Source organism: Streptomyces sp. R44, from assembly GCF_041053105.1.
Taxonomy (GTDB): domain Bacteria; phylum Actinomycetota; class Actinomycetes; order Streptomycetales; family Streptomycetaceae; genus Streptomyces.
The window spans coordinates 4,282,512-4,395,599 of the sequence record NZ_CP163444.1; the positions used below are offsets into that span (position 1 = coordinate 4,282,512).

Consider the following 113,088-nt stretch of genomic DNA (forward strand, 5'->3'; position numbering starts at 1 on the left):
AAGCGGGCCTTGGAGACCGGGTCCTCGGCGAGGTCGGCGCGCAGCAGCTTGACGGCCACGGTGCGGCCCAGCCGTACGTCCTCGGCGGCGAAGACCTCCGCCATGCCGCCCCGGCCCAGACGGTGCGTCAGCCGGTAGCGGCCGTCGCCGACGACTCCGCCCTCGCCCCAGGATTCCGCCGACGCGTCCGGCACACCGCCACCTGCTCCGGATTCGGGTGCCATCAGTCCTCGCCGTCGTCTGTCGTGCCGTGTCCAGTCGTCACGCTACAGGCTTCGTACGACACCACGGTCCGAGATGGACCGGCCATCCAACCCCCTCGATGTACACCTGTGCAAATTCGACGGGTTTCCCCCGAGAGCGCGGAAACGGTTCGGGGATTGCCTCCTGTGCGGAGGGTCACGGAACGGGTACCGAACGGGTGCCTGGCTTGACGTGTCTCTGCCCTACGGCAGACTTGCGCCAGGAAATTCCGGATCGACGCCGCCACGCGCGCGTAGGGGGAAGCACAGATGAGCCAGGACGGCGCACAGGGCCGCTATGCGGGCGGTTCGGTCGCGGGCGGCCGGTACCAGCTGCGTGACCTGCTCGGCGAGGGCGGCATGGCGTCGGTGTACCTGGCGTACGACAGCGCTCTCGACCGGCAGGTCGCCATCAAGACGCTGCACACGGAGCTCGGCCGGGAGCAGTCTTTCCGCGAGCGGTTCCGGCGCGAGGCGCAGGCCGTCGCGAAGCTGTCGCACACGAACATCGTCTCGGTCTTCGACACCGGCGAGGACACCCTCGACGGCGCCGTCATGCCGTACATCGTCATGGAGTACGTGGAGGGACAGCCGCTCGGCTCGGTCCTCGCCGCCGACGTCCAGCAGTACGGTGCGATGCCGGCCGACAAGGCCCTCAAGGTCACGGCCGACGTGCTGGCCGCCCTGGAGGTCAGCCACGAGATGGGCCTGGTCCACCGCGACATCAAGCCGGGCAACGTGATGCAGACCAAGCGCGGCGTGGTCAAGGTCATGGACTTCGGCATCGCGCGGGCCATGCAGTCCGGGGTCACCTCGATGACCCAGACCGGCATGGTCGTCGGCACCCCCCAGTACCTCTCCCCCGAGCAGGCCCTCGGCCGTGCGGTGGACGCCCGCTCCGACCTTTATTCGGTCGGCATCATGCTCTTCCAGCTGCTGACGGGCCGGCTGCCCTTCGACGCCGACTCGCCGCTCGCCATCGCCTACGCGCACGTGCAGGAGGAGCCGGTCGCCCCGTCCTCCGTCAACCGCTCGGTGACGCCGGCGATGGACGCGCTCGTCGCCCGCGCGCTGCGGAAGAACCCGAACGAGCGGTTCCCGAGCGCGGCCGCGATGCGGGACGAGTGCCTGCGGGTGCTCTCGGCCGGCCAGACCGGTGCCCCGATGATCGTCCAGGGCGGCCCGGTCAGCAGCGGTGCGGGCGTCGGCTCGGCGGTCTTCCCGCCCGTCGGCCAGACCCCGCCGCCGACCCCGCACCCCGGCGTGCAGCAGCCGTACATGCCGACGCCGCAGCCCGGCCCGTACGGCCCCGCGACCCCGGCGCCCGCCCCGGCGTACGGCTACCCGCAGCAGGCGCCGACGCCCGCGCCGTACGCGCCGACCCCGGCCCCCGCGCCGTACGCCCCCACGCCGGCGCCCATGCCCGGACCGGGCACGGTCGCGGGCGGCTCCGGTGCCTCCGTCTCCGGCTCCGGTTCCCGGCGGAACACCCCGGTGCTCGTCGGCGCGATCGCCGTCGCGCTGCTCGCGATCGGCGGCCTGCTCGTCGCGCTCAACCTGAACAAGGAAGAGGACCCGCAGGCGGGCGGCACGGGCGGCACGCAGACCGAGCAGAGCGAGTCCGCGGCGCCGGGCCACAAGGGCCCCGACCTGACCAAGACGATCGACACGAAGAAGTGCACGCAGCCTTCGGAGTCGAGCGACGACCCGTCCAAGTTCGAGGTCCCGAACTTCACCTACAAGAACATCCAGTCGGTGAAGGCGTGTGTCCAGGCGGCCGGGTGGAAGATCATGACCCAGACCCCGGTGGACGAGGCCACGTACGGCGAGGGCACGGTCCTGGAGCAGTACCCGCCGGCCGGCCAGGACATCACGGACGCGGACGCCGAGTTCACCCTCAAGATCTCGACGGGCAACCCGCCGCAGTAGCCGCGAGGACCGCCGTACGCCCCCTGCACCCGTCCCGGATGCCGGAATTGTCCCGGCATGTTTACGCTGAGTCGAACACCTCGGCGGCTCGGTACGGGAGGGGGTCACCCGGTGACTCCAGCACTCCGCAAGGCACGCGCGCGGGTCCTTCGCCCGGCGCTCACCTGCGCGTTCCTCTGCGCTTGCGCCCTGTACGCCGCACCCGTCGGGTACGGCGTACAGGCCCCCGGCACCTCCGCGACCGCCCCGGGGCCGGTGGCGACCCCGCCCTCCGCCACGCCGCCGTCGACCGAGCCATCGGACGACCCCTCCCCGCCCGCCTCCCCGGGCCCTTCCGCGGGCCCCACCCGCGGCCCCGCCTCTCCCGCGCCCGCGCCCACCGGCACCGGCACCGGCACCGCAGTGCCCTCCGCCCCGCCCGGGCCGAGCGCCGAACCGTCCGACGCGCCCACCCCCAGCGCTTCCGCCTCCCTCGCGGGGCGGCCCGCCGGAGAGGGGCGGACCCGCCCGGGGCGCGGCGAGTCCGAGGCCCGCTCCGCGACCGCCTCGGCGCCGTCGCCCGGCCCCTCACGTACCGAAACCGCTACAAGCCCGCGCGGGCGCGAGTCCGCCGATGCGGCCGACGAGCCGGTACGCGAGGAGGACCCGGTGCTGCCCGAGGCGGCGCCCGCCAGCCTGCCCGCCGCGGCCCCCGGAATGGCCTCCGAGGCCGCGCCCACCCTCGTCGACCAGCGGATTCCCGTCCTCACCCTGGGCGTGGGACTCGCCCTGATGGGGCTCGGCATCGGCTTCCTCGGGCTCCGGATGCGGCGCCGCTGAACCCGCCGGGTCCCCCTTGAGTCGGACCCCCCGTGTCCCTCCGGGGACGGTTGTCCGCGACGGCATACCCGGTATACATACTGAGTATGTCGATCCGCCACGGGCTCCTCGCCCTCCTCGAACGCGGCCCTCGCTACGGCTCCCAGCTCCGTACGGAGTTCGAGTCCCGCACCGGCTCCACCTGGCCGCTCAACGTCGGCCAGGTCTACACGACCCTCAACCGGCTCGAACGCGACGGCATGGTCGCCCAGGGCGGCGAGGACGAGGCCGGACACACGCTCTACGCGATCACCGACAGCGGCCGCGCCGAGCTCAGGACCTGGTTCGAGAAGCCGGTGGACCGCACCAGCCCCGCCCGTGACGAGCTGGCCATCAAGCTCGCCATGGCCGTGGGCGCGCCCGGCGTCGACATCCGCGACGTCATCCAGTCCCAGCGCCGGCACACCGTGAAGGCGATGCAGGACTACACCCGGCTCAAGGCGCAGGCCCTCGTCGCCGTCGAGGGCGGCGGGGCCGGGGGACGCGACGACGTGGCCTGGCTGCTCGTCCTGGAGCAGCTGATCTTCCAGACCGAGGCGGAGGCCCGCTGGCTGGACCACTGCGAGTCCCGGCTGATCCGCCTGTCGGCGTCGGCCGCCGCGGGCACCACGGCGACCCCGACCGACCGGGGCACGCCGACGGCCCCGGGCACCCTCACCGCGCCGGGCACCCCGACGGCCCCGGGCACCCTCACCGCGCCGGGCACCCCGACGGCCCCGGGCACCCTCACCGCGCCGGGCACTTCAAGCTCCTAGGCGCTCTTCGACCACCGGTACGCCCGGGGCGCGCCGCCCGCACGCCCGCGTCCCGCCCGTACCGCCGACGCACCACCTTCCACCGCACGCTCCCGTACCCGGCCCGACCGCCGCGTACGGCCAATCGGGGGGACCCCTCCATGACCGCACAGCAGCCCGTGCTGCAACTCCAGAACCTGACCCGCGTCCACGGCGCGGGCGCCACCGAGGTGCATGCCCTGCGGGGCATCGACCTCGCCGTGTACCCCGGTGAACTCGTCGCCGTCATGGGCCCGTCGGGCTCCGGCAAGTCCACGCTGCTGACCATCGCGGGCGGCCTGGACACCCCCAGCTCCGGGCGAGTGATCGTCGAGGACACCGACATCACCACCGCGAGCGTCAAGGAGCTCGCGGCCCTGCGCCGCCGCAGCATCGGCTACGTCTTCCAGGACTACAACCTCATCCCGGCCCTGACCGCCGCCGAGAACGTCGCCCTACCCCGCGAGCTGGACGGGACCTCCGCCCGCAAGGCCCGCGTCGAGGCCCTCGCCGCGCTGGAGGAGATGGGCCTCGGGCACCTCGCCGACCGCTTCCCCGACGAGATGTCCGGCGGCCAGCAGCAGCGGGTGGCCATCGCCCGCGCCCTCGTCGGCGACCGCCGCCTCGTCCTCGCCGACGAGCCGACCGGCGCCCTCGACTCCGAGACCGGTGAGTCCGTGCTCGCCCTGCTCCGCTCCCGCTGCGACGCGGGCGCCGCCGGTGTCCTCGTCACCCACGAGCCGCGGTTCGCCGCCTGGGCCGACCGGGTGGTGTTCCTGCGGGACGGTGCCATCGTCGACCAGACGGTGCGCAGCGAGGCCGATTCCCTCCTGTCGGGCCAGGTGGCCGAAGCGTGAAGACCTGGTTCCACTCCTGGCGGGCCGCGATCCGCATAGCCCGCCGCGACGCCTGGCGTTCCAAGGGCCGCAGCGCTCTCGTCCTCGCGATGATCGCGCTGCCGATCCTCGGCGTCAGCGCCCTCGATCTGACCTACCGCAGCTCCGAACTCTCCCCCGCCGAGAAGGTGGAGCGGACGATCGGCGCGGCCGACGCGCGCTTCAGGGACGCCCAGGTCGGCGGTGTCCCGATCTTCCAGGACCCGACCGGCGAGATGCACACGACGGTCAAGGACTACGAGAACGAGCCGTGGCCGAGCGGCCCCACCGACGTCACGAAGACGGTCCCCGCGGGCTCCACCGTCCTCACGGACGGGGTCGGTTCGGCGAAGCTGACGACGGCCCACGGTCTGCTCATGACCGAGGTGCGTGAGCTGAAGGCCTCCGATCCGATCGCCCGGGGCATCCTGACGCTCCTGGACGGGCGTTTCCCGGAGAAGAACGACGAGGTCATCGCGACCTCCCACTTCCTGGAGACCAGCGGTCTGTCGGTCGGCTCGACCCTTTCCGCCCGCAACTTCGATCGCCCGTACCGGATCGTCGGCTCCTACGAGCTTCCCGACACGCTCAACGCCGACCAGGTCAACGCGCTGCCGGGTGCCTTCCTCGCCCCGTACGCGAAGGCGGTCGAGAAGGCCGGTCTGCCCGCTCCCGACGTCTCCGTCTCGTACCTGGTGCGCAAGCCCGGTGGTTTCACGTGGAACAACGTCAAGGAGATCAACACCAAGGGCGTCGCCGTCGTCTCGCGCGCCGTGATGCTCGACCCGCCCGCCGCGTCCGAGGTGCCGCTCAACCAGAAGGAGGGCTGGGGCGGTTACGAGTCCAGCCCGGGGGCCGATGCCGCCGAGCTCGCTTCCCTCGCCACCGTCGTGGGCCTGGCGATGCTGGAGATCTGCCTCCTCGCCGGACCCGCCTTCGCGGTCGGCGCCCGCCGCTCGCGCCGCCAGCTCGGTCTGGTCGGGGCCAACGGCGGTGCCCGCAGCCACATCCGGGCGATCGTGCTGAGCGGCGGTCTGGTCATCGGCGTCGCCGCCGCCGTCACCGGCACCGTCCTCGCCCTGGTCCTGACGCTGCTGCTGGAGCCGGTCCTGGAGGACACCATGGGCCAGCGGTTCGGGGCCTTCGACATCCGGCCCCTCGAACTCCTCGGCATCGCGCTGCTCGCCGTCCTCACGGGTCTGCTCGCCGCCGTCGTCCCGGCCGTCACCGCCTCCCGGCAGACCGTCCTCGCCTCGCTCACCGGCCGGCGCGGAGTCCGCCGCAGCAGCCGGGTGCTGCCCCTGATCGGCCTGGCGGCCCTCCTCGTCGGCGGCGCGGTCGCCCTCTTCGGCTCGATGGTCTCCCAGCAGGTCACCCTCGTGGCCGCCGGCTCCGCCCTCGCCGAGCTGGGCGTCGTCGCCATGACCCCGGCCCTGGTGGGCCTCTTCGGCCGGACCGGCCGCTGGCTGCCGCTCTCCCCGCGCCTCGCGCTGCGGGACGCCGTCCGCAACCGGGGCCGTACGGCACCCGCCGTCGCCGCCGTCCTGGCCGCCGTCGCGGGCACGGTCGCCGTCTCCACGTACATGGCCAGCCGCGAGGCCCAGAACCAGGCCGACTACGAGGCCACCCTGCCGTACGGCGTCGCCGCCGCCTTCGTCCAGGAGGAGGGCGGCCGGGACGTCCCCGCGGTCCGCGACGCCGTCCAGCGCAACTTCCCGGTCGACGTCCGCGCCGACGTCGGGCGCGTCTCCGTCGGCAAGCCCGGCTGCCCACCCTGGGGCGAGGGCGCCGGCTGCGGCCGCTACGAGGTCGTCGTCCCCCGGGCGAACGAGTGCCCGATGTACGCGACGGTCCCGGGCGGCGGCGACCCCTCGGAGAAGTACACACCCGCCCAGCGGCGGAAGATGCTCACCGAGGACTGGCGCTGCAAGGACAACCAGAGCAGCGGGATGTACGTCACCGACGGCGGCCTGGTCGTCGGCGACGCCAAGCTGCTCCAGGTCCTCGGCGTCGACGACCCCGCGACCGTGAAGGCCCTCGCCGACGGCCGGATCGTCGCCTTCAACCGCGCGCTGGTCGCGAAGGACGGCACCGTCGGGATCAAGCAGATCACCGACCTCGCCGCCGCCGACAAGGCCTCCGAGCAGGGCCGCCCCGCACCCGGCAAGGTCAGCACCGTGCCCGCGTACCTGGTGCCCGAGGGCCAGAAGTCCTACGGCGTCCAGGCCCTCATGACCCCGGCCACCGCCAAGGCCACCGGCCTGTCCACGGCCCCGCTGGGCGTGTACGTCAGCACCGACCGGCTCCCGGACAGCGAGCAGCGCCAGAAGCTCGACAGCGACCTCGCCAAGCTCGGCAGCAACGTCGAGCTGCACCTGGAGGAGGGCTTCGTCAACGACAACGGCATCATCCTGCTCTCCCTGGCGATCTTCGCGGGCCTGGTCACCATCGGCGCCGCCGGCATCGCCACCGGACTCGCCCAGGCCGATGCCGAGGCGGATCTGAAGACGCTCGCCGCCGTCGGCGCCCCGCCCCGGGTCCGCCGCACGCTCAGCGGATTCCAGTGCGGAGTCGTCGCCGCGATGGGCGTGCTCCTCGGCTCGGCCGCCGGACTGCTGCCCGCCGTGGGGCTCCGGCTCACCGAGGAGCGCGACCAGATCCGCTTCTACGAGCAGAACCTCGCCGAGGGCTGGAGCGGCGACCTCACCCCGCCGCACGTGCCGATCGTCATCCCCTGGGAGACCCTGGCCGGCCTGCTCGTCGCCGTCCCGCTCGGCGCGGCCCTGCTCGCGGCCCTGGTGACCCGCTCGCGCGGTGCGCTGGCCCGGCGCGCGGCGACCTGACGGTCTTCGTTCCCGTCCTGTGCCCCTGTACGAGGGTGGATCACCCCCGTACAGGGGCACACCCTGTGGTGACGCGTGTGTACGAGAGAATGGCGGCATGGAGATGCCGAGGAATGACAGGTCGCAGGAGAGCCCCCAGGTCCTCATCGTGGGACAGGACGGGATGGCCCTCGGCGGCGCTCAGGGCGACGACGAACCCCGCGAGGTCCCGGTGACGGAAATGGTCGAGCAGCCTGCGAAGGTCATGCGGATCGGCAGCATGATCAAGCAGCTCCTGGAGGAAGTACGGGCGGCCCCTCTGGACGAGGCGAGCCGGGTCAGGCTCAAGGACATCCACGCCAGCTCCGTGAAGGAGCTGGAGGACGGGCTCGCTCCCGAGCTCGTCGAGGAACTGGAGCGGCTCTCCCTGCCGTTCACGGACGAGGCGATCCCCTCCGAGGCGGAGCTGCGCATCGCACAGGCGCAGCTGGTGGGCTGGCTCGAAGGCCTGTTCCACGGCATCCAGACGGCGCTGTTCGCCCAGCAGATGGCGGCCCGCGCCCAGCTGGAGCAGATGCGCCGCGCACTGCCTCCGGGTGCGTCCCACGACGATGACGACGACCACGGCCACGGGGCGGTGCGCTCGGGACCGTACCTGTAGGTCGTTCTCCGCGTACGGAGGAAGGGCCCGGCACACGACGTGTGCCGGGCCCTTCCTCATGGGGTTCAGCCCTGCGGTACGAGCAGCAGGACCTTGCCGACGTGGCCGCTCTCCTCAAGGGCCCGGTGCCCCTCGGCGGCCTCCGGCATCGGCACGGTGCGGTCGACGACCGGCCGGACCGTGCCCGCGCCGATCAGCGGCCAGACGTGCTCCCGTACGGCCGCGACGATCGCCGCCTTCTCCTGCGCCGGACGGGACCGCAGCGTGGTCGCCAGGACCGCGGCGCGCTTCCTGAGCAGCGCCCCGAGGTTCAGCTCGCCCTTCACCCCGCCCTGGAGGCCGATGACGACCAGGCGGCCGCTCACGGCCAGCGCCCGCACGTTCCGCTCCAGGTACTTGGCGCCCACGATGTCCAGGATGACGTCCGCGCCGGCGCCGTCCGTCGCCTTCGCCAGCTCCTCGACGAAGTCCTGCTCGCGGTAGTCGATGAGGATGTCCGCGCCCAGCTCGGCGCAGCGCGCCAGCTTCTCGGGGCCTCCGGCGGTGACCGCGACCCGCGCGCCGACCGCCTTCGCCAGCTGGATCGCCATCGTGCCGATGCCGCTCGCACCGCCGTGCACGAGCAGCGTCTCGCCGGGCCGCAGGTGGGCCAGCATGAAGATGTTGGACCAGACGGTGCACGCGACCTCGGGGAGCGCGGCGGCCGTGGCCAGGTCGACGCCCTCCGGGACGGGCAGCAGCTGGCCGGCCGGGACCACGACCTTCTCGGCGTAGCCGCCGCCGGAGAGCAGCGCGCACACCTCGTCGCCGACGGCCCAGCCGGACACCCCGGGGCCGAGCGCGGCGACCCGGCCCGCGCACTCCAGGCCGGGGTAGGGGGAGCTGCCCGGCGGCGGGTCGTAGAAGCCCTGGCGCTGGAGCAGATCGGCGCGGTTGACCGCGCTCGCCACGACCTCGACGAGCACCTCGCCCTCGCCGGGTACGGGATCGGGCACCTCGGCCCAGACGAGGGCCTCGGGACCACCGGGTTCCGGAATCGTGATCGCATACATGGCGGCGAGGCTACTCCCGCCGTGCTGGGTGCGGGCTCAGTCCTCGGGCGGCGTGGAGAGCGGGGTCACCGGCGCGGCGCGCACGATGGTGATCACCCGGTCGGTGAGCTGGAGGGGGCTGGCCGCGGGGTCGTCGTACCCGAGCAGCCGGTGGCCGCGGAGCACGCTCACCACCAGGTCGCCGGTCTCCCGCACGTTCTTGCCGACCTCGCTCTTGGTCACCGGCCGTTCCACGAGGTCGAGGCCCGAGCCCTGCTGGATGAGGTCCTCCATCACCGTGCCGGCGCTGGGGCTCAGCACGGAGAGGCCGAGCAGGCGCCCGGCGGCGCTGGCGCTGGTGATGACCGCGTCCGCACCGGACTGGCGGAGGAGCGGCGCGTTCTCCTCCTCGCGGACCGCGGCGACGATCTTCGCGCCGCGGTTGAGCTGGCGCGCCGTCAGGGTGACCAGGACCGCCGTGTCGTCGCGCTGGGTCGCGATCACGATCTGCCGGGCCCGCTGCACCTCGGCCCGCAGCAGGACGTCGCTGCGGGTGGCATCGCCGATGACCCCGACGAAGCCGTCCGCGTTCGCCGTCTCGATCACCTTGGTGGAGGGGTCGACGATGACGATCTGGTCCTTGCGGAGTCCGGTCGCGCAGAGCGTCTGGATCGCGGACCGCCCCTTCGTCCCGAATCCGACGATGACGGTGTGGTCGCGCAAGGTGGACCTCCAGCGGTTCAGCCGGAACTCCTCCCGGGTCCGTTCGGTGAGGACCTCGAGAGTGGTGCCGACCAGGATGATCAGGAACAGCACGCGCAGCGGCGTGACGAGGAGGATGTTCGCGAGCCTGGCCGTGTCGCTGTACGGGACGATGTCGCCGTATCCGGTGGTGGAGAGCGTCACGGTCGCGTAGTAGGCGCAGTCGAGGAAGTCGAGCTTCTCGTCGGCGTTGTCGTGGTAGCCGTCGCGGTCCACATAGACGATGAGGACCGTCACGAACAGGACGCCGAGCGCCATCAGCAGCCGCTTGCCGACCTGGCGCAGCGGCCGCTCGACGACCCTGCGGGGCAGTCGGACCTGCGGGCCCGAGATCCGCTCCTCCGCGTTCCGGGCCATCGCGTCACGGCTGGGAAGTTTCACGTGAAACACGCTCCCTGGGCCGGTACGGCGCGCGATGTCGGCGGCCAGGGAAGGTCGAGGACATCGAGCTCCTGGCCGGACCGGGCACCGCCGGGCGGGACGACGGCCATGCCGTCCGCGACGGCGATGCCCCGGAGCATGGCGGGCCCGTTGTAGCGCAGCGGAACGAGCCGCTCGCCGTGCCGGACGACCGGGACGAGCCGGGTGTCGTACGGATGCCCGTGCACCTCTTCCGCGACGGGGGCGCGGCCCTCGGCGGGAGAGGTGCCGCCGAGGGCGGCGAGGAGCGGCTGAGCGAGCGTGAGGAGCCCGGAGACGGCGGCGAGCGGGTTGCCGGGCAGGCCGACCAGGTGGCGGTGGCCGCCGAGGGCCGCGAGGAGCATGGGGTGACCGGGGCGGACCTTCACCCCGTCGACGAGGAGCGTGGCGCCCGCCTTGTCGAGCACCCGGTGGAGGTGGTCGACGGGCCCGGCGGCGGTGCCTCCGGTGGTGACGACCAGATCGGCGGCGGAGCCGGTGACGGCCGCGTACAGCTCCTCGGCGTCGTCGCCGATCCGCCGGGTGGCGAGCACCTCGGCGCCGAGCGCCTCCAGCCAGGGGCCGAGCATCGGGCCGAGGGCGTCGCGGATGAGCCCCTCGTGGGGGAGCCCGGCCGTGAGCAGCTCGTCGCCGAGGACGAGGACCTCGACCCGGGGGCGCACCGGTACGGCGAGCTCGTCGTAGCCGGCGGCCGCGGCGAGGCCCAGGACGACGGGGGTCACGACGGTGCCCGCGGGGAGCAGCTCGTCGCCGGAGCGGCACTCCTGGCCCCGGGGCCGGATGTCCTGCCGCGGGGCCACGTCGCGCAGGGCGTGCAGCACGAGACCCGCGGCCCCGGTCCGCGCCGTGCGGGAGTGCTCGCTGCGGATGACGGCGGTGGTCCGGGGCGGGACGGGGGCGCCGGTGGCGATCCGTACGGCCTCGCCCTCGGCCAGTGCGGCGGCGGGCGCGTGCCCGGCGAGGACGGGGGTCTCCGCGCGGACGGTCCAGGGGCCCGGGCCCGCCACGGCCCAGCCGTCCATGGCGGAGGTGTCGAAGGAGGGCAGGTCGGTGAGGGCGAGGAGCGGCTCGGCCAGGACCCGTCCGAGTGTCTGCCCGAGCGGAAGGCGACGCGGCTCGCGGCCGGCCCGCGCGGCGGTTCCGGCGCGGGCGGCGGCGGCCCGGGCCTCGGGCCAGGCGGTGGCGCGGTGCGGCGGCTCGGCCCGCGCGGCTGTGGTCGTTCCCGGGGCCACGGATGCGGGCTCCTTCAGGGTCATCCGGCCTCGTCCTACTCGGTGGCTTTTTCGGCGGGCTGCTCGGCGGGCTGCTCGCCGTCCTGTTCGGCGGCCCAGCGCTGGGCGAGCGCGGCGGCCTTGCGGGCGGCCTCGGCGACGGCCTCGGGCCCGCCCTCGCCGCCCGCGCGGGCTGCCGCGTAGCCGACCAGGAAGGTGGTCAGGGGCGCGGCGGGGCGGGCCACGCCGTGGGCGGCGTCGCGGGCGAGGTCGAGCAGCACGCCGGTGTCGACGTCCAGTTCGATGCCCAGTTCGGTCTTGACTGCGGTGATCCATTCATCCAGCACGCTCCCATGCTCCCTGATGCGGGCCCGGGCCGTGGCGATGTCCTCCCAGGTGTCGCAGTCGAAGGAGGCCAGGGGGTCGGCGGCGACGCGGGTGAGACGGAGTCCGCCGGTGAGCCGGCGCAGGGGTCCGCCGTCGAGGGTGCCCCGCTCTTCGGCGACGTGATCCAGTTCGCGCAGGAGGGGGGTGCGGCGGTACGCGGCGACGAGCGGCTGGTCCCGCCCCTCGGCGTCGGTGAGGAGTGCGGCCTCGGCCTCGGGGGCCGCGTCGAGCGCGTCGAGGAGGCGGCGGACGGTGGCCCCGTCGAGGAAGGGCAGGTCGGCGGAGAGGACGAGGAGGACGTCGGCGCCGGTCTCCCGTACCCCGGCGCCGAGGGCGGCCAGCGGGCCGCCACCGGGCGGGTCCTCCCTGGTCCAGCGGACGGGACGGGCCGTGGGGCGGGGGGCGGCGACGACCACGGTGCGGCCGGCGTCGGGGCAGGCCGCGAGCACCCGGTCGAGCAGGGTCCGGCCCCCGATCCGTACCCCGGGCTTGTCGGAGCCGCCGAGACGCCGGGCGGCGCCCCCGGCGAGCACGACGGCGTCGTATGCGGTGGTCACCCCAGCAGTATGGGCCGCGGGAGGGTACGGCCGATGGGCCCGTCTCCCTTGCTGAGACGGGCCCGTCGGACGGAGGCACCGGCGCGGCGCCGTGGGGGACGCCCCGCGTCAGACCGTGCGGCACCGGCGCGGCGCCGTGGGGGACGCCCCGCGTCAGACCGTGCGGAGCAGGACCGCGGGCTGCTCGACGCAGTCCGCCACGTACCGCAGGAAGCCGCCGGCCGTGCCGCCGTCGCAGACGCGGTGGTCGAAGGTGAGCGAGAGCTGCACCACCTGACGGACGGCCAGTTCGCCCTGGTGCACCCAGGGCTTGGGGATGATCCGGCCGACACCGAGCATGGCGGCCTCGGGGTGGTTGATGATCGGCGTGGAGCCGTCGACCCCGAACACCCCGTAGTTGTTGAGGGTGAACGTGCCGCCGGTCAGATCGGCCGGGGTGATCGCACCCTGCCGGGCCGCCTCCGTCAGCCGGGCGAACTCCGCCGTCAGCGACTCGGCCGTGCGCGTCCCCGCGTCCTTGACCACGGGGACGACGAGCCCGCGCGGGGTCTGGGCGGCGAAGCCGAGGTGCACGGACGGCAGCCGGACGATCTCCCGGGCGGCCATGTCCACCGTGGAGTTGAGCTCGGGGAACCGGGCCAGGGCGTGGACGCAGATGCGCGCGAGGAGCGCGAGGAGCGAGATCTTCGATCCACCTGCCGCGTTCATCGCCGTCCGTGCCGCCATCAGCTCGGTCGCGTCGGCGTCGACCCAGCAGGTCGCGTCGGGGATCTCCGTACGGCTGCGGGACAGCTTGTCCGCCACCACGCCGCGGACCCCGCGCAGCGGAATCCGCTCACCGGCCGGAGCCGCGAGGGCCGCGACCGGCGCGGCGGCTGCGGGCGCCGGAGCGGCGACCGACCGCTCCAGGGCCGCGAGGGCCAGCTCCACGTCGGCCCGCAGGATCAGCCCCTCGGGCCCGGATCCGCGCACCTCCCGCAGATCGAGGCCCCGGTCGCGGGCCAGCTTCCGCACGAGCGGCGAGATGACCGGCACGGGCCCCTCGTGCCCGGCCGACGCCGGAGCCGCCGGGGCGGGAGCGGCGACAGGGGCCGGAGCGGCAGCCGGAGCGGCCACCGGAGCCTGCGCGGCCGCCGGGTTCGTGTGCCGCACCCGGCGGCGCCGGGCCGCGGGCCCGGCCGTGCCGTAGCCGACGAGCACATTGCCCGAGTACTCCGAGGAGACGGCCTCGGCGGATGCCGTCGGAGCCGCTTCGGGAGCCGCCTCCGCGAGCTCCTCCGGCGCGCCCGTGCCGCCCACGGCGACCGTCAGGAGCGGTGCGCCGACGGGCAGTTCGGTGCCCTCCTCGCCGTAACGGGCGGTGACGACGCCGCCGTACGGGCAGGGCACCTCGACCATCGCCTTGGCCGTCTCGACCTCGACGACCGGCTGGTCGATGGCGACGACGTCGCCGACGGCGACGAGCCAGCGCACGATCTCGGCCTCGGTGAGCCCCTCACCGAGGTCGGGCAGCTTGAACTCCAGGACCTGTGCCATCAGCTGCCCGCCTCCCACTGCAGTCGCGCCACCGCGTCCAGGACCCGGTCCACGCCCGGCAGATGGTGCCGCTCCAGCATCGGCGGCGGGTACGGGATGTCGAAGCCCGCGACCCGCAGCACCGGCGCCTCCAGGTGGTGGAAGCAGCGCTCGGTCACGCGCGCGGCGATCTCCGCGCCGGGGCCGCCGAAGCCGGTCGACTCGTGGACGACGACCGCGCGGCCGGTGCGCCGCACCGAGGCGCAGACGGTCTCGTCGTCGAACGGCACGAGCGAGCGCAGGTCGACGACCTCCAGGTCCCAGCCCTCGGCCTGCGCGGCCTCCGCCGCCTCCAGGCAGACCGGCACCGAGGGACCGTAGGTGATCAGGGTGGCGCCGGTGCCCTTGCGCCGCACGACGGCCTTGCCGATCGGCTCCACGGCCGCGGGCGCCTCGGGGGACCAGTCCGACTTGGACCAGTAGAGCCGCTTGGGCTCCAGGAAGACCACGGGGTCGTCGGAGGCGATGGCCGCCCGCAGCAGCCCGTACGCGTCCTCGACGGTCGCCGGGGTGACGACGTGCAGCCCCGGGGTGGCCATGTAGTAGGCCTCGGAGGAGTCGCTGTGGTGCTCGACGCCGCCGATCCCGCCGCCGTACGGCACGCGGATGACGATCGGCATCGGCATCGCGCCGCGCGTCCGGTTCCGCATCTTCGCCACGTGCGAGAGCAGCTGCTCGAACGCCGGGTACGCGAACGCGTCGAACTGCATCTCCACGACCGGCCGCAGGCCGTACATGGCCATGCCGACGGCCGCGCCGAGGATGCCCGCCTCGGCCAGCGGGGTGTCGGTACAGCGGTCCTCGCCGAACTCCTTGGCGAGCCCGTCGGTGACCCGGAAGACACCACCGAGGGTGCCGACGTCCTCGCCCATCACGTGGACGGTCGGGTCCTCGGCCATCGCGTCGCGCATGGCGCGCTGGAGCGCCTGCGCCATCGTGGCCGGCTTCGGCTTCCCGGCGTTCCCGCCGGCCTTGGCCGCCGCGGTGCCGGTCGTCGCGGTCGTCATCACGCCTCACCCTCGGCTTCGAGCTCGGCGCGCAGCTGCGCCGCCTGTTCGCGCAGCTGTGTCGTCTGCTCCGCGTAGACGTGGGAGAAGATTTCCATCGGGTCGAGCACCGGGTCGGCGTTCATCCGTTCGCGCAGCTCCGCCGCCATCGTCTCGGCGGCCTCCGCCGCCGCGCGCCTGCCGTCCTCGTCGAGCAGGCCACGCTCCGTCAGTTCCCGTTCGAGCAGCAGGATCGGGTCGTGCGCCCGCCAGGCCTCGACCTCGCCGTCCGCCCGGTAGCGGGTGGCGTCGTCGGCGTTGGTGTGGGCGTCGATCCGGTAGGTGACGGCCTCGACCAGGGTGGGTCCGCCGCCGCGCCGCGCGCGGGCCACGGCCTCGGTGAGCACCTGGTGGACGGCGACCGCGTCGTTGCCGTCGACGAGCCGGCCCGGCATCCCGTATCCGACGGCCTTGTGGGCGAGGGACGGGGCCGCGGTCTGCTTGGCGAGCGGCACGGAGATCGCGAAGCCGTTGTTCTGGACGAAGAAGACCACGGGGGCCTGCCAGACGGCGGCGAAGTTCAGCGCCTCGTGGAAGTCGCCCTCGCTGGTGCCGCCGTCGCCGACCATGGCGAGGGCGACGACGTCGTCGCCCTTGAGGCGGGCCGCGTGGGCGAGGCCCACGGCGTGCGGCAGCTGGGTGGCGAGCGGCGTGCAGAGCGGCGCGATGCGGTGCTCGTGCGGGTCGTACCCGGTGTGCCAGTCGCCGCGCAGCAGGGTCAGGGCCTGGACGGGGTCGAGGCCCCGGGCGACGGCCGCGAGCGTGTCGCGGTACGAGGGGAAGAGCCAGTCCCGCTCCTCCAGGGCGAGGGCGGCGGCGATCTCGCACGCCTCCTGGCCGGTGGTGGACGGGTACACGGCGAGCCGGCCCTGCTTGGTGAGGGCGGTGGCCTGCGCGTTGTACCGGCGGCCGCGGATCAGCTCCGCGTAGAGCCGGAGCAGCAGCGCGGGGTCGGCGTCGGCCACGGCGTCCGTGCCGAGCACGCGCAGCGGCTCGGTCTCGGGCAGCAGCGGCGCGGGGTCCGTGCGCGGCTGCCAGGCGGGCGACGGGGTGTGCCGGTGTGCGGTGACGGCACCGGGCGGCTCTTGGACTGTCGAACTGCGCTGTTGCAACGAGTCCACCTCCTCGTGGGAGCGGGCATAAGACCCGAAGGCGGGTGGCGCGAGTGTGGCGCGCCTCACCTACCGATTGTTCGGTCGTGGAGGCATTTTGGCTACAGGCACCTCCAGCCTGTGGACAAACGGTTCTCCACAGCCTGGGATGAGGGCAGGTCGTCCACCGGAGAGAGGCGGGGGCACATGGCGGATGAACAAATGGCCGAGGACTGGGAGCGGGTCGTCGCACCGGCGTCGGCACCGGTGGTCCCAGGCGTCCCGGCACGCCCGCTGGACGCCATCGACCGCGACATCCTGCGCATCCTCCAGACGGACGGCCGCGCCTCGATACGCTCCGTGGCCGAGCGGGTGCACGTCTCCCGGGCCAACGCGTACGCGCGGATCAACCGGCTCATCGACGACGGGGTGATCCGCGGCTTCAGCGCGCGCGTGAACCACGAAAGGGCGGGGCACGGCGCCTCCGCCTACATCACGCTCAAGATCGTCCAGAACTCCTGGAGGACCGTGCGCGAACAGCTCCAGGCCCTGCCGGGAGCCGCGCACATCGCCCTGGTCAGCGGCGATTTCGACGTCCTGCTGCTCGTCCACACACCGGACAACCGGACCCTGCGCGAGCTGGTGCTCACCAAGCTCCAGTCGATCCCCGAGGTGCTCTCCACCCGGACCCTGCTGGTCTTCGAGGAGACGGACCTGGACCCGGACCACCGCGACCCGGGCCGCTGACCCCGAGCAGCCCGTACGGGGGGGCCGGTGGGCCGGACGAGGGCAGCGCCTGTACGAGGGGTCAGCGGGGCCGTACGGGCACAAGCGGCCCGTACGAGGGGGTCAGAGGGCCGTACGGACGCAGGCGACCCGCACGGCCGGATCAGCGGGCCCTACGAGGGCCCTACGAGGGCCCTACGACGGATCAGCGGGCCCGACGAGGGCCCTACGACGGCTCAGCGGGCCGTCCGCAGCCCGTCGAAGGCCAGGTGGACGACGGTCTCGGCGAGCTGCTCCCGCTCGGCCGTCGCGTCCGGGTGCGGCCGGTACCACTCCACCAGCGAGTTGATCATGCCGAAGAGGAGCCGGGTCGCGAGCCGGATGTCCACGTCCGCCCGCAGGTCGCCCTCGGCGGCGGCCGCCTTCAGCAGATCGGCCACCTTGTGGTCGAACTCGCGGCGCCGCTCCATCGCCCACCGCTCGGTGGCCGTGTTGCCCCGCACCCGCAGCAGCAGCGTCACGTACGGCAGCTCCGCTATCAGCACCTCGACGGTGCGCCGCGTGACGTACTCGACCCGGTCGACGGCCCGGCCGCGCCCGGCCCCCGGCTCGTCGAGGATCGCGAAGAGCCCGTCGAGCGCCCGGCTGACCGCGCGCCGCAGCAGCTCCTCCTTGCCGGAGACGTGGTGGTAGATCGAGGACTTCGAGATGCCGGCCGCCTTGGACAGGTGCTCCATCGACGTGCCGTCGTAACCGCGCTCGTTGAAGACCCGCACCGCGACCGAGAGCAGCGTCTCGGGGGTGTACGTGTCGCGCTTCGCCGTGGTCATCGGGAGTCCTCCGCGTCCTCGGCGGCCGCCCGGCGCACGAGGCCGAGCCCCGGCGCGTACCGGCCGGTCGCGTACCGCTTGTGCAGCTCCTGGAGCAGTCCGCAGGTACGCCGGTGGCCGACCTTCCCGGACCACTCCAGCGGTCCGGCCGGGTAGTTGACCCCGAGCCGCATCGCCGTGTCCACGTCCTCGGCGGTCGCGACGCCCCGGTCGACCGCGTCGACCGCCACGTCGGCCAGCATCGCGACCGTACGGGCCACGATCATGCCCGGCACGTCCCCGATCACGGAGACCTTCTTGCCGAGCGCCTGGAAGAGGCCCACCGCCTCGGCGAGGACGGCGGGGTCGATGTCCTCGCGGGCCGACAGCACGATCCGGCTCGCGGCCGCGTAGTCGTACGCGAGGTCGAAGTAGACGATGGCCTCCTCGTCGTACTCGAAGGAGGTCTCGCCGTCCGCGAGGCTGAGCTCGGCGCCGCCCGGCAGCTCGATGTGCGCGCCGCCCTTCTTGGACAGGACGGTGATTCCGGCCGCCTCGAAGAGCCCCACCAGCGGATCCGCCGGCCCGAGGTCACCGCAGACGGTGATCCACTCGGGCGCCTTCGCGGGCGGCGCCGTGTGCGGTTCGGGCCGCTCGGCGCCCTCCGCGTACGAGAACCAGCCGTGCCCCGACTTGCGGCCGAGGCGTCCCGACTCGACGAGCCGGCGCTGCGCGAGCGAGGGCGTGAACTTCGGGTCCTGGTAGAAGGACTCCCACACCGACCGGGTGACGGCCTCGTTCACGTCCTGGCCGATCAGGTCGGTCAGCTCGAAGGGCCCCATCCGGAAGCCGCCGCACTCGCGCAGCGCCGCGTCGATGGTGGCGGGGTCGGCCCCGCCCTCCTCGTAGACGCGCAGCGCCTCGGCGTAGAAGGGGCGGGCGACCCGGTTCACGATGAAGCCGGGGGTGTCCGCGCAGCGCACCGGCGTCTTGCCCCAGCCCTTGACCGTCTCGTACGCGCGCGTGGCGACGTCCGCGTCGGTGGCGAAGCCGCTGACGACCTCGACGAGGGGGAGCAGCGGTGCCGGGTTGAAGAAGTGCAGACCGACGAACCGGCCGGGCAGCCGCAGGCCTCCCGCGATGGCGGTGACGGAGAGGGAGGAGGTGTTCGTGGCGAGGACGGTGTCGTCGCCGACGATCTTCTCCAGGTCGGTGAAGAGCCGCTGCTTGACCGCGAGGTCCTCGACGATCGCCTCGATCACGAGCGCGGCGTCCGCGAGCTCCGCGGGGTCCTCGGCCGCGTGCAGCCGGCCGACGGCGGCCTCCCGGGCGACGGCGTCGAGGCGGCCCTTCTCCACGAGCCGGTCCAGGCGGGCGGTGAGTGCGGCGACGGCCTCGGCGGCCCGGCCGGGGGCGCTGTCGTAGAGGCGCACGGGGTGGCCGGCGACCAGCGCGACCTGGGCGATGCCCTGGCCCATGGTCCCGGTGCCGACGACGGCGACGGTGCGGTCCCGTCCGACGGCCTCGCCGCCCCGCTCCTCGGCGGCGGTGCGGTCCTGCTTCTCGGCGGCGGTCTCACTGGCGGTCACGTCGTCGCTCCCCCTGACGGTCACGTTGGCGCTCATAGGAGTGATCCTCCCCGATGGGTTTTCCACAGGATCGACGGACCCCCTTGTCCCGACCGATCGTTCGGTTACTCTAACTCCGTACGCGTCTCCCTGCCCAGCTCGACGAGGAGTTGGTCCATCGATGGCCACCGCTCAGCTGACCACCGACCGTCTGGCCGAGAAGCACCGGTCCACACTCGACCAGGCGCTCGCCACCATCCGCACCCGCGCCTACTGGTCGCCGTACCCCGAGCACCCGAAGGCGTACGGCGCGGACGGCTCGCTCGACGCGGCCGCGGGCCTCGCCGCCCACCAGTCCGCGCTGAACACCCGCTTCGACCTCGACCAGCCCGGCACGGACGGCTGGACCGGCGGCGAGACCTCGCCGTACGGCCCCTCGCTCGGCATCGAGTACCCGCACGCCGACCTCGACGTGCTGCTCCCGGCGATGCGCGCCGGCATGGGTGCCTGGCGGGACGCCGGCGCCGAGACCCGCGCCCTGGTCTGCCTGGAGATCCTCGCCCGGATCTCCGCCCGCACCCACGAGTTCGCCCACGCCGTCATGCACACCAGCGGCCAGGCGTTCATGATGGCGTTCCAGGCCGGCGGCCCGCACGCCCAGGACCGCGGCCTGGAGGCCGTGGCGTACGCGTACGAGGAGCAGACCCGCACGCCCGCCGGTCGGGCCGACTGGTCCAAGCCGCAGGGCAAGCGCGACCCCCTGGAGCTGAGCAAGGAGTTCACCCCGGTCGGCCGCGGCATCGCCCTGGTCATCGGCTGCAACACCTTCCCCACGTGGAACGGCTACCCGGGCCTGTTCGCCTCCCTCGCCACCGGAAACCCGGTCGTGGTCAAGCCGCACCCGCGCGCGGTGCTGCCGCTCGCGCTGACGGTGCAGGTCGCCCGCGAGGTGCTCGCCGAGGCCGGCTTCGACCCGAACCTGGTCACGCTCGCCGTCGAGCGCCCCGGCGAGGGCATCGCCAAGACCCTGGCCGTCCGCCCCGAGATCCGGATCATCGACTACACCGGCTCCACCGCCTTCGGCGACTGGCTGGAGGCCAACGCCCGGCAGGCCCAGGTCTACACCGAGAAGGCCGGCGTCAACACGGTCGTGGTCGACTCCACGGACAACTACAAGGGCATGCTGGCCAACCTGGCCTTCTCGCTGTCCCTGTACAGCGGCCAGATGTGCACCACCCCGCAGAACCTGCTGATCCCCCGCGACGGCATCACCACCGACCAGGGCCCCAAGTCGTACGACGAGGTCGTCGCCGACCTCGCGGCGGCGGTCGGCGGCCTGCTCGGCGACGACGCCCGGGCGAACGGTCTGCTCGGCGCCCTGGTCAACCCGGACGTGAAGGCACGCCTGGAGGCCGCCGCCGGGCTCGGCGAGGTCGCCCTGGCCTCCCGCGAGGTGGTCAACCCCGAGTACCCGGACGCGGTGGTCCGCACGCCCGTCATCGTGAAGCTGGACGGCTCCAAGCCGGACGCCCAGGCCGCGTACTTCTCGGAGTGCTTCGGCCCGGTCTCCTTCGCCGTCTCGGTGGACTCCACCGACGACGCCCTGGAGCTGCTGCGCCGCACGGTCCGCGAGAAGGGCGCCATGACGGTCGGCGCCTACACGACCTCGGCGGACACCGAGCGCGCGGTGGAGGAGGTCTGCCTGGAGGAGTCGGCCCAGCTCTCGCTGAACCTGACGGGCGGGGTGTACGTGAACCAGACGGCCGCGTTCTCCGACTTCCACGGCTCGGGCGGCAACCCGGCGGCGAACGCCGCGCTGTGCGACGGCGCCTTCGTCTCCAACCGCTTCCGGGTGGTGGAGGTCCGCCGCCAGGCCTGATCCACTGCCTCGTGGAGGCCCTCCGGGGCCTCCACGAGGCGCCCTACTGTGCCTCGATCTCCGCGTACCGCTGCACCCACGCGTGCATGGCGATCGCGGCCGCGGCGCCCGCGTTGATCGACCGGGTCGAGCCGAACTGGGCGATCGAGCAGACCATCTCCACGTGGGCGCGGGCCTCCTCCGTGAGCCCCGGCCCCTCCTGCCCGAAGAGCAGCACACAGCGGCGGGGCAGCACGGTCCGCTCCAGCGGGACGGCGCCCGGCAGGTTGTCGATGCCGATGACCGGGATGCCCTCGGCCGCCGCCCACGAGGTCAGCGACTCGGTGTCCGGGTGGTGCCGGACGTGCTGGTAGCGGTCGGTGACCATGGCGCCCCGCCGGTTCCAGCGGCGCCGGCCCACGATGTGGACCTCCTTCGCCAGGAACGCGTTGGCGGTCCGCACCACCGAGCCGATGTTGAAGTCGTGGCCCCAGTTCTCCACCGCCACGTGGAAGTCGTGGCGGCGGGTGTCCAGGTCGGCGACGACCGCCTCGCGCGTCCAGTACCGATAGCGGTCCACGACGTTGCGCCGGTCGCCGTCGGCGAGCAGCTCGGGGTCGTACCGCTCGTCCCGCGGCCACGGCTCCGGGTGCGGCCCGACGCCGATCTCGGGGCCGAACCCCTCGTCGTACTGGACCGGCTCGGGCTGTTCTTGCGTGGTGCTCACCCGACGAGGGTACGGGGACCGGGCTCCTCACCCGTACGGCGCTGCTCGGGCAGCGCCTCGGCAGAACCCTCGGCCGGGATCCCCGCGGAGGTCCCGGCGGAGGACCCGGCGGAGGACCCGGCGGGGGTCCGCTTCAGCAGCCGGTCCCTCCCCTTCACCACCCGGGCGCCCAGCCAGACCAGGAACGCGGTCGGCAGGAACACGGCGTCGGCGGAGATCATCGCGAGCGAGAAGACCGGCAGTCCGAGAAGGACCGCGATCCCGGCGTGCTCCATCATCATCACGACGAGCAGGACGTTCTTGACCTTGCGGTTGAAGAGCGTGAACGGGAACGCGACCTGGACGATCACCGTGCCGTAGGTCAGCAGCATCACCATGATCCCGCTGGACCCGAGCAGATCGGACAGGCCCGGCCAGGGCGAGAAGTAGTCCAGGTGGAGCGGGTAGAACAGCGCCGTCCCCTCCTGCCAGCGCGAGCCCTGGATCTTGTACCAGCCGGCCGTGGCGTAGATCAGGCAGACCTCCACCATGAGCACGGCGAGGACGGCGTTGTGCGCGAGGTTGGCGAGGGCGTCCAGCAGGGTCCGCGGCTCCCCGGGCGCCAGCCGGCAGACCAGCCACCACAGGCCGTTCCCGAGCCACAGCACCCACAGCAGCACCGGCACCCACCACTCGCCGGTGACGTCGCTGAACCACGTGGCGGCGAGGAGGAAGCCGCCGAGCACGACCCACAGCAGCGGTCCGACGACATCGCGGCGCGGGGCCTCCCCGGCCTCGGCCGCGCGGGCCTCACGGGCCGCCCGGCGGGCATCGAGCGACCACACCCGGCCACAGCGGGTGAACACCAGGTAGATCGAGACGAGGTGCAGGACGTTGTCGCCGCCGTCGCCCACGAAGACGGACCGGTTCTGCAGCGAGAGCACGCCGACCATGAAGACCACGGACACGGCCCGGGTGCGCCAGCCCACCAGGAGCAGCGCGGCGGACAGCACCGCAAGCCCGTAGACGATCTCGAACCAGACCCCGCCGTCCGACCACATGAGCGCGGTGAAGGCCTTGTTGTCGTCGATCAGCCGGCGCGCCATCTCCCACGACCAGGGGGAGTCGGGACCGTACAGCAGGTGCCGGTAGGGCAGCTCGCGCAGCAGGAAGACCAGCCAGGTCAGCGAGAAGCCGATCCGTACGATCGCGCTCTGGTACGGGGCGAGGGAGCGGCCCGTGACGGCCTGCACCCCGCGGGCGAGCCGGCGGTCGAAGGGCTCGCGGACACACGCGCGCGTGGCGTGGGAGGTGCTCATCGGCCCGCCTCCGTGCTGCTCGCGGCGGCACCGGCGGCCCGGTCGGCATCGGTGATCCTCCACCACGGGAGGTCGCGGTAGGACGGGTTGGACCGCGTCTTCTCGGTGCTCCATCGGGGGGAGGGGACGGACCGGGAGACGGTGCGGAGCTGGATGCGCCGCACGTCGGGTCCGATGGGGCGCCCGTCGCGGCGCTTGAGGTCGTCGAGCCTGAGCATCGCGAGCCGGCGCATGTACTGCTCCGAGAGGGTGCCGCGCAGCCCGTTGGGGCGGTTGGCGTCGTTGTGCGTGTTGAGGTAGAAGTCCACGGCCCTGCGGAGCTGGTTCTGCTGCGAGTGGCTGGGCAGCGGGTTGTGGCGGATGGCCTCGGCGTCCTGCGCGGTGAGGTCGATCCAGCCGGTGGTGCCGCGGCCGCCGTCGGCGTCGGCGAGCTCGGCACGGACCTCGACGGAGACGTTCGTCTGGAGCGGATTGGGCGCGAAGAGCTTCCAGTTCTGCTCGAACTCCGGGTAGATCCAGTCGTCGACGGCCTCGCCGTGCCGCTTGGTCAGCGTGTTGGACGGCGCCACGTGCAGGAAGACCATCGCCAGGTGCACGCAGGTGAACACCGCGACGACGGCGAGCGCGACGGCGACGACGACCTGGTACGGCAGCGAGAGGGCCATGATCCCGGTGCCGGCGGTCCCGGTGCGCCCGGTTCCCTTGCTTCCGCCCTCGGTTCCGGCAGCGGTGCCCGGGGTCTCAGGAGGGCTGATCGGCGGGTCCTCCGGGGGTCTCCGCCCGTCGTCACTCACCTCGACCGCGTCCTTTTCGACGTACGCGTCCATCCCGCCCCGATCCCGATCGGCCCACCTCGGTTATCCACAGGGTTGACACCATACGGGCCGCCGACCCACCATTGAAGTCATTCAACCGAACGATCGGTCGGTAGGGGGTCTGATGACCGCAGTGACGGCAGGGACGGCAGGGACCACGGGCGTGCCCGGCGTGTCGGACACGGCCGCGGCGGCGGAGCAGGCCGCCTACGAGGCCGTGTTCGACGCCGCCGTCGCCGCCGACGAACGGATCGAGCCGCGCGACTGGATGCCCGAGGCCTACCGGGCCTCGCTCGTCCGCCAGATCGCGCAGCACGCCCACTCCGAGATCATCGGCATGCAGCCCGAGGCGAACTGGATCACCCGGGCGCCCTCCCTGCGGCGCAAGGCGATCCTCATGGCCAAGGTGCAGGACGAGGCCGGCCACGGCCTGTACCTGTACAGCGCGGCCGAGACCCTCGGCACCAGCCGCGACGAGCTGCTCGACAAGCTGCACTCCGGCCGCCAGAAGTACTCCTCGATCTTCAACTACCCCACGCTGACCTGGGCCGACGTCGGCGCGATCGGCTGGCTGGTCGACGGCGCCGCGATCACCAACCAGGTCCCGCTCTGCCGCTGCTCCTACGGCCCGTACGCCCGCGCGATGGTCAGGGTCTGCAAGGAGGAGTCCTTCCACCAGCGCCAGGGCTACGAGGCACTGCTCGCCCTGTCGAACGGCACCGAGGCCCAGCACGCCATGGCCCAGGACGCGGTGGACCGCTGGTGGTGGCCCTCGCTGATGATGTTCGGCCCGCCGGACGACGAGTCGACGCACACCGCCCAGGCGATGGCCTGGAAGATCAAGCGCCACTCCAACGACGAACTGCGCCAGCGCTTCGTCGACATCGCCGTCCCGCAGGCCGAGGCCCTCGGCCTCACCCTCCCCGACCCCGACATCCGGTGGAACGAGGAGCGCGGGCACTACGACTTCGGCCCGATCGACTGGACCGAGTTCTGGGACGTCCTCAAGGGGAACGGCCCCTGCAACGACCAGCGGCTCAGCAAGCGGCGCCAGGCCCACGAGGACGGCGCCTGGGTCAGAGAAGCGGCGGCGGCCTACGCGGAGAAGCACACCGGAAAGCACGGGGAGGCACAGGCATGACGACCGACGGTTGGCCGCTGTGGGAGGTGTTCGTGCGCTCCCGCCGCGGGCTGTCCCACACCCACGCGGGCAGTCTCCACGCACCCGACGCGGAGATGGCCCTGCGCAACGCCCGCGACCTCTACACCCGCCGGTCCGAAGGCGTGTCCCTCTGGGTCGTCCCCTCGGCGGCGATCACCGCCTCCTCGCCCGACGAGAAGGACCCGTTCTTCGAGCCGGCCGCGGACAAGCCCTACCGCCACCCGACCTTCTACGAGATCCCGGAGGGGGTGAAGCACCTGTGACCGGCACCACCGACACCCACACCGACGCCGTCACCGCCGCCGCGGCACTCGCCCTCGGCGACGACGCCCTCGTCCTCTCCCACCGCCTGGGGGAGTGGGCCGGCTCCGCCCCCGTCCTGGAGGAGGAGGTCGCCCTGGCCAACATCGCCCTCGACCTCCTCGGCCAGGCCCGGGTCCTCCTCTCCCTCGCCGGGGACGAGGACGAACTGGCCTACCTCCGCGAGGAGCGCTCCTTCCGGAACAGCCAGCTGGTCGAGCAGCCGAACGGCGACTTCGCCCACACCATCGCCCGGCAGCTCTACTTCTCCACCTACCAGCACCTCCTGTACGGACAGCTGGCCACCGGCGACGGCCCCTTCGCCGGCCTCGCCGGCAAGGCCGTCAAGGAGGTCGCCTACCACCAGGACCACGCCGAGCACTGGACCCTCCGCCTCGGCGACGGCACCCCCGAGAGCCACCAGCGGATGCAGCGGGCCTGCGACGCCCTCTGGCGCTACACCGGCGAACTGTTCCAGCCCGTCGACGGCCTCGACCTGGACCTCCCCGCCCTGGAGACCGCCTGGCTCGACTCGGTCACCGACGTCCTCGGCCGGGCCTGCCTCACCGTCCCCTCCGGACCGCGCACGGGCGCCTGGAGCGCGGGCGCCGGCCGACAGGGCCTGCACACCGAACCCTTCGGACGGATGCTCGCCGAGATGCAGCACCTGCACCGCAGCCACCCGGGGGCGACATGGTGACCATGACGGCCCTGGAAGAGGAACTGAGCCGCGTCGCCGGCTCCGTCCCCGATCCGGAGCTGCCCGTCCTCACCCTGGAGGAACTCGGCGTCATGCGGGGCGTGCACGTCCTCGGCCCCGGCCGGGTCGAGGTCTCCCTCACCCCCACCTACACCGGCTGCCCCGCGATCGAGGCGATGGCATCCGACATCGAGCAGGCCCTCCACCGGCACGGCGTACCGGACGTCACCGTCGTCACCGTCCTCGCCCCGGCCTGGTCCACCGACGACATCAGCGAGGAAGGGCGCCGCAAGCTCACCGAGTTCGGCATCGCCCCACCCCGCCCCCAGGGCCCGGCCGGCGGCCCCGTACCGCTCACCCTGGCGATCCGCTGCCCGCACTGCGGATCCACCGACACCGAGCTCCTGAGCCGCTTCTCCTCCACCGCGTGCAAGGCGCTCCGCCGCTGCACCGCCTGCCGCGAACCGTTCGACCACTTCAAGGAGTTGTAGATGGAGTCCTCAGCCGCCGGACGGGCCGGATTCCATCCCCTCAGGGTGAGCGAGGTCGACCGGCTCACGGACGACTCCGTGGCCGTCACCTTCGCGGTCCCGCCCGAACTCCACGAGGCCTACCGCCACCTCCCCGGCCAGCACCTCGCCCTGCGCCGCACCGGCGAACAGGGAGAGGAGATCCGGCGCACCTACTCCATCTGCGCCCCCGCCTCCCCGGCCGGCGAGCCCCCCGTCCTGCGCGTCGGCATCCGCCTCGTCGACGGCGGCTCGTTCTCCACGTACGCCCTCAAGGAACTGGCCGTCGGCGACCTCGTCGAGGTCATGGAGCCGAGGGGCCGCTTCGCGCTCACCCCGCGCCCCGGGCACTTCGCCGCGGTCGTCGGCGGCAGCGGCATCACCCCGGTCCTGTCGATGGCGGCCACCCTGCTCGCCCGCGAGCCGGAGGCCCGGTTCTGCCTGATCCGCAGCGACCGCACCGCCGCGTCCACGATGTTCCTCGACGAGGTCGCCGACCTCAAGGACCGCTACCCGGACCGCTTCCAGCTGGTCACCGTGCTCTCCCGGGAGGAGCAGCAGGCCGGTCTGCCGTCCGGCCGCCTCGACGGCGAGCGGCTCGCCGGACTGCTGCCCGCGCTGCTGCCCGTCGACACGATCGACGGCTGGTTCCTCTGCGGCCCCTTCGGACTCGTCCAGGGCGCCGAGAAGGCGCTGCGCGGCCTGGGCGTCGACCGCAGCCGGATCCACCAGGAGATCTTCCACGTCGACGACGGCTCCGCCCCCGCGCCGGCCCCCGCGGCCGACGCCCCGGCGCACGCCACCCTGACCGCGACCCTCCACGGCCGCTCCGGCACCTGGCCCGTGGAGCGGGGCGAGACGCTCCTCGACACCGTGCTCCGCGCCCGCGCGGACGCCCCGTACGCCTGCAAGGGCGGGGTGTGCGGCACCTGCCGCGCCTTCCTCGTCGGCGGAGAGGTGCGGATGGACCGCAACTTCGCGCTGGAGCCGGAGGAGACCGAAGCCGGATACGTCCTGGCCTGCCAGTCCCACCCGGCCACCCCGGACGTGGAGCTGGACTTCGACCGCTGAGAACCTCTGAGAACCGCTGAGAACCTCTGACGAGCCGGTGGCGCCGAAGAAGTGCGGCGCCACCATTCCCTTCCCCTAGAACCTGTTCTATCTTGACGATCCGTCAGACAGAGACAGTGACGGCAACGGGAAGGCAGCACAGTGGACTTCACCTTCACCGAAGAACAGCAGGCGGCCGTCGAGACGGCCAAGGCGGTCTTCAAGGACGTCACGCCCGACGCCGTCCCGAGCCCCGCCCTCACCCCCGGCGCCGTGGCCGAGGACCACGACCGGCCGCTCTGGTCCCGCCTCGCCGCCGCCGACCTCCTCGGCCTCGCCCTGGCCCCCGAGCACGGCGGCTCCGGACTCGACCCCGTCGCCCTCTGCCTCGTCCTGCGCGAGTCGGCCCGCGTCCTCGCCCGCGTCCCGCTCCTGGAGACCAGCGCCGTCGCCCTGACCGTCGAGCGCCACGCCCACCCCCGTACGGCCGCCGAACTGCTCCCCCGGGTCGCCCGCGGCGAACTCGTCCTCACCGCCGCCTCCCAGGGACGCACCGGTCACGAACCCGCCGACCGCGCCGTCACCGCGCGCCGCGACGGAGCCGACTGGATCCTCGACGGCCTCCAGACCGCCGTCCCCTGGGCCCACACGGCCGACCTCATCGCCGTACCGGCACACACCACCGAGGACCGCACGATCCTCGCCCTGGTACCCCGCACCCACGAGGGCCTCACCCACACCGACCAGTACTCGACCAGCGGCGAACTCCTCGCCGAGCTCCACCTCGACGCCGTACGCCTCGACGACACGAACGTCATCGACACCGACGGCGCCTGGGAACGACTGCGCGACCTTCTCACCACCGGCACCTGCGCGCTCGCCCTCGGCCTCGGCGAGGCCGTCCTCACCATGACGAGCCAGTACACCGGAAAACGCGAACAGTTCGGCCACCCCGTGGCCACGTTCCAGGCCGTCGCCGTCCAGACCGCCGACCGCTACATCGACCTGCGCGCCATGGAGGCCACCCTCTGGCAGGCCGCCTGGCGCCTCTCCAGCGGCGCGGACGGAGCCCTCCCCGCCGCGGGGGACATCGCCGTCGCGAAGATCTGGGCGTCCGAAGGCGTACGACGCGTCGTACAGACCGCCCAGCACCTGCACGGCGGCTTCGGCGCCGACACCGACTACCCGCTGCACCGCTACCACGCCTGGGCCAAGCACCTGGAACTGTCCCTCGGCCCCGCCGCGGCCCACGAGGAGGCCCTCGGTGACCTGCTGGCCGCCCACCCCCTCGGCTGAGACTCAGCCCCGCGTCAGAGGACGAACGCCGGGCTGCCGCCCTCCGCGACCATCGGACGCCCGGCACCGTCCCACGCCAGCATCCCGCCGTCCACGTTCACGGCGTCGAAGCCCTGCTGCACCAGGTACTGCGTGACCTGCGCAGAACGGCCACCCACCCGGCACATCACATACGCGCGACCGTGCTCGGCCACGGCCTCCGTCACCTCACCGAAGCGGGCCACGAAGTCGCTCATCGGCACGTGCAGCGCGCCCTCGACATGACCGGCCGTCCACTCGTCGTCCTCCCTGACGTCCAGCACCAGGGCATCGGCCGGCACGGAAGCCGCGTCCACCGAGGGCAGCGGGGAGAAATTCATGGGACAAGCCTTCTCTCGTCAGTACCGCCCGAAGGGCTCGGGCGCACGGAAAACCTACTGCACCAGCCCGGCCAGCTCGTTCTCCCGCTCGGAGACCTGAGCGAGCAGCTGCTCGGCGATCTCCTCCAGGAGCTGGTCCGGGTCGTCGGGCGCCATCCGCAGCATCGCGCCGATCGCGCTCTCCTCCAGCTCGCGCGCCAGCGCCGACAGCATGTCCTTGCGCTCGGCCAGCCACTCCAGGCGCGCGTACAGCTCCTCGCTCTCGCTGAGCCGCTCCTCGACCGGCACCGGTCCGGCCTCCCACTCCGCGGAGAGCTCACGCAGCAGCGCCTCGTCGCCGCGGGCGTAGGCGGCGTTCACGCGCGTGATGAACTCCTCGCGCCGCTTCCGCTCGTCCTCCTCGCGCGCAAGGTCCGGATGGGCCTTGCGGGCCAGCTCACGGTAGAGCCTGCGGGCCTCCTCACCGGGCCGGACCCGCTTCGGCGGCTGCACCGGCCGGTCGGTGAGCATCGCGGCGGCCTCGGGGGAGAGGCCGTCGCCGTCGATCCAGTCGTGGAACAGCTCGTCCACCCCGGGCATCGGCAGCACCGCGGCCCGCGCCTCCTGCGCCCGCCGCAGATCCTCGGGGTCCCCGGTACGGGCCGCCCGTGCCTCGGCGATCCGCGCGTCGAGCTCGTCGAGCCGCGCGTACATGGGCCCGAGCTTCTGGTGGTGCAGCCGCGAGAAGTTGTCCACCTCGACCCGGAAGGTCTCGACGGCGATCTCGAACTCGATCAACGCCTGCTCGGCCACCCGAACAGCCCGCTCCAACCGAGCCTCGGGCCGCTCGTCCCCGGACTGAAGAGCCTCCGCCTGCTCGCCACCGACCTGCGGGGCATCAGCCTGCTCGCCCCCGGGCTGGTCCGCCTCGGGCCGCTCGTCCCCGGGTCCTTCGTTCACACCCTGGTCCACGCTCACGTCCACGCCGCCCAAGTCCTCGTTCCGCCTCGTCCCACCCAGCCTACGGTCCTCCGGGGGGCCTCCCCCCTCCCTCCCCCTCCCTCCCCTCCCCGTTCAGCTCCCCCGCCCCCGCACGTACCCCCGCACGCTCCCGCGTGCCCCGCCCTCGCTCGGCGTCAGACGCCGAGCTCCGCCGCGATGCGACCCGTGCGGACGGCCGAGAGCAGGTCGGCGTGGTCGGCCGTGGTGCGGTCCGCGTAGGTGACCGCGAAGGCGGCCACGGCCTCGTCGAGCTCCTCGTTCTTGCCGCAGTAGCCGGATATCAGGCGCGGGTCGGCGCTGTGGGCGTGCGCACGGGCGAGCAGGGCCCCGGTCATCCGCCCGTAGTCGTCAAGCTGGTCCACGGTGAGGGCGGCGGGGTCGACGCTGCCCTTGCGGTTGCGGAACTGCCGCACCTGGAACGGACGCCCGTCGACCGTGGTCCAGCCGAGCAGTATGTCGCTGACGACCTGCATCCGCTTCTGCCCGAGCACCACGCGCCGCCCCTCGTGACCGGCGTCCGGCACGGTGAAGCCGGCGGCCGGCAGATGCGGCAGCAGGGCCGACGGCCGGGCCTCCTTCACCTGGAGCACCAGCGGCTCGCCCCGGTGGTCGAGCAGCAGGACCACATAGGAGCGGGTGCCGACGCTCCCGGTGCCGACCACCCGGAAGGCCACGTCGTGGACGGCGTACCGGGCGAGGAGCGGCAGTCGGTCCTCGGACACGGTCTCCAGATACGCGCCGAGGGATTCGGCGACCTCGGCCGCTTCGCCGTCCGGGACCCTGCGCAGCACCGGGGGAGCGGCCACGAATCTGCGGCCGCCGCCCTCGGTGTCCGCGACGGCCTCGGTCGACCGGGCGGCGAACCGGGCGCTCGTGTTGTTGCGGGCCTTGGCGGAGACCCGTTCCAGGGTGCCGAGGAGGTCGCGGGCGTCGGTGTGCGAGACGAGTTCCTCGTCGGCGATCGCGTTCCAGGCGTCGAGCGCGGACAGGCGGGCGAGGAGGCGCATGGTCCGCCGGTACGCGCCGACGGTGTCGAACGCGGCGGCCCGGCACACGTCCTCGCTCGCTCCCACCTCCCGGCCGGCGAGGACGAGGGAGGTGGCGAGCCGCTTGAGGTCCCATTCCCAGGGGCCGACGACGGTCTCGTCGAAGTCGTTGAGGTCCATGACGAGCCGGCCGCGGGCGTCACCGTAGAGGCCGAAGTTGGCGGCGTGCGCGTCGCCGCATATCTGGGCGGCTATCCCGGTGACGGGCGTCCCGACGAGGTCCTGGGCCATCAGTCCGGCGGAGCCGCGCAGGAAGGCGAAGGGGCTCGCCGCCATCCTGCCGACCCGTATCGGGGTGAGCTCGGGGACCCGGCCGCGGCTGGATTCCTCGACGGCGCGCACGGCGTCCGGGCGGTCGGCGGCGAGGGCCGGCCGGTCGTGCGAGGAACGGGGCACCCGCTCGCGCAGTTGCTTGCCGCGGTCCTTGGGGGAGATCCCGGTGCCGGGGGCGACGCGGCGCGCGAACCCCTGCACGTGCGGGACGCGCGCCTCGTCCTGTGCTCCGTCCGTACCGCGCTGTCCTGGCACGACGGCCCGGATCTCGTCCATGGGACGCCCTCCCCCGATGCGATGTCCAACATCATCCGGCCCCGACCGTACCGCCGTTCCCGATCAGCCGTCTCCCCCTGTGGACAACGCACCCAGGAGCCTGTGGACAACCTCCGCAACCCCTGCTCGGGCCCGGTCCTCAGACCGCGACGACCTCCTCGATCTCCTCCTCGATCTCCTCCTCGGCCGCCTTCTCCACCTCGGCCTCGGCCTCGCCCCGGGCTTCGGCGCCCGTCTCGGCTTCCACCGGGGTCCTGCGCCGCGCCTCCGTGAGCCCGGCGACGACGACGAGGGCCGCTCCGGCAAGGAGCCAGAGGGCGAGGACGAGCAGGTTGCGGCCGAGCTCGTGGCCGTCGAAGTAGACGTGGCCGCGTACTCCCTCGACGAAGCCCGCGCCGTTCCAGAAGGCGTGCAGCGCGCCGAAGAAGCCGGGCTGCAGCTCGGGCCGGTAGATGCCGCCGGAGCTCGTGAAGTTGAGCATGACGAAGAGCACCATCACGCCGAGGGTGGTCCAGCGGCGCAGGAAGGTGTGGAGGCCGACGCCGACGGCGAGGATGCCCGCCGCGTACAGCCAGGCCATCGCCCATACGCCGCCGAGGCCCTGGTCGACCAGGTGGAAGACCGGCCCGGCGAAGAGGGTGCCGACGAGGCTGACGACGAGCGACATGCCGGCGGCGAGGAGGGCCCTGATCCGCATGGGCAGGACGGCTCCGGCTCCGCCGATGACGGCGACCGAGGCGTACGCGCCGATGCTGAGGGCGACGAGCAGGAAGAAGACGCCCTGGCCCGTGGGGTCGCCGGAGGCGGTGGGGGCGATGTCGGTGACCTTGAGCGGCGCGTTCTGGGCGGCGGCGACCTTGGTGAACACCTTCTCGACCGCCATGGCGCTGGTGTCGGAGGAGCCCGAGGCGACGAGCAGCTCGGGGCTCTTCCCGGGGATGTAGGCGCCGAAGCTGCGCTGTTCGCGGAGTGCGGTGACGGCCGTGTCCCGGTCGGCGACGGTACGGACGTCGAGGGCGCCGTCGCCCTTGTTCTGGAGGGTCTGCGCGAGGACCTGCGTGGTGGGGCCGGAGCCGACGACGTCGACGCGCAGGTCGTGGGGTTCGGGCGCGTGGAAGGCACCGAGGTAGGCGAGCCCCATGCCGATGCACATCAACAGGGGGGTGAGCAGATGTCCGAGGACATGCCGCAACGCACCGCTGGTGTTCGGTCCTGCGGACACCGAGACCTCCATGGTTGGCTTTTACAACTAAACAACCGTTGTACTATACAACCGAAAGCCCGCAGGGGTCGACCGGAGTCCGGGCAACCCCGAACGACAGCAGGGAGCGCACGATGACCGGCGGCGCACAGCCACCCCGCGAGGCGTCCGTGGACGTCATCCAGCGCGAGCTGACGGCCTTCGCCCGCCGGGCGCGCGCCGCGGCGGCCCGGGTCCACCCCGAGCTCCCGCTCGTCTCGTACACGCTCCTCGCCCACATCGAGGAGCAGCGCGGCTGCCGCGCCACCGACCTCGCGGCCCACTACTTCCTGGACAAGTCGACGGTGAGCCGTCAGGTCGCGGGTCTGGAGAAGCTCGGTTTCGTCGAGCGCCGCCCGGCCCCCGACGACCACCGGGTGCACGTCCTGCACCCCACGGAGGCCGGCACCAGGGTCCTGGCCGCGGCCCAGACCAACCGCATGGCCGCCTTCCAGGAGCGCCTGGAGGACTGGCCGGCCGAGGACCTCGCCCAATTCGCCGCGTACCTGCTGCGCTACAACGCCGCGGCCGCGAGCACGGGCACCCCGCCGAACTGAACCCCGGCCACGAGCACCGGCAACCGGCAACCGGCAACCGGCAACCGGCAACCGGCAACCGGCAACCGGCCGAACCTACAGCCCCGCGTCGCGGGCGAGCAGCGCCGCCTGGACGCGGTTCTCGCAGTGCAGCTTGGACAGGATCCGGCTCACGTACGTCTTCACCGTGGCCTCGCTCATGTGCAGCCGCCTTCCGGCGTCCGCGTTGGAGAGTCCTTCCCCGAGCAGCGCCAGGACGTCCCTCTCCTTCTCGCTGAGCGCCGCCACCCGTGCCCGCGCCTCCTCGGCGCGAGCCGCCTCCCGGCCGGTGGCCAGCCGCTCCACGACGTGCCGGGTGGCGGCCGGCGACAGATACGCGTCGCCCGCCGCGGCCGCCCGCACCGCCCCGATCAGCTCGGCGGGCGCCGTGTCCTTGAGCAGGAACCCGGCGCCGCCGTGCTCCAGGGCCCGCAGCACGTTCTCCCGCTCCCCGAAGGTCGTCAGGATGATCACCCGGGCCGCGGGCGCCGCCCTGCGCAGCTCCGGCAGGGCCGAGAGGCCGTCGAGCACCGGCATCTGGATGTCGAGCAGCACCACGTCGGCGGCGTGCGCCCGCGCGGCCTCGACCGCCGCCCGTCCGTCGGCCGCCTCCCCGACGACCTCGATCCCCGGGTCCGAGATGAGGATCATCCGGATCCCGGCCCTGATCAGAGGCTCGTCGTCGGCGATCACGACCCTGATGGGCTGCCCTGCCACAGCTTCTCCCCCACACCTCCGGTACGGGCGGTACAGCGCTACCGCTGCTCGACCACGTACGACTTCTTCTCGATCAGCTTGCCGTCCTTGAAGCAGAACCGGAAAACGGGCTCCTCGTCATAGGTCTCGCCCATCTCGGAGGACATCAGCACCAGGCAGCTGGAGCCCTCCGGCCGGGCGGGACCCGTCCCGCCGAGGCCCGCTGTGGCTATGGTGTCGCCGGAGGGCAGCTGGTCGCGGACTTCCGTCTCGGTCATCCCGACCTTCACCGCCTCGTACTGGGCGGGGTCGATCATCCCTTCCTTGAGCGAGCCCATCAGGAAGTAGAGGCCGAAGCCCCCGGCCACCACCAGCAGGACGAGCGCCGCGAACGCGATCCCGCAGCCCAGCGCGATCGCCCCGCCCGTGCTCCTGGTCCTGCCCCCACGCACCGCCATCGCCAGCTCCCGCTCCGTGAACGTCCAGTCGGCCGGTCCGACCGTGACCGGACGACCATCGCCCACCAGCGGTTTCGTGGTCTGCTGCCGGAAGTCGTCGGCCTCATCGACCAAAGGCGCTGCCTCGGCGACCGGCGCCGCCCCGTACGGCAGCATCCCGGCCACCCGGAACCCGCCGCCGTCGGCCGGGCCCGCGTGACACATGCCGCCCACGAGGCGCGCCCGCTCGGTGAGCCCGGCCAGCCCCTGCCCGCCGCTCACGACGTCCTTCACCGGTCCGTCCACCGGCTCCTCGTTGACGACCTCGACGACGAAGGTGTCCGGCTCGTACCGCAGCTCGACGCCGATCGGCGTCCCCGGCGCGTACTTGTAGGCGTTGGTCAGGGCCTCCTGCACGATCCTGTACGCGGCGTGGTCGGCGGCCGGCGCCAGTGGTCTCTCGTCCCCCAGCCGCCGCAGCTCGACCGAGGTGCCGGCCGCCCGGGCCGCCACGACGAGCCCCTCGATGCCGGCGATCCCGCGGGCTGCCCGTCCGGTCTCGTCCCCGGCCGGTGCGGGCGCCGCCGTGCCGTCCTCCGCCGCGAGGCCGTCGCGGAGTATCCCGACGACCTCCCTCAGCTCGTGCATGGCGGTCACCGACGCGTTCCGCAGGACACCGACCACCTCGCGCTGCCGCTCGCCCAGCTCCCGGTCCACTTCGAGGGCCCCGGTGTGCACGGCGATCAGCGCCAGCTGGTGTCCGAGGCTGTCGTGCATGTCCTGGGCGATCCGCTGCCGTTCGCGCAGCCGGGCGTGCCAGACCAGCATGCTCCGCTCCCGCACGAGCTGTGCGTTGCGCTCCTGGAGCGCGTGCAGCAGGGTCCGCCGCTGCGTCCAGTACCGGTGGGCGAGCCCGGGAGCCAGGGTGGTGCCCAGGTAGTAGAGGGTCGCCAGGAAGGCGACGGAGAGCAGTCTCTGCCGGTCCCAGGTCTCCAGGAGCGTCCCGCCGACGTTCAGCACGAAGGCGGCGATGAACGCGGCCAGCGCCCGCCCGACACTGGCGACGTACCGGCCGGACGACCAGCCGAGCATGATGAGCAGGGGCGCGAGGCCGGGCAGGAAGGGCGTGATGCCGGCGGTGACGACGAGCACGGTCGCGGGAAGTCTGCGCCGCAGCAGCGACAGCAGGGCCGTACCGACGGCGACCACGGCAAGGCGCCAGCCCTCGCCGCCCATGAGTTCCTCGGCCCCCGCGGCGAGCAGCGCGAGGACCACCGCGAGGGCGACCTCGCCGGTGATCCTGCGCCGCGACCACTGCCCGGGCACGGCGAACCAGCGCCACCAGGCGGCGGCCCTGGACCCGATCCCCCGGGCGGTCCGGCTCCCCGACTTCGACATTTCGTCCACGCTCGAACCCTAGGCAGCGGCCGGTGTCCCGGACGTCCCTCTTTCGTCTCGCCGTCGGACGACCAAAGTCGCGGCCCCGGCGTCGCGGCCACCCGACGACCCCAGAACCCGATGACCCGACCACCCGACCACCCGTCATCCTCCGGCGTGGGAAGGGTCACATCCGCGGCGACATACGCGGAAGCCCCGTAGGTCGATGACCTACGGGGCTTCCGTCTGGTGCGCGAGGGGGGAGTTGAACCCCCACGCCCTTGCGGGCACTGGAACCTGAATCCAGCGCGTCTGCCTATTCCGCCACCCGCGCATTGGGTGATCTCCCTGCCCTCTCACTTTTCAGTGGGAGCGCCTGGCGACATCTGAAGATTAGCACGTCGCAGACCGTGGATTCACATCCGTTGTTTCGCCCCCGCTCCCGGAGAACAAGGAGAGAAGGTGAGGCACACCGATGAGGCGCAGAGGTGTGAAGCACGGGAGGGACAGCACGGCACAGCACGGCACAGCACAGGACCGCGAAGCATGCGAGCGGAGAGGAGTGAGAAGGAGGAGAGGGGAGAAGCAGGGGAGAAGGAAGGGAGAAGGAGGGCGGATGGGGACGGACCGCCCCGGAACGGGGGCCCAACCCGGCCCGAGCCTCCGCTCCCACAGCCGGGTGCGGGACACTGTCCGCAGGCCGCCTCTACGATCCGTGGGGGAAGCCTGTGAGAGGTGACACTCGTCCACAGGGCAGAGAAGGGGAACCAGCCGATTTCCCGACGCGTGGATACGATCAGTAAGCAGTACCAGGGCGACAACGACGGAGGAGGTGCCCCATGGGAGTCCTGAAGCGTTTCGAGCAGCGTCTCGAAGGTCTGGTCAACGGCACCTTCGCCAAGGTCTTCAAGTCCGAGGTCCAGCCCGTCGAGATCGCCGGCGCGCTCCAGCGCGAGTGCGACAACAACGCGACGATCTGGAACCGCGAGCGGACCGTCGTCCCCAACGACTTCATCGTGGAACTGAGCACGTCGGACTACGAGCGTCTCAGCCCCTACTCGGGCCAGCTCGGCGACGAGCTCGCCGGCCTGGTCAGGGACTACGCGAAGCAGCAGCGGTACACCTTCATGGGCCCCATCAAGGTCCACCTGGAGAAGGCCGAGGATCTCGACACCGGCCTGTACCGCGTCCGCAGCCGCACGCTCGCGTCGAGTACGTCACAGCCGCAGCCGCCCTCCGGGGCGCCGCAGCACCACCAGCAGCAGCAGGGCCGCGGCGGCTACGGGTACCCCCCGGCCGGCGCCCCGCCCATGCCCGCCTCCCCGCCTCCCGGCGCGCCCGGCCACCGGCCGACGGCGCCCGCGGGGCGCCCGGCGGGCGGCCCCGGATCCATGCCCGGCCCCGCCACTCACGGCGGAGCGGGCGCTCCGGTGCGCCGCTGGATCGAGATCAACGGCACCCGCCATCAGATCTCCCGCCCGACCCTGGTCCTCGGCCGCAGCACCGACGCGGACGTGAGGATCGACGATCCCGGCGTCTCCCGCCGGCACTGCGAGATCCGGACCGGAACGCCCTCGACGATCCAGGATCTGGGATCCACCAACGGCATCGTGGTGGACGGGCAGCACACCACCCGCGCTACGCTCCGCGACGGCTCGCGGATCGTCGTGGGCAGCACCACCATCGTTTACCGGCAAGCCGAAGGGTGAAGCGGGGGCAATGTCAGAGCTGACCCTGACGGTCATGCGGTTGGGTTTCCTGGCCGTTCTGTGGCTGTTCGTCATCGTGGCCGTCCAGGTCATCCGCAGCGACCTGTTCGGTACGCGGGTCACCCAGCGCGGTTCGCGGCGCCAGGACGCGCGGCCTCAGCAGAACGCGCGCCAGGCCGCCGCGCCTCCGCAGCAGCGCGGCCAGCAGAGCACGGGCGGCGGCCGCCAGCGGCGCGGCGCCCCGACCAAGCTGGTCGTCTCCGAGGGCACCCTCACCGGCACGACCGTCGCCCTCCAGGGCCAGACGATCACGCTGGGCCGGGCGCACGACTCGACGATCGTCCTCGACGACGACTACGCGTCCAGCCGCCACGCCCGGATCTATCCGGACCGGGACGGCCAGTGGATCGTCGAGGACCTCGGGTCCACCAACGGTACGTATCTCGACCGGACCCGCCTCACCACCGCCACACCCATTCCGCTGGGCGCGCCGATCCGGATCGGCAAGACCGTCATCGAGCTGCGGAAGTAGTGCTACATCATGAATAGGCGCGAGCGGAGCGAGCGAGCCGGGACGGTCCCCGCCATGGGGCGTGCCGCGCTCCCGACCGGAGCGACTGAATCGACCGGCGTGACCGGAGCGACCGGAGGGTGGGCAGTGTGGGTCGAGACCGGCTGTACCCCGATGCAGCGTCGACAGGGCAGGTGGGCATGACTCTGTCCCTGCGATTCGCCGCGGGCTCGCACAAGGGCATGATCCGCGAGGGCAACGAGGACTCGGGCTACGCCGGTCCCCGGCTGCTCGCCATCGCGGACGGCATGGGCGGCCAGGCCGCCGGTGAGGTCGCCTCCTCCGAGGTGATCTCCACGCTCGTCACGCTCGACGACGACGTCCCCGGCTCCGACATCCTCACCTCGCTCGGTACGGCGGTGCAGCGCGCCAACGACCAGCTGCGGATGATGGTCGAGGAGGACCCGCAGCTGGAGGGCATGGGCACCACGCTCACCGCCCTGCTGTGGACGGGCCAGCGGCTCGGTCTCGTGCACGTCGGAGACTCCCGCGCCTATCTGCTCCGCGACGGTGTCCTCACCCAGATCACCCAGGACCACACCTGGGTCCAGCGTCTCGTCGACGAGGGCCGGATCACCGAGGAAGAGGCCACCACGCACCCGCAGCGCTCGCTGCTGATGCGCGCGCTCGGCAGCGGCGACCACGTCGAACCCGACCTCTCCATCCGTGAGGTGCGGGCCGGCGACCGCTATCTGATCTGCTCCGACGGCCTGTCCGGCGTGGTCTCGCACCAGACCCTCGAGGACACCCTCGCCAGCTACCAGGGCCCGCAGGAGACCGTGCAGGAGCTGATCCAGCTCGCGCTGCGCGGCGGCGGCCCCGACAACATCACGGTGATCGTCGCCGACGTCCTCGACGTCGACGGCGGCGACACCCTCGCCGGTCACCTCAGCGACACCCCGGTCATCGTGGGCGCGGTCGCCGAGAACCAGGCGCAGCTGAACGACGGCGGGGCGATGCAGACCCCGGCCGGCCGCGCCTCGGGCCTCGGCCGGCCCGCGCCGCACCAGCAGCCGCCCGCCGGCGGCTTCGGTCCGCCCGGCAGCGGCGACGACCACGGCTACGGCGGCATGCCCCCGCAGGGCTCCTTCGACGCGTACACGGACGACGACTTCGTCAAGCCGCGCACCGGCCGCAAGTGGCTCAAGCGTTCCTTCTTCATCGTCCTCGCCCTCGCCGTCGTCGGCGGCGGCCTGTACGGCGCCTGGCGCTGGACGCAGACGCAGTACTTCGTGGGCGCCAAGGACCAGCACGTGGCGCTGTACCAGGGCATCAGCCAGGATCTGGCGTGGGTGTCGCTGTCGAAGGTCGAGAAGGACCACCCCGAGATCGAACTCAAGTACCTCCCCGCCTACCAGCGGAAGCAGGTCGAGGACACGATCGCGGGCGGCAGCCTCGGCAAGGCCGAGACGAAGATCTCCGAGCTGGCCGTGCAGGCCTCGGCCTGCAAGAAGGCCGAGCAGCGGCACGCCGCCGCCGAGAAGGCCGCCGACCAGGCGAGCAAGCCGCCGGCCACCCAGAAGCCGGGTACCGCCACCCCTGACTCCAAGCCCACCACAGCCGCTCCGTCCCCGGGTCCCACCCTCACCGCGGAGGAGCAGAAGCTGGCCTCGAACTGCGGCAAGCAGTAAGCACCCGTAGGGGGCCTTTCACCACCATGAGCGTTGTCACCAACACGACCACCATCGGCGCGATCGAGGCGCCGAGCCGCCGCAACACCGAGCTGGCGCTGCTCGCGTTCGCCGTCGTCATCCCGGTGTTCGCGTACCTCAACGTGGGCCTGGCCATCGACGGCAAGGTCCCGGCGGGCATGGCCGGGTACGGCCTCGGGCTGGCGCTGCTCGCGGGCGTCGCGCACCTGGTGGTGCGGAAGTGGGCCCCGTACGCGGATCCGCTGCTGCTGCCGCTCGCGACGCTGCTGAACGGTCTGGGTCTGGTGCTGATCTGGCGTCTCGACCAGTCGCCGCGGATCATCGCCCGGTACAAGACCTTCACCCCCGACGCGCCCAACCAGATGATGTACTCGGCGATCGGCGTCGCCATGTTCGTGGGCGTGCTGCTGCTGCTCAAGGACCACCGGGTCCTCCAGCGCTACACGTACATCTCCATGGTCGCGGCCCTCGTCCTGCTGCTGCTGCCGCTCGTGCCCGGCCTGGGCGCGGACGTGTTCGGCGCCAAGATCTGGATCAACGTCGCCGGCTTCTCCATCCAGCCGGGTGAGTTCGCCAAGCTGGTGCTCGCGGTGTTCTTCTCCGGCTATCTGATGGTGAAGAGAGACGCGCTGGCGCTGGCGAGCCGCCGGTTCATGGGTCTCTACCTGCCGCGCGGCCGCGACCTCGGCCCGATCCTGACGATCTGGGCGGTCAGCCTGCTCATCCTGGTGTTCGAGAACGACCTCGGCACCTCGCTGCTGTTCTTCGGCATGTTCGTGATCATGCTGTACGTGGCGACGGAGCGGACCAGCTGGGTCGTCATGGGTCTGCTGATGTCCACCGCGGGTGCCGTCATCGTCGGGTCGACCGCCTCCCACGTCCAGTCGCGTGTGGCCGCCTGGCTCGACCCCTTCGAGTGCCTGAAGACCGCCCCCGAGGGCTCGAACATGGCCATGGCCTGCGACCAGATGACGCAGGTGCTGATGTCCTTCGGCTCCGGCGGCATCCTCGGCACCGGCCTCGGCCAGGGCAATTCGGACCTGGTCGGCTTCGCCGCCAACTCGGACTTCATCTTCGCCACCGTCGGCGAGGAGCTCGGTCTGACCGGCGTGATGGTCTTCCTGCTCTTCTACGGCCTGATCGTGGAGCGCGGTGTCCGCACCTCGCTCGCCGCCCGCGACCCCTTCGGCAAGCTGCTCGCGATGGGCCTGTCCGGTGCCTTCGCGCTCCAGATCTTCGTCGTCGCCGGCGGTGTGATGGGCCTCATCCCGCTGACCGGTATGACCATGCCGTTCCTCGCGTACGGCGGTTCCTCCGTGATCGCCAACTGGGCCCTGATCGGCATCCTCATCCGGATCAGCGACACCGCGCGCCGTCCCGCGCCCGCGCCCGCCCCGTCCCCCGACGCCGAGATGACCCAGGTGGTCCGTCCGTGAACAAGCCGCTGCGGCGGGTCGCGATCTTCTGCGGCCTGCTGGTCCTCGCCCTGCTCCTGCGGGACAACTGGCTCCAGCTCGTCCGCGCCGACGAACTGAACGCCCACCCCAAGAACCGGCGCGTCCAGATCGAGCGGTACTCGAACGAGCGCGGCAACATCATCGTGGACGGCAAGCCCATCACGGGCTCCGTCGACTCGGGCGACAAGTTCTACAAGTACAAGCGGACCTATCTGGAGGGCCCCATGTGGGCCCCCGTCACCGGGTACGCCTCGCAGGCCTACGACGCCAACCAGATCGAGAAGATCGAGGACGGCATCCTCACGGGCAACGACGACCGGCTCTTCTTCGACCGCACCATGGCCATGTTCACCGGTGAGAAGAAGAAGGGTGGCGATGTCATCACCACCCTCAACGGTGCCGCGCAGAAGGCCGCCTTCGAGGGCCTCGGCAGCAAGACCGGCGCCGTCGTCGCCATCGAGCCGAAGACCGGCAAGATCCTGGCGATGGCGTCCACGCCCTCGTACGACCCCTCCTCCTTCGCGGGCTACTCCGCCAAGGACGAGAAGGCCTGGGTCGCGCTGGAGAAGGACAAGAACAAGCCGAAGCTGAACCGCGCGATCCGCGAGATCTACCCGCCCGGCTCCGTCTTCAAGGTGGTCACCGCCGCCGCGGCGCTGGAGAACGGCAAGGTCACCGACATCAACGCGGCGACCGACACCCCCGAGGGCTGGAAGCTTCCGCTCTCCACCAAGGAGATGGTCAACCACGCCAAGGGCTGTGCCAACGCCAGCCTGAACCGCGCCCTGGAGATCTCCTGCAACTCGGTCTTCGCGAAGCTCGGCGACGACGTCGGCCGCGACAAAATGGTCGAGATGGCGGAGAAGTTCGGCTTCAACGCCGAACAGTTCACCCCGGTCCGCTCCTCGGCCTCCGTCTTCGACAAGAAGGCCGACCGCCCCGGTAACGCGCTCTCGTCGATCGGCCAGTTCAACACCGCGACCACCCCGCTGCAGATGGCGATGGTCACAGCGGCGATCGCCAACGACGGCAAGCTGATGAAGCCGTACATGATCGACCAGCTGCGCGCCCCGAACGTCGACATCATCAAGCAGAACGAGCCGGAGGAGCTGAGCCGCCCGGTCTCGCCGGAGACGGCCCAGAAGCTCCAGCAGATGATGGAGAACGTCGTCTCCAACGGCACCGGCGGCAAGGGCGACCTGAACATGGACGGCGTGAAGGTCGGCGGCAAGACGGGTACGGCCCAGCACGGCGAGAAGAACGCGAAGCGTCCCTACGCCTGGTTCATCTCGTACGCGAAGACCTCGGAGGGCTCCCCGGTGGCGGTCGCCGTGGTCGTCGAGGACTCGGCGGGCACGGACCGTGAGGACATCACCGGTGGTGGCCTCGCCGCCCCGATCGCCAAGGCCGTGATGAAGGCGGTTCTGAAGACCCGGGGCTGACCCCCGGACCCCGTACGAGCCAGGTACCGGTCAGGTATCAGCTACCGGCCCCGGGCGGAACGCCTTCCCGGGGCCGGTAGCGTATGCGCGAACAGCACACACCGCCGGACCACCCATGGGTGCGGTCGGGACAGACGGAGAGGGCTGGATTAGCTATGGAAGAGCCGCGTCGCCTCGGCGGCCGGTACGAGCTGGGCCCGGTGCTCGGCCGTGGTGGCATGGCCGAGGTGTACCTCGCCCAGGACACCCGGCTCGGCCGCACCGTCGCCGTGAAGACGCTGCGGGCCGACCTGGCCCGTGATCCGTCCTTCCAGGCCCGGTTCCGCCGTGAGGCACAGTCCGCCGCCTCGTTGAACCATCCGGCGATCGTCGCGGTCTACGACACCGGCGAGGACTACGTCGACCAGGTCTCCATCCCGTACATCGTGATGGAGTACGTCGACGGGTCGACCCTGCGTGAGCTGCTTCACTCCGGGCGCAAGCTGCTGCCCGAGCGCACGCTCGAGATGACGGTCGGCATCCTCCAGGCGCTGGAGTACTCGCACCGCGCCGGCATCGTGCACCGTGACATCAAGCCGGCGAACGTCATGCTGACGCGCACCGGCCAGGTCAAGGTCATGGACTTCGGCATCGCGCGCGCCATGGGCGACTCGGGCATGACCATGACGCAGACCGCCGCGGTGATCGGCACGGCCCAGTACCTCTCCCCGGAGCAGGCCAAGGGCGAGCAGGTCGACGCCCGGTCCGACCTGTACTCCACCGGCTGCCTGCTCTACGAGCTGCTCACCGTCCGGCCCCCGTTCATCGGCGACTCCCCGGTCGCGGTCGCGTACCAGCACGTCCGCGAGGAGCCGCAGCCGCCGAGCAACTTCGACCCCGAGATCACGCCCGAGATGGACGCCATCGTCCTGAAGGCGCTGGTCAAGGACCCTGACTACCGGTACCAGTCCGCCGACGAGATGCGCGCGGACATCGAGGCCTGCCTCGACGGTCAGCCGGTCGCGGCCGCCGCCGCGATGGGGATGGGCATGGCGGGCGCGCCCGCGTACGGCGGGGGCTACGGCGGCTATCCGCCGGAGGACCAGCCGACGACCGCGCTGCGCCAGGCCGACCCGGCCGGCCAGACGTCGATGCTGCCGCCGGTCAACCCGGACGACGGCGGCTACGGCTATGACGACCGTCCGGACCGCCGTCGCGGTGGCCAGAAGAAGTCGAACACCTCGACGATCCTGCTGGCTCTCGCGGGCGTCCTGGTGCTCGTCGGCGCGATCTTCATCGGTGTCTCGCTCTTCGACAAGAAGGACGGGCCGCAGAAGGTCACGGTCCCGAACCTGGTCGGCCAGAACATGGCGGCGGCGAACGACCGCGCGAAGAACTCCCAGGTGAAGGTCCAGCAGACCGGTACCGAGCGCTGCGACCAGCCCAAGGACACCATCTGCCGCCAGGACCCGGCCGCGGACGGCACCGCGACGATGGACACCAACGGGACGATCCAGGTGGTCGTCTCCGAGGGCGCCCCGCTCATCGAGGTCCCGGACGTCATGGAGCAGTCCCAGGAGCGGGCCGAGCAGACGCTCAAGGACAAGGGCTTCAAGGTCAAGGTCGAGCAGGAGGAGTCCGCGGAGGAGCCGGGCACGGTTCTGAAGCAGAACCCGGACGGCGGCACCAAGGCCGAGCAGAACTCCGAGATCACGATCACCGTCGCGAAGAAGGAGCTGTCCGAGCTTCCCAGCGTCAAGGGCCGGACCTACGACCAGGCCGTCCAGCAGCTGAACTCGCTCGGCTTCACGAGCGTGACCAAGGAGGACGTCGACTCGAACGAGCCCGCGGGCACGGTCGTCGACCAGACCCCGCAGGGCCCGTCGAACCAGCCGAAGGACGTCCAGATCACGCTGAAGGTCTCCAAGGGACCGCAGCAGACCATGGTCACGATTCCCCCGGGTCTGACCGGCAGGAAGTTCAAGGACGTCCGGGACCTGCTGCAGAGCATGGGTCTGCAGCAGATCACCCAGGCGGGCTCCGACAAGGAGGACGCCCTGGTCATCAACACGAACCCGCCGGAGGGCACCCAGGTTCCCACCAACCAGCCGATCACCGTGAACACGATCGGCGCCGGAGGCGGGGACAACAACAACGGGAACCCCGGCGGCGGCGGCTTCTTCGGCTGAGCCCCGCACGCACCCGACACGCACACGGGAGAGCCCCGGCATCCAGTACGGATGCCGGGGCTCTCCCGTTGTCCCGTCCGACGCTCAGCGCAGCTCCGCCGGCGGGGTGCGGTCGCGGTCGACCTTCTCCGTGCGTTCCAGTTCGCCCCAGACGATGTAGCGGTAGTCCGAGGTGTACATGGGGGTGCAGGTGGTCAGCGTGATGTAGCGGCCGGGCTTGGTCCTGCCGGATTCCTTCGGGACGGGCTGGAGGACGTCCACGTTGAACTTCGTCGTCTCGGGCAGGGTCTTGTAGACCTTGTAGACGTACCAGAGGTCCTTCGTCTCGAAGACGATCGCGTCCCCGGTCTTCAACTTGTGGATGTTGTGGAATTTGGCGCCGTGCCCGTCCCGGTGCGCGGCGAGCGTGAAGTTGCCCTGCTTGTCCTGCGGCAGCGCGGACTTGATCGGGTCGGTGTAGTAGCCGGCGACGCCGTGGTTGAGGACGTCGGTGCCGGTGCCCTGCTTCACCAGGACCTCGCCGTTCTTCATGGCGGGTACGTGGAGGAAGCCGATGCCGTCCTTGGTGTCGAGCGCCCCGGGGCCCTGGTCGGCCCACTGGTCGCGGACCTGTGCGCCGTCCTTGTCGGCGGCGCGGTCGGCGAGGACGTTCGTCCACCACAGCGAGTAGACGACGAAGAGGCCGAGTACCAGGCCCGCCGTGATGAGGAGTTCGCCGAAGAGGCTGATGATCCCGGCGATCCGGTTGCGCGCGCGTGCCACTAGGTCGTCCCGTCGTCCCGTCCGGAGGTGTGGGGGCTCAGCCTACGAGCGCTTCCGGCTTGCCCTTGCTGCGCGGGCGTTCCTCGACCAGCTTGCCCCACACGATCATGCGGTACGTGCTGGTGAACTCCGGCGTGCAGGTGGTCAGTGTGATGTACCGGCCGGGGCCCTTGAAGCCGGACTGCCTCGGTACGGGGTCGATCACCGAGACGTTGGAGGGCGAGGTCTGCGGCAGGACACTGGCCATCTCGTACGTGTAGTACGCGGTCTTGGTCTCGACGACGATCGGGTCCCCGGGCTTCAACTGGTTGATGTACCGGAACGGTTCGCCGTGTGTGTTGCGGTGGCCGGCCACCGCGAAGTTGCCCTGCTTGTCGGCGGGCATGGCCGTCTTGAGCTTGCCCTCGCCGTAGTGGCCGACCATGCCCTTGTCGAGGACCTTGGCCTTGCTGATGCCCTCGGCGATGGGGACGACCACGTCCAGCTTGGGGATGTACATGATGGCGAAGCCCTTGCCGGGCTCGAAGGCCTCGGGCTTGTCCTCGCCGCCGCCCTGGTTCCAGGTGTCCTCGATCTGCTCCTTGGCCCGGTCGGTCTCCTGGCCGGCGAGGACGTTCGTCCACCACAGCTGGTAGGTGACGAAGAGGAGCATGACGACGCCGAGGGTGATGAAGAGTTCACCGACGACCCGGCTGGCGACGACGCCGACGCTCTCCTTGGCGGCGCGGGCGGCACGGCGGGCCTCGACGCGGGAGAGCGGCCGCCCTTCGGCGGCGGACGGCGCGGGCGTCGTGGGTGCGGCGGCCCGGTTGCGGCCGCGGCCGCCCTTGGCGGCGCGACGGCGCTCGGCACGCCCGGGGCCCGGACCCGGCTCGGACGGCGCCTCGGACGGCGCCTCGGAGACCTCTTCCAGGGCCCGCAGGGGCATCGTCTCGTCCCGGGGGGCCTCCGGGGCCTCCTCCGCCCCGTACGCCCCGTAGGAGGGCTCGTAGGGGGCCTCGGGGGCGTACGGCTCGGCGGGCTCGTAGGAGTGCGCGGGGACGTACGGCTCGGCAGGCGGCGCATACGGTTCGGTGGCCGCGTACGAGGGCTCCGCGGGCGCGTACCCGGCGCCGGCCCCGTACTGCTCGGTCGGCGCGTATTGCTCGGCCGGGACGTACTGCTCGGCCGGTGCGTACGGTTCGGCGGGCGCGTACGGGTCCCCGGGTATCGGCTCCGGCTCCGGCCCCGGCACGTTGGTCGCCCGGAACCACGGCGAGCCCGTCGTCACGCGACGGCCTTGCCCACCACCGGAGCGAGCCCCGCCGACCGGCCGACCGCCCCCTTGTCGCCGCACTGCTCCAGCCAGTTGGCGAGCATCAGGTGCCCGTGCTCGGTGAGGACCGACTCGGGGTGGAACTGCACGCCCTCGACGGGGAGTTCACGGTGGCGCAGCCCCATGATGATGCCGTCCTCGGTCCGCGCCGTGACCTCCAGCTCGGCCGGCACCGTGGCGGGCTCGGCGGCAAGCGAGTGGTAGCGGGTCGCGGTGAACGGCGAGGGCAGTCCGGCGAAGACGCCCTTGCCCTCGTGCGTGACGAGCGAGGTCTTGCCGTGCAGCAGCTCGGGCGCGCGGTCGACGACTCCGCCGTACGCCACGGCCATCGACTGCATGCCGAGGCAGACGCCGAAGACGGGCACGCCGGTGTCGGCGCAGTGCCGGACCATGTCGATGCAGACCCCGGCCTGTTCGGGCGCGCCGGGCCCGGGGGACAGCAGGACGCCGTCGAAGCCGTCCTGGGCGTGGCTCAGCTCGACCTCGTCGTTGCGGAGGACTTCGCACTCGGCGCCGAGCTGGTAGAGGTACTGAACGAGGTTGAAGACGAAGCTGTCGTAGTTGTCGACGACGAGAATTCGCGCGCTCACTGGCCGTCCACCGTCACATCGTTGAACGGAAGCAGAGGCTCCGCCCAGGGGAACACGTACTGGAAGAGGACATAGACGACCGCGAGGACCAGCACGATCGAGATCAGCGCCCGTACCCACGCGTTGCCCGGCAGATGCCGCCAGATCCAGCCGTACATGACGTGGACCGTCCCTTCCGTTCGTTACGGGGACCAGAGTACGGGGCGAGCGGGCCGTGAGGGGTCAGCTGTCCAAAGCCTGTGGACGGCCGTCGGTCACGGGGCGGGTGGCGTCGAGGTGCGCCCAGACGATCAGCCGGTGGCTGCTGCCCCACTCGGGGTCGCAGGTGGTGAGGGTGAGGTAGCGGCCGGGCCCGTCGAAGCCGGACTTCCTGGGGACGGGGTCGACGACGGCGGTGTCGCCGGGGACGGTCCGGTAGGGGCCGCGGTCGATCCGGTAGGTGAACCAGGTCGTGCCGTCGGTGAGGACGATCGCGTCGCCGGGGCGCAGGCGCGGGAAGTCCTTGAAGGGGTCGCCGTGGGTGCGGCGGTGGCCGGCGACGGCGAAGTTCCCGGTGCCGCCGAGCGTGGCGGTGCGGGTGTAGTGCCCGAGGCCCTTCTTCAGGACGTCGGGGCCGGTGCCTTCGAGGACGGGCCATTTCCAGTCGCGGCCGAGCCGGGGGACGTACATCACGGCGATGCCCTTGCCGGTGGCGTACAGCGGCGGTACGCGCGCGGGTGCGGGTGCGGCGGCGACGGGGGTGTCGGCCCAGGCGCGCTGGAGGGTGTCGATCTGGGCGGCGCTGGCGCCGGCGGCCTGGACGCCGGTCCAGTACAGGAGGTAGGCGACGAAGAGGACGATGAGGGCGCCGGCGGTGATGCAGAGCTCGCTGAGGGTCCTCACGAGGAGACGCAAGCGGCCCTCCCGCTGTCAGCTCACCGGCTTCGCGTAGTGGAGGTCCACTGTGCCCGAGTACCCGGGAAGAGTCACCGCCCTGTGCTCGTCGACTTTCCAGCCGAGCCCGTACGCCTTGACGTACAGCTGGTAGTTCTGGAGCGCGGGGGAGGCGGCCAGCGCCCTGGTCAGCCTGCCGCGGTCGCCGACGGCGGTGATCTTGTAGGGCGGTGAGTAGACGCGGCCCTGGAGGATCAGGGTGTTGCCGACGCAGCGCACGGCGCTGGTGGAGATGAGCCGCTGGTCCATGACCCGGATGCCTTCGGCGCCGCCCTGCCACAGGGCGTTGACGACGGCCTGGAGGTCCTGCTGGTGGATGACCAGGTCGTTGGCCTGCGGTTCGGGGTAGCCGGGGGCGGCCTGGGCGTTGGGTGGGGCGTCGTCGAGGGTGACGGTGAGGCCGGAGCCGGAGACCTCGGTGGTGCCCGCGTTCGCTTCGAGCGCGTCGAGTTTCTCGTCCTCCGCGCGCGTGGAGCCGTCGTCGCGGGCGGCGAGGGAGTCGACCTGGCCGCGGAGGGTGGCGGTGGACTCGTCGAGGCCGGCGTTCTTGTGGCTGCGTTCCTCGATGAGGTCGGAGAGCCTGAGGAGCGAGGCGTCCGTGCGGATGTTGGTGCCCTTGGCGGTGTTGAAGCTCGTGACGAAGATCAGTCCGGCGAGGGCGAAGACGGCAAGGGTGAGCACTCGGACGGGGCGCCACCTCGTGGTGCGGCCCGGCCCTTCGGGAGTGTCGGCGGAATTGCTCAACGTACCCTGATCCCCTTCGGTGCCGCGGAACCACTACGCTAACGGACGCCTGGGGGACGCAGTCGTCCTCCTTCGTCACATCCCGGCGCCAGCCACAGTTCCCTGCGCGGTCACGCAGCGCATCGACAGGAGAGTCCCTCGTGCCGAAGTCACGGATCCGCAAGAAGGCCGACTTCACGCCTCCGCCCGCCAAGCAGGCCACCAACATCAAGCTGACCAATCGCAGCTGGGTGGCGCCGGTGATGCTGGCGCTGTTCGCCATCGGTCTGGTGTGGATCGTGGTCTTCTACGTCACCGACGGCTCCATGCCGGTCGAGTCGATCCGGAACTGGAACATCGTGGTGGGCTTCGGCTTCATCGCGGCCGGGTTCGGCGTCTCCACGCAGTGGAAGTAGCGGCGGACCGGTCGATGTAGCGGTCGCGGCGGCCTCTCGTCAAGCTCTCCCCCGAGCTTATCCACAGCGTTGTGCACAGCACTGGATAACTTACGAAGATCTGTGGATAACTCGCACGAGGTTGACGGCGGTATGACCGGAATCACCCTCGGCAGAACACACGAAGCCCCTCGCCTCCCTGGAGAAATACCAGGTCAGAGGCGAGGGGCCGCGTCTTTCCCCACCGTCTGGGGAGGATCCGCCACGCACTGTGGATAACTCTGGGGAAAGCTCACAGAAGAGCTCGTCCACAGGCACCTGCGCTCAGGTGAGCGCAGCCGATCGGGCGAGCACGATCCCCAGGTCGACCAGGAGCACCAGGGCACAGGCCCCGTACTGCACCAGGTCCCGCCGGACCCTCGGCGCGTGCACCATCGCGTACGTCAGCAGGACGCCGGCCACCAGACCGCCGACGTGCGCCTGCCAGGAGATCCCCGGACGGGTGAACGTGATGAGCAGGTTCAGCGCCACGAACAGAAGCGCGGGCCGCATGTCCTGCCGCCTGCGCCGGGCCAGCACGATCCAGGCCCCGAGCAGGCCGTACACGATGCCCGAGGCACCGAGCGAGAACTGGTTCTGCGGGGAGAGCAGATAGGCGAGCGCGGAGCCGGAGAGCCCGGAGAGCAGGCAGAGCGCCGTGTACCGGATCCGCCCCAGCTCGGGCTCGACGATCCCGCCGATCATCCACAGGCCCAGCATGTTGAAGAGGAAGTGCGGGAGCTCCTGGTGGAGGAAGGCCGAGGTCAGCAGCCGGTACCACTCGCCGTCCGAGACCCCGACCAGCTCACCGCTCGGAAGGTAGGCGCCGCCGATCAGGGCGAGGTCGTCGAGGAGCCGGTCGCCGACCACCTGGACGGCGATGAACAGCGCCAGGTTGATCACCATGAGGATCTTGGTGATGAAGCGTCCGTCCGCCGCCACCCGGCCACCCGCGAGCGTCCGGGGCTGGTTGGCACCGGCGGCGTGGCCGGTGCCCGAGCCGCCCCGTACGCACTCCGGGCACTGGAAGCCGACGGACGCGGAGATCATGCACTGTGTGCAGATGGGCCGCTCGCAGCGGGCGCAGCGGATGCCGGTCTCGGCCTCCGGGTGGCGGTAGCAGCGCAGCAGACCGGGCTGCGTGTCCATGGCGGGTTCCGTCCCTTCCGCCTCAGCGCTTCTCGATCACCACGGACTCGACGACGACGTCCTGGAGCGGACGCTCGGTGTGGGGGTCGGTCGCGGTGGCCGCGATCGCGTCCACGACCTTCCGGCTCTCCTTGTCGGCGACCTCGCCGAAGATGGTGTGCTTGCGGTTCAGCCAGGTCGCGGGGCCGACGGTGATGAAGAACTGCGAGCCGTTGGTGCCCGGGCCCGCGTTGGCCATGGCCAGCAGGTACGGGCGGTCGAAGAAGAGCTCCGGGTGGAACTCGTCGGCGAACTCGTAGCCCGGGCCGCCCGTGCCGTTCCCCAGCGGGTCGCCGCCCTGGATCATGAAGCCCTTGATGACCCTGTGGAAGACCGTTCCGTCGTAGAGCGGGTCCGAGGAGACCGTGCCGGTGGCGGGATGCGTCCACTCACGCTCGCCGGAGGCGAGCTCGACGAAGTTCCGCACCGTCTTCGGGGCGTGGAACGGCAGCAGCCGCACCTCGATGTCGCCCAGGCTCGTCCTGAGGGTCGCGTACAGCTGCTCGGCCACGGTCGCCTTCCGTCCCACGTCGTGTCGCGTCGTCGTGTCGCGTCATGTCACGTCTGTCTCTGGCGTGTCCGATCCTCGCATGCCCCGGATGCCAGCCCCACATGCCGGACGCCGCTCCGGCGGGCATGATTCCGAAAAGGATGGAAAGGTGAAAAACCGACATCGCCACCGAGGAGGAGGAATCCCGTGACCCGCATGGACAGCGTGCGCGCCGCGACAGGTTCGGCGAAGGAGAGCGTCCTGCACGCCGCGGAAGTGGTGGCGCCGTACGCCGACTCGGCCAAGGACCAGGCCGCGCACTACGCACACGAGGCGCGCGTGGTGATCGCGCCGAAGGTCTCGAAGGCCGCGTCCGCGGCCCGTACGCAGGCTCGCGCGCAGTACGACTCGTATGTCGCACCGCACGTACCACCGCGGGTCGACGCGGCCGCACACCGTGCGGCGGTCAAGACCCGCCGGGCCGCCCGTCAGGCGGCCGACTACACCGTTCCGCGCGTCGAGAGCGCGGTCGCCGCGACCGGTCCCGTCCTGGAGGAGGCCGGGTCGCGTTCCACCGCCGCCTGGGCCGCGCTGCGCGGTCAGGTGACGCCGAAGGAAATCCAGAAGATCGTGAAGAAGCACGAGCGTCGGGCCAGGGCCGGACGCCTCGCCAAGGGACTCGTCGTCCTCGGCGTACTGCTCGGCGGCGCTTTCGTCGCCTGGAAGTGGTGGGACAAGCAGGCCAATCCCGACTGGCTGGTCGAACCTCCCGCTCCCACCGAGATGGACGAGGACTCACCGCTGTCGTCCGTCGACGGCAGTGGGGCTCCCCGTGACGCGGAGGTGGAGACCGAGGCCGATTCCGATGCCGCAGCCGCCGCGGAAGCCGCCGACCGCGACGAACGCCGCTGACCGACCGCTACTCCTACCGAGGTCCTACCGAGGTCCTGCTGGGGTCCTGCTGGGGTCCTGCTGGGTCTTACTGAGTCCTGCTGGGTTCTACCGGGTCCTGCCGGGTCCTGCTCTTGGGCTTACCGGGTCCTGCTGGGTCTTACCGGTTCGTGCCGGGTCCTGCTGGGTCCTACCGGGGCCTGCCGGGTTCCGTCCTTGGTTCTGCTGCGGCCCTTCCCGGGCCGCTGACGTCCCGCGGGTGGGGTGGGGGGAGTACGCGTCGTCGTCTCCCCACGCCCTACGCCGCCGCGGCAGCGGCGAGCGCCAGGTCCGTCAGCGCGGCCGGGTCGCTCTCGACGCCGGCGGTCGACGAGGACCGCTGACGCGCGGAGGGGGAGGAACCGTGGGCCTCGGCGGCGATGCGCTGCTTGATGGTGGGCGGCAGGGCGCGGTCCCCGGCCAGCGGCCAGCGATGCGTCCGCTGTGCCGGTACGGAGGCGAGCGCGCGCTCCCCGGCGGTGACGGCGGGGGCGGCGGCGGGCGCGGCCGGCTCCTCGGGCTGCTGGACGGCGGGCTGCCCGGCCGCGGCGGCGGTGTTCGCCAGGCCGACGGAGGCGAGGAGGGCGAAGAGGACGGAGATGAAGGCGGTCCAGAACTGCTTGACCTTGGCGGTGGCCATGGCCCCTCACTTTCGTGACGTTCTCGGATGGTTCATTTCGGGTTGCGCGCTTTACGTACTTTTCTCATGATGTGGATGCGGACCCGATTTCCGCGGACCGACGCCGCCGTCGCGCAGTTCTTCCGATGAACACCACCCGGACGGACCAGCGCCGCCCCCGGTCACCCAGCGCCACGGCGCCCGAACCCGGCCCGTACGCCCGCACACGCGCCCCGCACGGAACGCGAAAGACCCCCCTGTCCTGCGCTTCCGCAGGTCAGGGGGGTCTGTCCGAGTGGAGCCTAGGGGAGTCGAACCCCTGACATCTGCCATGCAAAGACAGCGCTCTACCAACTGAGCTAAGGCCCCGGAACGAGGACAGCGTACCGGGTCACCCCCCATGTCCGGCAAAAGGATTGGGACTCCCGGTCGGCGACCACTCTCCGTAAGATGCTGACCGAGGTTCGCAGTGGCGAACCTAAGGGATGGGGAGTAAGTAATGGACGCAGCGCAGCAGGAAGCCACGGCAAGAGCCAGAGAGCTTCAGCGCAGTTGGTACGGAGAGCCGCTGGGGGCGCTCTTCCGTCGCCTGATCGACGATCTCGGGCTCAATCAGGCCAGGCTCGCGGCCGTGCTCGGGCTCTCGGCGCCCATGCTGTCCCAGCTGATGAGCGGCCAGCGGGCCAAGATCGGCAACCCGGCCGTCGTCCAGCGCGTCCAGGCCCTCCAGGAGCTCGCCGTCCAGGTCGCCGACGGCAGCGTCAGCGCCGCCGAGGCCACCGACCGCATGGACGAGATCAAGAAGTCGCAGGGCGGCTCCGTCCTCACCGGCACGGGCCAGACCGCCACCGGATCCGGCGGTCCGACCGTGCGCCGTGTGGTCCGCGAGATCCAGTCGCTGCTGCGCTCCGTGGCGGCCGCCGGCGACATCATCGACGCCGCCGACTCGCTCGCCCCGGCCCACCCGGAACTGGCAGAGTTCCTCCGGGTGTACGGCGCCGGGCGCACCGCCGACGCGGTCGCGCACTACGAGTCGCACCAGAACTGACGCGGGCCCGGCGGCCGGCCGGCACCGCGGAGAGACGACGCACACGGGGAGCGGGCGCAGCGCGATGGGTGAGGTCTTCGCTGGTCGGTACGAGCTGATCGACCCGATCGGACGCGGCGGGGCGGGCGCGGTGTGGCGTGCCTGGGACCACCGGCGCCGCCGCTACGTGGCGGCCAAGGTGCTCCTGCAGAGCGACGCGCACACACTGCTCCGCTTCGTCCGTGAGCAGGCGCTGCGGATCGATCATCCGCATGTCCTCGCCCCGGCCAGCTGGGCCGCCGACGACGACAAGGTCCTCTTCACCATGGACCTGGTGGCCGGCGGCTCGCTGGCCCACGTCATCGGGGACTACGGCCCGCTGCCGCCCCGCTTCGTCTGCACGCTGCTCGACCAGCTGCTGTCGGGCCTGGCCACGGTGCACGCCGAGGGGGTCGTGCACCGTGACATCAAGCCCGCCAACATCCTCATGGAGGTCACCGGCACCGGGCGGCCGCATCTGCGGCTCTCCGACTTCGGCATCTCCATGCGCAAGGGCGAACCGCGCCTCACCGAGACCAACTACGTGGTGGGGACGCCCGGTTATTTCGCGCCCGAGCAGCTCCTCGGCGCGGAGCCGGACTTCACCGCCGACCTCTTCGCCGTCGGTCTGGTCGCGCTCTATCTGCTCCAGGGCCGCAAGCCGGACTCCCAGGCCCTGGTGGAGCACTTCCTCGCACACGGCACCCCGGGCGCCCCCGAGGGCATTCCCGAGCCCCTGTGGCAGGTGCTGGCCGGTCTGCTCCAGCCCGATCCGCAGGCCCGGTTCCGGACGGCCACGGGAGCGCGCAAGGCGCTGAGCGCCGCCGTCGAGATGCTGCCCGAGACGGGCCCCGTCGAGGAGCCGGTCGAGATCTTCGACCAACTCGGCCCCCTGCCCGCGGGCTTCGGCCCCGAAGGTCCGACGGCCGCCGCCGCGGCGGCCCCGGAGCACCCCGCACCGCAGCAGCCGTCGTACCCGCCGACCGCCCAGGTCCCGGCGCCGTCGCCGGTCCAGGCCCCGGCCCCGGTCCCCGCTCCCGCGGCTCCGCCGGTCCCGGGCCCCTCCGAGACGGGCAGCTTCCACCTGTCTCCCCCGGTCACGCACCCGGCGCCCGCCTCCGCGACGCCGTACGGACAAGCCCCCACCCCTCCCTACACCGCTCGCCCCGAGCAGGTTCCCGCCCCGCACACGGCACCCACGCCGCTCGCCCCCGTACGCCGACCGGGACCGCCCCCGAAGGTGACGGTCCCGGTGATCCTGCTCGCGCTGGTGTCGCTCGCGGTCGGCTTCTGGGCCCTGACGCAGATCTGAGCCCTGAGCCCGCGGGGTCCTAGGCCCTGCGCCGGGCCAGCAGGGTCCACGCCCCGAGCCCGAGCAGCAGGACGGTCCCGATGCCGATCCCGGCCGCCGCGACGACCGTCATGGTGCCGCTCCGCTCGGCGGCCTGCTCCACCTGTGCGCCGCTGGAGCCGCTCGCGGCCGCCTCCTTGTCGTCGGCGGTCACGGTGAACGGCCCGGGGTCCCCGTCGTACCCGGGACCGGACGCGGCCTTGTTCATGACGTTCACCCGCAGTGTCAGCGGCACCGGCTTGTCGCCGTAGTCCTTGGCGACCGCCGGGTTGAGGGTGGCCGACAGGTAGTACCAGCCGGCGAACCGCGTCCCGTTGGTGGCGTCGTCGTACGCGGTGCGGTTCGCGTGGGCCACCGGCCGCTGCGGGCCGAGCTCGACCGTCGCGGGCTTCCCGTCGTAGGTGACGGTGTTCTCGTCGACGTGGCCGAGCGCCGGGTTCTCCAGGGAGAGCACGAGCGCGTTGGAGACGTACGTGTCGGCGGCGGAGCTGCTGCCGAGCTCGGCGGTGGTGAAGAGCTGCTGTCCCCAGTCGACGGGTACCCGGTAGAAGAGCGTCTGGCCGGGCCGGATGTCGGCGCGCCACTCGCCCTGCGTCAGCGAGGCGGCGTCATGGATGCCGGAGCCGCCCTGGCGGGGTCGGGGGCCTCCCGTGGGCGGCGCGGGCGTGGCGGAGGGCCAGGCGGACGGCAGCGCGCTCGGGCCGGCCTTCTTCAGCGGCGGCTCGGACACGTGCCGGATCTCCAGCTCCCAGTCGTCCGGGGAGGAGGTCGCCTTCGAGGAGCGCTCGACGAGCACGTAGAAGGCCCCCGCCTGCTGGCAGCTGGAGCTCTCGGCGTCGATGATCCGGCGGGCGTACGCGGCGAGGGGCCGCGTGTAGTCGGCCGACGAGAAGTTGACCTGCTGGTAGCTGCACTCGGCGCCGGAGCCGTCCTGCATGCTGATCTTGACGCCGTCGCCGTACTCGACCTTCCCGCCGGGCTTCGGCACGGCGACCACGGAGACGTACGAGTTGACCTTGTCGTCGAGGTCGACCCGGTAGTAGAGCTTGCCGTCCTTCTTGACGGTGTCCCGGTACGTCTGCCCCGTCTTCAGGGCCTTCGCGTCGAGGCTGGAGGCGGCGCCCTGGATCCGCTGGGCCGAGCCGTCGAAGGCGTACGGCGGTATCGGAGTCCCTTCGGCCGCCCGGGCCTGGACGGGCAGTCCCGTCACCGCGCCCACGGCCGCGGCCGCCGCGATCAGGGCTCCCGTCCTCCGGCCGATCCCGGTCCGCCTGCCGGCCTGCGTGCTCACGCGTCTCTCCCGTTCCTTCCCGCCCTGCGCCGCGCCCGCCCGAGGGCGATCAGCACCCCGGCGAGCAGCACCAGCGCCCCGCCGCCCACCGCGACGGCCGTGGTGCCGGTCCATCCTGCCCCGCCCGCACCTCCGGTGTCCGCCCGCGCGGTGGATTCGTCCTGCTTCGCAGGGGCCTTCACGCGCGCGTGGTGCTCGGGTCCGGCCTTCTCCTCGCCGAGGACGGCGATCCGCAGGACGACGGCGATCTCGGGGTTGCGGGCGATCCTGGCCGTGTCGGCGCCGAGGGTGATGTAGTGGCCGCCGGGCGTGTGCACGGGGACGACGTTCGGGTTCGCCTCGTAGCGGTTGCTCCAGACGACCGGGACGGTGCCCATCCTCAGCGCGGTCGGTTCCCCGTCGTACGCGCGCTGGGAGTTGAAGACGCCCGTGCCGAAGCCGAACGGCTGCCGTGCCGGGGTGTAGACCTCGGTGCCGCCGTACGACGTGACCGAGGAGCCGGAGTCGCCGACGGCCGGCTCGTTCGCGAACCCGACGTCGTAGGTGTCGATGCGCAGCCCGATGCCCTGGTGGGCGAGCTCGGCGGCGACCTCGCAGGGCTGCGGGGTGCCGCAGGTGTCCTCGCCGTCCGAGATCAACAGGATCGTGCGGATGGTGATGGCCCCGGGAGGCGGCGCGGGGAGGTCTTCCGCGGCCTTGCGCAGCGAGAGCCCGATGGGGGTGTCCCCCTTGGGCGTGAGGGCGGCCACGGCCGCTTTGAGGCCGGCCCGGTCGAGCGGGGCGACCGGCTTCGCGAGCCGGGTGTCGGTGCAGCCGCTCGTCCGGTCGGCGCCGTAGACGCGCAGTCCGCGAACAGTCCGGCGGCCACGCCCCCCGCGGTGCCTCGTCGCGGTCTCGGTCCTATGGTCGTCCCCCTTGTTCGCGCTCCATCGACTTTGCTTTAGCAAGCTAGTGATTTGCGCTGGCGAACTCAAGGGAGCCCGTGTCACGGTCCCGGAACAGCGAAACCCCGGCGGCGCTCACGCGCTGCCGGGGCCTCACCCACAGAATGCGTGTCTCTCAGACACCGGAACCTGCGGGCACGGAGTCGGTCGCCTCCGTCCACAGATCCTGCTCGGCGCGATCCGCCTGGATCTGGCGGTACACGAGGAGCCCGCCGATGGCGGCCAGTGCGACCAGGAGAAGCTTCTTCACCGCGCGACCTCGTCTTTCGTTGACGTAGGAGACTTCTGACGCCCACTCTACACATCGACCGATACCGATCGGTGACCTGTACGGGCTTCGCACCCCTGCTTCAAACCACGCACAAAAAGATCGACCCGGATGGAGGAACCATCCGGGTCGATCCGAACTGTGGGGCTAACAGGATTTGAACCTGTGGCCTCATCCTTATCAGGGATGCGCTCTAACCAACTGAGCTATAGCCCCGCCGCGCTTTGCGGTGTGTCCCCGCCGCGCTGACTCCTGAACATTAGCGCACGTGGGGGCCAGTCCCAAAATCGGTAACCGACCGGCCCCCTCGCAGATCACTCGTCCTCGGCCAGCGTCAGCTCGACACCGCCCACGAAGCCCGCCGACAGGTTGTAGATGAAGGCGCCCAGCGTCGCCAGCGCGGTCATCAGGACCACGTCGATCACGGCGATCACCGAGGTGAACATCAGCACCCGCGGCAGCGACAGGAAGGACTGCAGATCGAAGCCGTTGGACTCGTTCGAGCCCGTGGCCTCGCTGATCGTGCCGCCGACCGTCGAGAAGACGCCCATGGCGTCCATGACCATCCACAGCACCGCCGCGGCCACGACCGTGCAGATGCCCAGCGCGATGGAGAGCAGGAAGCTCACCTTCATCACCGACCACGGATCGGCCTTGGCCACCCGCAGCCGCGCCTTGCGCGTCCTGGGCGTCGTGCGCGCCCCGGTGCGCGGCCGGCGCACCGCGCCGGTCTGCCCGCCCTGCGTACCGCCCGCTGGCGTCCCGCCCGCAGGCGTGCCGTACGCCTGCGGCGGGTGGTAGGGACCGCTCGGCTGCCCCTGGGGGCGCTCGCCGGGCAGCGGCCCGTTGTACGTCTCGTACGAGGGCTGCTGCCCCCGAGTGTCCGTCACCGCAACCCCCTGGGAGTCCGTGGCGGGGCCACGGGCGCCGTTCGCTCCAGCACCAGCAGAAGCTCCGGCAGCCGCCGATCCGGCGCCCGTGGCTCCACTCACGCTCTTACTCCTCGTGCTCCCCGGCCGAGGGCTCCGTGCCCTCGGCCGCCTCGGCGTCGACCTCGACCGACTCGACCACGCCCTCGGCGTCGTCGAGATCCTCGTCCTCGCTGCCCGCCTCGGCGTTCCGTGCGATGCCGACGACGGCATCGCGCTTGCCCAGGTTGATCAGCTGGACGCCCATGGTGTCACGGCCGGTCTCCCTGACTTCGTTGACTCGCGTACGAATCACACCGCCGGACAGCGTGATGGCGAGGATCTCATCGGTCTCCTCGACCACCAGCGCGCCCACGAGCGAGCCGCGGTCCTCCACGATCTTGGCGGCCTTGATACCGAGGCCGCCACGACCCTGGACGCGGTACTCGTCGACGGGGGTGCGCTTCGCGTACCCGCCGTCGGTCGCGGTGAAGACGAACGTACCGGGCCGGACGACATTCATCGAGAGCAGCTCGTCGTCCTCGCGGAAACTCATCCCCTTGACGCCCGAGGTGGCACGTCCCATCGGACGCAGCGCGTCGTCCGTGGCGGTGAAGCGGATCGACTGCGCCTTCTTGGAGACGAGGAGCAGGTCGTCCTCGGAGGAGACCAGCTCGGCGCCGATCAGCTCGTCGTCGCCGCCGTCCGCGGTCTCCCGGAGGTTGATCGCGATGACACCGCCGGAGCGGGGCGAGTCGTAGTCCTTCAGCGCGGTCTTCTTCACCAGGCCGGCCTTGGTGGCGAGCACCAGGTACGGCGCGGCCTCGTAGTCGCGGATCGCCAGGATCTGGGCGATCTGCTCGTCCGGCTGGAAGGCCAGCAGGTTGGCCACGTGCTGGCCGCGCGCGTCCCGGCCGGCGTCCGGCAGCTCGTACGCCTTGGCCCGGTAGACCCGGCCCTTGTTCGTGAAGAACAGCAGCCAGTGGTGGGTGGTGGAGACGAAGAAGTGGTCGACGATGTCGTCCTGCTTCAGCTTCGTGCCGCGCACACCCTTGCCACCGCGCTTCTGCGAGCGGTAGTCCTCGGTCTTCGTCCGCTTCACATAGCCGCCGCGCGTGATGGTGACGACGATGTCCTCCTCGGCGATCAGGTCCTCGATGGACATGTCACCGTCGAAGGGCACGAGCTTGGAGCGGCGGTCGTCGCCGAACTTCTCGACGAGCGCGGCCAGTTCCTCGCTGACGATCGCCCGCTGGCGCTCCGGGGAGGCCAGGATCGCGTTGTACTCGTTGATCTTCGCCTGGAGCTCGTCGTGCTCGGCGACGATCTTCTGGCGCTCCAGGGCGGCGAGCCGGCGGAGCTGCATCTCCAGGATCGCGTTCGCCTGGATCTCGTCGATCGAGAGCAGGTCCATCAGGCCCGTGCGGGCGACCTCGACCGTGTCGCTGCGGCGGATGAGCGCGATGACCTCGTCGATCGCGTCGAGCGCCTTGAGCAGACCGCGCAGGATGTGGGCGCGCTCCTCGGCCTTGCGCAGCCGGAACTTCGTCCGGCGGACGATGACCTCGATCTGGTGCGTCACCCAGTGGCGGATGAACGCGTCGAGCGAGAGGGTGCGCGGCACGCCGTCGACGAGCGCCAGCATGTTCGCGCCGAAGTTCGTCTGCAGGTCGGTGTGCTTGTACAGGTTGTTGAGGACGACCTTGGCGACGGCGTCGCGCTTGAGCACGATGACCAGGCGCTGGCCGGTCCGGGACGAGGTCTCGTCGCGGACGTCGGCGATGCCGCCGACCTTGCCGTCCTTCACCAGGTCGGCGATCTTCTGCGCGAGGTTGTCGGGGTTGGTCTGGTACGGAAGCTCCGTGACCACCAGGCACTGGCGGTTCTGGATCTCCTCGACCTCGACGACCGCGCGCATCGTGATCGAGCCACGGCCGGTGCGGTACGCCTCCTCGATGCCCTTGCGGCCGACGACGAGCGCGCCGGTGGGGAAGTCGGGGCCCTTGATCCGCTCGATCAGCGCGTCGAGGAGCTCCTCGTGGCTGGCGTCGGGGTGCTCCAGCGCCCACTGGGCGCCGGCCGCGACCTCGCGCAGGTTGTGCGGCGGGATGTTGGTGGCCATACCGACGGCGATGCCGGCGGAGCCGTTGACCAGCAGGTTCGGGAACCGGGCCGGGAGGACCGTCGGCTCCTGGTTGCGGCCGTCGTAGTTGTCCGTGAAGTCGACGGTCTCCTCGTCGATGTCGCGGAGCATCTCCATCGACAGCGGCGCCATCTTGCACTCGGTGTAGCGCATGGCGGCGGCCGGGTCGTTGCCCGGGGAGCCGAAGTTGCCGTTGGAGTCGACGAGCGGCATGCGCATCGACCAGGGCTGGGCGAGGCGGACGAGCGCGTCGTAGATCGAGGAGTCGCCGTGCGGGTGGTACGTACCCATGACGTCACCGACGACGCGGGCGCACTTGTAGAAGCCCTTCTCGGGCCGGTACCCGCCGTCGTACATCGCGTACAGCACGCGCCGGTGGACGGGCTTGAGGCCGTCCCGTACGTCGGGCAGCGCGCGGGACACGATGACGGACATCGCGTAGTCGAGGTACGAGCGCTGCATCTCGGTCTCGAGCCCGACGGGCTCGATCCGCAGCACGGGTTCCTGCTCTTCGGTGGTCGGGGTGGTTTCGTCGGCCATTGCTGGTCGTCAGTCCTTTCGTACGGTCAGCTGAGACCGACTCAGATGTCGAGGAAGCGAACGTCCTTGGCGTTGCGCTGGATGAACGAGCGCCGTGCCTCGACGTCCTCGCCCATGAGCACCGAGAACAGGTCGTCGGCCTGGGCGGCGTCGTCCAGGGTGACCTGGCCGAGCACGCGGTGCTCGACGTCCATGGTGGTGACGCGCAGCTCCTCGGCGTTCATCTCGCCGAGACCCTTGAAGCGCTGGATCGAGTCTTCCTTGATCCGCTTGCCGTTCTGCTTGCCCAGCTCGACGAGCGCGTCCCGCTCTCGGTCCGAGTACGCGTACTCGAAGTCGTCCCGGCCCCACTTGATCTTGTAGAGCGGCGGGCGGGAGAGGTAGACGTGCCCGGCCTCGACCAGCGGCCGCATGAAGCGGAAGAGGAAGGTCAGCAGCAGGGTGTTGATGTGCTGGCCGTCGACGTCGGCGTCCGCCATCAGGATGATCTTGTGATAGCGGAGCTTCTCGATGTCGAAGTCCTCGTGCACACCGGTGCCGAAGGCGGAGATCAGCGCCTGGACCTCGGTGTTCTGCAGGATCTTGTCGACGCGGGCCTTCTCGACGTTCAGGATCTTGCCGCGGATCGGCAGGATGGCCTGGTACATCGGGTTGCGGCCGGACTTGGCCGAGCCGCCGGCGGAGTCACCCTCGACGATGAAGATCTCGCACTTGGACGGGTCGTTCGACTGGCAGTCGGAGAGCTTGCCCGGGAGGGACGCCGACTCCAGGAGGCCCTTGCGGCGGGTCAGGTCGCGCGCCTTGCGCGCGGCCACGCGCGCGGTGGCGGCCTGGATCGACTTGCGGACGATGTCCGCGGCCTCGTTCGGGTTGCGGTCCAGCCAGTCGTTGAGGTGCTCGTAGACCGCCTTCTGGACGAAGGTCTTGACCTCGGTGTTGCCCAGCTTGGTCTTGGTCTGGCCCTCGAACTGCGGCTCGCTCAGCTTGACCGAGATGATCGCCGTCAGACCCTCGCGGATGTCGTCACCCGTGAGGTTGTCGTCCTTCTCGCGGAGCAGCTTCTTGTCGCGCGCGTACTTGTTGATCAGCGAGGTCAGCGCCGCACGGAAGCCCTCCTCGTGCGTGCCGCCCTCGTGGGTGTGGATGATGTTGGCGAAGGAGTACACGCCCTCGCTGTAGCCGCTGTTCCACTGCATCGCGACCTCGAGGGACAGGTTCTTGTCCTTGTCCTCGGCGTCGAGGTCGATCACGGTGGGGTGGATCAGCTCGCCCTTGCGCGAGTTGAGGTACTTCACGAAGTCGACGATGCCGCCCTCGTAGTGGTACCTGACCGTGCGCGCGGTCGGCTCGGCGGCCGCCTCGGCGTCCGGGTCGTCGGCGCCGACGGTCGCCTTCGCGGACTCGCGCTCGTCGGTGAGCGTGATCGTCAGGCCCTTGTTGAGGAAGGCCATCTCCTGGAAGCGCCGCGAGAGCGTCTCGAAGGAGTACTCGGTGGTCTCGAAGATGTCCGGGTCGGCCCAGAAGGTGACCGAGGTGCCGGTCTCGTCGGTCGCCTCGTGCTGGGCGAGCGGCGCCGTGGGGGCACCCATCTTGTAGTCCTGCGTCCAGCGGTGGCCGTCCGTCCTGATCTCGACGGAGACCTTGGTGGACAGGGCGTTCACGACGGACACACCGACGCCGTGCAGACCGCCGGAGACGGCGTAGCCGCCGCCGCCGAACTTGCCGCCCGCGTGCAGCACGGTCAGCACGACCTCGACGGCCGGCTTGCCCTCGGAGGCCACGATGCCCACCGGGATGCCACGGCCGTTGTCGACGACGCGCACGGCGCCGTCGGCCAGGATCGTCACGTCGATGGTGTCGGCATGGCCGGCCAGGGCTTCGTCGACCGAGTTGTCGACGACCTCCTGCACCATGTGGTGCAGACCGCGCTCGCCGGTCGAGCCGATGTACATGCCAGGGCGCTTGCGCACGGCATCCAGGCCCTCGAGGACCTGGATATTGCTGGCGGTGTACTGGGAGTTCTCGTTGGGGTCGCCGGAATCGGCCACGAAGCGCCCTTTCTGGCACAGCACAGGCCGTTCTCCGGGCATACGGGAGCGGCTGCGTCGTTCGACATGTTCCGCAGGGTGGCGGGATTGTCTCCCAGTCTACCGGTACCACGGACACTCATGGGGGTTTGCCGGTACCTGAATGCGCATGTGCCGCCCTGCGCGGGCGCGAGACGACTCCCCATATCCGGAGAGGGGCCCCAGAGCCCCCAGACGGCCACCCAGCGCTTCGAGCGGTAGCAGCCTGTGGGCGCACGTTCCGTCGGGCTGTGGGCAATCGTTCCGCAGGGCGTGGGGGTCCCCCCGGACGGAGTCTGGGGGGAGGGTGGGCACGGCCCACCCGCGCGGCGCCCTCCGCCTGGGCCCGCACCCCCAGGACCTGGTCCAGCTCCGCGCGGCGCTCTAGCCGTACGTGTCCCCAGGCCCCACACTGCCGGGCGCCCGCAGCGGCCCGTACCCCCGCCGGGGCCCGCCGGGCCCCAGCACCTTGATCATCCGCACGGTTCCGTGCCCCAGGTCCTCGTTGAGACGGGCGACCAGCGTCGGGGCGAGCAGCCGCAGCTGCGTGGCCCACGCCGTCGAGTCGCATTGCACCGTCAGCACCCGCGCATCCGGCTCGTCGTCGAACTTCAGCGGTACGCAGTGCTTCGCCAGGTCCTCGCCGACGATCTGCGGCCAGCGCCCCATGACCCCGCCGACCGCCGCCGGGGTCTCCCAGCCGCGCTCGGTGATCAGCCGGTTGATCGCGGCGCCGAGCGCCATCGGGTCGCGTCCGTCGGCGCGCGCGCCGGAGCGCAGCCCGCCCCCGCGCCGGGCCTGCTTCTTCTGCTGCGCGGCCGCGCCCTTCGCGCGGGCCTGCTCCTTGGCCGCCCGCAGGGCGACCCGGGCGAGATCCACACCCGACGGCTCGGGCGCCGCGGGCCTGTCCACAGGCTGTGGGGAATTCTCGTCGCTCATACCCGCTCCACCGTCCCGCCGGACACGGCGTACCGCGTGCCCGCGAGCACGCCCGGCACGTCGTCGTCCACCGCCGCCGTGACGAGCACCTGCTCGCCCGGCGCCACCAGCTCCGCGAGCCGCTCGCGCCGCCGGGCGTCCAGCTCGGCGAAGACGTCGTCGAGGACGAGGACCGGCTCGTTGCCCTCGGCCCGCAGCAGGTCGTACGAGGCGAGCCGCAGCGCCAGCGCGTACGACCAGGACTCGCCGTGGCTCGCGTACCCCTTCGCGGGGAGGTCGCCGAGCTTCAGGAGCAGCTCGTCCCGGTGGGGTCCGACGAGTGTGACGCCCCGCTCGATCTCCTGCTTGCGGACCTCGGCGAGGGCGGCGAGCAGCTGCTCGTACAGCTCCTCGCGGGTGTGCCCGGTGCCCGGCGCGGAGGGGCGGTACTCCAGGAGGACGGGCCCGCCGCCGGGGGCGAGCTGCTCGTACGCCTTGTCGGCGAGCGGCTGCAGTACGCCGATGAGGTCGAGCCGCTGGGCGAGCAGCTCGGCGCCCGCCCTGGCCAGGTGCTGGTCCCAGACGTCCAGGGTCGACAGGTCCATGCCGCGGCCGCCGTGGCGCCTGGCCATCGCCGCCGACTTCAGGAGCGTGTTCCGCTGCTTGAGCACGCGCTCGTAGTCGGAGCGCACGCCCGCCATGCGCGGCGTGCGCGCCGTGATGAGCTCGTCGAGGAAGCGCCGGCGCTCGCCGGGGTCGCCCTTGATCAGCGCCAGATCCTCGGGGGCGAACAGCACGGTCCGTACGATGCCGAGCACGTCACGCGGTCTGACCTGCGAGGACCTGTTGATTCGGGCGCGGTTGGCGCGGCCCGGGTTGAGTTCCAGCTCGATCAGCTGGGAGCGCTCGCCCTGGGTGACGGCGGCCCGGATGACCGCGCGCTCCGCCCCCATGCGGACGAGCGGGGCGTCGGAGGCGACGCGGTGGCTGCCGAGGGTCGCGAGATAGCCGACGGCCTCGACCAGGTTGGTCTTTCCCTGGCCGTTCGCGCCCACGAAAGCGGTGACGCCCGGGTCGAGCGGGACCTCGACCCGGGTGTAGGAACGGAAGTCGGCCAGCGAGAGATGCGTGACGTGCATGGTGGGCGCCGACCTTCTTCCCCCGGCGGCTGTGCACCGCGGGGTGCACAGCCTGTGGATTACTTCTTCGTCTCGACCGCGTGGCCACCGAACTGGTTGCGCAGCGCGGCGATCATCTTCATCTGCGGGGAGTCGTCCTGACGGGAGGCGAACCGCGCGAACAGGGAGGCGGTGATCGCCGGGAGCGGGACGGCGTTGTCGATGGCGGCCTCGACCGTCCACCGGCCCTCGCCGGAGTCCGACGCGTAGCCCCGCAGCTTGTCCAGGTGCTCGTCCTCGTCCAGCGCGTTCACCGCGAGGTCCAGCAGCCAGGAACGGATGACCGTGCCCTCCTGCCAGGAGCGGAAGACCTCGCGCACGTCGGTGACGGAGTCGACCTTCTCCAGGAGCTCCCAGCCCTCGGCGTAGGCCTGCATCATCGCGTACTCGATGCCGTTGTGGACCATCTTCGCGAAGTGACCGGCGCCGACCTTGCCCGCGTGGACCGAGCCGAACTCGCCCTCGGGCTTGAGCGCGTCGAAGATCGGCTGGACCTTCGCCACGTCCTCGGCGGAGCCGCCGTACATCAGCGCGTAGCCGTTCTCCAGGCCCCACACACCGCCGGAGACGCCGCAGTCGACGAAGCCGATGCCCTTGGCGGCGAGCTCCTCGGCGTGCTTCTCGTCGTCCGTCCAGCGCGAGTTTCCGCCGTCCACGACGATGTCGCCGGGGGAGAGCAGGCCGGCCAGCTCGTCGATGGTGGACTGGGTCGCGGCACCGGCCGGAACCATGACCCACACGACGCGCGGACCCTTGAGCTTGCCCACAAGCTCTTCGAGGCTGGGGACATCGGCGAGGTCCGGATTGCGGTCGTATCCGATGACGGTGTGACCTGCGCGGCGGATGCGCTCACGCATGTTGCCGCCCATCTTGCCGAGACCGACGAGACCGAGCTCCATCAGAGATTCCTTAAGCGTCGTGTGCGGTTTACCCGGGTCCGAGCCTACGCCCGGACCCGGGTGCACACCTGTGGGGTCAGCCGCTCAGGCGATGCCCCGAAGAACCGGCATCAACCGGACAGCCGCACCGGCATACTGCGCCTTCCCGGGGGGCGACCCCCGGACCCCCGGCAAGAACTGCCAGGCATCAACCGGACAGCCGCACCGGCATGATCAGGTACTTGTAGGCCTCGTCCGCCTCGGCGTCGAGCGCGGGCTTGCCGCTCAGCAGCGCCGGCTTCGTGGAGGTCGTGAAGGAGAGCTGGGCGACCGGGGAGTCGATCGCGCTCAGACCGTCCAGGAGGAAGGTCGGGTTGAAGGCGATCGAGATGTCGTCGCCCTCCAGCTGCGCGTCCACACGCTCCACAGCCTGTGCGTCGTCGCTGGAGCCGGCCTCCAGGATGAGCACGCCCTGCTCGAAGCTCAGCCGGACCGGGGTGTTGCGCTCGGCCACCAGGGCCACACGCTTGACGGCCTCCACGAAGGGGGCGGTCTCGATCACCGCGACCGAGTTGAACTCGGTGGGGAAGAGCGTCCGGTACTTCGGGAGGTCGCCCTCCAGGAGGCGGGTGGTGGTGCGGCGGCCCGCGCCCTCGAAGCCGATGAGGCCCTCGCCCTTGCCGGAGCCCGAGAGCGCCAGGGTCACCGTGTCGCCGCTCGTGAGCGCCTTGGCGGTGTCCAGGAGGGTCTTGGCGGGCACCAGGGCGACCGCGGAGGCGTCCGGGGACTCCGGCTTCCACAGGAACTCGCGGACCGCGAAGCGGTAGCGGTCGGTGGAGGCCAGGGTGACCGTGTCGCCCTCGATCTCGATGCGCACACCGGTGAGGACGGGCAGCGTGTCGTCACGGCCGGCGGCGATGGCCACCTGCGCGGCGGCGGAGGCGAAGACCTCTCCCGGGACCGTGCCGGTCGCGGTGGGCATCTCCGGCAGCGCCGGGTACTCCTCCACAGGCAGGGTGTGGAGGGTGAAGCGGGAGGAGCCGCAGACCACGGTCGCCCGTACACCGTCTGTGGAGATCTCCACGGGACGGTTGGGGAGGGCGCGGCAGATGTCGGCGAGCAGCCGGCCGGAGACGAGGACGGTGCCGTCCTCCTCCACCTCGGCCTCGACGGAGACCCGCGCCGAGACCTCGTAGTCGAAGCTCGAGAAGCTCAGGACGCCGTCCTCGGCCTTCAGGAGAAGGCCCGCGAGCACGGGCGCCGGCGGACGGGCCGGGAGGCTGCGGGCCACCCAGGCCACCGCCTCCGCGAGTACATCGCGCTCCACCCGGATCTTCACCGGAACCGCCTCCTGCTGTTGCTGGCTCTTCGTCGACTGCGGGAACCAGTCTGACGTACGCCACCGACACTCGGTGCTGCTCGGGGTCAAGTCGAGACAAGAGCGAGCCGGAGCTCCGGCGCCGAGTTGTGCACAGGTCCCACTTCGAAGCGAATTCCGGGCTAACTCTATGTGGGAGTAGTAGTAGGGCCTGTGGAAACCGTGGATAACGTCATTTTCGCAGGTCAGGCACGGTTTTTTGTCCACCGAGGCTGTGGGTGGAGCCCGTGGACAACCGGGGCTATCTGTGGACACCCGAAAGTTCTGCACAGCCGGTACACAGGCCATGGGGAGTTCTCCCCAGCGCTGTCCCCAGCTTTCCCCAGGTTCCCCACAGCCCAAACGTCTCCCTTGGTGTGACCGCTTTCACTCGGCCCGGTGAGCGGGCGCGTTTCGTTGCCGAACAGTGGACAGCGGTGTGGAGAAGCTGTGGGCAACCGGCCGCCGCCTGTGGGCAGCCAGTGGACAACCTTCGGGACCCCCTGTGGACGAAAGATTCATCCACAGCCTGTGGAGATCGTTTGCCAACAATTCCACAAGGGGCTGACCTGGGGTGATGATCTGTCACCAGGCCGGCCTGTGGACACAATCCGGATAACTCGACAGTCCCCACCCTGTGGACGGGAGATCATCCCCCAATCTGTGGAGAACCTGCCACCGGAACGGAGTAATCGAACACGGCAGGGGCGGTTGGGGACGGGCGGAGCACCGCGGGAACGACGAAGGGCGCCCCGGGAGGTGTCCCGGAGCGCCCTCGGAGAGCTTCTGGAGAGGCCGTGGAGGCCCGCGTCAGCCGTTCTTGATGCGGTTGGTGAGCTCGGTGACCTGGTTGTAGATGGAGCGCCGCTCCGCCATCAGGGCACGGATCTTCCGGTCGGCGTGCATCACCGTCGTGTGGTCGCGGCCGCCGAACTGCGCACCGATCTTCGGCAGCGACAGGTCCGTGAGCTCACGGCACAGGTACATGGCGATCTGCCGGGCCGTCACCAGGACGCGGCTGCGCGAGGATCCACAGAGGTCCTCCACCGTCAGACCGAAGTAGTCGGCGGTGGCCGCCATGATGGCGGGAGCGGTGATCTCCGGCGAGCTGTCCTCGCCCCCGGGGATCAGGTCCTTGAGGACGATCTCGGTCAGACCGAGGTCCACCGGCTGCCGGTTGAGGCTCGCGAAGGCCGTCACCCGGATCAGCGCGCCCTCCAGCTCACGGATGTTCCGCGAGATCCGGGAGGCGATGAACTCCAGTACCTCCGGCGGGGCGTTGAGCTGCTCCTGCACCGCCTTCTTGCGGAGGATCGCGATGCGCGTCTCCAGCTCCGGCGGCTGCACATCGGTGGTGAGTCCCCACTCGAAGCGGTTGCGGAGCCGGTCCTCCAGGGTCACCAGCTGCTTCGGCGGCCGGTCCGAGGAGAGCACGATCTGCTTGTTCGCGTTGTGGAGCGTATTGAAGGTGTGGAAGAACTCCTCCTGCGTCGACTCCTTGCTCGCGAGGAACTGGATGTCGTCGACGAGCAGGATGTCCACATCGCGGTAGCGCTTGCGGAAGGCGTCGCCCTTGCCGTCGCGGATCGAGTTGATGAACTCGTTGGTGAACTCCTCGGAGCTCACGTACCGCACGCGCGTGCCAGGGTAGAGGCTCCGCGCGTAGTGCCCGATCGCGTGCAGCAGGTGGGTCTTGCCGAGACCCGACTCCCCGTAGATGAAGAGCGGGTTGTACGCCTTCGCCGGCGCCTCGGCCACCGCGACGGCGGCCGCGTGCGCGAACCGGTTCGAGGAACCGATGACGAAGGTGTCGAAGAGGTACTTGGGGTTCAGCCGCGCGTGCTGCTCGCCCGGAGCGCCGGCGCCCTGCCCGGAGGACGAGGAGCCGGGACCGCCGCCCGGCACACCGCCGGGGCGGGGGCCGGGACGAGGACCGTGGTTCTGCGGGTCGGGCAGCTCGGCGCGCTCGGGCCGCTGCGGCTCGTAGCCGCGGGCCGGCTCGTCGTAACGGGTCCCCCGGGACTGCTCCGGACCGGTGTACGGGGCGCGCTCCTGGTACCCGCCGAGCCGCGGCTGCTGCCAGGAGAGGTCCTCCTGGGTGCGCGGCCAGGCACCGGGGTCGGGCCGCTGCGGCTGCGCGTAGTCCGGATAGGCGGGCCGGGCGGTGGGCAGCCCGTCGTCGGGCATCGGCCGGTGGCCGTACCCGTCGTACTTGTCGTACGGCTCGGGCTGTGCGCGCTCGTCGTAGCGGGGCTGCTGCTGCACCGGGGGCGCCGGCGGCGTCGGCTCGCCGACGGAGTCGTCGACGGTGATCGCGATCCGGATCGGCCGACCGCACTCACGGCTGAGGGTCTCGCTGATCAGCGGGGCGAGCCGGCCCTCCAGGACCCGCTTCCCCCACTCGTTGGGCACGGCGAGCAGCGCGGTGTCCGCGACCAGGGCGAGCGGCTGGCAGCGCTCGATCCACTGCTTGTCCTTGGGCTCGATTCCCTGCTGGCCCTCGGCGAGGAGCTGCTCGAGGACGCGTGGCCACACTGCGGCAAGATCGGCAGGTACGTCAGCCACAGGGCACGCTTTCTCGCAGGTCCCACGATGGTGTGGTTCTCGGGGACAGTGGGTCGAAGTCCGTGAGGACGGGTCCGCCCGGGACAGGTGAGGACAGAACGGAAAAAGATTGTGGAGACCGTCCACGGTAGTCGGGCCGGATGACGTGGTTCAAGTTGTTGTCCACAGCCTGTGCACAATGGGGGGTGGCGACAGGTCGGTTTGACCGGATGGCGTAGCCGCGCGTACCGTAACCAGGTCGAGTTGTCGATGGCTGCTGCCGCCTGCCTCCGATGGGCAAAGATCACGGTCAGTGATCGTGTAGCGGTGCACTCGGGCGTATTGCGAGCTACTCGTGGGCGCACGGTGACAGCCAGGCGATGTCCCGCCATCTACGAATCATTTCTGGAGCCCCCGAGTGAGCAAGCGCACCTTCCAGCCGAACAACCGTCGTCGCGCGAAGACCCACGGCTTCCGCCTGCGCATGCGTACGCGTGCCGGTCGCGCCATCCTTGCGAACCGCCGTTCCAAGGGTCGCTCGGCGCTGTCCGCCTGATCCACTTAAACAGGTCATGACGTGCTGCCTACCGAGAATCGGCTGAGGCGGCGCGAGGACTTCGCAACCGCGGTACGCCGAGGACGCCGGGCCGGTCGCCCGCTCCTCGTCGTCCACCTACGCAGCGGTGCAACGGACCCGCACGCGCCTGGGGAGAGCGCTCCCCCGACGCGTGCGGGTTTCGTCGTGAGCAAGGCCGTGGGCGGGGCGGTCGTACGCAACCAGGTGAAGCGACGCCTGCGCCATCTCGTCCGCGACCGTCTCTCCGAGCTGCCCCCCGGTAGCCTGGTGGTCGTACGGGCGTTGCCCGGAGCCGGCGACGCCGATCACGCACAGCTGGCCCGAGACCTGGACGCCGCTCTCCAGCGGCTGCTGGGAGGGGGCACGCGATGAAGTACCCGCTGCTGGCTCTCATCAAGCTGTACCAGTGGACGATCAGCCCTCTTCTGGGCCCCGTCTGCCGGTACTACCCGTCGTGTTCCCACTACGGATTCACGGCCATCGACCGGCATGGCGCGATCAAGGGCACGGCCCTGACCGCCTGGCGGATCCTGCGGTGCAACCCGTGGTCGCCCGGCGGTGTGGATCACGTCCCCCCGCGTAAGCGCCCCCGCTGGCACGAGATGCTGCGGAACGCGCTGCGCGGCGACAAGGGCGGGCCCACCGCCGAGACGAGCCCGGCCGCCGAGACCTCGCCCAATGCTCAAGGAGCCTGATTAGTGGACACGATTGCCAGTCTGTTCAGCTTCATCACCTGGCCCGTTTCCTGGGTCATCGTCCAGTTCCACAAGGTGTACGGGGCGATCTTCGGCCCCGACACGGGCTGGGCCTGGGGCCTGTCCATCGTGTCCCTCGTGGTGCTGATCCGTATCTGTCTGATCCCGCTCTTCGTGAAGCAGATCAAGTCGACGCGGAACATGCAGGCGCTCCAGCCGAAGATGAAGGCGATCCAGGAGCGCTACAAGAGCGACAAGCAGCGTCAGTCCGAAGAGATGATGAAGCTGTACAAGGAGACGGGCACCAACCCGCTCTCCTCGTGCCTTCCCATCCTGGCGCAGTCGCCGTTCTTCTTCGCGCTGTACCACGTGCTGTCCGCGATCGCCTCGGGCAAGACGATCGGCGTCATCGACGAGCCGCTGCTCGAGAGCGCCCGTCAGGCGCACATCTTCGGCGCTCCGCTCGCCGCGAAGTTCACGGACTCCGCCGCCGAGGTCGCCGCGCTCAACGCCTCGCTGACCGATGTCCGCATCGTCACCGCGATCATGATCATCATGATGTCGGCCTCGCAGTTCTTCACCCAGCGCCAGCTGATGATGAAGAACGTCGACCTCTCGGTGAAGACCCCGTACATGCAGCAGCAGAAGATGCTCATGTACATCTTCCCGCTGATCTTCGCCGGCATGGGCATCAACTTCCCCGTCGGTGTCCTCGTCTACTGGCTGACCACCAACGTGTGGACCATGGGCCAGCAGATGTACGTGATCAACCAGAACCCGACGCCGGGCAGCAAGGCACAGGACGCCTACCTGCAGCGCCTGCTCAAGAGCGTCACGCAGCACGGTGAGGTCCGCGGCCGCCGCCGGAAGAACATCGTCAAGGTGATCGTCGCCAAGGGCAGCGACCGCAACGAGAACGAGCGCCGCTTCTTCACGGGCCTCTCCAAGGCCGGCTTCGCCGCCCAGGCCGACGGCACCGTGATCAAGGGCGACACCCTCGTGGCCGAGGCCGAGGGCGGTGCCGCCGCCAGGCGTCAGCAGCCCAAGCGTCAGACCAAGGCCCAGCGCCAGGCCTCCGCGGCCCCGCAGTCCGTGGCGAAGGACACCGAGGACGTCTCCGAGACGGCCGCCGACGAGGCGACCGCCTCGCTCGAGAAGAAGCCCCAGGGTCCGGCCAAGAGCGAGGCCAAGGACGAGGCCAAGGACGAGGCGCAGGCCGACAAGCCCCAGCGTCCGAGCCGCGCCAACTCCGGAGGATCCCGTCAGGGCAAGTCCGGTCAGGGTCAGCGCAAGGGCCAGCAGCGGCCCAAGCACCCGTCCTCCAAGAAGTAAGCCCTCCCAGAAGCAAGAAGGAGTCCATCCGTGACGGAAGGCACCACCTCCGCCGCCGCCGAGGGTGGCGACACCCTGACCCGCCTGGAGCAGGAGGGTGAGATCGCGGCCGACTACCTCGAGGGCCTGCTCGACATCGCCGATCTCGACGGCGACATCGACATGGACGTCGAGGCCGACCGGGCCGCTGTCTCGATCATCAGCGACTCCAGCAGCCGCGACCTGCAGAAGCTCGTGGGCCGCGACGGCGAGGTCCTGGAGGCGCTCCAGGAGCTGACGCGCCTGGCCGTGCACCGCGAGACCGGTGACCGCAGCCGACTGATGCTCGACATCGCCGGCTTCCGGGCCAAGAAGCGTGCCGAGCTCGCCGAGCTGGGCGCCAAGGCCGCTGCCGAGGTGAAGTCCACCGGCCAGCCGGTCAAGCTGGACCCGATGACGCCGTTCGAGCGCAAGGTCGTGCACGACGCGATCGCCGCCGCCGGTCTGCGCAGCGAGTCCGAGGGCGAGGAGCCGCAGCGCTTCGTCGTTGTGCTCCCGGCCTGAACCCTCACGTAGTGTCGGCCCCGTCTGTTCGCAGGCGGGGCCGATCTTTGTCAGCCTTGATAGTCAGCCACCACAGTGCGCTCGCACGCGAGTCGTGCGGTACGGAAGGACGGTTCCCGTGACGGAGGCAGCGGAGCTCCCCGAGGCGCCGGAGCAGGCGCGGACAGTCTTCGGTGAGTACTTCCCGGAGGCCGTGCGGTACGCGGAGCTGCTCGCGGACGCGGGTGTGAAGCGCGGTCTGATCGGCCCGCGCGAGGTCCCGCGTCTCTGGGAGCGCCACCTGCTGAACTGTGCCGTCCTCTCGGAGGTCGTCCCCGAGGGCGTCACCGTCTGCGATGTGGGCTCGGGCGCCGGTCTCCCCGGTATCCCCCTGGCTCTGGTCCGGCCCGACCTGAAGATCACGCTCCTGGAGCCGCTCCTGCGCAGGACGAACTTCCTCCAGGAGGTCGTCGAACTGCTGGGCCTCGACCATGTGACCGTGGTCCGGGGACGGGCGGAGGAGATGCTCGGCAAGATCACGCCCGTGCACGTGGTGACCGCCCGCGCGGTGGCTCCGCTCGACCGGCTCGCCGGCTGGGGCGTTCCCCTGCTGCGCCCGTACGGAGAGATGCTGGCGCTCAAGGGCGACACCGCCGAGGAGGAGATCAACGGTGCTCGCGCCGCGCTCTCCCGGCTCGGTGTGGTGGAGGCCTCCGTGTTGCACGTGGGCGAGGGGATCGTCGATCCGATGACCACGGTCGTCCGCGTGGAGGTCGGCGAGAGCCCCGGTGGTGTGCGGTTCGCGGCCAAGCGGGCCAAGGCCGCCCGTACCAGCAAGACCCGTCGGCGCCGCTGAGCGTCCCATACGTACCATTTCGGAGTGTCGAACGGTCCCGGCCGGGCGGCAGGGGCATGGTGTTTCACGTGAAACGTCGCTCACTGCTGCAGGGGATCATCAGCCGCGGTCGCGCGGCTGCCACGCCCCGGGACCGTAGACCCCGCGTGAAGCCACCCGCGAGGGTCACGGAGTTGTCCACAGAGGTGGATTCACCCACAGAACCACCGACCTCGCTGGTTCACGACCCCGAAAGCATGGCAGGCTCTCCTCATCGCGAGCCTGAAGCCGAGGAGAGTGAATCCTTGCGGTCCGACGCCAACATCGCGGGACCGATGACCGATCCGGTCCCCGGTCCCCGAACCGAATCGGTGGGGGAGGATGTTTCACGTGAAACATTGCCCCCGATGGACGACACCCCCATCGGTCGTGCTGCCCAGCTGGCAGTAGAAGCGCTGGGTCGTGCCGGGGAGGGACTTCCCCGCCCGGCCCAGACCCGCGTGATGGTCGTCGCCAATCAGAAGGGCGGCGTGGGCAAGACGACCACGACGGTCAACCTTGCCGCGTCCCTGGCGCTGCACGGCGCCCGCGTCCTCGTCATCGACCTGGACCCGCAGGGCAATGCCTCGACGGCGCTCGGCATCGACCACCACGCCGAGGTCCCCTCGATCTACGACGTTCTGGTGGACAGCAAGCCGCTCTCGGACGTGGTGCAGCCGGTCAGGGACGTCGAGGGCCTCTTCTGCGCCCCCGCCACCATCGACCTGGCCGGCGCGGAGATCGAGCTGGTGTCGCTGGTGGCCCGTGAGAGCCGCCTGCAGCGGGCGATCCAGGCCTACGAGCAGCCGCTGGACTACATCCTGATCGACTGCCCGCCCTCGCTCGGACTCCTCACGGTCAACGCCATGGTCGCGGGCGCGGAGGTACTGATCCCGATCCAGTGCGAGTACTACGCGTTGGAGGGGCTCGGACAGCTCCTGCGGAACGTCGACCTGGTCCGAGGACACCTCAACCCGGCGCTCCACGTCTCGACGATTCTGCTCACCATGTACGACGGCAGGACGAGGCTCGCCTCCCAGGTCGCCGACGAGGTGCGCAGCCACTTCGCCGAGGAGGTGCTGAGGACCAGCATTCCGCGGTCCGTCCGCATCTCGGAGGCGCCGAGCTACGGACAGACGGTCCTCACCTACGACCCGGGCTCCAGCGGTGCCCTGTCGTATCTCGAAGCGGCCCGTGAGATCGCACTGCGGGGGGTCGCCGTGCAGTACGACCCGCAGCACGCCCATGCAGGGCACCAGAACAACCAGCGCAGCATGTCGGAGGGGATCCAGTGAGCGAGCGACGTAGGGGATTGGGGCGTGGGCTCGGTGCGCTGATTCCCGCTGCTCCCCAGGAACGGCAGGTGGAGCGAGGGGTGGCCGCCGCGAAGCTGGCGACGCTGCCGCAGAGCCCGCAGGCCCCTGAGTCGACGCCGGCGTGGAATGCGCCGGAGCCGGTGGCCCTGCCCGAGGCTCCGGCCGGTGCGTACTTCACCGAGCTGCCGATCGACGCCATCGTTCCCAACCGGCACCAGCCGCGCGAGGTCTTCGACGAGGACGCGCTGGCGGAGCTCGTCACCTCCATCAAGGAGGTCGGCCTGCTCCAGCCCGTGGTCGTGCGCAAGATCGAGGCCGACCGCTACGAGCTCGTCATGGGTGAGCGTCGTCTGCGGGCGTCGACGACGGCGGGTCTGGAGCGGATCCCGGCCATCGTCCGGGACACCGACGACGAGAAGATGCTCCTGGACGCGCTCCTGGAGAACCTTCACCGGGCCCAGCTGAACGCGATCGAAGAGGCCCACGCCTACGAGCAGCTGCTCAAGGACTTCGGCTGCACGCATGACCAGCTCGCGGAGCGGATCGGGCGCTCCCGTCCGCAGATCTCCAACACGCTGCGTCTGCTGCGGCTCTCGCTGCCGGTGCAGCGCCGGGTCGCCGCCGGAGTGCTCTCCGCCGGTCACGCACGGGCCCTGCTCGGCGTGGAGGACCCGGACGCCCAGGACAAGCTGGCGTACCGGATCGTCTCCGAGGGGCTCTCGGTGCGCAGCGTCGAGGAGATCGTCAGCCTCATGGGTTCCGAGGAGCCCGCGTCCGCGGCCAAGCCGAAGGGGCCGCGTGCCGGTGGCCGTGTCTCGCCCGCGCTCACGGACCTCGCCACTCGTCTCTCGGACCGCTTCGAGACCCGGGTGAAGGTCGACCTGGGGCAGAAGAAGGGCAAGATCGTCGTCGAGTTCGCCTCGATGGACGATCTGGACCGGATCCTCTCGACCCTGGCCCCCGGCGAGGGCCGGGTCATGGACCACAAGAACGCCGAGGGCTGATCTCTCTCCCTCGCTGAGGCCGCCCAGGGCGGGTCGTGCTCCGGTCTTCACCGGAACGCGGCCCGCCCTTTGCCTGTGAGCGGTATCGCCCCGATCGCCCGATCGATACGATTCCGAGAGGCGTATCCGTGCTCGATGGCGAGGGAAACGAGGAGCAGCCGTGGGGCGTCGGCTCGTACCGCTCACCCTGGACAACCTTCCGGATCTCCCCAAGCGGTGTCGCTCCTGTGTCTTCTGGGAGCTCGACCCGGTCAGCGGTGAGGCGGCGGTGAAGGCGGGGCGGCCGGAGCTGGAGAAGGAGGCCTGGATCTCGGCCGTTCTCCTGGAATGGGGCTCCTGCGGCCGGGTGGTCTACGTGGACGAGGTGCCGGTCGGTTACGTCCTCTACGCTCCCCCGGCCTATGTGCCGCGCTCGACCGCCTTTCCGACGAGCCCCGTGGCGGCGGATGCCGTCCAGCTGATGACGGCCTGGATCATGCCGGGCTATCAGGGGCAGGGGCTGGGGCGTGTGGTGGTGCAGACCGTGGCCAAGGACGTGATGAGGCGGGGCTTCAAGGCGATCGAGGCGTTCGGGGACGCCCGGTGGAAGGAGCCGGCCTGTGTGCTGCCGGCCGAGCATCTCCTCGCGGTGGGCTTCAAGACCGTCCGTCCGCATCATGCCTTTCCCCGGCTGAGGCTGGAGCTCAGGACGACGCTCTCCTGGAAGGAGGATGTCGAGATGGCTCTGGACCGTCTGCTCGGCGCCGTGCAGAAGGAGCCCGCCCTCCGGCCTCTCTAGTCCGGGACACGCAAACGGCCCACCCCTGTCGGGGTGGCCCGTCGCTGTTTCACGTGAAACGTTCACGTGAGCGTTTCACGTGAAACAGGGGAGCATCAGGCCTGGACGAAGCCTTCCAGGTCGCGCAGGATGGCGGCCTTCGGCTTGGCGCCGACGATGGTCTTCACGACCTCGCCGCCCTGGTAGACGTTCAGCGTCGGGATCGACATGACCCCGTACTTGGCAGCCGTGGCCGGGTTCTCGTCGATGTTGAGCTTCACGACCTCGATCTCGCCGTGCTCGGCGGCGATGGCCTCCAGCGACGGGGCGATCTGGCGGCACGGGCCGCACCAGGCAGCCCAGAAGTCCACGAGGACGGGCTTGTCGCTCTTGAGGACGAGCTCCTCGAAGTCTGCGTCGGTCACGTTCTTCAGGGCGCCGGCCACGGCGGCCTCCTTTTTTCGCGGGGTGTGGGGTAGGGAGAGACGGGGTCAGACCGCGGGGGTCTCGGCCAGCTTCTCGCTGTCGGCGAGGGCGGCCAGGAAGCGCTCCGCGTCGAGCGCGGCCGAGCAGCCGGTGCCGGCGGCCGTGATGGCCTGACGGTAGGTGTGGTCGACGACGTCGCCGGCGCCGAAGACACCCGTGAGGTTCGTGCGCGTCGACGGGGCGGCGACCTTGAGGTAGCCCTCCGCGTCCAGCTCCAGCTGGCCCTTGAAGAGCTCGGTCCGCGGGTCGTGGCCGACGGCGATGAAGAGGCCGGTGACAGCGAGCTGGCGGGTCTCACCGGTCTTCGTGTCGCGCAGGGTCAGACCGCTGAGCTTCTGCTCGCCGTGGATCTCGGTGACCTCGCTGTCCCAGGCGAAGGAGATCTTCGGGTCGGCGAAGGCGCGCTCCTGCATGGCCTTGGAGGCACGCAGGGTGTCGCGGCGGTGGACGATCGTGACGGACTTGGCGAAGCGCGAGAGGAAGGTGGCCTCCTCGATCGCGGTGTCGCCGCCGCCGACGACGGCGATGTCCTGGTCCTTGAAGAAGAACCCGTCGCAGGTGGCGCACCAGGAGACACCGCGGCCGGAGAGCGCGTCCTCGTTGGGGAGGCCGAGCTTGCGGTGCTGGGAGCCGGTGGTGACGATCACGGCCTTGGCGCGGTGGACGGTGCCGGCGGTGTCGGTGACGGTCTTGATCTCACCGGTCAGGTCGACGGCGACGACATCGTCGGGGACCAGCTCGGCGCCGAAGCGCTCGGCCTGGGCCCGCATGTTGTCCATCAGGTCCGGGCCCATGATCCCGTCACGGAAACCGGGGAAGTTCTCGACCTCGGTGGTGTTCATCAGGGCGCCACCAGCGGTGACCGCACCCTCGAACACCAGAGGATTCAGCGACGCTCGGGCCGTGTAGAGCGCAGCGGTGTAACCCGCGGGCCCGGAGCCGATGATGATCACGTTACGGACGTCGCTCACGGGTTTCTTCCTCGTCTCTGCAGACTGCCACTGCCTACGGGGGCGGTTGTCTCGGTCGCTCTCACCCCACCCAACGGATCCTAAGGGGCGTGCATTCCCGAGACCGCCGCGCGGCACCCTGGCCGGACGGGAAGAGAGGTCAGGAGCGAGGGTACGTCTGGCTGAGCAGGACGTCGGCGGCCGGGCCTCCGCTCTCCGTGGGTCGTTCGGCGCAGGAGGCGTCGAGCACGTAGGCCTGGACCCGTGTGCTGTCCGCCGGATCCGTCAGGACGAGCAGATAGGCCGGTGTGCCCTTGTACTCGCCGCGTTCGTGGCCGAGTACCCCGTCGGTGCGGCCGGTGCCGGCCAGCACACATCCGGGAACGGCTCCCGCCCCGTTGCGCCGGGCAGCGTCGCTGCCGGCATCTGCGGACATGGATTCGGGCCCGACCCCCTGGGGGGTCTTGGGAGCGCGGTTCTCCGCGAGGAGGGCGTGCACGCGGTCCTCTACGGGGGCACCGGAGAAGGGACTGAGGGGTGCGCTCGCGAGCGTGTCGGCCTTCTGGGCGTCGGCCGAGCCGCTGGCGGTCGGGCTGCCCGCCTGGCTGAGGTAGAGGCTCGTCCCGAGCACCACGGCTCCGAAGGCGGCGCCGATCGTGGAGAGCAGCGCGATGCGGCGACGGCGGCGCGTGCCGGGGCGGCCGGGGCCGGTGCCCGCCCGAGGGCGTCCGGCAGGGCGGTCCGTGGCCGGTGAGGACGGGGAGGAGGCCGCGGTGTCGGCGGAGGGACGCGATGTTTCACGTGAAACAGGGGTGTCGCTCTCCGGGGAGGTGGCGTTGAGGAGGGCTTCGGCGGCCAGGGCGGCGTCGATCCGCCCGGCGATCTCGGCGGGCATGCGGGGCGGTCCGGGCAGGGTGCCGAGCAGGCCCCTGATCTCCTCCAGGGACGACCGGACGTCGGCGCAGAGGGAACAGCCGTCCAGGTGCCGTCGTACGGCCGCCGAGCGGGTCGGCGAGAGCAGCCCCTCGGTCAGATCGGAGATCTCCGAGACGTCCGGGTGCTGTGTGGTGTCGGCCTTGCCGGCCGTGGAAGTCACGTGCGCCCACCTCCGCCCTTCACAGCAGCTGGATCTGTCGGTCCGGTATCCGTCGTCCCCGGCACCGGTGGGACGGATGTCCCCGGCGTCCGGTTCCTTCCCCCTTCGGCGGCCTCGTTACCCACGGTGTCGGCGCGCAGATGAGTGACCATCGGAAGGAGGCGTGCCCGCCCGCGTGCGCAGCGACTCTTCACGGTCCCGGTGGGGACGCCGAGGATACGGGCTGCCTCCGCGACGGGGTATCCCTGCATGTCGACCAGGACCAGGGCGGCCCGCTGGTCCTCGGGGATCGCGGCGAGAGCGGCCAGGAGCTGACGGTTGAGGTCCTGGCGCTCCACCGGTGCCTCGGCCGACTCGTGGGGGTCGAGAAGCTGCTCGAAGCGGTCGGTGTCGTCGACGGGCGAGGTTCTGCGGGAGGCGGTCTTGCGTGCCCGGTCGAGGCAGGCGTTCACCGTGATGCGGTGGAGCCAGGTCGTGACGGCCGACTGGCCCCGGAAGGTGTGGGCGGCCCGGAAGGCGGAGATCAGGGCGTCCTGGACGGCGTCAGCGGCCTCCTCGCGGTCCCCCAGGGTCCGCAGGGCCACCGCCCACAGCCGGTCACGATGCCGCCGCACGAGCTCACTGAAGGCGTCGGGATCCCCGGCGACATGGCGGGCGAGGAGTTCCTCGTCCGCCGCCGTCCGGAGGTCGTCAGCCGGAGGCGTCACGGTTCCCCTCCTCGCTCGGCAGCCGTGCAGGCATTCAATCCGGTCCGTGCCCGGAAGTAAATGAGCGCCGAGCTGGGCTCGGCGCTCATGGATGGTGCGGGTGGTGACTACGGGGCGGTCCCCTGGAAGGACACGTTCGTGATGGCCTGCTTGTAGCCGGCGCCGAAGTACTGGTCACCGCTCGCGTACGGTGCGGCCGTCAGCCACAGGAGCACGTAGCGGGTCTTGACCGGTGTCTTCGTCTCCAGCTTCGCCGTCGGGTCCGAGGTCTCGACGGCGGCGATCCGCTTCATCGAGTCCACGGAGCCCGAGGGGCTCAGCGAGTCCGTCGCGTACAGGGTGATCGCGGTCTGAGGGCCGCTGTAGCGCAGCGCTATGGAGGCCGACGTCACGTTCTGCTCGCTGCCCAGGTCGTAGACGATGCCGACGCCCTCCTTGTAGGGAGCGAGGACGGGACCTTCCTGGAAGGTCTTGGTGCGCCAGTACGTGGAGCTGTCGCTGTCGTACGTGTTGGCGACCCCACTCGTGTCCTGCGGCCTGCCGTCGGGGGCGTACTCCTCGGCCGAGGAGATGGCGAGCGGCTTCGGCGGCTTGGGCTTCTCGTCGTCGAGCGTCGGCTGCACGGTCTTCGGCTCGTCCTTGCCCTCCGGGGCGAGCAGCCGGTCCGCGATCTGCCAGCTGCCGAGGCCGAGGGCGGCGATCAGGAGGGCCGAGACGGCCCACTTGAGCGCCTTGCCGGTGCGGCTCTGCAGCGGGGGCGGCGGGACGACGACCGGCTGGGTGACCACGGGGCGCGGCTGAGGGCGTCCGTAGGTGCCCTGCTGGTACGTCGTGTGCTGGTACTCGGGAGGGGCGGTGAACTCCGGCTCCGGCGGCCGGACACGGGGCATCGCCGCCACGGCCTTGGCCAGCTCGTCCGGGGTGGTGCAGGGCGGCTCCTGACGCGAGGCGGTGGCCCCGTCGTTCGCGAGGGCGCGCATGGCGATCTCGGAGAGGCCCCGGTGGACACCGGCGCGGACCTGGTCCGGCGCCAGCAGCCCGACGCCCTTGGGAAGCCCGGAGAGCCCGTAGGCGTCGCTGTCGTACGGCCAGCGCCGGGTCAGCGCGGCGTACAGCAGGGCGCCGATGGCCTCGGTGTCACTGCGCTGCGGACGCTCGGCGGTGATGCCGCGCAGCGCGGCGTTCACGGCCAGGCCGCGGATCCGGTACTGACCGGTGGAGCTGCGCAGGACGGCGCTCGGGGTGAGCCGGAGGTGCGCGAGGCCCTCGCGGTGGGCGGCGGCCATGGCCTGGGAGACCTGGCTGACGAGCTGATAGGCGTCGTGGGGCTCCAGCGGGCCGGCCGCGAGCAGCGCGGTCAATTCGGTGGAGTCCGGCAGCCATTCGTGCACGACGTACACGAGGTCGTTCTCCTCGACGGCGTCGAGGACCTGGACGAAGCGCGGGTCGCCGAGGAGGGCCGAGGAGCGGGCCGCGGCCAGGACCGACCGGGCTCTGGGATGGTCGGCCGGCAGCAGGTGGACCCCGACCGCACGGCGCAGCTTCTCGTCGACGGCACGCCAACTGCTGAAGCCGTCCAGACGGGTGACGCACTCCTCCAGCCGGTAGCGTCTGGCCAGTTTGTGGCCGCTGTGCAGTTCGGGTGCCGTGATGGAGGGCTGCTCGCCGCTCTTTCCTTCGACCGCCTTGCTCTCCGTGGCCTCGACGGACTTCTCCGCCTTCTCCGCCGTCTTCTGCTCTTCCGCCACCCCGTCGGTCGCGGCCGTGTCCGCCTTGGCGGTCAGCGGGTCGTCACCGCTGTTGTCGGCCACGTCGACGGCAGCCGTGCTACGTTCCGCCACCGTCGTTCCTGCCTCCCCATCCGTTGCGCCACATCCAACAGCCAAGCCAATTGTGCCCACAGTCGGACGCTATGCACGACACGCGGTTCCCGCCGATGGTTGTGCGGACCGCCGGGTTCAGCGTCCCAGACGTCCGCGCACCATGCCGACCAGGGTGTTCAGTTCCGCGATCCGCATGCGCTTCGCGGCGACGAAGAAGACACCGAGGAGCACCGCCCCGCCGACCACGAGGGCGGCGAGCGAGCCCAGGGCGCCCTCGCCGAGCAGCTTCAGCAGACCGAAACCGACTCCACCGGCGACGATCGCCGCGGGCACCGAGGCCATGCAGAGCCGCGCGTAGGTCCGCATCACATGGGTGCCGTCCAGGTCGCCGCCCAGGCGCTTGCGGAGCCGGCGCCAGGCGATGCCGACGCCGACGGCGTAGGCGAGGCCGTACGAGGCGGCCATGCCCACCACGGCCCACTGGGCCGGCAGGACGACGTAGCAGAGCGCCGACGCGGCCGCGTTGACGGCGGCGACGATCACCGTGTTGTAGAAGGGCGTCCGGGTGTCCTCGTAGGCGTAGAAGCCGCGGAGCACGACGTACTGGACGGAGTAGGGGATCAGGCCGAGGCCGAAGGCCATCAGGATGAAGCCCATTCCCTGGGCCGCTTCGACGCCGCTGGAGGCGTACAGCAGGGTGCACATCGGGACGCCGAGCGCCAGGAAGGCGAAGGAGACCGGGACGATCGCGACGGCCGAGTTCCGCAGGCCCTGGGAGATGTCGTCCCGGACGGCGCCGGGGTCGTCGTCGTGGGCGGCGCGGGAGATCCGCGGCAGCAGCGCGGCCATGACGGAGACCGTGATGATGGCCTGCGGCATGCCCCAGATCAGCTGGGCGTTGGAGTAGGCGAGGAAGCCGGCACCGTTCTTCCCGGACTCCTCACCGGCGGCGGTGGCGAGCTGGGTGACGACCAGGACGCCCGCCTGGTTGGCGAGGACGAAGAGGACCGTCCACTTGGCCAGCTTGACCGTCTTGCCGAGCCCGTGGCCCTTCCAGTCGAAGCGGGGGCGGAAGCGGAAGCCCGTCTCGCGCAGGTACGGGATCATCGCCAGGGCCTGGACGACGAGGCCGAGCAGCGTGCCGATGCCGAGCAGGCGGATGCCCTCGTCCGGAATCGTCTGCACGCCCATGTGGGACTCGGCGGAGGTGCCGTACACCCAGATGAACAGGCCGAAGGTGACGATCATGACGATGTTGTTGAGGACCGGGGTCCACATCATCGCGCCGAACTTGCCGCGGGCGTTGAGGATCTGACCCATCACCACGTGCACGCCCATGAAGAAGATCGTGGGCAGGCAGTAGCGGGCGAAGGTCACGGCCACGCTGTTGGCCGCGGCGTCGTCGGCGATGGTGTTCGACATCAGCCGGATCAGGAGCGGCGCCGCGAAGACGGCCAGGGCCACGATGAGGCCGAGCGCCACCATGACCAGCGTGAGCAGCCGGTTGGCGTAGGCCTCGCCGCCGTCCTCGTCGTTCTTCATGGAGCGGACGAGCTGCGGGACGAAGACCGAGTTGAGGCCGCCGCCGACGGTGAGGATGTAGATCATCGTCGGCAGGGTGTAGGCGATCGTGAAGGTGTCACCGAGCAGGGCAGCGCCGAGCGCACCGGTGATCACCAGGCTGCGGACGAAGCCCGTCAGCCGGGAGACGAGGGTGCCGGCCGCCATCACCGCGCTCGACTTCAGCAGCCCGGAGGCGCGGCCGGACTTCTTGGGGGCGGGTGCGGGCAGCGGGTCCGGCTCCGGGGCGGGCGGCGGCACCTGGCCGGGCGCCTGCTGGTCCCGGTAGAGGTGCGCGAAGGCGTCCGGCTCGGGCGTCTCCTCGCTCGCCCGGGTCACCAGGTCGTCGACCCCGGTGAACTGGACCGTGCGCGCGTCGTCGCCGTACGGAAGATGCCGCGAGGGGCCGTCCGGCTCGGGCGCCGGGGTCTGGGCCCACACCCGGGGGTCGGGGGCGTGCTGCGGCGCGGCCGGCTGCTGGTAGAGCGCGTGGGGGTCCTGGTAGGTGCCGGGCGGGGGCGGCGGGTGCGCGGCGCGGTCGTAGAGCGCCTCGGTCACCGGGTCCTGCGCGGACATGTCCTGGGCCTGGTACGGGTCGTGGGCGAAGGCGTCCTGGACGTAGGGGTCCTGGGCGTACGGGTTCTGCGCGTAGGGGTCCTGCCCCTGCGCGCCTGGGGCGCCCTGGTGTGGGGGCGGCACCGGCGGGTGGCCGCCACCGGGAGGCGCCGCGGGCGTCCCAGCGGACGGCGCCGGGCCGCCCGCGCCCTGGCCGCGGTCACCGTCGTACGGCGCGTTCATGGTTACCCCACCTCATCGTCCCCGGCCGACCGGCCACGACATCGCTCAACGGTCCACTTTCTCACCCGGGCCCGACGGGTCGCCGCTTTCGGGCCCGGTGTCCGGCGTCGGGTCACTCGGCTGCACGGGTTCCTCCGCGTCGGACTCCCCCTCGCCGGGTGCGTCCTCGGCGGGTGCGTCCTCGGCGGTCTCTGCCGCCTCTGCCGCCTCGGCCTCGGCGTTCCGGGCGGCCACCCGCTTGCGCTGGCTGTACATCCGCACGCCGGCGAGCACGAGGAGGAGGACACCGCCGGCGATCACGAGCATCACCGTGGGAGTGATCTCGGAGACCCGCACGGTGAAGTTCATCGGCTGCCCGTACGGGGTGCCGTCCTCGGTGTAGAGCTGGGCGGTCATCGGCACCTGGCCGTTGACGTTGGCCGAGGCGGTGAACTTCACCGACTGGCTGTGCCCGCCGCCGACCTTCACCGGGAGCTCGGCGAACCTCTCGCCGTTCAGCTCCAGCCGGTTCTTGTTGCCGGAGGTGAGGCGCAGCTTCAGGTTGTCGACGCCCTGGAGCAGCTTGTTCTGGACGGTCACGGGAATCGTCGCGCTGCGGCCGGAGAGCGTGAGGTCCGACTTGTCGACCAGCTGGACGCCCTTGGTGAGGGTCTGCAGATAGTCCAGGACGTTGTTCCGGTAGATCGCGGCGTCCCGGGCCTCACCGCGCCAGGAGGTCGACATCTCGCGGTTGATCGCGTTGCCGAAGGGCGTCACGACGCGTTCCGGCTGGGTCAGGACGACCTTGAAGTCGTCCAGCTCGTCCCGCGTGGTCTTCATGTCGCGGAAGGCCTGGACCGGGAGCTCACGGTCGCGCAGCTTCTTCGGGTAGCGGGAGCTGCTCGGCACCGCGGTGGAGGCGTCCGGGTCCGGCTTCGCGGCGGCGGCCGCGAGGAGGTCGGTCGGCTCGGTCCAGCGCCGGCCGGAGAGGCCCTCCAGGGCGGTCGCCATGGACTGGGCCTGCGCGACCGTCGGCATCCGCTGCGGGGCGACGACGATGCTGCGCTGGTCCTCCGGCTGCTCCAGGGTGACCGCGAGCGACTGGGCGAGGAACTCCTGGACCGCGAGCGTGGAGTTCTCCGCGCGGACCATGTCCCCTTCGAAGGCGGTGGACAGGAGCGCATCGCTCACCACGGCCGTGGTGCTGCCGTTGCCGAGCGGGCGGGCTGCCGTGGCCGTGTAGGAGAGGTCGTCGCGGACGCTGTCGCTGCGGGCGATCACCTTCTCGGCACCGGCCGAGGTCGCGACCGCCACGATGGAGGGATCGACGGCGCCGTCGACGGGCCAGGCGAAGTCGGTGGACGCCTGGACGTGGAGGACGGTCTCGACCGTCACGCCCGCCAGGGCGGTCGCCGACTGGAGGTGTCCGAGGGAGCCGGGCACGTCCTTGCCCCGATGGGCCAGCGAGGCGAGGTCGGGGTCGGCGAAGGGGAGGGCGACGACCTTGTGCCCCTGGACCGCCTTCTCCAGCGCGTCCAGCCACCGCTCGGCGACGGCCTGGTTCCTGCCGGGGACGTCCAGGTCGCCGTCCTTGACGCGGTAGCCGTTCGCCATGGCGTCGACGGAGGCCAGCAGGTCCGGGTCGACCACCCAGGTGACCGGGAGGTCCTTGCCCAGGGAGACCAGCTGGTCCAGGCGCCCGCCCGGACGCAGCTCGGCCGCCAGGTCGTCGTCCTCGAAGACCGGGGTCTGCTGGTCGTCCGTGGCGGTCTGCGCCGAGACGTGCGCCGAGGCGATGACCGGCCAGAGATAGGTGAGCTGGGTCTTCTTCTCGGTGGCCTCGGGCTGGTACGGCAGGAAGGTCCGCTCGATGCCGAGCACCCGCTCGTACTGCCGGTCCGAGGTCTGCCCGGTGAGGGAGACGCCCAGCTGGTAGACGCCCTCCTCGTCGAGCCCGAGCTCGGAGACGGGGACGGAGAACGAGAAGTCCGCGCTGAGGCCGGCGCCCAGCCGGGGAATCTTGACGGTCGGCGCGCCCTCGAGGGGGGCGGGGTCGCTGTCGCTCCGGAAACCGGTGCGCCCCGTCACCTGCTCGATCTCGCTGCGGCTCGTCATCTTCGGTCCGACGCGCAGGTTCACGGTCGCCTCGGTGACGGGCTTCTTGCCCCGGTTGGTCACCGTGCCCGTGACGGTGACGGTGTCCCCCTCGACGGGCGCGCTCGGGGCCAGCGTGTCGAGTGACACATCGACCGTCCTGGAGCCGGTGGCGTCCTCGGCGGCGGCCGCCGGAGAGACGACGAGGGGGGCCTGGAGCAGGCCCGCGAGAAGGGGTGCCCCGAAGGCGACGGTGATCGTGCGCCGCAGCCATCGGCGGGCAGGTGAGGGACCGGTTCCCTGGATGTCTGCCGCCTCGGCCACGCGTTCGCCCGTCCTCGTCGTTGTCCGTGATGCCAGTGGTGTCGGTGGTTCCCGGTTGCTGTGTCCAGGCATGGTAACGAGGCACGCTGGGGGCAAGTGCCGGGGACTGCTCCAGCTGAAAACGGGAACGTCGCGGTGAGCCGGGGCACGTACCCTTTTCTGTTGTGCCGAACGCCAACGAAGACACCCCGACTGCACTGAGCCAGGTGCAACGCCGCGCGGTCAGTGAACTACTCCGTGTGTCCCCTGTCGCCGACGACCTCGCCCGCCGTTTCCAGGAGGCCGGGTTCAGCCTCGCGCTGGTCGGCGGCTCGGTGCGGGACGCGTTGCTCGGCCGGCTCGGCAACGACCTGGACTTCACCACCGATGCCCGCCCCGAGGACGTACTGAAGATCGTCCGTCCGTGGGCCGACGCCGTGTGGGAGGTCGGCATCGCCTTCGGGACCGTCGGCTCCCAGAAGGACGGCTACCAGATCGAGGTCACCACGTACCGCTCGGAGGCGTACGACCGGACCTCCCGGAAGCCCGAGGTCTCCTACGGCGACTCGATCGACGAGGACCTCGTCCGGCGTGACTTCACCGTCAACGCCATGGCCGTGGCACTCCCCGAGAAGGAGTTCATCGACCCGTACGGCGGTCTCGAAGACCTGTCCGCCAGGGTGCTGCGCACGCCGGGTACGCCGGAGGAGTCCTTCTCCGACGACCCCCTGCGCATGATGCGGGCCGCGCGGTTCGCCGCGCAGCTGGACTTCGAGGTCGCCCCCGAGGTCGTCACGGCCATGAAGGAGATGTCCGGGCGCATCGAGATCGTCTCCGCCGAGCGTGTCCGTGAGGAGCTCAACAAGCTGCTGCTCTCGGCGCACCCCCGGAAGGGCCTCGGGCTCCTCGTGGACACGGGCCTCGCCGATCACGTGCTGCCCGAGCTGCCGGCGCTGCGCCTGGAGAGCGATGAGCACCACCGGCACAAGGACGTCTACGAGCACTCGCTGACCGTGCTCGACCAGGCGATCGACCTGGAGGAGGACGGGCCCGACCTGGTGCTGCGCCTCGCCGCGCTGCTCCATGACATCGGCAAGCCGCGCACCCGCCGCTTCGAGAAGGACGGCCGGGTCTCCTTCCACCACCACGAGGTGGTCGGCGCGAAGATGACGAAGAAGCGCATGACCGCGCTCAAATACTCCAACGAGATGATCAAGGACGTCTCGCGCCTCGTGGAGCTGCACCTGCGCTTCCACGGCTACGGGGACGGCGAGTGGACCGACTCGGCCGTGCGGCGCTACGTCCGTGACGCCGGGCCGCTGCTCTCGCGGCTGCACAAGCTGACCCGCTCGGACTGCACCACGCGGAACAAGCGCAAGGCGGCAGCCCTCTCCCGGACCTACGACGGCCTTGAGGTCCGCATCGCCCAGCTCCAGGAGCAGGAGGAGCTGGACGCGATCCGTCCGGACCTCGACGGCAATCAGATCCAGGAGATCCTGGGCATCGGACCTGGGCCGGCCATCGGCCAGGCGTACAAGTTCCTGCTGGAGCTCCGGCTGGAGAACGGGCCGATGGGGCACGACCAGGCCGTTGCCGCGCTCAAGGAGTGGTGGGCAGCGCGCGACTGAGTCGAGCCGGCGCACGGACGGGTCGATGTTTCACGTGAAACACCGACCCGGTCGACGCTCTGGAGGGGTGGTGTTTCACGTGAAACATCACCCCTCTCGTCGTTCCCGGTGCAGGGCCACCGCGAGCGCCGCGTAGATCAGGGCCACCAGCACGACCAGAAGCGGCGATCGGCCGTCGGGCGGCAGCATCAGGGCCGCGACGCCCGCCGCGCCCACGAAGGCGACGTTGAACAGCACGTCGTAGAGCGAGAAGACCCGGCCTCGGTACGAGTCGTCCACGGCCGTCTGGACCACCGTGTCCGTCGCGATCTTGGCTCCCTGGGTGATGAGCCCGAGCAGGAAGGCGGCGACGAGGAAGGGGGTCGGGCTGAAGGGCAGGCCGAGCGCCGGTACGAGGAGGGCGGCCGCGGCCGTGCACACCGTCATCCACCCGAAAGGGCCGAAGCGCCCCACGGCCCAGGGGGAGACGACGGCGGCCGCGAAGAAGCCCGCGCCGGAGGCGGCGACGGCGATTCCGAGCAGTCCGAGGCCTTCGGACTCGTTGGACCCCCAGGTGTAGCGGCAGAGCATGAGCACGGTGACGAGCAGGGCGCCGTAACAGAAGCGCATGAGGGCCACCGCGGTGAGCGCCCGTGCGGCGGGGCGTCGCTCGGCGAGGTGCCGCAGGCCCGCGGCGAGACCGAGGGCGGTCGACTTCAGGGCCGAGGTGAGGGGCTGCGGCGTGAGGTCGGCGTCGGGGCCGAGCAGCTCCCGGGACATCCGCAGGGAGGCGAGGGCGGCACAGAGATAGAGGACGGCGCCGAAGGCGACGACGACCGCGTCGGAGTTGTCGGCGATGAGCCGGACCCCGAACGCGAGACCGCCGCCGAGAGTCGCGGCGAGGGTGCCGGCGGTGGGCGAGAGCGAGTTCGCCACGACGAGCCGGCCTTCGTCGACGACACGGGGGAGGGAGGCCGAGAGCCCGGCCAGGACGAACCGGTTGACGGCGGTGACGGAGAGGGCGGAGGCGTAGAAGAGCCAGTCCGGTACGGAGGCGAGGACGAGGACGGCGGTCACGCAGGCGAGCAGGGAGCGCAGGAGGTTCCCGTACAGGAAGACCTGGCGGCGCTGCCATCGGTCGAGGAGCACCCCGGCGAAGGGCCCGACGAGCGAGTACGGGAGCAGGAGCACCGCCATGGCCGAGGCGATCGCGGCCGGGGAGGTCTGTTTCTCGGGTGAGAAGACGACGTACGTGGCCAGGGCCACCTGATAGACGCCGTCGGCGCACTGGGAGAGCAGCCGTACGGTGAGAAGGCGGCGGAAGTTCGTCAGGCGCAGGAGTACGCGCAGATCACGTACGACGGACATGGCAGCAAGACTCACATACGAAGAGGGCCCCCGGGCAGTGGCTCGGGGACCCTCGATCGACAAGCGTGCGGCGCTTTAGCGCTCGACCTCACCCTTGATGAACTTCTCGACGTTGGCCAGGGCCTCGTCGTCGAAGTACTGGACCGGCGGGGACTTCATGAAGTAGCTCGACGCGGAGAGGATCGGGCCACCGATGCCCCGGTCCTTGGCGATCTTCGCGGCGCGCAGGGCGTCGATGATGACACCGGCGGAGTTCGGGGAGTCCCACACCTCGAGCTTGTACTCGAGGTTCAGCGGGACGTCGCCGAAGGCGCGGCCCTCGAGGCGCACGTACGCCCACTTGCGGTCGTCCAGCCAGGCCACGTAGTCCGACGGGCCGATGTGGACGTTCTTCTCGCCCAGCTCGCGGTCCGGGATCTGCGAGGTGACGGCCTGCGTCTTCGAGATCTTCTTGGACTCCAGGCGCTCGCGCTCGAGCATGTTCTTGAAGTCCATGTTGCCGCCGACGTTGAGCTGCATGGTGCGCTCGAGACGGACACCGCGGTCCTCGAACAGCTTCGCCATCACGCGGTGCGTGATGGTCGCGCCGACCTGCGACTTGATGTCGTCGCCGACGATCGGGACGCCCGCCTCGGTGAACTTGTCCGCCCACTCCTTGGTGCCGGCGATGAAGACCGGGAGAGCGTTGACGAACGCGACCTTGGCGTCGATGGCGCACTGCGCGTAGAACTTCGCGGCGGCCTCGGAACCGACGGGCAGGTAGCAGACGAGAACGTCGACCTGGCGGTCCTTGAGAACCTGGACGACGTCCACCGGCTCCTCGGCGGACTCCTCGATGGTCTGGCGGTAGTACTTGCCGAGACCGTCGAGCGTGTGACCGCGCTGGACCGTGACGCCCGCGTTCGGGACGTCGCAGATCTTGATGGTGTTGTTCTCGCTGGCGCCGATGGCGTCGGAGAGGTCGAGGCCGACCTTCTTCGCGTCGACGTCGAAGGCGGCGACGAACTCGACGTCACCGACGTGGTAGTCGCCGAACTGGACGTGCATCAGGCCGGGCACCTTGGTCGCCGGGTCGGCGTCCTTGTAGTACTCGACGCCCTGCACCAGCGAGGCGGCGCAGTTGCCCACGCCGACGATGGCTACGCGAACCGAACCCATTCCGGTTGCTCCCTGTGTGATCGTGGAAGCCCTGCGGTGCGCAGGGTTTCACTTGGCGGTGTCGTCGGACGGATCCGGCCGGGTACTGCCCCCGTGCCGGGGCAGGCCGCCCGTCTCTCCAGAATCGTTGTCGTGCAGAGCGGGGGCGTCGGAGCCGGATCGCTGATCCCGCCCTGCCCGCTCGCTCTCGATGAGCTCGTTCAGCCAGCGCACTTCGCGCTCCACGGACTCCATACCGTGGCGCTGCAGCTCAAGCGTGTAGTCGTCCAGGCGCTCGCGTGTCCGGGCCAGGGAGGCGCGCATCTTCTCCAGACGCTCCTCCAGCCGGCTGCGGCGGCCTTCGAGCACGCGCATCCGCACCTCGCGCTCGGTCTGCCCGAAGAAGGCGAAGCGGGCCGCGAAGTGCTCGTCCTCCCAGGCGTCCGGGCCGGTGTGGGAGAGGAGCTCCTCGAAGTGCTCCTTACCTGCCGGGGTCAACCGGTAGACGATCTTGGCCCGGCGTCCTGCGAGTGAAGCGGCGAGGGCCTCCTCGGGGGCGCTGCCCGGCTCCTCGATCAACCAGCCGTTGGCGACCAGCGTCTTGAGGCAGGGATACAGCGTTCCGTAGCTGAAGGCCCGGAAGACGCCCAGCGAGGTGTTGAGGCGCTTCCGCAGCTCGTACCCGTGCATGGGGGCCTCGCGCAGCAGGCCGAGAACGGCGAACTCGAGGATGCCGGAGCGTCTGCTCATCCGTCGCCTCCTCCTCCGCCTTCGGGGCCCTTATGCCGTGCTGATGTATCGACTCGATACATCAGCACGATAGAACGGCCACCCTGTCCCGACAAGCCGGGCCACAGTGACCGGCGTCACATCGTCAATTCGCAGCGTTCGACTTGCCCGATTTGGTGTGAAGTCCGGCCGTAGGTGGGTTTTGGCCGTGCGTAGTCTGTGCGGCATGCAGACCACCGGGAACCGAGCGATGCCCTGGGGCGTCAGTGCTGCGGGTGACCGGCTGCGGTACGGGGGGACCTCCGATGGGTTCCCGCCGTGCGCATTTCGGGGGGACCGGAACTCAACTGCCGCTTCCAGGCGTACGCGCCTGCCCGAGGAGTAGTCGTTCGATGAGCGAGCATCGTCGCAAAATGCCGCCGCAGCAGCCGCCGACGGGCGGTCGCGCGGCGGCACGGCGCGCTGCCCAGCAGCCGGGCCGCAGGTCGGCCCCGGCCCATGACGTCGGTATGGGGGCCCCTTCGGCCTCGTACGGCCCTCCCTCCTCCCACGGAGAGGAGGAGCGCCCCTACGGAGGGCGCGCGGAGGCCCGCCGGGCCGCCCAGCGCGGCAGCCGCCGCAGAGGCGCCGACGCGGGCCCCGGCGGCCCCGCCGGCCCTGGTGGGGGGCGGCGCGGTGGCGGCGGTCGCGGCGGCAGTGGTCCGGGGCGGGGCTCCGGCGGTCGCCAGCCCGGCAAGAAGCGGATCATCGACTACCCGCGCCACAACAAGTACGGCTGGCGTCGCTGGATGCCGTCGTGGAAGCTCGTGACGGGCACGTTCCTGTTCTGCGTGGCGAGTCTGATGGGTGTTGCCTACGCCGCGTACTCGCAGGTGGAGATCCCCAAGGAAGCCGATACCGCGGTCTCGCAGAACAACATCTACTACTGGGCCAACGGCGACCGCATGGTCGCGACCGGCAGTGGTGCCAACCGCCAGATCGTTCAGTTCGGGGACATCCCGAAGTCCATGCAGAACGCGGTGATCTCGGCGGAGAACAAGACCTTCTGGAAAGACTCCGGTGTCGACCCCATGGGTATCGCCCGCGCCGTGTGGAACATGGCCAAGGGCGGCGAGACCCAGGGTGGTTCGACCATCACCCAGCAGTACGTGAAGAACAACCGCCTCGACGACCAGTCGCAGACCGTCACCAGGAAGGTGAAGGAACTCTTCATCTCCATGAAGGTCGGCAACGAGGTCCCCAAGGACCAGGTCATGGCCGGCTACCTGAACACCTCGTACTACGGACGTGGTGCCTACGGCATTCAGGCGGCGGCCCGTGCCTACTTCAACGTGGACGCAAAGGACCTGAACCCCAGCCAGTCGGCGCTGCTTGCCTCGGTACTGAAGGGCGCGACGTACTACGACCCCGCCGGCTACCCCGAGATCGACCCCCGGGCCACGGCCAAGGCGAACACCGAGCGGGCCACCAAGCGGTGGAGCTGGATCCTCGACGAGATGCAGAAGGACCGGCACATCTCGGCCGAGGAGCGGGCGAAGTACACCACCTTCCCCAAGGTGCAGCCGCCCCGGAAGAGCGCCAACCTCGGCGGTCAGATCGGCTACCTGGTCGCCACCGCCAACGTGAACCTGCAGAACCAGTTCGGCATCACCGAGGCGGAGCTGGAGCGCGGCGGCTACCAGATCCACACCACCTTCGACAAGCTGAAGGTGGACAAGATGGAAACCGCGATCAAGAAGATCATCAAGGAGAACATCGACCCGAAGAAGCGCCCGAAGACGGACACGCACGTCCAGTTCGGCGGTGCTTCGGTCGAAACGGCGACCGGGAAGATCGTCGCTCTCTACGGCGGTGCCGACGCCACCAAGCACTTCCGGAGCAACGCCGACAGCACCGGTGCCCAGGTCGGATCGACGTTCAAGCCCTTCGTGCTCGCCGCGGCGATGAAGGACGGCGTCCGCAACAAGGACCTGGGGCCGGACCAGGACGAGTCCGAGCGCAAGATCCTTGACCCGGACAAGAGCCTCTACAACGGCAAGGACGACCTGACGATCCGTAAGTACAACGGGGACGTCTGGCTCGACGACAAGGGCAAGGAGTGGCGTCAGAGTAACGACGAGAACGCCAGCTACGGCCCCATCTCCCTGCGCTACGCCATGATCAAGTCCGCCAACTCGCCCTATGTGCAGCTCGGCATGGACGTCGGCATCGACAAGGTCCGTGAGGCCGCCGTGGCCGCCGGCCTCCGCGAGGACTCCCTGGTCAAGGGCGATGTGCCCTCCTTCTCCCTCGGTGTCTCCAGCCCCAGCGCCATCCGTATGGCCGGTGCGTACGCGACCTTCGCCAACCAGGGTGAGCAGAACGACCCCTACTCCGTCGAGAAGGTGGTGAGGGACGGCGAGACCTGGCAGCACCAGGCCAAGCGCAAGACGGCCTTCAGCCCGGCCATCGCCAGCAACGTCACCGACGTGCTGCGGTCCGTCGTCGACGACGACCGGGGTACGGGTCGCAAGGCGCGGATCCCGGGCCGTGCGGTCGCCGGCAAGACCGGTACGACCGATGACAACAAGTCGGCCTGGTTCGTGGGCTACACGGCGCAGCTGTCGACCGCGATCGACATGTACCGCTTCGACGACGACGAGTCGAAGGAGGGGCGCGAGTTCGAGAAGATGTACGGCACGGGTGACCAGCCGACGATCCACGGTTCTTCGTTCCCCTCGCGGATCTGGAAGGACTACATGACGGCTGCCGTCGACGGCATGCCGGTCGTGGACTTCCCCAAGCCGGAGAAGCTGGAGGGCGCCGTGCCCGTCTTCGGTGGTGGCGCCGCGAGCCCGACCCCCACCCCGACCGCCACCCCCACCCCCACCGAGTCGACGATGCCGACGACGACTCCCCCGGCCACGCCGACGACGACTCCGCCGGCGACCAAGACGCCGAAGCCGGGTAAGACGACCTGCAGCATCTGGGACATCACCTGCAACGGCAATCCCGGTGGCAACACCGGGCAGCCCACCACCTCGCCACCCACGAGTCCGACGCCGACCGACTCGCCGACGGCTGATTCCGGAGGCAACGGGAACGGCAAACCCGGTGGCTTCTGGAGTCCCTGATCCCTTCACCGGGAAACGTCCTGAGGGCCGCCGCGTCCGCTCCGTACTTTCCGTACGGACCGGCCGCGGCGGCCCTCGCCGTTTTCCCGGGGACGTACGGCAGGATGTCCCCCATGCCGAGCCTCCAGAAGTCGAGCGCGCCGCCGGGACGCTCGCAGACGGTCATCCCCACCCACCGGGACAAGGTGGCCGCAGCGGGCAGCGAGCTGATCGGTGGCCCCTACGGCCGCAGGGCGGCGGCCGGCACCGGGCAGCTGACGCCGGTGCGGGTGATCGCGCTCGTGGCCCTCGGCATGTACGCCCTCGGGATGGTGCAGAAGCTGCCCTGCTACAACTGGGCCTGGTTCCAGGGCGCGACCTCCCAGTACACGCACGCGTGCTACTCGGACATCCCGCACCTGTTCGCCGGGCGGGGCTTCGCGGACGGTCTGGTCCCGTACTTCGACCGGCTGGGCGGCGACATACCGTTTCTGGAGTATCCGGTCCTGACGGGCCTCTTCATGGAGGTCGCGGCCTGGCTGACGCCCGGCGGCGGCGAGATGAGGCAGCAGGAGCAGGCGTACTGGCTGGTCAACGCCGGTCTGCTGATGGTGTGCGCGGCCGTCCTCGCGGTCTGTGTGACCCGGACGCACCGGCTGCGTCCCTGGGACGGCCTCCTGGTCGCGCTCGCGCCCTCGGTCGCGCTCACCGCCACGATCAACTGGGACATACTGGCCGTCGCGCTGACCGCCGCCGCCGTCCTGATGTGGTCGCGGAGCCGGCCGCTGGCCTTCGGGATCCTGCTGGGCCTGGCCACCGCCGCGAAGTTCTACCCGATACTGCTCCTCTGCCCGCTGCTGCTGCTCTGCTGGCGTGCCGGGAAATGGCGGGCGTACGGGACCGCGGTGCTCGGCGCGTGCGGCGCGTGGCTGGTCGTGAACCTGCCCGTGATGCTGCTCGCGCCGGAGGGGTGGAAGCAGTTCTACCTCTTCAGCCGGGACCGGAACGTCGACTTCGGCTCGATCTGGCTGCTGTTCAGCCAGCGGACCGGTGACGTGATCACGCCGGGGCGGGCCAATCTGTACGCGCTGCTGCTGATGGCGGCCGCGGTGGCCGGTCTCGCGTTCCTGGCGTTCACGGCACCCCGAAGGCCCCGCTTCGCCCAGCTGGCCTTCCTGATCGTCGCCGCGTTCGTGCTGACCAACAAGGTGTACTCGCCGCAGTACGTCCTGTGGCTGGTGCCGCTGGCCGCGCTCGCCCGGCCGCGCTGGCGCGACTTCCTGGTCTGGCAGGGCTGCGAGGTCGTGTACTTCGTCGGCGTCTGGATGTACCTGGCCTTCACGACCAGCGGCAACAAGCAGGGCCTTCCGGTGGACGGCTACCAGTTCGCGATCGTCGTGCACCTGCTCGGCACGCTGTACCTGTGCGCGATGGTCGTACGGGACATCCTGGCGCCCGAGAAGGACCCCGTGCGGCAGGACGGCGCGGACGACCCCTCGGGCGGCGTCCTGGACGGCGCGGAGGACGTCTTCGTGGCGGGCAGGGCGGCCCGTCCGGCCCGGCACGCCGCCCCGGCCGCGGAGGAGGGGCGGCGGGTCCTCTGGGGCACCGCCGACCCCGACGATCCGTGGCGCGCCCCCGAACCCGACTGACCGGAAAAGCATTCACCCCCGGGAGCACCTGCTCCCGGGGGTGAATGCTTCTCCGCCGGCTCAGCGTTCGACGAGCCGGTCGAACTGCGTCGTGGTGTGGCGCAGATGCGCCACGAGCTCGTCGCCCACCCGGGGCTCCTGGGCGTCGGCCGGCACGAACAGGATCGACACCTGCATGTGCGGCGGCTCGGCGAACCAGCGCTGCTTCCCGGCCCAGACGAAGGGCGAGAGGTTGCGGTTGACGGTGGCGAGGCCCGCCCGGGCGACGCCCTTGGCGCGCGGCATGACGCCGTGCATCGCCTTCGGGGCCTCCAGGCCCACGCCGTGGGAGGTGCCGCCGGCGACGACGACCAGCCAGCCGTCCGACGCGGCCTTCTGCTGGCGGTAGCCGAACCGGTCGCCCTTGGCGACGCGGGTCACGTCGAGGACGGCGCCCCGGTACTCCGTGGCCTCGTGGTCGCCCAGCCACAGCCGGGTGCCGATGCGGGCGCGGAAGCGGGTCTGCGGGAACTGCTGCTGGAGCCGGGCCTGCTCCTCGGCACGCAGGTGGCTGACGAACATGGTGTGCAGCGGCAGCCGGGCGGTCCGCAGCCGGTCCATCCAGGCGATGACCTCCTCGACCGCGTCGGTGCCGTCCGGGCGGTCCAGGGGCAGGTGGAGGGCGAAGCCCTCCAGGCGGACGTCCTCGATGGCGGAGTGGAGCTGCTGGAGCTCCTCCTCGCGCACACCGTGCCGCTTCATCGAGCTCATGCACTCGATCACGACCCGGGCGCCCACGAGGGCGTGGACGCCGTCCACGGACGACACGGAGCGGATCACCCGGTCGGGCAGCGGAACCGGTTCCTCACCCCGGCGGAAGGGGGTGAGGACCAGCAGGTCGCCGCCGAACCAGTCCTTGATCCGCGCGGCTTCGTACGTGGTGCCCACGGCCAGCATGTCGGCGCCGAACCGGGACGCCTCGTCCGCGAGGCGCTCGTGGCCGAAGCCGTAGCCGTTCCCCTTGCACACCGGAATGAGACCGGGGAACTGCTCGATGACGGTCTTCTGGTGCGCCCGCCAGCGAGCGGTGTCGACGTAGAGGGAGAGCGCCATGGCCGGCCCGGAACCTTTCTGACGGAAGCGGTGTGTCGGAGGTGTGTACGAGACTACGAAGCCTACGGAACGGTCAGCGGCGCGACATGTAGATGTCGAGCGCCTTGTGCAGCAGCTTGTTCAGCGGGAAGTCCCACTCGCCGACGTACTCGACGGCCTCGCCACCGGTGCCCACCTTGAACTGGATGAGGCCGAAGAGGTGGTCGGTCTCGTCGAGCGAGTCCGAGATGCCCCGGAGGTCGTAGACGGTGGCGCCCATGGCGTACGCGTCGCGCAGCATCCGCCACTGCATCGCGTTCGAGGGCCGGACCTCACGGCCGATGTTGTCGGAGGCGCCGTAGGAGTACCAGACGTGCCCCCCGACGACGAGCATGGTCGCGGCGGAGAGGTTCACACCGTTGTGGCGCGCGAAGTAGAGCCGCATGCGGTTGGGGTCCTCGTTGTTGAGGACGGTCCACATGCGCTGGAAGTACGAGAGCGGGCGCGGCCGGAAGTGGTCGCGGACGGCCGTGATCTCGTACAGCCGCTGCCACTCGGCCAGGTCTTCGTAGCCGCCCTGGACGACCTCGACACCGGCCTTCTCGGCCTTCTTGATGTTGCGGCGCCACAGCTGGTTGAAGCCCTTGAGGACGTCGTCGAGCGAGCGGTTCGCGAGCGGGACCTGGAAGACGTAGCGGGGCTGCACGTCGCCGAAGCCGGCGCCGCCGTCCTCGGCCTGCTGCCAGCCCATCTTCCGCAGCCGGTCGGCGACTTCGAAGGCGCGCGGCTCGATGTGGGTGGCCTCGACGTCCTTGAGGCGCTTGACGTCCGGGTCCTGGATGCCGGCCTTGATGGCGGCCGAGTCCCAGCGGCGGATGACCACCGGCGGGCCCATCTTCACCGAGAAGGCGCCCTGGTGCTTGAGGTGCGCCAGCATCGGCTGCAGCCAGTCGTCCAGGTTCGGCGCGTACCAGTTGATGACCGGGCCCTCGGGCAGATAGGCGAGGTAGCGCTTGATCTTCGGGAGCTGGCGGTAGAGCACCAGGCCGGCGCCGACGAGCTCACCGGACTTGTCGAACCAGCCGAGGTTCTCCGAGCGCCACTCGGTCTTCACATCCGCCCATGCCGGGACCTGGCAGTGGCTCGCGGCGGGCTGGCTCTGGATGAATGCCAGATGCTGCTCACGGCTGATGGTCCTCAGGGTCAGGCTCATGCGGGGCGCTCCTCGGCAGGTGTGTCCCCATCGGTCAGGGGCTCCGGCTCTCGCGCCGAAGCCTACTGTGACCTTGGAGCGCCCCGAATGGGTGTGTGTGCCCCGACGTGCCGTCGGGCTCAGCTGATGACGCCGCCGAAGAGGCCGCCGTGCGCCATTCCGAGGTAGAAGCCGAAGGCCGAGGCGCCGAGCCCGAGGATCAGCAGGAACCGTTCGCGCGTGGTCACGGAGATGAACTGTCCGTACGCGCCGGTCAGGATGCCGATCAGGCCCGACCAGGAACTGAGCAGATGCAGGTTGTCGAACTGCGCGGTGGTGAACGAGATGACCCCCAGCACCAGCGTGACAGCCATCAGGGTGTCCTGGAGCGGGTGGGGCTTGCCGTCGGTCGCGAAGAGAGAGTGGCCGGGGTCGGGTCGCATTGCCTGTGCCATGGGGCACCTCCTGGCGTGCCTACCGGAAGGCGGCGCATCGTAGCGCCGCCCACTTCCGTTGTGTACAGATTGCGTCCCCTCGCCGGAGAATTTCAACCGGAAGCCGATGTGCGGGTACTCTGTACAGCTGCGCCGGTGTCTGCCCAGGTCCCTCCGGGATCCCCGACAGCGCTCCTCGCTCGCCGAGGGGACTGTCAGTGGTGGTGGATACCGTTGCTTACGCATCACGACCCTCCTGCCACGGAACGACCGTGGCCGCTGAGTCCAAAGGAGGTGGGTTCCACATGCGTCACTACGAGGTGATGGTCATCCTCGACCCCGATCTCGAGGAGCGCGCTGTCTCCCCGCTGATCGAGAACTTCCTCTCCGTCGTCCGTGAGGGCAACGGAAAGGTCGAGAAGGTCGACACCTGGGGCCGTCGTCGTCTCGCCTACGAGATCAAGAAGAAGCCCGAGGGCATCTACTCGGTCATCGACCTGCAGGCCGAGCCTGCGGTCGTCAAGGAGCTCGACCGACAGCTCAACCTGAACGAGTCGGTCCTCCGGACCAAGGTCCTCCGTCCCGAGACCCACTGAGCTTCTAGCTCAGAGGTCATCGGGTTCGAGTAGCAACACAGCAGCCAGAAGCAAACCCGCCGAGAGGTTCCCCCATGGCAGGCGAGACCGTCATCACGGTCGTCGGCAATCTTGTCGACGACCCCGAGCTGCGCTTCACCCCGTCCGGTGCGGCGGTCGCGAAGTTCCGTATCGCGTCCACCCCCCGCACCTTCGACCGTCAGACCAATGAGTGGAAGGACGGCGAGAGCCTGTTCCTGACCTGCTCGGTCTGGCGTCAGGCGGCGGAGAACGTCGCCGAGTCGCTTCAGCGAGGCATGCGCGTCGTCGTGCAGGGCCGGCTGAAGCAGCGGTCCTACGAGGACCGTGAGGGCGTCAAGCGCACGGTCTACGAGCTGGACGTCGAGGAAGTCGGCCCCAGCCTCAAGAACGCCACGGCCAAGGTCACCAAGACCACCGGTCGCGGCGGCCAGGGTGGATACGGCGGCGGCGGCCAGCAGGGCGGCGGCGGTGGCGGTGGCGGCTGGGGTGGAAACTCCGGCGGCGGTGGCCAGCAGGGTGGTGGCGGTGCTCCCGCCGACGACCCGTGGGCGACCGGCAGCCCCTCCTCCGGCGGCGGCCAGCAGGGCGGCGGCGGTGGCGGCTGGGGTGGAAACTCCGGCGGCGGCTACTCGGACGAGCCCCCCTTCTAGGGCCACGCCCTCGAAGCAGCTCGTACCCCCACTTCTTGATCACACAGGAGAAACACCATGGCGAAGCCGCCTGTGCGCAAGCCTAAGAAGAAGGTCTGCGCGTTCTGCAAGGACAAGACCCAGTACGTGGACTACAAGGACACGAACATGCTGCGGAAGTTCATTTCCGACCGCGGCAAGATCCGTGCCCGCCGCGTGACCGGCAACTGCACGCAGCACCAGCGTGACGTCGCCACGGCCGTCAAGAACAGCCGTGAGATGGCGCTGCTGCCCTACACGTCCACCGCGCGATAAGGGAAGGGTGACCGAAAAATGAAGATCATCCTCACCCACGAGGTCTCCGGCCTCGGTGCCGCTGGCGACGTCGTCGACGTCAAGGACGGCTACGCTCGCAACTACCTGGTCCCGCGCGGTTTCGCGATCCGCTGGACCAAGGGCGGCGAGAAGGACGTGGCGCAGATCCGCCGCGCCCGCAAGATCCACGAGATCGCGACCATCGAGCAGGCCAACGAGATCAAGGCCCAGCTCGAGGGCACGAAGGTCCGCCTGGCCGTTCGCTCCGGCGACGCCGGCCGTCTCTTCGGCTCCGTGACCCCGGCCGACATCGCCTCGGCGATCAAGACCGCGGGTGGCCCCGACGTCGACAAGCGTCGCGTCGAGCTCGGTTCGCCGATCAAGACCCTGGGCTCGCACCAGGTGTCCGTGCGTCTGCACCCCGAGGTTGCCGCGAAGCTCGGCGTCGAGGTCGTCGCCGCGTAACGCTGCCCTTGGCAGTCTGCGCTCAGCAGTGAGGAAGGGCCGCACCCCTCGGGGTGCGGCCCTTCCGCTGTTCTTTCCGCTGTTCCTTCCGCTGTTCCTTCCGCTGTTCCTTTCGCTGTTTCACGTGAAACAGCGGGTCTCAGCGGGTGGCGCCGGTGACGATCCAGCGGCCGGAGCGCATACGGAACCAGAGGGTGCCCATCCGGACCGCCATCATCAGGGTCATCGCCCACCAGAGCGCCGTCAGTCCGCCGCCGAGCGTCGGGACGAGGAGCGCGACCGGGGCGAAGACGGCCAGCGTGAGCAGCATGGCCCAGGCCAGGTAGGGGCCGTCTCCCGCGCCCATGAGGACGCCGTCCAGGACGAAGACCACGCCGGAGATCGGCTGGGAGAGCGCGACGACCAGGAGCGCGGGGAGCAGGGTGTCCTGCACGGTGGTGTCGCCGGTGAAGAGCGGGACGAACAAGGGGCGGGCGACGATGAGCAGCGCGCCGAGCACCACTCCGGAGACCACGCCCCACTGGACCATGCGGCGGCAGACCTGCCGTGCGCCGTCGGCGTCGTCCGCGCCGAGGTAGCGGCCGATGATGGCCTGGCCCGCGATGGCGATCGCGTCGAGCGCGAAGGCCATGAGGCTCCACAGGGACAGGATGATCTGGTGGGCGGCCACCTCCGCGTCTCCCAGCCGGGCGGCGACGGCCGTGGCGATCATCAGGACCGCGCGGAGCGAGAGCGTACGGACCAGGAGCGGGACGCCGGCCTGGGCGGAGGCACGGATGCCGGCCGGGTCGGGGCGGAGGGAGGCGCCGTGGCGCCGGGCGCCCCGTACGACCACGACGAGGTAGGCGGCGGCCATGCCGCACTGGGCGATGACCGTGCCCCAGGCGGAGCCGGCGATGCCCAGACCCGCGCCGTACACCAGGGCGATGTTGAGGGCGCCATTGGTCGCGAAGCCCGCGATGGCGACGTAGAGCGGTGTACGGGTGTCCTGGAGGCCTCGCAGCACGCCGGTGGCGGCCAGGACCACCAGCATGGCGGGGATGCCGAGGCCGGAGATCCTGAGATAGGTGACGGCGTACGGGGCGGCGGTGTCCGAGGCCCCGAAGACGTCGACGAGCCACGGCGCGGTGGGCAGGGTCAGGGCGACGACGGCGACGCCGAGGAGGAGCGCGAGCCAGATGCCGTCCATGCCCTGCCGGATGGCGGCGGGGAGGTCACCCGCTCCCACGCGCCGGGCGACGGCGGCCGTGGTGGCGTAGGCCAGGAAGACGAAGACGCTGACGGCGGTGGAGAGCAGGGCCGCGGCGATCGCGAGGCCCGCGAGCTGAGGTGTGCCGAGGTGGCCGACGATGGCGCTGTCGACGATGAGGAACAGCGGCTCGGCGACGAGAGCACCGAAGGCCGGCAGGGCGAGGGAGACGATCTCGCGGTCGTGCTGTCGGCGGACGGCCTTGGGGGTCGCGGGGGCCTGAGTCATGGGCTCAATCTAATCTTCCACAGGTAAGAGATGCAATGGCCAAGCAGTCCTTACTTTTCTCTGGTGCGGGGCTTCGGGTGTGGGCCGTTTGTTCTGATCTTGGTCCAGGGGGAGAACTTTTTCTCCCCCACAGCCCGTGGATGGGAAACGTGCAGGTCAGATGCGCGAGGGCAGGGGTGTTATGAGTTTGTCCACATGGCTGTCCCCCGCTCCGTGCACAGGATCCGGCGAGTTCTCCACAGCATCTGGCCCTTCACCCACAGGGGCTGTGGATAACCAGATTGGCTGACGCCTCCCGCGGGCCTACCGTGGTCCGGCGCCCGACGCGCCAGAAGCGGTCGCAAAGCCACTCTTTGATCAAGGCCGTGGCGTAAGAAAGAGTGGCAAGGCGAGGTCCGCGGAGCGGACGGAGGAGGTGGCTTGGTGAGCGTTCCCGAGCCCATGGACGACCCCTGGGCCGACAGCGGACCGAGCGACCGGCTGCCCACCCGTACCCGAGGCGAAGGGCGCGGCCGTGGCCGCGGGCGCGACGACCAGCACGAGCGGGGCGGCGACGGTCCCTGGGACGGCGGGCTCTCCGGCTTCGAGCGCGTTCCCCCACAGGACCTCGACGCCGAGCAGTCCGTCCTCGGCGGCATGCTCCTCTCCAAGGACGCCATCGCGGACGTCGTGGAGATCATCAAGGGCAACGACTTCTACAAGCCGGCCCACGAGACCGTCTACGCGGCGATCCTCGACCTCTACGCCAAGGGCGAGCCGGCCGACCCGATCACGGTCGGCGCCGAACTCACCAAGCGCGGCGAGATCACCCGCGTCGGCGGCGCCTCCTACCTCCACACCCTGGTCCAGTCGGTGCCGACCGCGGCCAACGCCTCGTACTACGCGGAGATCGTCCACGAGCGGGCGGTCCTGCGCCGCCTCGTGGAGGCCGGCACCAAGATCACGCAGATGGGCTACGCGGCCGACGGGGACGTCGACGAGATCGTGAACTCGGCCCAGGCCGAGATCTACGCGGTCACCGAGCAGCGCACCACCGAGGACTACCTGCCGCTCGGCGACATCATGGAGGGCGCGCTCGACGAGATCGAGGCGATCGGCTCCCGCAGCGGTGAGATGACGGGTGTGCCCACCGGCTTCACCGACCTCGACTCGCTCACCAACGGACTGCACCCCGGCCAGATGATCATCATCGCGGCCCGTCCCGCCATGGGTAAGTCGACCCTCGCCCTGGACTTCGCCCGGGCGGCCTCCATCAAGCACAACCTGCCCAGCGTCATCTTCTCCCTCGAAATGGGCCGCAACGAGATCGCGATGCGACTGCTCTCGGCCGAGGCCCGGGTCGCGCTCCACCACATGCGCTCCGGCACGATGACCGACGAGGACTGGACCCGGCTCGCCCGCCGGATGCCCGACGTCTCCCAGGCCCCGCTGTACATCGACGACTCCCCGAACCTGTCGATGATGGAGATCCGCGCGAAGTGCCGTCGGCTCAAGCAGCGCAACGGCCTGAAGCTCGTCATCATCGACTACCTGCAGCTCATGCAGTCGGGTGGTTCCAAGCGGCAGGAGAGCCGTCAGCAAGAGGTCTCCGACATGTCGCGAAACCTGAAGCTCCTCGCCAAGGAGCTGGAACTGCCGGTGATCGCGCTCTCGCAGCTGAACCGTGGTCCCGAACAGCGCACCGACAAGAAGCCGATGGTCTCCGACCTGCGTGAGTCCGGCTCGATCGAGCAGGACGCCGACATGGTGATCCTGCTGCACCGCGAGGACGCCTACGAGAAGGAGTCACCGCGCGCGGGCGAGGCCGACATCATCGTCGGCAAGCACCGTAACGGCCCGACGGCGACCATCACCGTGGCCTTCCAGGGCCACTACTCGCGCTTCGTGGACATGGCCCAGACCTGATCCGATCGGGAAGTCCCATGGCGGGGATCGCGTTGGATGGTGTCTATGACGACATCATTCGAAGCTTTGCTGCCCGGGACCGAGCGGGCCCTGCTGCACCGTGTCGCGGTCGCCCAGACCGAGGGGCGGACGCCTTCCTTCGTGGGGGCGGTGGTCCGCGACGGAGCGTTGGTGTGGAGCGGTTCGCGCAGCTGTGTGGACGGCCACGCGCCCGACGCGGACACCCAGTTCAGGATCGGGTCGATCACCAAGGTGTTCACCGCCGTACTGGTGATGCGGCTGCGGGACGAGGGCCTGCTCGGGCTGGACGACCCGCTGGAGAAGCACCTGAAGGGAACGGGCGTCGGTGAGGTGACGGTCGCTCAACTCCTCGGCCACACCGGCGGTCTCGCCGCGGAGACGCCCGGCGCGTGGTGGGAGAGGTCCTCCGCGGAGCTGCGGCCTGAGCTCTCCCACGTTCTGGGGGAGCAGCCCTTCCTCCAGTCGCCGGGGCGCCGCCACCACTACTCCAACCCCGGTTACACGCTGCTCGGTTCACTCGTCGAGGCGGTCCGTGGAGTGGCCTGGGAGGAGGCGCTGCGGCGCGAGATCCTGGAACCGCTCGGGATGAGCCGTACGACGCTCGATCCTGTCGCCCCGCACGCGGGCGGCTGGGCCGTGCACCCCTGGGCCGACGTCATGATGTCCGAACCCTCCGAGGACCTCGGCCTGATGGCACCGGCCGGTCAGCTCTGGTCGACGGCCGCCGACCTCGCGCGGTTCGCCGCCTTCCTCGCGGCGGGGGACGAGCGGGTGCTCGCCACGTCGTCCGTGGAGGAGATGCGGGCCCCGGCCTCCCCCGCCGGGGAAGGCGACTGGGAGGGGAGCTACGGGCTCGGCCTCCAGCTGTTGCGCAGGGACGGCCGCACCCTGATCGGCCACACCGGCTCCCTCCCGGGCTTCGTCGCCTGTCTGTGGGTGAGTGTGGAGGACGGCCTCGCGGGGATCGCCCTCTCCAACGCCACGTCGGGCCCGCTGGTGGGGGCTGTGGCCTCCGATCTCGTACGGATCGTGGCGGAGGCGGAGCCGCGGTTCCCGGAGCCGTGGCGGCCCCTTCCTGAGGCCGAGGTCGACGAGAAGCTGCTCTCCCTCACGGGACCTTGGTACTGGGGCACGTACGCCTACGGGCTTCGGCTCGGCCCCGAGCGGAGCGTCGTGCTCGAACCCCTGCGAGGCGCCGGCCGGCGGGCTCGGTTCCGGGCGCTGCCCGAGGGTGGCTGGGTCGGGCTGAACGGCTACTACGCGGGGGAGACGCTTCGTGCGGCGCGGCGCGCCGACGGCAGCGTGAGCCATCTCGACCTCGGGTCGTTCGTCTTCACGCGGGAGCCGTACGACCCGGCGGACGCGGTCCCCGGCGGCGTGGACGAGGCGGGCTGGCGCGGTCTCTGACGCGCGGAACGCGGGTCTTGGGATGATGTTTCACGTGAAACCGTGCTGTTTCACGTGAAACACGTCCTCAGAGGCTCTTCTTGAAGCCCACGTGCGAGGCCTCGAAGCCCAGGCGCTCGTAGAAGCGGTGGGCGTCGGCGCGGGTGACGTCCGAGGTCAGCTGGACGAGGCGGCAGTCCTGGCGCTCGGACTCCGCGACCGCCCACTCGATGAGCTGCGTCCCGAGACCGCTGCCGCGCTCGTCGGAGTGGATGCGGACGCCCTCGATGATCGACCGGGTGGTGCCCCGACGGGAAAGCCCCGGGATGACGGTCAGCTGGAGGGTGCCGACGACCTTGTCCTCGCGGACGGCCACGACCACGTGCTGGTTCGGGTCGTTCGCGAGGCGCTCGAAGGCGGTGAGGTACGGGGCGAGGTCGTCGGGGGATTCGCGCTGTGCGCCCAGGGGGTCGTCGGCGAGCATCGCGACGATGGCCGGAAGGTCCTCCGCGGTGGCGGGACGTATCTCAAGATCGCTCATGCCTCGCAGCGTACGCGCGCCCGTGTCACGCGGGCGCGCCCACGCCTTCCACGACCTGGACGAGCGCTGCCAGCTCCGGGTTCTTGGCGGCTTCGTCGAGAGCCTCGCGCAGCGCGCTGTCGTTGGTGGGACGGGCCTCTTCGAGGAGCTTCATGCCGGCCTCGGTGACATCGGTGTAGATGCCGCGCCGGTCGGTGGCGCAGAGGTACCGGGTGAGCAGGCCGCGGTCCTCCAGCCGGGTGACGAGCCGGGTGGTGGCGCTCTGGCTGAGCACGACGGCGTCGGCGACCTGCTTCATCTGGAGGTGACCGCCGGGGCCGCTGTGCTGACGGCTGAGGACGTCGAGCAGCGAGTACTCCCGCACGCTCAGACCGTGCCCGGACTCCAGGGCGCGCTCGATGTGGGCCTCGATCCTGCCGTGGAGCAGGGAGAGGGCACACCAGCGCTGGGAGAGCGCGGTGAGTGCGGGGTCCGTCGCGGTCATGGTCTCTCCTCGGTCTCTCCTCGGCGCCGGAGCGGCGTGGGGTCCAGGGTAGACGAAGGGACGCAATTATGCGCGTCTGCAACTAAACCAGACCGGCGGCGACCGTGCTTCACCGGCAGCGACCGTGCTTCACCGGCGGCGACCGCGCCTAGCCGGCGGCGACCGTCAGGGGAGCGAAGCGGCGTCGCCAGTCGCCGGGGAGGTCGGGCAGGGAGCGGATCATCACCGACGTGGTGGTGATCGTGTCGATGCCGTTCTCCTTCGCCCAGCTCAGCAGCGAGGTGTGGCGCACGTCGATGTCCGTGCGCAGGGGCCGGTCGGTGGCGGCCGCCAGGGAGGCGATCAGAGCCTTGGCCGTACCCGGGTCCCGGGCGATCAGGGGGCCGATGACATGGGTGTCCATGTTGGGCCAGGCGGCCGCGAAGCCGGTGATCTCGCCGTCCTCCTCGGCGACCCGGAGGTGGTCCGCGAACGCGGGGAGCCGGGCGAGGAGGTGCGTCCGGTCGAGACCGAAGACCTCGTGGTCCAGACGCAGGACGGCCGGGAGGTCCTCCGCGGTGGCGGGGCGGACCGGGATGTCCGGGGCGGGTGCGGTGAACGCGAACTGCCCGCGCACCATCTCCGAGCGGCTCGTCTCGGTGAAGCCCAGCTGCTCGTACAGGGGTTGCCCGTTCGCCGTGGCGTACAGCGTGAGCGGGGTGTCTCCCGCCTCCGCCAGGACGTGCTGCATGAGCCGGCGTCCCATCCCCTGGCGTGCGTACCGCTCGGCGACGAGCACCATGCCGATCGCGGCGAGCCCCGGACCGTAGGAGGTGACCACGGAGCAGGCGGCGAGGCCGGGGCCGTAGGGGTCGTCGATGCCGTAGCCGGTGCCGGCGGCGAGCAGCAGTCCCCACTTGTGCTCCTCGCGGGGCCATCCCCGGTTCTCGGAGAGGTCGGAGCAGGCGAGGAGGTCCCCCGGGGTGAGACGGCGGATCGGGAGCTGAGCGAGGGGAGCGGGGGAAATCGGCATGCCTTTCAGGCTGTCCGACGCGATGATCTCTCGTCCACTGCTTTACCGGATCCGGCCGATCCCACTGGCCGATACCCGTGGAGCCGTTGATTCCGGGCCAGGGGCCACGGACGATGTTTCACGTGAAACCCCGAGACCCCCGCACGCGGCGCCTGCACCTCTTCGACCTCGACGGCACCCTGATCAGGGGCTCGGCCGCCGCGGTGGAGATCTCCCGGCAACTGGGCCTGGTGGACGAGATCGCCGCGCTGGAGCAGGGGTTCCTGCGCGGGCTCACGCCGGACGAGTTCGCCGTCCGGGCCCGCGAGCTGTGGTCCGAGCTCACCCCCGAGCAGGTCGCGGCGGCCTTCGAAGGGGCGCCCTGGCTCATGGGGATCCGCGAGGTCTGGGCGGACATCCGGGCCCGGGGAGAACGCTGCGCCGTCATCTCCCTCTCGCCCGACTTCTTCGTCGAGCGGCTTCTCGACTGGGGCGTCGACACGACGCACGGTTCGCTCTGGCCGGCGGTCCCCTTCACGGAGCCGATCCACCGGCCGGGCATCCTCACTGCGCGGGCCAAGGTGCGCATCGCGCGGGAGCTCTGCGCGGGGTACGGAGTGGACCCGGCCGACTGCGTCGCGTACGGGGACTCGATGTCGGACGCGGAGCTCTTCGCGATCGTGCCGGAGACCGTGGCCGTGAACGCGGACCACCATCTCGCCGGGCTCTCAAGCCACAGCTACTCCGGAGGAGACCTGCGCGAGGCCTACGCCCTGGTCCGAAACAGCGCAGCCTAGCCAGAAACCCGGGCCTATGGCCCGAGAATGCCACTTTCTGCCCGAAGCGCCGGCCGGAAGCGCCATCCTGCGACCAGGAAGCCGGCCAGCGCGAGGCGAGGCAGATGATGGATGCTCCGACCACCACGACGGACGAACGGGAGTCCCCGACGCCGGACGGGAAGGAACCCCGGATATCCGAGGGACCCTCCGCCGACGCCGTGCTCGTCCGACGCACCCTGGCGGAGATCGCACCGGTCGCCGACCGGGTGACCTCGTACTTCTACGCCCTGCTCTTCATCCACCACCCCGAGCTGCGCGAGATGTTCCCCGCGGCCATGGACACCCAGCGGGACCGGCTCCTGAAGGCCCTGCTGACGGCGGCCGAGCACATGGACGACGCTCCGGTCCTCACCGCGTACCTGGAGAACCTGGGCAGGGGACACCGGAAGTACGGAACGCAGGCCGCCCACTACCCGGCCGTCGGCGAGGCCCTCATCGGTGCGCTCACGCGGTACGCGGAGAAGAGCTGGGACGAGGAGACCGAGGCGGCCTGGGTCCGCACGTACACGACGATCTCCCAGATCATGATCGACGCGGCCGCGGAGAACGAGCGGACCGCGCCCGCCTGGTGGCAGGCCGAGGTCGTCTCCCACGACCTGCGCACCCCGGACATCGCGGTCGTGACGCTCAGGCCCGACCAGCCGTACCCGTTCCTCGCCGGGCAGTACACGACGCTGGAGACGCCGTGGTGGCCCCGGATATGGCGTCACTACTCCTTCGCCTCGGCACCCCGGCCGGACGGGCTGCTCTCCCTCCACATCAAGGCCGTCCCGGCCGGCTGGGTGTCCAATGCGCTGGTCCACCGGGCCCGCCCCGGGGACGTGCTGCGGCTCGGTCCGCCGGCCGGCTCGATGACGGTCGACCACTCCACGGACACCGGCCTGCTCTGCATGGGCGGCGGCACCGGGATAGCGCCGATCAAGGCGCTGGTCGAGGACGTCGCCGAGCACGGGGACCGGCGCCCGGTCGATGTCTTCTACGGGGCGCGCAGCGGCCACGACCTCTACGACATCGACACGATGCTGCGGCTGCAGAAGACCTTCCCGTGGCTCTCCGTCCACCCGGTCACCGAGGAACAGGGAAGGCTCCCGGACGCCGTCTGCCGCTACGGCCCGTGGAACGAACGGGACGCGTATCTCTCGGGCCCGCTCGACATGGTCCGCCGCGGGGTCGACGCACTGCGCGGGGCGGGCGTCCCCTCGGACCGCATCCGCCATGACTTCCTCGCGGAGCTCGCCCCCGCGACCGCGGGTCAGCCCAGGTCGGGGGCGTGCATCGCGCGGACGCCCTCGATGTTGCCGTCGAGGTAGTGGCGCAGGGAGAGCGGGACGAGGTGCACGGCGGCGATGCCGACCCGGCTGAAGGGCACCCGGACGATCTCGTACTCGCCGACCGGCTCCTCGATCTCGGGGCCGTGGCGCAGGGAGGTGTCCATGGAGCCGAGCCGGCACACGAAGAAGTGCTGGACCTTCACCCCGGAGACCCCGCCGTCGACGATGTGCTCGACGGTGTCGACGAAGCAGGGCACCACATCGGTGATCTTGGCGCCGAGTTCTTCGAGCACTTCGCGGTGCAGGGCCTCGACAACGGTGGAGTCGGTGGGCTCCACTCCGCCGCCGGGCGTGAGCCAGTAGGGATCCATTCCGGGCTTGGTCCGCTTGATGAGGATCAGGTCGTCCCCGTCGAGCAGGATGGCGCGTGCGGTGCGCTTGATCACGGGCCGTTCGGTCATGGGAAGAAAATGGCCCGTCCGAGGTGTCCTGAAACTCACCAGCTCCCGGCGGCGCGCAGCAACTCCTCATGGGCCCGCGCGAGAGGGGCGAGCGCGAGCGTCCCCGTCCGTGCGACCAGGAAGTACGTCCGGAGCGGAGGGACCGGAGGTTCCAGCAGCGCCACGAGCTCTCCCCGCAGAAGGGCTTCCTCGCAGAGGTAGCGCGGCAGGACGGCGAGTCCGGCACCGGAGACGGCCGAGTCCCGCACGGCCCGCAGGTCGGGGGCGATGACGGTGGCGGTGGTCGCCGGTTTGGTCTCGAAGACGCTCGCCCAGTAGCGGGAGACGAAGGGCAGCGACTCGTGGACCTCGACCACCGGCAGCTGTTCCAGGACCACCGCGCGCTCGCCCAGGAGCACCTCGGGGGAGAGCCGGGCGGCCCAGCGCGGGGCCGCGACCAGGACGTGCTCCTCGTCGCAGAGCGGGGTGGAGACGAGCAGACCACCGCGGGGGCGCGCGGTGGCGATGGCCAGATCATGATGGCCCGCGGCGAGCCCGTCGAGGATCTCCTCGGTGGTGCCGGGGAAGGAGGCCCGCACGGCGAGCCCCTGGTGGATCAGCGGGGTGAGGGCGGGCAGCGCGCGGAGCGCGGTGAACTCCGGTGGCCCGGCGAGATGGAGGGTGCGGATCCCGCTGTCCTCGTCGAGCCCGGTCTCGGCGATCTCCACGAGTGCGTCCAGATGGGGCGCCGCGCGGTGTGCCAGTTCGTCCCCGATCGTGGTGGGGGTGACTCCGCGCGCCTGTCTGAGGAAGAGCGGTCGCCCCAGCTGTCGTTCCAGGGTCCGGATCTGGCTGGTGACGGCCGGCTGGGAGAGGCCCAGGAGCGCGGCGGCGCGGGTGAAGGAGCCGGCCCGGTGCACCGTGACGAACGTGCGCAGCAGGGCCAGATCCATGTCCGCCCCCTCCCGGCCGTGCGGCCGTTCGACTCAGGCGGTCGGCTGACTGCGCCTCAGGACCGTCCAACTATAAATAAGTCGATAGGTCGCTGTCGCTACCGTGATTGGACACTGACGCACAGTCAACTAGCCTTGTTCAGGCGGTCTCCGCGCGTGGAACCGAGGTCGTTCCGAGCCACGAGGGGGGAGGCTCGGAGCGTCCTCGGTCCGTGCCCCCGGCCCGTGATCAGCCCGCGCTTCCGGCCTCGTCGAGGGCGCGCAGCACATCGGCGATCAGGTCCTCCGGGTCCTCGGCCCCGACCGAGAAGCGGATGAAGCCCTCCGCGACGGCGTCCCCGCCCCAGCGCCCGCGCCGCTCCGCCGTGGAGCGCACCCCGCCGAAACTGGTGGCGTCGTCCACGAGCCGCAGCTCCTCCAGGAACCGCTCGGCGCGCTTCCGGTCCGCCAGCTCGAAGGAGACCACCGGTCCGAAGCGCCGCATCTGGCGGGCGGCCACCGCGTGCGAGGGGTCGTCGGGGAGGCCGGGGTAGCGAAGTCCGGTGACGTCCGCGCGCCCGGCGAGCGTCCGCGCCAGCGCCAGCGCGGTGGAGCACTGCCGGTCGATCCGCAGCTGGAGCGTGGCGAGCGACCGGTGGGCGAGCCAGGCCTCCATGGGGCCGGGGATGGCGCCGACGATCTTGCGCCAGCGCCGTACCTCCGCCGCGAGACGAGGATCCCGGCAGCTCACATGGCCGAGCAGGATGTCGCCGTGCCCGGTCATGCCCTTGGTGTCGCTGGCCACGGAGAAGTCCGCGCCCAGGGCGAGCGGGCGCTGGCCGAGCGGGGTGGCGAGGGTGTTGTCGA

Annotated in this window: 104 protein-coding genes and 3 tRNA genes (2 of these 107 running past the window's edge); 45 read left to right on the top strand and 62 right to left on the bottom strand. The window is 70.8% G+C overall.

Annotation, left to right across the window (positions count from 1 at the left end):
- Positions 1–224 carry the beginning of a protein kinase gene (locus AB5J54_RS19815; RefSeq protein ID WP_369145251.1) on the bottom strand. It extends 1,387 nt beyond the left edge of the window, so 224 of the gene's 1,611 nt are visible here — the first part of the coding sequence; the start codon lies at positions 222–224; its stop codon lies off the left edge, out of view.
- 288 nt (positions 225–512) lie between these two features.
- Between AB5J54_RS19815 and AB5J54_RS19820 the strand changes: the two genes are divergently transcribed.
- From AB5J54_RS19820 to AB5J54_RS19845, 6 genes are all read left to right on the top strand, one after another.
- On the top strand, positions 513–2,171 hold the full coding sequence (locus AB5J54_RS19820) for a protein kinase (protein ID WP_369145252.1): 1,659 nt from the start codon (positions 513–515) through the stop codon (positions 2,169–2,171).
- A 111-nt stretch (positions 2,172–2,282) separates the two neighbouring features.
- A complete protein-coding gene (locus tag AB5J54_RS19825) occupies positions 2,283–2,990 on the top strand; it encodes a hypothetical protein (RefSeq protein WP_369145253.1) in 708 nt (235 codons plus the stop codon).
- Positions 2,991–3,076: 86 nt separating this feature from the next.
- The gene (locus AB5J54_RS19830; RefSeq protein ID WP_369145254.1) at positions 3,077–3,784 is read left to right on the top strand and encodes a PadR family transcriptional regulator; all 708 of its coding nucleotides are present in this window, start codon (positions 3,077–3,079) and stop codon (positions 3,782–3,784) included.
- Positions 3,785–3,924: 140 nt separating this feature from the next.
- Positions 3,925–4,659, top strand: a complete 735-nt coding sequence (locus tag AB5J54_RS19835; RefSeq protein ID WP_369145255.1) for an ABC transporter ATP-binding protein — start codon at positions 3,925–3,927, stop codon at positions 4,657–4,659.
- Entirely contained in the window at positions 4,656–7,520 is a 2,865-nt protein-coding gene (locus tag AB5J54_RS19840; RefSeq protein WP_369145256.1) for an FtsX-like permease family protein, read from the top strand. The genes AB5J54_RS19835 and AB5J54_RS19840 overlap by 4 nt, the downstream gene beginning before the upstream one ends.
- A gap of 97 nt (positions 7,521–7,617) precedes the next feature.
- Entirely contained in the window at positions 7,618–8,160 is a 543-nt protein-coding gene (locus AB5J54_RS19845; RefSeq protein WP_369145257.1) for a bacterial proteasome activator family protein, read from the top strand.
- Positions 8,161–8,225: 65 nt separating this feature from the next.
- Here AB5J54_RS19845 and AB5J54_RS19850 read toward each other — a convergent pair whose 3' ends face one another.
- From AB5J54_RS19850 to pdhA, 7 genes are all read right to left on the bottom strand, one after another.
- Positions 8,226–9,212 carry an NAD(P)H-quinone oxidoreductase gene (locus AB5J54_RS19850; RefSeq protein ID WP_369145258.1) on the bottom strand — a complete coding sequence of 329 codons (987 nt, stop codon included), beginning with the start codon at positions 9,210–9,212 and terminating at the stop codon, positions 8,226–8,228.
- A 36-nt stretch (positions 9,213–9,248) separates the two neighbouring features.
- Positions 9,249–10,310 (bottom strand): TrkA family potassium uptake protein, encoded by a 1,062-nt coding sequence (locus tag AB5J54_RS19855; RefSeq protein WP_369149402.1) that lies wholly within the window; start codon positions 10,308–10,310, stop codon positions 9,249–9,251.
- 20 nt (positions 10,311–10,330) lie between these two features.
- Entirely contained in the window at positions 10,331–11,629 is a 1,299-nt protein-coding gene (locus tag AB5J54_RS19860) for a molybdopterin molybdotransferase MoeA (RefSeq protein ID WP_369145259.1), read from the bottom strand.
- An 11-nt stretch (positions 11,630–11,640) separates the two neighbouring features.
- Positions 11,641–12,528, bottom strand: a complete 888-nt coding sequence (locus tag AB5J54_RS19865) for an NTP transferase domain-containing protein (RefSeq protein ID WP_369145260.1) — start codon at positions 12,526–12,528, stop codon at positions 11,641–11,643.
- A 153-nt stretch (positions 12,529–12,681) separates the two neighbouring features.
- Complete coding sequence (locus tag AB5J54_RS19870; protein ID WP_369145261.1) at positions 12,682–14,064, bottom strand: dihydrolipoamide acetyltransferase family protein; 1,383 nt, start codon at positions 14,062–14,064, stop codon at positions 12,682–12,684.
- Positions 14,064–15,110, bottom strand: coding sequence for an alpha-ketoacid dehydrogenase subunit beta (locus AB5J54_RS19875; protein WP_369145262.1), 1,047 nt, complete (start codon positions 15,108–15,110; stop codon positions 14,064–14,066). Before AB5J54_RS19875 ends, AB5J54_RS19870 begins: the two co-directional genes overlap by 1 nt.
- The gene (gene pdhA / locus AB5J54_RS19880) at positions 15,110–16,270 is read right to left on the bottom strand and encodes a pyruvate dehydrogenase (acetyl-transferring) E1 component subunit alpha (protein WP_369149403.1); all 1,161 of its coding nucleotides are present in this window, start codon (positions 16,268–16,270) and stop codon (positions 15,110–15,112) included. The genes AB5J54_RS19875 and pdhA overlap by 1 nt, the downstream gene beginning before the upstream one ends.
- A 192-nt stretch (positions 16,271–16,462) precedes the next feature.
- Between pdhA and AB5J54_RS19885 the strand changes: the two genes are divergently transcribed.
- Positions 16,463–16,987, top strand: coding sequence for an Lrp/AsnC family transcriptional regulator (locus AB5J54_RS19885; protein WP_369149404.1), 525 nt, complete (start codon positions 16,463–16,465; stop codon positions 16,985–16,987).
- A gap of 215 nt (positions 16,988–17,202) precedes the next feature.
- Here the strand turns inward: AB5J54_RS19885 and AB5J54_RS19890 are convergent, their stop codons facing one another.
- Together AB5J54_RS19890 and AB5J54_RS19895 are read right to left on the bottom strand one after the other, a co-directional pair.
- Positions 17,203–17,796, bottom strand: coding sequence for a TetR/AcrR family transcriptional regulator (locus tag AB5J54_RS19890; RefSeq protein ID WP_369145263.1), 594 nt, complete (start codon positions 17,794–17,796; stop codon positions 17,203–17,205).
- On the bottom strand, positions 17,793–19,400 hold the full coding sequence (locus AB5J54_RS19895) for a 3-hydroxyacyl-CoA dehydrogenase (protein WP_369145264.1): 1,608 nt from the start codon (positions 19,398–19,400) through the stop codon (positions 17,793–17,795). Before AB5J54_RS19895 ends, AB5J54_RS19890 begins: the two co-directional genes overlap by 4 nt.
- A gap of 124 nt (positions 19,401–19,524) precedes the next feature.
- On the opposite strand from AB5J54_RS19895, the gene paaN reads away from it, so the two are divergent.
- On the top strand, positions 19,525–21,222 hold the full coding sequence (paaN, locus tag AB5J54_RS19900; RefSeq protein ID WP_369145265.1) for a phenylacetic acid degradation protein PaaN: 1,698 nt from the start codon (positions 19,525–19,527) through the stop codon (positions 21,220–21,222).
- Between the two features lie 43 nt (positions 21,223–21,265).
- Here paaN and AB5J54_RS19905 read toward each other — a convergent pair whose 3' ends face one another.
- From AB5J54_RS19905 to AB5J54_RS19915, 3 genes are read right to left on the bottom strand one after another with little or no spacing between them, the layout of a single operon-like run.
- Entirely contained in the window at positions 21,266–21,928 is a 663-nt protein-coding gene (locus AB5J54_RS19905; RefSeq protein ID WP_369145266.1) for a TrmH family RNA methyltransferase, read from the bottom strand.
- Complete coding sequence (locus AB5J54_RS19910; RefSeq protein ID WP_369145267.1) at positions 21,925–23,226, bottom strand: HTTM domain-containing protein; 1,302 nt, start codon at positions 23,224–23,226, stop codon at positions 21,925–21,927. The genes AB5J54_RS19905 and AB5J54_RS19910 overlap by 4 nt, the downstream gene beginning before the upstream one ends.
- Positions 23,223–24,053 carry a DUF5819 family protein gene (locus AB5J54_RS19915; protein ID WP_369145268.1) on the bottom strand — a complete coding sequence of 277 codons (831 nt, stop codon included), beginning with the start codon at positions 24,051–24,053 and terminating at the stop codon, positions 23,223–23,225. Before AB5J54_RS19915 ends, AB5J54_RS19910 begins: the two co-directional genes overlap by 4 nt.
- Before the next feature lie 112 nt (positions 24,054–24,165).
- Here AB5J54_RS19915 and paaA point away from each other — a divergent pair, with 112 nt between their 5' ends.
- The 6 genes from paaA (at position 24,166) to AB5J54_RS19945 (ending at position 29,058) form a co-directional block, all read left to right on the top strand.
- Entirely contained in the window at positions 24,166–25,182 is a 1,017-nt protein-coding gene (gene paaA, locus AB5J54_RS19920) for a 1,2-phenylacetyl-CoA epoxidase subunit PaaA (protein WP_369145269.1), read from the top strand.
- Positions 25,179–25,466 carry a 1,2-phenylacetyl-CoA epoxidase subunit PaaB gene (gene paaB / locus AB5J54_RS19925; RefSeq protein WP_352018146.1) on the top strand — a complete coding sequence of 96 codons (288 nt, stop codon included), beginning with the start codon at positions 25,179–25,181 and terminating at the stop codon, positions 25,464–25,466. Before paaA ends, paaB begins: the two co-directional genes overlap by 4 nt.
- Positions 25,463–26,203 (top strand): 1,2-phenylacetyl-CoA epoxidase subunit PaaC, encoded by a 741-nt coding sequence (gene paaC, locus AB5J54_RS19930; RefSeq protein ID WP_369145270.1) that lies wholly within the window; start codon positions 25,463–25,465, stop codon positions 26,201–26,203. The genes paaB and paaC overlap by 4 nt, the downstream gene beginning before the upstream one ends.
- Positions 26,197–26,694 carry a 1,2-phenylacetyl-CoA epoxidase subunit PaaD gene (paaD, locus tag AB5J54_RS19935; RefSeq protein ID WP_369145271.1) on the top strand — a complete coding sequence of 166 codons (498 nt, stop codon included), beginning with the start codon at positions 26,197–26,199 and terminating at the stop codon, positions 26,692–26,694. The genes paaC and paaD overlap by 7 nt, the downstream gene beginning before the upstream one ends.
- Entirely contained in the window at positions 26,695–27,783 is a 1,089-nt protein-coding gene (locus AB5J54_RS19940) for a 2Fe-2S iron-sulfur cluster-binding protein (RefSeq protein WP_369145272.1), read from the top strand.
- A 141-nt stretch (positions 27,784–27,924) separates the two neighbouring features.
- Positions 27,925–29,058: an acyl-CoA dehydrogenase family protein gene (locus AB5J54_RS19945; protein ID WP_369145273.1), complete on the top strand. Its 1,134-nt coding sequence runs from the start codon at positions 27,925–27,927 to the stop codon at positions 29,056–29,058.
- Between the two features lie 14 nt (positions 29,059–29,072).
- On the opposite strand, the gene AB5J54_RS19950 is transcribed toward AB5J54_RS19945, so the two are convergent.
- From AB5J54_RS19950 to AB5J54_RS19965, 4 genes are all read right to left on the bottom strand, one after another.
- Entirely contained in the window at positions 29,073–29,417 is a 345-nt protein-coding gene (locus AB5J54_RS19950) for a rhodanese-like domain-containing protein (RefSeq protein ID WP_369145274.1), read from the bottom strand.
- Between the two features lie 54 nt (positions 29,418–29,471).
- Positions 29,472–30,227: a hypothetical protein gene (locus tag AB5J54_RS19955; protein ID WP_369149405.1), complete on the bottom strand. Its 756-nt coding sequence runs from the start codon at positions 30,225–30,227 to the stop codon at positions 29,472–29,474.
- Between the two features lie 305 nt (positions 30,228–30,532).
- Positions 30,533–31,993, bottom strand: a complete 1,461-nt coding sequence (locus tag AB5J54_RS19960) for a DUF2252 domain-containing protein (protein WP_369145275.1) — start codon at positions 31,991–31,993, stop codon at positions 30,533–30,535.
- Between the two features lie 139 nt (positions 31,994–32,132).
- Entirely contained in the window at positions 32,133–33,215 is a 1,083-nt protein-coding gene (locus tag AB5J54_RS19965; protein ID WP_369145276.1) for a hypothetical protein, read from the bottom strand.
- Positions 33,216–33,328: 113 nt separating this feature from the next.
- Between AB5J54_RS19965 and AB5J54_RS19970 the strand changes: the two genes are divergently transcribed.
- Positions 33,329–33,790: a MarR family winged helix-turn-helix transcriptional regulator gene (locus AB5J54_RS19970; protein WP_369145277.1), complete on the top strand. Its 462-nt coding sequence runs from the start codon at positions 33,329–33,331 to the stop codon at positions 33,788–33,790.
- A gap of 75 nt (positions 33,791–33,865) precedes the next feature.
- On the opposite strand, the gene AB5J54_RS19975 is transcribed toward AB5J54_RS19970, so the two are convergent.
- The 3 genes from AB5J54_RS19975 to AB5J54_RS19985 all read right to left on the bottom strand — a co-directional run bounded on the left by AB5J54_RS19975 (position 33,866) and on the right by AB5J54_RS19985 (position 36,652).
- Positions 33,866–34,525 carry a response regulator gene (locus tag AB5J54_RS19975; protein ID WP_369145278.1) on the bottom strand — a complete coding sequence of 220 codons (660 nt, stop codon included), beginning with the start codon at positions 34,523–34,525 and terminating at the stop codon, positions 33,866–33,868.
- A 38-nt stretch (positions 34,526–34,563) separates the two neighbouring features.
- A complete protein-coding gene (locus AB5J54_RS19980; RefSeq protein ID WP_369149406.1) occupies positions 34,564–36,339 on the bottom strand; it encodes a sensor histidine kinase in 1,776 nt (591 codons plus the stop codon).
- 226 nt (positions 36,340–36,565) lie between these two features.
- Positions 36,566–36,652, bottom strand: a tRNA-Leu gene (locus AB5J54_RS19985).
- Positions 36,653–37,157: 505 nt separating this feature from the next.
- Here AB5J54_RS19985 and AB5J54_RS19990 point away from each other — a divergent pair.
- The 6 genes from AB5J54_RS19990 (at position 37,158) to pknB (ending at position 45,317) form a co-directional block, all read left to right on the top strand.
- The gene (locus AB5J54_RS19990) at positions 37,158–38,027 is read left to right on the top strand and encodes an FhaA domain-containing protein (RefSeq protein ID WP_369145279.1); all 870 of its coding nucleotides are present in this window, start codon (positions 37,158–37,160) and stop codon (positions 38,025–38,027) included.
- 10 nt (positions 38,028–38,037) lie between these two features.
- Positions 38,038–38,559 carry an FHA domain-containing protein gene (locus tag AB5J54_RS19995; RefSeq protein WP_369145280.1) on the top strand — a complete coding sequence of 174 codons (522 nt, stop codon included), beginning with the start codon at positions 38,038–38,040 and terminating at the stop codon, positions 38,557–38,559.
- A gap of 179 nt (positions 38,560–38,738) precedes the next feature.
- The gene (locus AB5J54_RS20000) at positions 38,739–40,229 is read left to right on the top strand and encodes a Stp1/IreP family PP2C-type Ser/Thr phosphatase (protein ID WP_369145281.1); all 1,491 of its coding nucleotides are present in this window, start codon (positions 38,739–38,741) and stop codon (positions 40,227–40,229) included.
- A 26-nt stretch (positions 40,230–40,255) separates the two neighbouring features.
- The gene (locus tag AB5J54_RS20005; protein ID WP_369145282.1) at positions 40,256–41,686 is read left to right on the top strand and encodes an FtsW/RodA/SpoVE family cell cycle protein; all 1,431 of its coding nucleotides are present in this window, start codon (positions 40,256–40,258) and stop codon (positions 41,684–41,686) included.
- Positions 41,683–43,149, top strand: coding sequence for a peptidoglycan D,D-transpeptidase FtsI family protein (locus tag AB5J54_RS20010; protein WP_369145283.1), 1,467 nt, complete (start codon positions 41,683–41,685; stop codon positions 43,147–43,149). Before AB5J54_RS20005 ends, AB5J54_RS20010 begins: the two co-directional genes overlap by 4 nt.
- Positions 43,150–43,304: 155 nt before the next feature.
- Positions 43,305–45,317, top strand: a complete 2,013-nt coding sequence (gene pknB, locus AB5J54_RS20015; RefSeq protein ID WP_369145284.1) for a Stk1 family PASTA domain-containing Ser/Thr kinase — start codon at positions 43,305–43,307, stop codon at positions 45,315–45,317.
- Positions 45,318–45,401: 84 nt separating this feature from the next.
- On the opposite strand, the gene AB5J54_RS20020 is transcribed toward pknB, so the two are convergent.
- The 6 genes from AB5J54_RS20020 to AB5J54_RS20045 all read right to left on the bottom strand — a co-directional run bounded on the left by AB5J54_RS20020 (position 45,402) and on the right by AB5J54_RS20045 (position 49,661).
- Positions 45,402–46,079 carry a class E sortase gene (locus AB5J54_RS20020; protein WP_369145285.1) on the bottom strand — a complete coding sequence of 226 codons (678 nt, stop codon included), beginning with the start codon at positions 46,077–46,079 and terminating at the stop codon, positions 45,402–45,404.
- A gap of 37 nt (positions 46,080–46,116) precedes the next feature.
- Positions 46,117–47,349 carry a class E sortase gene (locus AB5J54_RS20025; protein WP_369145286.1) on the bottom strand — a complete coding sequence of 411 codons (1,233 nt, stop codon included), beginning with the start codon at positions 47,347–47,349 and terminating at the stop codon, positions 46,117–46,119.
- Positions 47,346–47,984 (bottom strand): aminodeoxychorismate/anthranilate synthase component II, encoded by a 639-nt coding sequence (locus AB5J54_RS20030; RefSeq protein ID WP_369145287.1) that lies wholly within the window; start codon positions 47,982–47,984, stop codon positions 47,346–47,348. Before AB5J54_RS20030 ends, AB5J54_RS20025 begins: the two co-directional genes overlap by 4 nt.
- Positions 47,981–48,142, bottom strand: a complete 162-nt coding sequence (locus AB5J54_RS20035; RefSeq protein WP_015034837.1) for a hypothetical protein — start codon at positions 48,140–48,142, stop codon at positions 47,981–47,983. Before AB5J54_RS20035 ends, AB5J54_RS20030 begins: the two co-directional genes overlap by 4 nt.
- A 64-nt stretch (positions 48,143–48,206) precedes the next feature.
- Positions 48,207–48,878 (bottom strand): class E sortase, encoded by a 672-nt coding sequence (locus tag AB5J54_RS20040; protein ID WP_369145288.1) that lies wholly within the window; start codon positions 48,876–48,878, stop codon positions 48,207–48,209.
- Positions 48,879–48,893: 15 nt separating this feature from the next.
- Entirely contained in the window at positions 48,894–49,661 is a 768-nt protein-coding gene (locus tag AB5J54_RS20045) for a DUF881 domain-containing protein (RefSeq protein WP_369145289.1), read from the bottom strand.
- Positions 49,662–49,801: 140 nt separating this feature from the next.
- Here AB5J54_RS20045 and crgA point away from each other — a divergent pair, with 140 nt between their 5' ends.
- A complete protein-coding gene (gene crgA / locus AB5J54_RS20050; protein WP_056565215.1) occupies positions 49,802–50,056 on the top strand; it encodes a cell division protein CrgA in 255 nt (84 codons plus the stop codon).
- Between the two features lie 303 nt (positions 50,057–50,359).
- Here crgA and AB5J54_RS20055 read toward each other — a convergent pair whose 3' ends face one another.
- Both AB5J54_RS20055 and AB5J54_RS20060 read right to left on the bottom strand, forming a co-directional pair.
- A complete protein-coding gene (locus AB5J54_RS20055) occupies positions 50,360–51,223 on the bottom strand; it encodes a rhomboid family intramembrane serine protease (RefSeq protein ID WP_369145290.1) in 864 nt (287 codons plus the stop codon).
- A gap of 22 nt (positions 51,224–51,245) precedes the next feature.
- Complete coding sequence (locus AB5J54_RS20060) at positions 51,246–51,773, bottom strand: peptidylprolyl isomerase (protein ID WP_369145291.1); 528 nt, start codon at positions 51,771–51,773, stop codon at positions 51,246–51,248.
- Between the two features lie 186 nt (positions 51,774–51,959).
- On the opposite strand from AB5J54_RS20060, the gene AB5J54_RS20065 reads away from it, so the two are divergent.
- Entirely contained in the window at positions 51,960–52,664 is a 705-nt protein-coding gene (locus AB5J54_RS20065; RefSeq protein WP_369145292.1) for a DUF5324 family protein, read from the top strand.
- A gap of 277 nt (positions 52,665–52,941) precedes the next feature.
- Here AB5J54_RS20065 and AB5J54_RS20070 read toward each other — a convergent pair whose 3' ends face one another.
- Both AB5J54_RS20070 and AB5J54_RS20075 read right to left on the bottom strand, forming a co-directional pair.
- The gene (locus AB5J54_RS20070; protein WP_369145293.1) at positions 52,942–53,322 is read right to left on the bottom strand and encodes a DUF6344 domain-containing protein; all 381 of its coding nucleotides are present in this window, start codon (positions 53,320–53,322) and stop codon (positions 52,942–52,944) included.
- Positions 53,323–53,597: 275 nt separating this feature from the next.
- Positions 53,598–53,670: transfer RNA gene (locus tag AB5J54_RS20075), tRNA-Ala, on the bottom strand.
- 130 nt (positions 53,671–53,800) lie between these two features.
- Between AB5J54_RS20075 and AB5J54_RS20080 the strand changes: the two genes are divergently transcribed.
- Together AB5J54_RS20080 and AB5J54_RS20085 are read left to right on the top strand one after the other, a co-directional pair.
- Positions 53,801–54,349, top strand: coding sequence for a helix-turn-helix domain-containing protein (locus tag AB5J54_RS20080; RefSeq protein WP_369145294.1), 549 nt, complete (start codon positions 53,801–53,803; stop codon positions 54,347–54,349).
- A 64-nt stretch (positions 54,350–54,413) separates the two neighbouring features.
- The gene (locus tag AB5J54_RS20085; protein ID WP_369145295.1) at positions 54,414–55,679 is read left to right on the top strand and encodes a protein kinase; all 1,266 of its coding nucleotides are present in this window, start codon (positions 54,414–54,416) and stop codon (positions 55,677–55,679) included.
- Between the two features lie 19 nt (positions 55,680–55,698).
- Here the strand turns inward: AB5J54_RS20085 and AB5J54_RS20090 are convergent, their stop codons facing one another.
- The 12 genes from AB5J54_RS20090 to dnaA all read right to left on the bottom strand — a co-directional run bounded on the left by AB5J54_RS20090 (position 55,699) and on the right by dnaA (position 70,774).
- The gene (locus AB5J54_RS20090; RefSeq protein WP_369145296.1) at positions 55,699–57,009 is read right to left on the bottom strand and encodes a hypothetical protein; all 1,311 of its coding nucleotides are present in this window, start codon (positions 57,007–57,009) and stop codon (positions 55,699–55,701) included.
- The gene (locus AB5J54_RS20095) at positions 57,006–57,956 is read right to left on the bottom strand and encodes a hypothetical protein (protein WP_369145297.1); all 951 of its coding nucleotides are present in this window, start codon (positions 57,954–57,956) and stop codon (positions 57,006–57,008) included. Before AB5J54_RS20095 ends, AB5J54_RS20090 begins: the two co-directional genes overlap by 4 nt.
- Positions 57,957–58,068: 112 nt before the next feature.
- Positions 58,069–58,203 (bottom strand): DLW-39 family protein, encoded by a 135-nt coding sequence (locus AB5J54_RS20100; protein ID WP_003958712.1) that lies wholly within the window; start codon positions 58,201–58,203, stop codon positions 58,069–58,071.
- 160 nt (positions 58,204–58,363) lie between these two features.
- Positions 58,364–58,437, bottom strand: a tRNA-Ile gene (locus AB5J54_RS20105).
- Between the two features lie 98 nt (positions 58,438–58,535).
- Positions 58,536–59,111: a DUF3566 domain-containing protein gene (locus tag AB5J54_RS20110; protein ID WP_369145298.1), complete on the bottom strand. Its 576-nt coding sequence runs from the start codon at positions 59,109–59,111 to the stop codon at positions 58,536–58,538.
- A 106-nt stretch (positions 59,112–59,217) separates the two neighbouring features.
- Positions 59,218–61,812, bottom strand: coding sequence for a DNA gyrase subunit A (gene gyrA, locus AB5J54_RS20115; RefSeq protein ID WP_369145299.1), 2,595 nt, complete (start codon positions 61,810–61,812; stop codon positions 59,218–59,220).
- Between the two features lie 41 nt (positions 61,813–61,853).
- A complete protein-coding gene (gene gyrB / locus AB5J54_RS20120) occupies positions 61,854–63,884 on the bottom strand; it encodes a DNA topoisomerase (ATP-hydrolyzing) subunit B (protein WP_369145300.1) in 2,031 nt (676 codons plus the stop codon).
- A 378-nt stretch (positions 63,885–64,262) separates the two neighbouring features.
- Positions 64,263–64,817, bottom strand: coding sequence for a DUF721 domain-containing protein (locus AB5J54_RS20125; protein WP_369145301.1), 555 nt, complete (start codon positions 64,815–64,817; stop codon positions 64,263–64,265).
- Positions 64,814–65,935, bottom strand: a complete 1,122-nt coding sequence (gene recF, locus AB5J54_RS20130) for a DNA replication/repair protein RecF (protein WP_369145302.1) — start codon at positions 65,933–65,935, stop codon at positions 64,814–64,816. The genes AB5J54_RS20125 and recF overlap by 4 nt, the downstream gene beginning before the upstream one ends.
- Positions 65,936–65,994: 59 nt before the next feature.
- Positions 65,995–66,873: a phosphogluconate dehydrogenase (NAD(+)-dependent, decarboxylating) gene (gene gnd, locus AB5J54_RS20135; protein WP_369145303.1), complete on the bottom strand. Its 879-nt coding sequence runs from the start codon at positions 66,871–66,873 to the stop codon at positions 65,995–65,997.
- A gap of 187 nt (positions 66,874–67,060) precedes the next feature.
- Positions 67,061–68,191: a DNA polymerase III subunit beta gene (gene dnaN, locus AB5J54_RS20140; RefSeq protein ID WP_369145304.1), complete on the bottom strand. Its 1,131-nt coding sequence runs from the start codon at positions 68,189–68,191 to the stop codon at positions 67,061–67,063.
- Between the two features lie 828 nt (positions 68,192–69,019).
- Positions 69,020–70,774 (bottom strand): chromosomal replication initiator protein DnaA, encoded by a 1,755-nt coding sequence (dnaA, locus tag AB5J54_RS20145; RefSeq protein WP_369145305.1) that lies wholly within the window; start codon positions 70,772–70,774, stop codon positions 69,020–69,022.
- A 397-nt stretch (positions 70,775–71,171) separates the two neighbouring features.
- Between dnaA and rpmH the strand changes: the two genes are divergently transcribed.
- The 9 genes from rpmH to AB5J54_RS20190 all read left to right on the top strand — a co-directional run bounded on the left by rpmH (position 71,172) and on the right by AB5J54_RS20190 (position 77,851).
- Complete coding sequence (gene rpmH / locus AB5J54_RS20150) at positions 71,172–71,309, top strand: 50S ribosomal protein L34 (RefSeq protein WP_007265229.1); 138 nt, start codon at positions 71,172–71,174, stop codon at positions 71,307–71,309.
- A 21-nt stretch (positions 71,310–71,330) separates the two neighbouring features.
- Complete coding sequence (gene rnpA / locus AB5J54_RS20155; RefSeq protein WP_078945981.1) at positions 71,331–71,702, top strand: ribonuclease P protein component; 372 nt, start codon at positions 71,331–71,333, stop codon at positions 71,700–71,702.
- Positions 71,699–72,025, top strand: a complete 327-nt coding sequence (gene yidD / locus AB5J54_RS20160) for a membrane protein insertion efficiency factor YidD (protein ID WP_369145306.1) — start codon at positions 71,699–71,701, stop codon at positions 72,023–72,025. The genes rnpA and yidD overlap by 4 nt, the downstream gene beginning before the upstream one ends.
- A gap of 3 nt (positions 72,026–72,028) precedes the next feature.
- A complete protein-coding gene (gene yidC / locus AB5J54_RS20165; RefSeq protein WP_369145307.1) occupies positions 72,029–73,357 on the top strand; it encodes a membrane protein insertase YidC in 1,329 nt (442 codons plus the stop codon).
- 30 nt (positions 73,358–73,387) lie between these two features.
- Positions 73,388–73,900 carry a R3H domain-containing nucleic acid-binding protein gene (locus AB5J54_RS20170; protein ID WP_030685783.1) on the top strand — a complete coding sequence of 171 codons (513 nt, stop codon included), beginning with the start codon at positions 73,388–73,390 and terminating at the stop codon, positions 73,898–73,900.
- A gap of 118 nt (positions 73,901–74,018) precedes the next feature.
- Positions 74,019–74,735, top strand: coding sequence for a 16S rRNA (guanine(527)-N(7))-methyltransferase RsmG (gene rsmG, locus AB5J54_RS20175; RefSeq protein ID WP_369145308.1), 717 nt, complete (start codon positions 74,019–74,021; stop codon positions 74,733–74,735).
- A 236-nt stretch (positions 74,736–74,971) separates the two neighbouring features.
- The gene (locus AB5J54_RS20180; protein ID WP_369145309.1) at positions 74,972–76,048 is read left to right on the top strand and encodes a ParA family protein; all 1,077 of its coding nucleotides are present in this window, start codon (positions 74,972–74,974) and stop codon (positions 76,046–76,048) included.
- Entirely contained in the window at positions 76,045–77,073 is a 1,029-nt protein-coding gene (locus AB5J54_RS20185; RefSeq protein ID WP_369145310.1) for a ParB/RepB/Spo0J family partition protein, read from the top strand. The genes AB5J54_RS20180 and AB5J54_RS20185 overlap by 4 nt, the downstream gene beginning before the upstream one ends.
- A gap of 160 nt (positions 77,074–77,233) precedes the next feature.
- Complete coding sequence (locus tag AB5J54_RS20190; RefSeq protein ID WP_351176472.1) at positions 77,234–77,851, top strand: GNAT family N-acetyltransferase; 618 nt, start codon at positions 77,234–77,236, stop codon at positions 77,849–77,851.
- A 95-nt stretch (positions 77,852–77,946) separates the two neighbouring features.
- On the opposite strand, the gene trxA is transcribed toward AB5J54_RS20190, so the two are convergent.
- From trxA to AB5J54_RS20225, 7 genes are all read right to left on the bottom strand, one after another.
- On the bottom strand, positions 77,947–78,276 hold the full coding sequence (gene trxA, locus AB5J54_RS20195) for a thioredoxin (RefSeq protein WP_369145311.1): 330 nt from the start codon (positions 78,274–78,276) through the stop codon (positions 77,947–77,949).
- Positions 78,277–78,321: 45 nt separating this feature from the next.
- A complete protein-coding gene (gene trxB / locus AB5J54_RS20200) occupies positions 78,322–79,287 on the bottom strand; it encodes a thioredoxin-disulfide reductase (RefSeq protein ID WP_369145312.1) in 966 nt (321 codons plus the stop codon).
- A gap of 139 nt (positions 79,288–79,426) precedes the next feature.
- Positions 79,427–80,362 carry a zf-HC2 domain-containing protein gene (locus AB5J54_RS20205; protein WP_369145313.1) on the bottom strand — a complete coding sequence of 312 codons (936 nt, stop codon included), beginning with the start codon at positions 80,360–80,362 and terminating at the stop codon, positions 79,427–79,429.
- Positions 80,359–81,069, bottom strand: a complete 711-nt coding sequence (sigM, locus tag AB5J54_RS20210) for an RNA polymerase sigma factor SigM (protein ID WP_369145314.1) — start codon at positions 81,067–81,069, stop codon at positions 80,359–80,361. Before sigM ends, AB5J54_RS20205 begins: the two co-directional genes overlap by 4 nt.
- Positions 81,070–81,176: 107 nt before the next feature.
- Positions 81,177–82,910, bottom strand: coding sequence for a protein kinase family protein (locus AB5J54_RS20215; RefSeq protein WP_369145315.1), 1,734 nt, complete (start codon positions 82,908–82,910; stop codon positions 81,177–81,179).
- A gap of 117 nt (positions 82,911–83,027) precedes the next feature.
- Positions 83,028–85,250, bottom strand: a complete 2,223-nt coding sequence (gene murJ / locus AB5J54_RS20220; RefSeq protein ID WP_369145316.1) for a murein biosynthesis integral membrane protein MurJ — start codon at positions 85,248–85,250, stop codon at positions 83,028–83,030.
- A 45-nt stretch (positions 85,251–85,295) separates the two neighbouring features.
- Entirely contained in the window at positions 85,296–87,647 is a 2,352-nt protein-coding gene (locus tag AB5J54_RS20225) for a DUF6049 family protein (protein WP_369145317.1), read from the bottom strand.
- A gap of 164 nt (positions 87,648–87,811) precedes the next feature.
- Between AB5J54_RS20225 and AB5J54_RS20230 the strand changes: the two genes are divergently transcribed.
- The gene (locus tag AB5J54_RS20230) at positions 87,812–89,254 is read left to right on the top strand and encodes a CCA tRNA nucleotidyltransferase (protein WP_369145318.1); all 1,443 of its coding nucleotides are present in this window, start codon (positions 87,812–87,814) and stop codon (positions 89,252–89,254) included.
- Positions 89,255–89,341: 87 nt separating this feature from the next.
- Here the strand turns inward: AB5J54_RS20230 and AB5J54_RS20235 are convergent, their stop codons facing one another.
- The 3 genes from AB5J54_RS20235 to AB5J54_RS20245 all read right to left on the bottom strand — a co-directional run bounded on the left by AB5J54_RS20235 (position 89,342) and on the right by AB5J54_RS20245 (position 92,488).
- Complete coding sequence (locus AB5J54_RS20235; RefSeq protein WP_369145320.1) at positions 89,342–90,601, bottom strand: MFS transporter; 1,260 nt, start codon at positions 90,599–90,601, stop codon at positions 89,342–89,344.
- Between the two features lie 75 nt (positions 90,602–90,676).
- Positions 90,677–91,759 carry an inositol-3-phosphate synthase gene (locus tag AB5J54_RS20240; RefSeq protein WP_352018097.1) on the bottom strand — a complete coding sequence of 361 codons (1,083 nt, stop codon included), beginning with the start codon at positions 91,757–91,759 and terminating at the stop codon, positions 90,677–90,679.
- A 48-nt stretch (positions 91,760–91,807) separates the two neighbouring features.
- Complete coding sequence (locus tag AB5J54_RS20245; protein WP_351176439.1) at positions 91,808–92,488, bottom strand: helix-turn-helix transcriptional regulator; 681 nt, start codon at positions 92,486–92,488, stop codon at positions 91,808–91,810.
- 371 nt (positions 92,489–92,859) lie between these two features.
- Here AB5J54_RS20245 and AB5J54_RS20250 point away from each other — a divergent pair, with 371 nt between their 5' ends.
- The gene (locus AB5J54_RS20250; protein ID WP_369145322.1) at positions 92,860–95,580 is read left to right on the top strand and encodes a transglycosylase domain-containing protein; all 2,721 of its coding nucleotides are present in this window, start codon (positions 92,860–92,862) and stop codon (positions 95,578–95,580) included.
- A 104-nt stretch (positions 95,581–95,684) separates the two neighbouring features.
- Positions 95,685–97,211, top strand: coding sequence for a glycosyltransferase family 87 protein (locus AB5J54_RS20255; RefSeq protein WP_369145324.1), 1,527 nt, complete (start codon positions 95,685–95,687; stop codon positions 97,209–97,211).
- Between the two features lie 60 nt (positions 97,212–97,271).
- Here AB5J54_RS20255 and AB5J54_RS20260 read toward each other — a convergent pair whose 3' ends face one another.
- From AB5J54_RS20260 to AB5J54_RS20270, 3 genes are all read right to left on the bottom strand, one after another.
- On the bottom strand, positions 97,272–98,303 hold the full coding sequence (locus tag AB5J54_RS20260; RefSeq protein WP_369145325.1) for an alanine racemase: 1,032 nt from the start codon (positions 98,301–98,303) through the stop codon (positions 97,272–97,274).
- A 73-nt stretch (positions 98,304–98,376) separates the two neighbouring features.
- Positions 98,377–99,495, bottom strand: coding sequence for a lipid II:glycine glycyltransferase FemX (locus AB5J54_RS20265; RefSeq protein ID WP_369145326.1), 1,119 nt, complete (start codon positions 99,493–99,495; stop codon positions 98,377–98,379).
- A 119-nt stretch (positions 99,496–99,614) separates the two neighbouring features.
- The gene (locus AB5J54_RS20270) at positions 99,615–99,929 is read right to left on the bottom strand and encodes a hypothetical protein (protein WP_369145327.1); all 315 of its coding nucleotides are present in this window, start codon (positions 99,927–99,929) and stop codon (positions 99,615–99,617) included.
- A 284-nt stretch (positions 99,930–100,213) separates the two neighbouring features.
- On the opposite strand from AB5J54_RS20270, the gene rpsF reads away from it, so the two are divergent.
- The 4 genes from rpsF (at position 100,214) to rplI (ending at position 101,934) form a co-directional block, all read left to right on the top strand.
- Positions 100,214–100,504 carry a 30S ribosomal protein S6 gene (gene rpsF, locus AB5J54_RS20275; RefSeq protein ID WP_015034882.1) on the top strand — a complete coding sequence of 97 codons (291 nt, stop codon included), beginning with the start codon at positions 100,214–100,216 and terminating at the stop codon, positions 100,502–100,504.
- Between the two features lie 74 nt (positions 100,505–100,578).
- Complete coding sequence (locus AB5J54_RS20280; RefSeq protein WP_267259163.1) at positions 100,579–101,175, top strand: single-stranded DNA-binding protein; 597 nt, start codon at positions 100,579–100,581, stop codon at positions 101,173–101,175.
- 57 nt (positions 101,176–101,232) lie between these two features.
- Positions 101,233–101,469 (top strand): 30S ribosomal protein S18, encoded by a 237-nt coding sequence (gene rpsR / locus AB5J54_RS20285; protein WP_003967857.1) that lies wholly within the window; start codon positions 101,233–101,235, stop codon positions 101,467–101,469.
- An 18-nt stretch (positions 101,470–101,487) separates the two neighbouring features.
- On the top strand, positions 101,488–101,934 hold the full coding sequence (rplI, locus tag AB5J54_RS20290) for a 50S ribosomal protein L9 (RefSeq protein ID WP_053640001.1): 447 nt from the start codon (positions 101,488–101,490) through the stop codon (positions 101,932–101,934).
- 139 nt (positions 101,935–102,073) lie between these two features.
- On the opposite strand, the gene AB5J54_RS20295 is transcribed toward rplI, so the two are convergent.
- Positions 102,074–103,411 (bottom strand): MATE family efflux transporter, encoded by a 1,338-nt coding sequence (locus AB5J54_RS20295; RefSeq protein WP_369145328.1) that lies wholly within the window; start codon positions 103,409–103,411, stop codon positions 102,074–102,076.
- A gap of 423 nt (positions 103,412–103,834) precedes the next feature.
- Here AB5J54_RS20295 and dnaB point away from each other — a divergent pair, with 423 nt between their 5' ends.
- Positions 103,835–105,316 carry a replicative DNA helicase gene (dnaB, locus tag AB5J54_RS20300; RefSeq protein ID WP_189804935.1) on the top strand — a complete coding sequence of 494 codons (1,482 nt, stop codon included), beginning with the start codon at positions 103,835–103,837 and terminating at the stop codon, positions 105,314–105,316.
- A gap of 45 nt (positions 105,317–105,361) precedes the next feature.
- On the top strand, positions 105,362–106,744 hold the full coding sequence (locus tag AB5J54_RS20305) for a serine hydrolase domain-containing protein (RefSeq protein WP_369145329.1): 1,383 nt from the start codon (positions 105,362–105,364) through the stop codon (positions 106,742–106,744).
- 67 nt (positions 106,745–106,811) lie between these two features.
- On the opposite strand, the gene AB5J54_RS20310 is transcribed toward AB5J54_RS20305, so the two are convergent.
- The 3 genes from AB5J54_RS20310 to AB5J54_RS20320 form a co-directional block, all read right to left on the bottom strand.
- Positions 106,812–107,264, bottom strand: coding sequence for an N-acetyltransferase family protein (locus AB5J54_RS20310; protein WP_369145330.1), 453 nt, complete (start codon positions 107,262–107,264; stop codon positions 106,812–106,814).
- Between the two features lie 25 nt (positions 107,265–107,289).
- Entirely contained in the window at positions 107,290–107,748 is a 459-nt protein-coding gene (locus AB5J54_RS20315) for a MarR family winged helix-turn-helix transcriptional regulator (RefSeq protein ID WP_369145331.1), read from the bottom strand.
- Positions 107,749–107,896: 148 nt separating this feature from the next.
- Positions 107,897–108,760 (bottom strand): GNAT family N-acetyltransferase, encoded by an 864-nt coding sequence (locus tag AB5J54_RS20320; protein ID WP_369145332.1) that lies wholly within the window; start codon positions 108,758–108,760, stop codon positions 107,897–107,899.
- 113 nt (positions 108,761–108,873) lie between these two features.
- Here AB5J54_RS20320 and AB5J54_RS20325 point away from each other — a divergent pair, with 113 nt between their 5' ends.
- Together AB5J54_RS20325 and AB5J54_RS20330 are read left to right on the top strand one after the other, a co-directional pair.
- The gene (locus AB5J54_RS20325) at positions 108,874–109,536 is read left to right on the top strand and encodes an HAD family hydrolase (protein WP_369145333.1); all 663 of its coding nucleotides are present in this window, start codon (positions 108,874–108,876) and stop codon (positions 109,534–109,536) included.
- A gap of 107 nt (positions 109,537–109,643) precedes the next feature.
- Complete coding sequence (locus AB5J54_RS20330) at positions 109,644–110,888, top strand: globin domain-containing protein (protein ID WP_369149407.1); 1,245 nt, start codon at positions 109,644–109,646, stop codon at positions 110,886–110,888.
- On the opposite strand, the gene AB5J54_RS20335 is transcribed toward AB5J54_RS20330, so the two are convergent.
- From AB5J54_RS20335 to AB5J54_RS20345, 3 genes are all read right to left on the bottom strand, one after another.
- Positions 110,831–111,310 carry an NUDIX domain-containing protein gene (locus tag AB5J54_RS20335; protein WP_369145334.1) on the bottom strand — a complete coding sequence of 160 codons (480 nt, stop codon included), beginning with the start codon at positions 111,308–111,310 and terminating at the stop codon, positions 110,831–110,833. The genes AB5J54_RS20330 and AB5J54_RS20335 overlap by 58 nt on opposite strands.
- A gap of 35 nt (positions 111,311–111,345) precedes the next feature.
- Entirely contained in the window at positions 111,346–112,242 is an 897-nt protein-coding gene (locus tag AB5J54_RS20340) for a LysR family transcriptional regulator (protein ID WP_369145335.1), read from the bottom strand.
- Between the two features lie 229 nt (positions 112,243–112,471).
- Positions 112,472–113,088 carry the 3' portion of a cystathionine gamma-lyase gene (locus AB5J54_RS20345; RefSeq protein ID WP_369145336.1) on the bottom strand. It continues 523 nt past the right edge of the window, so 617 of the gene's 1,140 nt are visible here — the last part of the coding sequence; its start codon lies off the right edge, out of view — the gene reads right to left on this strand; its stop codon occupies positions 112,472–112,474.

What these genes read in the sequence shown, in the direction of transcription:
- AB5J54_RS20305 (WP_369145329.1), top strand. Translation starts at nt 105,362, where the DNA reads ATGACGACATCATTCGAAGCTTTGCTGCCCGGGACCGAGCGGGCCCTG.
- AB5J54_RS19820 (WP_369145252.1), top strand. Translation starts at nt 513, where the DNA reads ATGAGCCAGGACGGCGCACAGGGCCGCTATGCGGGCGGTTCGGTCGCG.
- paaB (WP_352018146.1), top strand. Translation starts at nt 25,179, where the DNA reads ATGACGACCGACGGTTGGCCGCTGTGGGAGGTGTTCGTGCGCTCCCGC.
- AB5J54_RS19855 (WP_369149402.1), bottom strand. Translation starts at nt 10,310, where the DNA reads ATGGCCCGGAACGCGGAGGAGCGGATCTCGGGCCCGCAGGTCCGACTG.
- AB5J54_RS19895 (WP_369145264.1), bottom strand. Translation starts at nt 19,400, where the DNA reads ATGAGCGCCAACGTGACCGTCAGGGGGAGCGACGACGTGACCGCCAGT.
- AB5J54_RS19980 (WP_369149406.1), bottom strand. Translation starts at nt 36,339, where the DNA reads ATGTCGAAGTCGGGGAGCCGGACCGCCCGGGGGATCGGGTCCAGGGCC.
- AB5J54_RS19940 (WP_369145272.1), top strand. Translation starts at nt 26,695, where the DNA reads ATGGAGTCCTCAGCCGCCGGACGGGCCGGATTCCATCCCCTCAGGGTG.
- AB5J54_RS20335 (WP_369145334.1), bottom strand. Translation starts at nt 111,310, where the DNA reads ATGACCGAACGGCCCGTGATCAAGCGCACCGCACGCGCCATCCTGCTC.
- AB5J54_RS19915 (WP_369145268.1), bottom strand. Translation starts at nt 24,053, where the DNA reads ATGGACGCGTACGTCGAAAAGGACGCGGTCGAGGTGAGTGACGACGGG.
- AB5J54_RS20000 (WP_369145281.1), top strand. Translation starts at nt 38,739, where the DNA reads ATGACTCTGTCCCTGCGATTCGCCGCGGGCTCGCACAAGGGCATGATC.
- AB5J54_RS20070 (WP_369145293.1), bottom strand. Translation starts at nt 53,322, where the DNA reads ATGGCCACCGCCAAGGTCAAGCAGTTCTGGACCGCCTTCATCTCCGTC.
- AB5J54_RS20125 (WP_369145301.1), bottom strand. Translation starts at nt 64,817, where the DNA reads ATGAGCGACGAGAATTCCCCACAGCCTGTGGACAGGCCCGCGGCGCCC.
- paaD (WP_369145271.1), top strand. Translation starts at nt 26,197, where the DNA reads ATGGTGACCATGACGGCCCTGGAAGAGGAACTGAGCCGCGTCGCCGGC.
- AB5J54_RS20255 (WP_369145324.1), top strand. Translation starts at nt 95,685, where the DNA reads ATGTCCCCCATGCCGAGCCTCCAGAAGTCGAGCGCGCCGCCGGGACGC.
- AB5J54_RS19885 (WP_369149404.1), top strand. Translation starts at nt 16,463, where the DNA reads ATGGCCGAGGACTGGGAGCGGGTCGTCGCACCGGCGTCGGCACCGGTG.
- AB5J54_RS20315 (WP_369145331.1), bottom strand. Translation starts at nt 107,748, where the DNA reads ATGACCGCGACGGACCCCGCACTCACCGCGCTCTCCCAGCGCTGGTGT.
- AB5J54_RS20250 (WP_369145322.1), top strand. Translation starts at nt 92,860, where the DNA reads ATGAGCGAGCATCGTCGCAAAATGCCGCCGCAGCAGCCGCCGACGGGC.
- pknB (WP_369145284.1), top strand. Translation starts at nt 43,305, where the DNA reads ATGGAAGAGCCGCGTCGCCTCGGCGGCCGGTACGAGCTGGGCCCGGTG.
- recF (WP_369145302.1), bottom strand. Translation starts at nt 65,935, where the DNA reads ATGCACGTCACGCATCTCTCGCTGGCCGACTTCCGTTCCTACACCCGG.
- AB5J54_RS20055 (WP_369145290.1), bottom strand. Translation starts at nt 51,223, where the DNA reads ATGGACACGCAGCCCGGTCTGCTGCGCTGCTACCGCCACCCGGAGGCC.
- AB5J54_RS19990 (WP_369145279.1), top strand. Translation starts at nt 37,158, where the DNA reads ATGGGAGTCCTGAAGCGTTTCGAGCAGCGTCTCGAAGGTCTGGTCAAC.
- AB5J54_RS20180 (WP_369145309.1), top strand. Translation starts at nt 74,972, where the DNA reads ATGGCAGGCTCTCCTCATCGCGAGCCTGAAGCCGAGGAGAGTGAATCC.
- AB5J54_RS20270 (WP_369145327.1), bottom strand. Translation starts at nt 99,929, where the DNA reads ATGGCACAGGCAATGCGACCCGACCCCGGCCACTCTCTCTTCGCGACC.
- AB5J54_RS19890 (WP_369145263.1), bottom strand. Translation starts at nt 17,796, where the DNA reads ATGACCACGGCGAAGCGCGACACGTACACCCCCGAGACGCTGCTCTCG.
- AB5J54_RS19995 (WP_369145280.1), top strand. Translation starts at nt 38,038, where the DNA reads ATGTCAGAGCTGACCCTGACGGTCATGCGGTTGGGTTTCCTGGCCGTT.
- AB5J54_RS19860 (WP_369145259.1), bottom strand. Translation starts at nt 11,629, where the DNA reads ATGACCCTGAAGGAGCCCGCATCCGTGGCCCCGGGAACGACCACAGCC.
- AB5J54_RS19950 (WP_369145274.1), bottom strand. Translation starts at nt 29,417, where the DNA reads ATGAATTTCTCCCCGCTGCCCTCGGTGGACGCGGCTTCCGTGCCGGCC.
- AB5J54_RS20260 (WP_369145325.1), bottom strand. Translation starts at nt 98,303, where the DNA reads ATGGCGCTCTCCCTCTACGTCGACACCGCTCGCTGGCGGGCGCACCAG.
- rpsR (WP_003967857.1), top strand. Translation starts at nt 101,233, where the DNA reads ATGGCGAAGCCGCCTGTGCGCAAGCCTAAGAAGAAGGTCTGCGCGTTC.
- yidD (WP_369145306.1), top strand. Translation starts at nt 71,699, where the DNA reads ATGAAGTACCCGCTGCTGGCTCTCATCAAGCTGTACCAGTGGACGATC.
- AB5J54_RS20005 (WP_369145282.1), top strand. Translation starts at nt 40,256, where the DNA reads ATGAGCGTTGTCACCAACACGACCACCATCGGCGCGATCGAGGCGCCG.
- AB5J54_RS19845 (WP_369145257.1), top strand. Translation starts at nt 7,618, where the DNA reads ATGGAGATGCCGAGGAATGACAGGTCGCAGGAGAGCCCCCAGGTCCTC.
- AB5J54_RS20240 (WP_352018097.1), bottom strand. Translation starts at nt 91,759, where the DNA reads ATGGGTTCGGTTCGCGTAGCCATCGTCGGCGTGGGCAACTGCGCCGCC.
- AB5J54_RS19960 (WP_369145275.1), bottom strand. Translation starts at nt 31,993, where the DNA reads ATGGACGAGATCCGGGCCGTCGTGCCAGGACAGCGCGGTACGGACGGA.
- AB5J54_RS20035 (WP_015034837.1), bottom strand. Translation starts at nt 48,142, where the DNA reads ATGTACGGCTGGATCTGGCGGCATCTGCCGGGCAACGCGTGGGTACGG.
- AB5J54_RS20325 (WP_369145333.1), top strand. Translation starts at nt 108,874, where the DNA reads ATGTTTCACGTGAAACCCCGAGACCCCCGCACGCGGCGCCTGCACCTC.
- AB5J54_RS19835 (WP_369145255.1), top strand. Translation starts at nt 3,925, where the DNA reads ATGACCGCACAGCAGCCCGTGCTGCAACTCCAGAACCTGACCCGCGTC.
- AB5J54_RS19875 (WP_369145262.1), bottom strand. Translation starts at nt 15,110, where the DNA reads ATGACGACCGCGACGACCGGCACCGCGGCGGCCAAGGCCGGCGGGAAC.
- AB5J54_RS20245 (WP_351176439.1), bottom strand. Translation starts at nt 92,488, where the DNA reads ATGAGCAGACGCTCCGGCATCCTCGAGTTCGCCGTTCTCGGCCTGCTG.
- AB5J54_RS20265 (WP_369145326.1), bottom strand. Translation starts at nt 99,495, where the DNA reads ATGAGCCTGACCCTGAGGACCATCAGCCGTGAGCAGCATCTGGCATTC.
- AB5J54_RS19870 (WP_369145261.1), bottom strand. Translation starts at nt 14,064, where the DNA reads ATGGCACAGGTCCTGGAGTTCAAGCTGCCCGACCTCGGTGAGGGGCTC.
- gyrA (WP_369145299.1), bottom strand. Translation starts at nt 61,812, where the DNA reads ATGGCCGACGAAACCACCCCGACCACCGAAGAGCAGGAACCCGTGCTG.
- murJ (WP_369145316.1), bottom strand. Translation starts at nt 85,250, where the DNA reads ATGAACGCGCCGTACGACGGTGACCGCGGCCAGGGCGCGGGCGGCCCG.
- gnd (WP_369145303.1), bottom strand. Translation starts at nt 66,873, where the DNA reads ATGGAGCTCGGTCTCGTCGGTCTCGGCAAGATGGGCGGCAACATGCGT.
- AB5J54_RS20310 (WP_369145330.1), bottom strand. Translation starts at nt 107,264, where the DNA reads ATGAGCGATCTTGAGATACGTCCCGCCACCGCGGAGGACCTTCCGGCC.
- AB5J54_RS20235 (WP_369145320.1), bottom strand. Translation starts at nt 90,601, where the DNA reads ATGTCCGTCGTACGTGATCTGCGCGTACTCCTGCGCCTGACGAACTTC.
- AB5J54_RS20280 (WP_267259163.1), top strand. Translation starts at nt 100,579, where the DNA reads ATGGCAGGCGAGACCGTCATCACGGTCGTCGGCAATCTTGTCGACGAC.
- paaA (WP_369145269.1), top strand. Translation starts at nt 24,166, where the DNA reads ATGACCGCAGTGACGGCAGGGACGGCAGGGACCACGGGCGTGCCCGGC.
- paaN (WP_369145265.1), top strand. Translation starts at nt 19,525, where the DNA reads ATGGCCACCGCTCAGCTGACCACCGACCGTCTGGCCGAGAAGCACCGG.
- AB5J54_RS20085 (WP_369145295.1), top strand. Translation starts at nt 54,414, where the DNA reads ATGGGTGAGGTCTTCGCTGGTCGGTACGAGCTGATCGACCCGATCGGA.
- AB5J54_RS19970 (WP_369145277.1), top strand. Translation starts at nt 33,329, where the DNA reads ATGACCGGCGGCGCACAGCCACCCCGCGAGGCGTCCGTGGACGTCATC.
- AB5J54_RS20295 (WP_369145328.1), bottom strand. Translation starts at nt 103,411, where the DNA reads ATGACTCAGGCCCCCGCGACCCCCAAGGCCGTCCGCCGACAGCACGAC.
- AB5J54_RS20330 (WP_369149407.1), top strand. Translation starts at nt 109,644, where the DNA reads ATGGATGCTCCGACCACCACGACGGACGAACGGGAGTCCCCGACGCCG.
- AB5J54_RS20080 (WP_369145294.1), top strand. Translation starts at nt 53,801, where the DNA reads ATGGACGCAGCGCAGCAGGAAGCCACGGCAAGAGCCAGAGAGCTTCAG.
- AB5J54_RS20340 (WP_369145335.1), bottom strand. Translation starts at nt 112,242, where the DNA reads ATGGATCTGGCCCTGCTGCGCACGTTCGTCACGGTGCACCGGGCCGGC.
- AB5J54_RS19850 (WP_369145258.1), bottom strand. Translation starts at nt 9,212, where the DNA reads ATGTATGCGATCACGATTCCGGAACCCGGTGGTCCCGAGGCCCTCGTC.
- rplI (WP_053640001.1), top strand. Translation starts at nt 101,488, where the DNA reads ATGAAGATCATCCTCACCCACGAGGTCTCCGGCCTCGGTGCCGCTGGC.
- AB5J54_RS20320 (WP_369145332.1), bottom strand. Translation starts at nt 108,760, where the DNA reads ATGCCGATTTCCCCCGCTCCCCTCGCTCAGCTCCCGATCCGCCGTCTC.
- AB5J54_RS19830 (WP_369145254.1), top strand. Translation starts at nt 3,077, where the DNA reads ATGTCGATCCGCCACGGGCTCCTCGCCCTCCTCGAACGCGGCCCTCGC.
- AB5J54_RS19910 (WP_369145267.1), bottom strand. Translation starts at nt 23,226, where the DNA reads ATGAGCACCTCCCACGCCACGCGCGCGTGTGTCCGCGAGCCCTTCGAC.
- rpsF (WP_015034882.1), top strand. Translation starts at nt 100,214, where the DNA reads ATGCGTCACTACGAGGTGATGGTCATCCTCGACCCCGATCTCGAGGAG.